104 protein-coding genes, 1 pseudogene and 1 riboswitch are annotated in these 114228 nt (G+C 63.4%); of the genes and pseudogenes, 34 read left to right on the top strand and 71 right to left on the bottom strand.

The annotated features are described in order from the left end of the window. The first annotated feature begins 33 nt into the window (after positions 1-33). Together AC1IN8_RS10375 and AC1IN8_RS10370 are read left to right on the top strand one after the other, a co-directional pair. The gene (locus tag AC1IN8_RS10375) at positions 34-654 is read left to right on the top strand and encodes a PepSY-associated TM helix domain-containing protein (protein WP_202047803.1); all 621 of its coding nucleotides are present in this window, start codon (positions 34-36) and stop codon (positions 652-654) included. 173 nt (positions 655-827) lie between these two features. Next, positions 828-1862, top strand: coding sequence for an acyltransferase family protein (locus AC1IN8_RS10370; protein WP_479758813.1), 1035 nt, complete (start codon positions 828-830; stop codon positions 1860-1862). Between the two features lie 159 nt (positions 1863-2021). On the opposite strand, the gene AC1IN8_RS10365 is transcribed toward AC1IN8_RS10370, so the two are convergent. Further along, the gene (locus tag AC1IN8_RS10365) at positions 2022-2618 is read right to left on the bottom strand and encodes an outer membrane beta-barrel protein (protein WP_429109163.1); all 597 of its coding nucleotides are present in this window, start codon (positions 2616-2618) and stop codon (positions 2022-2024) included. Positions 2619-2857: 239 nt separating this feature from the next. On the opposite strand from AC1IN8_RS10365, the gene AC1IN8_RS10360 reads away from it, so the two are divergent. Then, on the top strand, positions 2858-3496 hold the full coding sequence (locus AC1IN8_RS10360) for an exopolysaccharide biosynthesis protein (RefSeq protein ID WP_202047730.1): 639 nt from the start codon (positions 2858-2860) through the stop codon (positions 3494-3496). A gap of 74 nt (positions 3497-3570) precedes the next feature. Here the strand turns inward: AC1IN8_RS10360 and AC1IN8_RS10355 are convergent, their stop codons facing one another. Beyond that, a complete protein-coding gene (locus AC1IN8_RS10355) occupies positions 3571-4461 on the bottom strand; it encodes a sensor domain-containing diguanylate cyclase (protein WP_139439198.1) in 891 nt (296 codons plus the stop codon). A 265-nt stretch (positions 4462-4726) separates the two neighbouring features. Continuing rightward, positions 4727-5314, bottom strand: coding sequence for a penicillin-binding protein activator LpoB (locus tag AC1IN8_RS10350; RefSeq protein WP_479758812.1), 588 nt, complete (start codon positions 5312-5314; stop codon positions 4727-4729). 223 nt (positions 5315-5537) lie between these two features. On the opposite strand from AC1IN8_RS10350, the gene AC1IN8_RS10345 reads away from it, so the two are divergent. From AC1IN8_RS10345 to AC1IN8_RS10330, 4 genes and pseudogenes are all read left to right on the top strand, one after another. Continuing rightward, positions 5538-6170, top strand: a complete 633-nt coding sequence (locus tag AC1IN8_RS10345) for a Vat family streptogramin A O-acetyltransferase (RefSeq protein ID WP_479758811.1) — start codon at positions 5538-5540, stop codon at positions 6168-6170. 125 nt (positions 6171-6295) lie between these two features. Then, a complete protein-coding gene (locus AC1IN8_RS10340; RefSeq protein ID WP_319912296.1) occupies positions 6296-6727 on the top strand; it encodes a GNAT family N-acetyltransferase in 432 nt (143 codons plus the stop codon). A 167-nt stretch (positions 6728-6894) separates the two neighbouring features. Then, positions 6895-7311, top strand: coding sequence for a GNAT family N-acetyltransferase (locus AC1IN8_RS10335; protein WP_479758810.1), 417 nt, complete (start codon positions 6895-6897; stop codon positions 7309-7311). After that, positions 7311-7673, top strand: a pseudogene (locus AC1IN8_RS10330) (GNAT family N-acetyltransferase); the annotation flags it as partial. The gene AC1IN8_RS10335 and the pseudogene AC1IN8_RS10330, both read left to right, overlap by 1 nt. Positions 7674-7777: 104 nt before the next feature. On the opposite strand, the gene AC1IN8_RS10325 reads toward AC1IN8_RS10330, so the two are convergent. The 7 genes from AC1IN8_RS10325 to thiC form a co-directional block, all read right to left on the bottom strand. Continuing rightward, entirely contained in the window at positions 7778-8317 is a 540-nt protein-coding gene (locus AC1IN8_RS10325; protein ID WP_479758809.1) for an REP-associated tyrosine transposase, read from the bottom strand. 591 nt (positions 8318-8908) lie between these two features. Next, positions 8909-10123, bottom strand: a complete 1215-nt coding sequence (gene thiH / locus AC1IN8_RS10320) for a 2-iminoacetate synthase ThiH (protein ID WP_479758808.1) — start codon at positions 10121-10123, stop codon at positions 8909-8911. A 17-nt stretch (positions 10124-10140) separates the two neighbouring features. Then, positions 10141-10908, bottom strand: coding sequence for a thiazole synthase (locus AC1IN8_RS10315; protein ID WP_319912301.1), 768 nt, complete (start codon positions 10906-10908; stop codon positions 10141-10143). A 1-nt stretch (position 10909) separates the two neighbouring features. Beyond that, on the bottom strand, positions 10910-11110 hold the full coding sequence (gene thiS, locus AC1IN8_RS10310) for a sulfur carrier protein ThiS (protein WP_171273090.1): 201 nt from the start codon (positions 11108-11110) through the stop codon (positions 10910-10912). A gap of 2 nt (positions 11111-11112) precedes the next feature. Next, the gene (locus tag AC1IN8_RS10305) at positions 11113-11892 is read right to left on the bottom strand and encodes a HesA/MoeB/ThiF family protein (protein ID WP_479758807.1); all 780 of its coding nucleotides are present in this window, start codon (positions 11890-11892) and stop codon (positions 11113-11115) included. Beyond that, complete coding sequence (gene thiE, locus AC1IN8_RS10300) at positions 11882-13441, bottom strand: thiamine phosphate synthase (RefSeq protein WP_479758806.1); 1560 nt, start codon at positions 13439-13441, stop codon at positions 11882-11884. The genes AC1IN8_RS10305 and thiE overlap by 11 nt, the downstream gene beginning before the upstream one ends. Further along, a complete protein-coding gene (gene thiC / locus AC1IN8_RS10295; protein WP_479758805.1) occupies positions 13438-15432 on the bottom strand; it encodes a phosphomethylpyrimidine synthase ThiC in 1995 nt (664 codons plus the stop codon). The genes thiE and thiC overlap by 4 nt, the downstream gene beginning before the upstream one ends. A 266-nt stretch (positions 15433-15698) precedes the next feature. Continuing rightward, positions 15699-15812, bottom strand: a riboswitch (TPP riboswitch). A gap of 87 nt (positions 15813-15899) precedes the next feature. Here thiC and AC1IN8_RS10290 point away from each other — a divergent pair. Then, the gene (locus tag AC1IN8_RS10290) at positions 15900-17438 is read left to right on the top strand and encodes an aryl-sulfate sulfotransferase (protein ID WP_479758804.1); all 1539 of its coding nucleotides are present in this window, start codon (positions 15900-15902) and stop codon (positions 17436-17438) included. A 36-nt stretch (positions 17439-17474) separates the two neighbouring features. Here AC1IN8_RS10290 and AC1IN8_RS10285 read toward each other — a convergent pair whose 3' ends face one another. Together AC1IN8_RS10285 and AC1IN8_RS10280 are read right to left on the bottom strand one after the other, a co-directional pair. Next, positions 17475-17945, bottom strand: coding sequence for a hypothetical protein (locus AC1IN8_RS10285; RefSeq protein ID WP_479758803.1), 471 nt, complete (start codon positions 17943-17945; stop codon positions 17475-17477). 85 nt (positions 17946-18030) lie between these two features. Continuing rightward, on the bottom strand, positions 18031-18447 hold the full coding sequence (locus AC1IN8_RS10280; protein WP_202047744.1) for a hypothetical protein: 417 nt from the start codon (positions 18445-18447) through the stop codon (positions 18031-18033). A 90-nt stretch (positions 18448-18537) separates the two neighbouring features. On the opposite strand from AC1IN8_RS10280, the gene AC1IN8_RS10275 reads away from it, so the two are divergent. Together AC1IN8_RS10275 and AC1IN8_RS10270 are read left to right on the top strand one after the other, a co-directional pair. Beyond that, the gene (locus tag AC1IN8_RS10275) at positions 18538-19206 is read left to right on the top strand and encodes a response regulator transcription factor (RefSeq protein ID WP_319912307.1); all 669 of its coding nucleotides are present in this window, start codon (positions 18538-18540) and stop codon (positions 19204-19206) included. Positions 19207-19235: 29 nt separating this feature from the next. Next, positions 19236-20465, top strand: coding sequence for a sensor histidine kinase (locus AC1IN8_RS10270; RefSeq protein ID WP_479758925.1), 1230 nt, complete (start codon positions 19236-19238; stop codon positions 20463-20465). A gap of 130 nt (positions 20466-20595) precedes the next feature. Here AC1IN8_RS10270 and rimK read toward each other — a convergent pair whose 3' ends face one another. The 4 genes from rimK to metH form a co-directional block, all read right to left on the bottom strand. Next, the gene (gene rimK, locus AC1IN8_RS10265; RefSeq protein WP_025325466.1) at positions 20596-21492 is read right to left on the bottom strand and encodes a 30S ribosomal protein S6--L-glutamate ligase; all 897 of its coding nucleotides are present in this window, start codon (positions 21490-21492) and stop codon (positions 20596-20598) included. 113 nt (positions 21493-21605) lie between these two features. Further along, complete coding sequence (locus AC1IN8_RS10260; RefSeq protein ID WP_479758802.1) at positions 21606-22670, bottom strand: Gfo/Idh/MocA family oxidoreductase; 1065 nt, start codon at positions 22668-22670, stop codon at positions 21606-21608. A 134-nt stretch (positions 22671-22804) separates the two neighbouring features. Continuing rightward, positions 22805-23221 (bottom strand): hypothetical protein, encoded by a 417-nt coding sequence (locus AC1IN8_RS10255; RefSeq protein ID WP_342058942.1) that lies wholly within the window; start codon positions 23219-23221, stop codon positions 22805-22807. Between the two features lie 39 nt (positions 23222-23260). Further along, positions 23261-26956, bottom strand: a complete 3696-nt coding sequence (gene metH, locus AC1IN8_RS10250) for a methionine synthase (protein WP_479758801.1) — start codon at positions 26954-26956, stop codon at positions 23261-23263. Positions 26957-27158: 202 nt separating this feature from the next. Here metH and AC1IN8_RS10245 point away from each other — a divergent pair, with 202 nt between their 5' ends. Together AC1IN8_RS10245 and AC1IN8_RS10240 are read left to right on the top strand one after the other, a co-directional pair. After that, complete coding sequence (locus AC1IN8_RS10245; RefSeq protein ID WP_139439217.1) at positions 27159-28436, top strand: cation:proton antiporter; 1278 nt, start codon at positions 27159-27161, stop codon at positions 28434-28436. 449 nt (positions 28437-28885) lie between these two features. Continuing rightward, positions 28886-29062 (top strand): hypothetical protein, encoded by a 177-nt coding sequence (locus AC1IN8_RS10240; protein ID WP_139439218.1) that lies wholly within the window; start codon positions 28886-28888, stop codon positions 29060-29062. Between the two features lie 113 nt (positions 29063-29175). Here the strand turns inward: AC1IN8_RS10240 and AC1IN8_RS10235 are convergent, their stop codons facing one another. Next, complete coding sequence (locus AC1IN8_RS10235) at positions 29176-29697, bottom strand: GNAT family N-acetyltransferase (RefSeq protein WP_139439219.1); 522 nt, start codon at positions 29695-29697, stop codon at positions 29176-29178. 214 nt (positions 29698-29911) lie between these two features. On the opposite strand from AC1IN8_RS10235, the gene AC1IN8_RS10230 reads away from it, so the two are divergent. Both AC1IN8_RS10230 and ypfJ read left to right on the top strand, forming a co-directional pair. After that, on the top strand, positions 29912-30175 hold the full coding sequence (locus AC1IN8_RS10230) for a hypothetical protein (RefSeq protein WP_111910749.1): 264 nt from the start codon (positions 29912-29914) through the stop codon (positions 30173-30175). A gap of 74 nt (positions 30176-30249) precedes the next feature. Beyond that, positions 30250-31104 (top strand): KPN_02809 family neutral zinc metallopeptidase, encoded by an 855-nt coding sequence (gene ypfJ, locus AC1IN8_RS10225; RefSeq protein ID WP_479758800.1) that lies wholly within the window; start codon positions 30250-30252, stop codon positions 31102-31104. A 96-nt stretch (positions 31105-31200) separates the two neighbouring features. Here ypfJ and AC1IN8_RS10220 read toward each other — a convergent pair whose 3' ends face one another. Further along, complete coding sequence (locus AC1IN8_RS10220) at positions 31201-31878, bottom strand: Dph6-related ATP pyrophosphatase (protein WP_479758799.1); 678 nt, start codon at positions 31876-31878, stop codon at positions 31201-31203. A 154-nt stretch (positions 31879-32032) separates the two neighbouring features. Between AC1IN8_RS10220 and AC1IN8_RS10215 the strand changes: the two genes are divergently transcribed. The 3 genes from AC1IN8_RS10215 (at position 32033) to AC1IN8_RS10205 (ending at position 34559) form a co-directional block, all read left to right on the top strand. Further along, positions 32033-33349 carry an MFS transporter gene (locus tag AC1IN8_RS10215; protein WP_479758798.1) on the top strand — a complete coding sequence of 439 codons (1317 nt, stop codon included), beginning with the start codon at positions 32033-32035 and terminating at the stop codon, positions 33347-33349. Between the two features lie 130 nt (positions 33350-33479). Next, positions 33480-34196 (top strand): MarC family NAAT transporter, encoded by a 717-nt coding sequence (locus AC1IN8_RS10210; RefSeq protein WP_247627391.1) that lies wholly within the window; start codon positions 33480-33482, stop codon positions 34194-34196. A 159-nt stretch (positions 34197-34355) separates the two neighbouring features. Further along, complete coding sequence (locus AC1IN8_RS10205; protein ID WP_479758797.1) at positions 34356-34559, top strand: hypothetical protein; 204 nt, start codon at positions 34356-34358, stop codon at positions 34557-34559. Positions 34560-34691: 132 nt separating this feature from the next. Here the strand turns inward: AC1IN8_RS10205 and tldD are convergent, their stop codons facing one another. The 25 genes from tldD to AC1IN8_RS10080 all read right to left on the bottom strand — a co-directional run bounded on the left by tldD (position 34692) and on the right by AC1IN8_RS10080 (position 64400). Then, on the bottom strand, positions 34692-36140 hold the full coding sequence (gene tldD / locus AC1IN8_RS10200) for a metalloprotease TldD (RefSeq protein WP_162519299.1): 1449 nt from the start codon (positions 36138-36140) through the stop codon (positions 34692-34694). Between the two features lie 226 nt (positions 36141-36366). Further along, positions 36367-37173, bottom strand: a complete 807-nt coding sequence (locus AC1IN8_RS10195) for a carbon-nitrogen hydrolase family protein (protein ID WP_427231178.1) — start codon at positions 37171-37173, stop codon at positions 36367-36369. A gap of 120 nt (positions 37174-37293) precedes the next feature. Further along, the gene (locus tag AC1IN8_RS10190; RefSeq protein WP_479758796.1) at positions 37294-41196 is read right to left on the bottom strand and encodes a YhdP family protein; all 3903 of its coding nucleotides are present in this window, start codon (positions 41194-41196) and stop codon (positions 37294-37296) included. After that, on the bottom strand, positions 41197-42666 hold the full coding sequence (gene rng, locus AC1IN8_RS10185) for a ribonuclease G (protein WP_025325452.1): 1470 nt from the start codon (positions 42664-42666) through the stop codon (positions 41197-41199). It abuts the gene before it with no gap. Between the two features lie 79 nt (positions 42667-42745). Then, positions 42746-43339: a Maf family protein gene (locus AC1IN8_RS10180; protein ID WP_479758795.1), complete on the bottom strand. Its 594-nt coding sequence runs from the start codon at positions 43337-43339 to the stop codon at positions 42746-42748. 51 nt (positions 43340-43390) lie between these two features. Next, a complete protein-coding gene (gene mreD / locus AC1IN8_RS10175) occupies positions 43391-43876 on the bottom strand; it encodes a rod shape-determining protein MreD (protein ID WP_025325450.1) in 486 nt (161 codons plus the stop codon). Then, positions 43876-44784 carry a rod shape-determining protein MreC gene (gene mreC / locus AC1IN8_RS10170; RefSeq protein ID WP_139439229.1) on the bottom strand — a complete coding sequence of 303 codons (909 nt, stop codon included), beginning with the start codon at positions 44782-44784 and terminating at the stop codon, positions 43876-43878. The genes mreD and mreC overlap by 1 nt, the downstream gene beginning before the upstream one ends. A 41-nt stretch (positions 44785-44825) precedes the next feature. Beyond that, positions 44826-45866, bottom strand: coding sequence for a rod shape-determining protein (locus AC1IN8_RS10165; protein WP_005308111.1), 1041 nt, complete (start codon positions 45864-45866; stop codon positions 44826-44828). 216 nt (positions 45867-46082) lie between these two features. Then, positions 46083-50423: a DUF6701 domain-containing protein gene (locus AC1IN8_RS10160; protein ID WP_479758924.1), complete on the bottom strand. Its 4341-nt coding sequence runs from the start codon at positions 50421-50423 to the stop codon at positions 46083-46085. Between the two features lie 28 nt (positions 50424-50451). Then, positions 50452-50922 (bottom strand): MSHA biogenesis protein MshP, encoded by a 471-nt coding sequence (locus AC1IN8_RS10155; protein ID WP_479758794.1) that lies wholly within the window; start codon positions 50920-50922, stop codon positions 50452-50454. After that, positions 50912-51754: a PilW family protein gene (locus AC1IN8_RS10150; RefSeq protein ID WP_479758793.1), complete on the bottom strand. Its 843-nt coding sequence runs from the start codon at positions 51752-51754 to the stop codon at positions 50912-50914. The genes AC1IN8_RS10155 and AC1IN8_RS10150 overlap by 11 nt, the downstream gene beginning before the upstream one ends. After that, on the bottom strand, positions 51754-52329 hold the full coding sequence (locus tag AC1IN8_RS10145; RefSeq protein ID WP_479758792.1) for a prepilin-type N-terminal cleavage/methylation domain-containing protein: 576 nt from the start codon (positions 52327-52329) through the stop codon (positions 51754-51756). Before AC1IN8_RS10145 ends, AC1IN8_RS10150 begins: the two co-directional genes overlap by 1 nt. Further along, a complete protein-coding gene (locus AC1IN8_RS10140) occupies positions 52316-52798 on the bottom strand; it encodes a pilus assembly FimT family protein (RefSeq protein ID WP_479758791.1) in 483 nt (160 codons plus the stop codon). Before AC1IN8_RS10140 ends, AC1IN8_RS10145 begins: the two co-directional genes overlap by 14 nt. Before the next feature lie 66 nt (positions 52799-52864). Further along, complete coding sequence (locus AC1IN8_RS10135) at positions 52865-53308, bottom strand: prepilin-type N-terminal cleavage/methylation domain-containing protein (protein WP_404837593.1); 444 nt, start codon at positions 53306-53308, stop codon at positions 52865-52867. Between the two features lie 18 nt (positions 53309-53326). Next, complete coding sequence (locus AC1IN8_RS10130) at positions 53327-53986, bottom strand: type II secretion system protein (protein ID WP_479758790.1); 660 nt, start codon at positions 53984-53986, stop codon at positions 53327-53329. A gap of 76 nt (positions 53987-54062) precedes the next feature. Further along, entirely contained in the window at positions 54063-54524 is a 462-nt protein-coding gene (locus AC1IN8_RS10125; protein ID WP_265435468.1) for a hypothetical protein, read from the bottom strand. A gap of 289 nt (positions 54525-54813) precedes the next feature. Next, entirely contained in the window at positions 54814-56034 is a 1221-nt protein-coding gene (locus AC1IN8_RS10120; protein WP_202047766.1) for a type II secretion system F family protein, read from the bottom strand. Positions 56035-56037: 3 nt separating this feature from the next. Beyond that, positions 56038-57747 carry an MSHA fimbrial ATPase MshE gene (mshE, locus tag AC1IN8_RS10115; RefSeq protein WP_479758789.1) on the bottom strand — a complete coding sequence of 570 codons (1710 nt, stop codon included), beginning with the start codon at positions 57745-57747 and terminating at the stop codon, positions 56038-56040. Between the two features lie 195 nt (positions 57748-57942). Continuing rightward, entirely contained in the window at positions 57943-59088 is a 1146-nt protein-coding gene (locus AC1IN8_RS10110) for a tetratricopeptide repeat protein (protein ID WP_479758788.1), read from the bottom strand. Further along, positions 59085-59975 (bottom strand): ExeA family protein, encoded by an 891-nt coding sequence (locus AC1IN8_RS10105; protein ID WP_247627404.1) that lies wholly within the window; start codon positions 59973-59975, stop codon positions 59085-59087. The genes AC1IN8_RS10110 and AC1IN8_RS10105 overlap by 4 nt, the downstream gene beginning before the upstream one ends. Before the next feature lie 157 nt (positions 59976-60132). After that, the gene (gene mshL / locus AC1IN8_RS10100; protein ID WP_479758787.1) at positions 60133-61812 is read right to left on the bottom strand and encodes a pilus (MSHA type) biogenesis protein MshL; all 1680 of its coding nucleotides are present in this window, start codon (positions 61810-61812) and stop codon (positions 60133-60135) included. 70 nt (positions 61813-61882) lie between these two features. Next, on the bottom strand, positions 61883-62197 hold the full coding sequence (locus AC1IN8_RS10095; protein ID WP_479758786.1) for a SctD/MshK family protein: 315 nt from the start codon (positions 62195-62197) through the stop codon (positions 61883-61885). Then, positions 62190-62837, bottom strand: coding sequence for an MSHA biogenesis protein MshJ (locus AC1IN8_RS10090; RefSeq protein WP_479758923.1), 648 nt, complete (start codon positions 62835-62837; stop codon positions 62190-62192). Before AC1IN8_RS10090 ends, AC1IN8_RS10095 begins: the two co-directional genes overlap by 8 nt. Beyond that, entirely contained in the window at positions 62837-63430 is a 594-nt protein-coding gene (locus AC1IN8_RS10085; protein WP_319912325.1) for a PilN domain-containing protein, read from the bottom strand. The genes AC1IN8_RS10090 and AC1IN8_RS10085 overlap by 1 nt, the downstream gene beginning before the upstream one ends. Positions 63431-63536: 106 nt before the next feature. After that, positions 63537-64400 (bottom strand): type IV pilus biogenesis protein PilM, encoded by an 864-nt coding sequence (locus tag AC1IN8_RS10080; RefSeq protein ID WP_247627407.1) that lies wholly within the window; start codon positions 64398-64400, stop codon positions 63537-63539. A 69-nt stretch (positions 64401-64469) separates the two neighbouring features. Here AC1IN8_RS10080 and AC1IN8_RS10075 point away from each other — a divergent pair, with 69 nt between their 5' ends. After that, positions 64470-65417 (top strand): 1-aminocyclopropane-1-carboxylate deaminase/D-cysteine desulfhydrase, encoded by a 948-nt coding sequence (locus tag AC1IN8_RS10075; protein ID WP_479758785.1) that lies wholly within the window; start codon positions 64470-64472, stop codon positions 65415-65417. A gap of 65 nt (positions 65418-65482) precedes the next feature. Here the strand turns inward: AC1IN8_RS10075 and AC1IN8_RS10070 are convergent, their stop codons facing one another. Beyond that, a complete protein-coding gene (locus tag AC1IN8_RS10070; RefSeq protein ID WP_479758784.1) occupies positions 65483-67402 on the bottom strand; it encodes an EAL domain-containing protein in 1920 nt (639 codons plus the stop codon). 509 nt (positions 67403-67911) lie between these two features. Here AC1IN8_RS10070 and AC1IN8_RS10065 point away from each other — a divergent pair. Together AC1IN8_RS10065 and AC1IN8_RS10060 are read left to right on the top strand one after the other, a co-directional pair. Next, the gene (locus tag AC1IN8_RS10065) at positions 67912-69441 is read left to right on the top strand and encodes an EAL domain-containing protein (RefSeq protein WP_404837583.1); all 1530 of its coding nucleotides are present in this window, start codon (positions 67912-67914) and stop codon (positions 69439-69441) included. 169 nt (positions 69442-69610) lie between these two features. Continuing rightward, positions 69611-70708, top strand: a complete 1098-nt coding sequence (locus tag AC1IN8_RS10060; RefSeq protein ID WP_139439246.1) for a calcium:cation antiporter — start codon at positions 69611-69613, stop codon at positions 70706-70708. A gap of 137 nt (positions 70709-70845) precedes the next feature. Here the strand turns inward: AC1IN8_RS10060 and hutH are convergent, their stop codons facing one another. The 10 genes from hutH to ftsY all read right to left on the bottom strand — a co-directional run bounded on the left by hutH (position 70846) and on the right by ftsY (position 82893). Then, the gene (gene hutH, locus AC1IN8_RS10055; RefSeq protein WP_043131319.1) at positions 70846-72378 is read right to left on the bottom strand and encodes a histidine ammonia-lyase; all 1533 of its coding nucleotides are present in this window, start codon (positions 72376-72378) and stop codon (positions 70846-70848) included. A 1-nt stretch (position 72379) separates the two neighbouring features. After that, the gene (gene hutU / locus AC1IN8_RS10050) at positions 72380-74083 is read right to left on the bottom strand and encodes a urocanate hydratase (RefSeq protein WP_429161991.1); all 1704 of its coding nucleotides are present in this window, start codon (positions 74081-74083) and stop codon (positions 72380-72382) included. Positions 74084-74149: 66 nt separating this feature from the next. Further along, the gene (gene hutG, locus AC1IN8_RS10045) at positions 74150-75088 is read right to left on the bottom strand and encodes a formimidoylglutamase (protein ID WP_479758783.1); all 939 of its coding nucleotides are present in this window, start codon (positions 75086-75088) and stop codon (positions 74150-74152) included. After that, entirely contained in the window at positions 75081-76316 is a 1236-nt protein-coding gene (hutI, locus tag AC1IN8_RS10040; protein ID WP_202047779.1) for an imidazolonepropionase, read from the bottom strand. The genes hutG and hutI overlap by 8 nt, the downstream gene beginning before the upstream one ends. A gap of 155 nt (positions 76317-76471) precedes the next feature. Beyond that, complete coding sequence (hutC, locus tag AC1IN8_RS10035) at positions 76472-77176, bottom strand: histidine utilization repressor (protein WP_139439250.1); 705 nt, start codon at positions 77174-77176, stop codon at positions 76472-76474. 11 nt (positions 77177-77187) lie between these two features. Further along, entirely contained in the window at positions 77188-77847 is a 660-nt protein-coding gene (gene can, locus AC1IN8_RS10030) for a carbonate dehydratase (protein WP_042076162.1), read from the bottom strand. A 208-nt stretch (positions 77848-78055) separates the two neighbouring features. Next, a complete protein-coding gene (gene rpoH, locus AC1IN8_RS10025; protein ID WP_139439251.1) occupies positions 78056-78910 on the bottom strand; it encodes an RNA polymerase sigma factor RpoH in 855 nt (284 codons plus the stop codon). 464 nt (positions 78911-79374) lie between these two features. Beyond that, on the bottom strand, positions 79375-80328 hold the full coding sequence (ftsX, locus tag AC1IN8_RS10020; RefSeq protein ID WP_005323432.1) for a permease-like cell division protein FtsX: 954 nt from the start codon (positions 80326-80328) through the stop codon (positions 79375-79377). Beyond that, positions 80328-80999 carry a cell division ATP-binding protein FtsE gene (gene ftsE / locus AC1IN8_RS10015; protein ID WP_005323433.1) on the bottom strand — a complete coding sequence of 224 codons (672 nt, stop codon included), beginning with the start codon at positions 80997-80999 and terminating at the stop codon, positions 80328-80330. Before ftsE ends, ftsX begins: the two co-directional genes overlap by 1 nt. Positions 81000-81129: 130 nt before the next feature. Continuing rightward, on the bottom strand, positions 81130-82893 hold the full coding sequence (gene ftsY / locus AC1IN8_RS10010) for a signal recognition particle-docking protein FtsY (RefSeq protein WP_479758782.1): 1764 nt from the start codon (positions 82891-82893) through the stop codon (positions 81130-81132). 110 nt (positions 82894-83003) lie between these two features. Between ftsY and rsmD the strand changes: the two genes are divergently transcribed. Continuing rightward, a complete protein-coding gene (gene rsmD / locus AC1IN8_RS10005) occupies positions 83004-83633 on the top strand; it encodes a 16S rRNA (guanine(966)-N(2))-methyltransferase RsmD (protein ID WP_479758781.1) in 630 nt (209 codons plus the stop codon). 116 nt (positions 83634-83749) lie between these two features. Further along, a complete protein-coding gene (locus AC1IN8_RS10000; RefSeq protein ID WP_025325417.1) occupies positions 83750-84064 on the top strand; it encodes a DUF1145 domain-containing protein in 315 nt (104 codons plus the stop codon). A 37-nt stretch (positions 84065-84101) separates the two neighbouring features. On the opposite strand, the gene AC1IN8_RS09995 is transcribed toward AC1IN8_RS10000, so the two are convergent. Then, the gene (locus AC1IN8_RS09995) at positions 84102-84467 is read right to left on the bottom strand and encodes a YijD family membrane protein (protein ID WP_111910783.1); all 366 of its coding nucleotides are present in this window, start codon (positions 84465-84467) and stop codon (positions 84102-84104) included. A gap of 19 nt (positions 84468-84486) precedes the next feature. Next, entirely contained in the window at positions 84487-85107 is a 621-nt protein-coding gene (fabR, locus tag AC1IN8_RS09990) for an HTH-type transcriptional repressor FabR (RefSeq protein WP_025325415.1), read from the bottom strand. A 149-nt stretch (positions 85108-85256) separates the two neighbouring features. Here fabR and AC1IN8_RS09985 point away from each other — a divergent pair, with 149 nt between their 5' ends. Beyond that, on the top strand, positions 85257-86375 hold the full coding sequence (locus tag AC1IN8_RS09985; protein WP_479758780.1) for a fatty acid desaturase: 1119 nt from the start codon (positions 85257-85259) through the stop codon (positions 86373-86375). A 473-nt stretch (positions 86376-86848) separates the two neighbouring features. Here the strand turns inward: AC1IN8_RS09985 and AC1IN8_RS09980 are convergent, their stop codons facing one another. Then, positions 86849-88099, bottom strand: coding sequence for a phospholipase D family protein (locus tag AC1IN8_RS09980; RefSeq protein WP_479758779.1), 1251 nt, complete (start codon positions 88097-88099; stop codon positions 86849-86851). A gap of 75 nt (positions 88100-88174) precedes the next feature. On the opposite strand from AC1IN8_RS09980, the gene AC1IN8_RS09975 reads away from it, so the two are divergent. Next, entirely contained in the window at positions 88175-88336 is a 162-nt protein-coding gene (locus AC1IN8_RS09975; RefSeq protein WP_265435452.1) for a hypothetical protein, read from the top strand. 4 nt (positions 88337-88340) lie between these two features. Here the strand turns inward: AC1IN8_RS09975 and AC1IN8_RS09970 are convergent, their stop codons facing one another. The 3 genes from AC1IN8_RS09970 to tatA form a co-directional block, all read right to left on the bottom strand. Further along, entirely contained in the window at positions 88341-89801 is a 1461-nt protein-coding gene (locus AC1IN8_RS09970; RefSeq protein ID WP_265435451.1) for an MltF family protein, read from the bottom strand. Between the two features lie 227 nt (positions 89802-90028). Next, positions 90029-90331, bottom strand: coding sequence for a YfcZ/YiiS family protein (locus tag AC1IN8_RS09965; RefSeq protein WP_479758778.1), 303 nt, complete (start codon positions 90329-90331; stop codon positions 90029-90031). Positions 90332-90345: 14 nt separating this feature from the next. Beyond that, the gene (tatA, locus tag AC1IN8_RS09960) at positions 90346-90507 is read right to left on the bottom strand and encodes a twin-arginine translocase TatA/TatE family subunit (protein WP_005323446.1); all 162 of its coding nucleotides are present in this window, start codon (positions 90505-90507) and stop codon (positions 90346-90348) included. A 281-nt stretch (positions 90508-90788) separates the two neighbouring features. On the opposite strand from tatA, the gene AC1IN8_RS09955 reads away from it, so the two are divergent. Next, positions 90789-91790, top strand: coding sequence for a LysR substrate-binding domain-containing protein (locus AC1IN8_RS09955; RefSeq protein ID WP_479758777.1), 1002 nt, complete (start codon positions 90789-90791; stop codon positions 91788-91790). A gap of 30 nt (positions 91791-91820) precedes the next feature. On the opposite strand, the gene AC1IN8_RS09950 is transcribed toward AC1IN8_RS09955, so the two are convergent. Beyond that, positions 91821-92420 carry a YhgN family NAAT transporter gene (locus AC1IN8_RS09950; protein WP_139439259.1) on the bottom strand — a complete coding sequence of 200 codons (600 nt, stop codon included), beginning with the start codon at positions 92418-92420 and terminating at the stop codon, positions 91821-91823. 108 nt (positions 92421-92528) lie between these two features. Then, positions 92529-92774 carry a YecH family metal-binding protein gene (locus tag AC1IN8_RS09945; protein WP_479758776.1) on the bottom strand — a complete coding sequence of 82 codons (246 nt, stop codon included), beginning with the start codon at positions 92772-92774 and terminating at the stop codon, positions 92529-92531. Positions 92775-92981: 207 nt separating this feature from the next. Here AC1IN8_RS09945 and AC1IN8_RS09940 point away from each other — a divergent pair, with 207 nt between their 5' ends. Then, positions 92982-94265: a dicarboxylate/amino acid:cation symporter gene (locus tag AC1IN8_RS09940; protein WP_479758775.1), complete on the top strand. Its 1284-nt coding sequence runs from the start codon at positions 92982-92984 to the stop codon at positions 94263-94265. A 22-nt stretch (positions 94266-94287) separates the two neighbouring features. On the opposite strand, the gene AC1IN8_RS09935 is transcribed toward AC1IN8_RS09940, so the two are convergent. Together AC1IN8_RS09935 and AC1IN8_RS09930 are read right to left on the bottom strand one after the other, a co-directional pair. Beyond that, on the bottom strand, positions 94288-94602 hold the full coding sequence (locus AC1IN8_RS09935; RefSeq protein ID WP_202047789.1) for a putative signal transducing protein: 315 nt from the start codon (positions 94600-94602) through the stop codon (positions 94288-94290). A gap of 80 nt (positions 94603-94682) precedes the next feature. Next, positions 94683-95585: a LysR family transcriptional regulator gene (locus tag AC1IN8_RS09930; RefSeq protein ID WP_202047790.1), complete on the bottom strand. Its 903-nt coding sequence runs from the start codon at positions 95583-95585 to the stop codon at positions 94683-94685. A 98-nt stretch (positions 95586-95683) separates the two neighbouring features. Here AC1IN8_RS09930 and AC1IN8_RS09925 point away from each other — a divergent pair, with 98 nt between their 5' ends. Then, the gene (locus AC1IN8_RS09925; protein ID WP_247627424.1) at positions 95684-96736 is read left to right on the top strand and encodes an HlyD family secretion protein; all 1053 of its coding nucleotides are present in this window, start codon (positions 95684-95686) and stop codon (positions 96734-96736) included. After that, positions 96736-98289 (top strand): DHA2 family efflux MFS transporter permease subunit, encoded by a 1554-nt coding sequence (locus AC1IN8_RS09920; RefSeq protein WP_479758774.1) that lies wholly within the window; start codon positions 96736-96738, stop codon positions 98287-98289. The genes AC1IN8_RS09925 and AC1IN8_RS09920 overlap by 1 nt, the downstream gene beginning before the upstream one ends. A gap of 88 nt (positions 98290-98377) precedes the next feature. On the opposite strand, the gene AC1IN8_RS09915 is transcribed toward AC1IN8_RS09920, so the two are convergent. Continuing rightward, entirely contained in the window at positions 98378-99004 is a 627-nt protein-coding gene (locus AC1IN8_RS09915) for a lysoplasmalogenase (protein ID WP_202047793.1), read from the bottom strand. Positions 99005-99177: 173 nt separating this feature from the next. On the opposite strand from AC1IN8_RS09915, the gene AC1IN8_RS09910 reads away from it, so the two are divergent. After that, positions 99178-99336 carry a hypothetical protein gene (locus AC1IN8_RS09910; RefSeq protein WP_005332188.1) on the top strand — a complete coding sequence of 53 codons (159 nt, stop codon included), beginning with the start codon at positions 99178-99180 and terminating at the stop codon, positions 99334-99336. Between the two features lie 53 nt (positions 99337-99389). Here AC1IN8_RS09910 and AC1IN8_RS09905 read toward each other — a convergent pair whose 3' ends face one another. The 6 genes from AC1IN8_RS09905 to AC1IN8_RS09880 form a co-directional block, all read right to left on the bottom strand. Continuing rightward, complete coding sequence (locus tag AC1IN8_RS09905; protein WP_479758773.1) at positions 99390-101942, bottom strand: TRAP transporter permease; 2553 nt, start codon at positions 101940-101942, stop codon at positions 99390-99392. A gap of 98 nt (positions 101943-102040) precedes the next feature. Further along, positions 102041-103012 (bottom strand): TAXI family TRAP transporter solute-binding subunit, encoded by a 972-nt coding sequence (locus AC1IN8_RS09900; RefSeq protein ID WP_319912341.1) that lies wholly within the window; start codon positions 103010-103012, stop codon positions 102041-102043. 551 nt (positions 103013-103563) lie between these two features. Beyond that, positions 103564-105705: a S9 family peptidase gene (locus AC1IN8_RS09895; protein WP_479758772.1), complete on the bottom strand. Its 2142-nt coding sequence runs from the start codon at positions 105703-105705 to the stop codon at positions 103564-103566. Positions 105706-106023: 318 nt separating this feature from the next. Then, positions 106024-106455, bottom strand: a complete 432-nt coding sequence (locus AC1IN8_RS09890; RefSeq protein WP_479758771.1) for a DUF411 domain-containing protein — start codon at positions 106453-106455, stop codon at positions 106024-106026. A gap of 47 nt (positions 106456-106502) precedes the next feature. Then, positions 106503-106826 carry a hypothetical protein gene (locus tag AC1IN8_RS09885; protein ID WP_479758770.1) on the bottom strand — a complete coding sequence of 108 codons (324 nt, stop codon included), beginning with the start codon at positions 106824-106826 and terminating at the stop codon, positions 106503-106505. Between the two features lie 81 nt (positions 106827-106907). Next, positions 106908-107630: an SDR family oxidoreductase gene (locus tag AC1IN8_RS09880; protein WP_479758769.1), complete on the bottom strand. Its 723-nt coding sequence runs from the start codon at positions 107628-107630 to the stop codon at positions 106908-106910. 142 nt (positions 107631-107772) lie between these two features. Here AC1IN8_RS09880 and AC1IN8_RS09875 point away from each other — a divergent pair, with 142 nt between their 5' ends. The 5 genes from AC1IN8_RS09875 (at position 107773) to AC1IN8_RS09855 (ending at position 112877) form a co-directional block, all read left to right on the top strand. Continuing rightward, complete coding sequence (locus tag AC1IN8_RS09875) at positions 107773-108615, top strand: LysR family transcriptional regulator (protein WP_479758768.1); 843 nt, start codon at positions 107773-107775, stop codon at positions 108613-108615. Positions 108616-108676: 61 nt separating this feature from the next. Next, positions 108677-109276: a glutathione-regulated potassium-efflux system oxidoreductase KefF gene (kefF, locus tag AC1IN8_RS09870; protein WP_202047798.1), complete on the top strand. Its 600-nt coding sequence runs from the start codon at positions 108677-108679 to the stop codon at positions 109274-109276. A 70-nt stretch (positions 109277-109346) separates the two neighbouring features. Further along, positions 109347-111203 carry a glutathione-regulated potassium-efflux system protein KefC gene (kefC, locus tag AC1IN8_RS09865; protein ID WP_247627430.1) on the top strand — a complete coding sequence of 619 codons (1857 nt, stop codon included), beginning with the start codon at positions 109347-109349 and terminating at the stop codon, positions 111201-111203. Beyond that, a complete protein-coding gene (locus AC1IN8_RS09860; protein ID WP_479758767.1) occupies positions 111200-111586 on the top strand; it encodes a SirB2 family protein in 387 nt (128 codons plus the stop codon). Before kefC ends, AC1IN8_RS09860 begins: the two co-directional genes overlap by 4 nt. 304 nt (positions 111587-111890) lie before the next feature. Continuing rightward, a complete protein-coding gene (locus AC1IN8_RS09855; protein ID WP_025325391.1) occupies positions 111891-112877 on the top strand; it encodes a helix-turn-helix transcriptional regulator in 987 nt (328 codons plus the stop codon). The last annotated feature ends 1351 nt before the right edge of the window (positions 112878-114228 follow it).

Genomic DNA, 114228 nt, shown 5'->3' with positions numbered 1-114228 from the left:
TGCTGGCCAGTTTTTTTATGATGCGCCACCATGATGAAACCCAAGAGACTCCCCCTTCACAACAACAAGTGGGTGCGCCGCATCCACGCCTGGGCGGGCTTTGCCACCCTCACCCTGATGCTGCTCTACGGCCTGACCGGCCTCTGGCTCCAGCACAGGGCCGTGCTGCCCCTGCCCGGCCCCCACACCGAAAAGTCGAGCGAGGAGATAACGCTGGCCACGCCGCTGGCGAGCCCTGACGCACTGAAAGCCCTGCTGCAACAGCGTTACCCCGAGGGCTTGGAGGAGGGGCGGATCAGCATCACCCCGGCCCGGACCCTGCCCACCCCCACAGGCCCCCTCACCCTGCCGGCGCGCTGGGAGCTGCGCGGCGTCACCCTCCGCCAGAGCCTGGCCGCCAGTTATGTGGAGGGTACCCTGCTGGTGCAGATCGAGCTGCAGCGGGCCAACGTCGCCGCCAGCCTCAACCGGCTGCATCGCGGCATGGGCACTGGCCTCTCCTGGCAACTGGTCGGCGATCTCGCGGCGCTCTCCATGCTGCTGCTGGCCCTCACCAGTTTGCTGATGTGGAACAAGCTGCACGGCCCGGCCGGCCGTGGCATCGCCCTGCTGCTGACGGGCGCCGTCGCGACAGTGCTGGTCGCTCTGCTCTAGGGCTTTTACCGACACCAAAACGGGATCCGCCTCCCACCCGGGGTAACCCTGCCCATCCCCCGGGTAACAAAGGGTAACCGGCCACCGATGGGGGTCACAGTTGGCGGCCCCCCGGCTGGAAGAGGCATGTGCCCGGCTGCTAGGGTGCCGGGTTTCAGCCGTCGGAAACCATCATGCGCATCTCCAGCATCGAGTGCGGGCGAGTCCTGGCCATCCTGGCCGTGATGACCATTCATCTCTCCCCCTTCAGCAATCCGTTCGATCCCACCCTCTGGGACGGCACCCCCTACCTCTGGCTCGGGGCCATCATCAACCAGCTGTGCCGCTTCGCGGTGCCGCTCTTCTTCCTCTGCGCCGGCTACTTCCTGCAACCCGCCCTCGCCGCAGGCAAGCCGATGGCGGTGGCGCTGCGCTACTGCCGCCCCCTGCTGGGGCTCTGGCTGGCCTGGAGCCTGCTCTATCTGCTGGTGCCCTTCAACCCGGTCGCGGCCATGACGGAAGGCTATCTGACCAGCATGGCGGGCCAGTGGCAGATGCAGCTGGGGGATCCTCTCAACGCCTGGTGGGTGGGTGGCATGATCCACCTCTGGTTCCTGCCCGCCCTGATGCTGGCCGTCCTGCTGCTGGCTCTCTGCTGGCGGGTCAGGCTGCCCCGACTGGCTCTGGTGGCGGGCGCCCTGCTCTACGGGCTGGCCCTGATCGGCGGCTCCTATGGCCCGCTGCTAGGGGGGGAGTGGGCCCTGCTGACCCGCAACGGCCCCTTCTTCTCCCTGCTGTTCGTAGCCCTTGGCGCCGAACTGCGCCTGCGTGGCTGGCAACCGGATGCCAGGCGCAGCGCCCTGCTGATGGTGGCGGGGATGGGTCTCTATGCCCTGGAGGCTGCGGGCCTGCTGCGTTTCGCCGCCGTGCCCCTCAACCGTCACGACTTTTTGCTGGGTTCGCTCCCCTGGGCGCTCGGCCTGTTCGGCCTGCTGCTGGCCAACCCAAACTGGGGCAGGGGCTGCTGGCTCGAGCGCCAGGCCCCCAAGGTGTTGGGTCTCTACTGCCTGCACATGATGCTGGTGGTCTGGCTGATGGTGTTCGGCCCCCAGGGCAAGCTGCTGTGGTGGGAGCTGCTAAAGGTGCCGGTGCTGCTGGTGCTCTCCCTGCTCGCCTGCCGACTGCTGGCGACAAACCGGATCAGCGGCTGGCTGCTGCGGGCTCGCTGAGGCCGCTCGCGCAGGCCTCTGCAGCCAGCGAGCCTGCATGAGCCAAGGGATGCGAGCAGCGGGTGGGTGCCAGCGCGGTGCACGACAGGGAATTTGACGTCAACGAGTCCCAGAGCCGTCTCATCTTCGGCATCCCATAAACCGGCCCAAAGAGCGGGCTCAGAACCTCAGGGTCAAGCCGATATTGGCCTGCCACTGGGTGAGCAGATCCCCCCGCACCCGGAAGGCGCAGACCTCGGGGTTGCAGAGAAACGCGCTGTCGTCATTGAGCAGGGAGCCGTAGCCGCGCACCTCGGCCCGCAGCGCCAGATGTTCCCCCAGGCGCGGCTGCACCCCGAGCGCCAGGGACATGGAGGGGGCCGTCTCGCTGTCATAGGCATCGAAGCGGGTCACCCCTATCCCGGCGCCGAGATAGGGTGCCATCAGGTTGTCCGAGAGGGTCAGTGCCCCGGCGAAGTGCAGGGTATCCACCGTCAGCCTGTCCGGCTGATCCGGGGAGATGGGGGTGGACTGATGGCTGTAGAGCAGCTCCACCATGCCCGGATCATCCACCTCCCGGCTGATGAAGAGGCCCCAGTTGCCCGAGCTCTCCCCTTGCAGTGAGTCGATGCCGGTCGAGTGCGGCGTGGGAGCGGGTTCATCCATGGCCTCGAAGTCGATGGAGGAGCTGTAACCCAGGAAAGGGGTCAGCTGCCAGCCCGAGGCGGCAGGCTCGGCCGCCCAGCCCGTCAGCGGCAAGCACAGTCCCAGCATCATCATCGCTCGCGTCACGCTCTTCTCCCGGTTGCATGGATTGCGTCAAAAGCATATCAGAGCCCGTTCCATCCGACCCTTGACGGGGGCTGTATCGTCCCGTTTTGGCGGCCCGCCCCCGTTCCCCGCCCTCTCTTTTCATCAAAGCTTGCGCCGGCTCACATTATTCATCTGGGATTAACCTCTGCCACGTAAGCTGTCGGCGCCACAGAGGTGGCGTTAACAGGACGAGGATCTCAGGAATGGTTGCCGCGCAACTCAACGACCCACAAAGCACGCTCTCCGATACCCTGCGGGCCACCGCCCACGCCATCGAGGAGAGCCACATCAGCCTGCGCCAGATGCTGGCTCTGGTGGGGGAGCAGGGCATGCTGCTGTTTTGCGTGCTGCTCACCGTTCCCTTCCTGCTGCCGGTCTCCATCCCCGGCGTCAGCACGCCTTTTGGGCTCCTGATCCTCTTCATCGGCGTCGGCATCACCCTCAACCGGGTGCCCTGGCTGCCCGCCGTCCTGATGGAGCGGCGCTTCGCCGCCGAGCACATCAAACCGGCCCTGCACAAGGGGGCGGATCTGCTGGCCCGCATCGACCGCCTCATCCGGCCGCGCCTGCTGATCCTGACCGGCAGTTACGCCATCAACCGCTGCAACGGCCTGCTGATCATGCTGGCGGCCCTGCTGCTGATGCTGCCGCTCGGCGCCATTCCCTTCACCAACGCCATGCCCGCCTGGGCCATCTTGCTGCTGGCCATCGGCATGTTGCAGCGGGACGGTCTCTTCGTCGCCCTCGGCTACGCCCTGGTGAGCGCCACCCTGGTCTGGTTCAGCGTGCTGGCCATAGGCCTGCTGATGGCGGGCCAGAACATCTCGACGCTGTTTGGCTGAGACGAACGCAGATGCAGACAAACGAAGGAGGGCGACACAGGGTCGCCCTCCTTCGTTGCAAGCCCGGGTGCTTTTCAGGGATCCCCGTCGTGGGCCACCTGGTTGCGCCCGCCCCGCTTGGCCCGATAGAGCCACTCGTCCGCCCGGGCCAGCACGGCGCTGAGTTCCTCCCCCGGGCGGATCAAGGTGGTGCCCAGGCTCACGGTGACGGGGGCCGGATCCGGCGCCATGGCCGCCACAGCGGCGCGGATCCGCTCCGCCACCTTCAGCAATATCCCCTCGTCTATCTGCGGCAGCAGGATCAGAAACTCCTCGCCGCCGCTGCGCACGAACAGATCCTCCCCCCGCAGCTGGGCGGACACGCACTCGCAGACCCGGCACAGCACCCTGTCCCCGGCCTGGTGACCGTAACGGTCGTTGATCTGCTTGAAGTGATCGAGATCCAGCATGATGAGGCCGGTGAGCGGCTGGCCCTGCACCCTCTGGTGGTATTGATCGAAGAAGAAGTGACGATTGTAGAGGCCGGTCAGCTGATCCGTCTCCCCGAGCCGCTTGAGCCGCCGTTGCAGCTCGTGCTGGCGGGTGATGTTGCGGGTCATCCAGGCCACGGCCCGCTTGCCGTCGTAGAGGGAGGGCAGCGGCGCTATCTTGCCCTCGAAGCGCTGCATCCCCTGGGGCCCCGCCTCGGCATCTATGCCCTCCACCTCGGCGGGGGAGAGATCGTACTCCACCACCTGCACCTGGCCGCCGGCCAGGGCACGGGCCACCTGCTCCATCACCCAGAACGCCTTGTCTGCCGGCAGCACGTCGAACAACCGCTTGCCGATCAGGGGGTTGCCATCCTGATATGACTGCTGCTCCACCCCGCCTATGTACTCGATGTAATGACCATCTTCACTGAGGATGAAGACGGGGTCGGGCAACTGGGTCATCACTTCATAGAGTTGTGCCACTGAGAGAGCCATCTGTGCTCCTTTTAATCTGCGGGGAGGGCCCTGTGCTGTCTGTTATAGACGCCCCGTTCAGTATCGCATACGGCCAGAATGTCGTGGCTGCGCCGCAGGTGTGGTAGTGAACGGCTATTTCCCCGGACCCGCCTTCGGTACCCGCAGAGGGGATATGGCGCCACTCGGCCCATGACAGGCGCTCGCAACGAGCACGCTGGCGCCTTGAAACGAAAACGCCATCGAGAGGGGCTCGATGGCGTTTTCGGTGGCCGGGATGAGGGGATCAGCGGCTGGCGGAGCGGCTCCCGCTCCAGAGCAGCTCGCCGCTCTTGAGATCCATCAGGCTCATGGCGAGGCGGTAGCGGCTACCCTCGGAGAGAAGATCCCCGTAGAGCATGTAACCGGCACCGGTCTGGCGGCCCAGACGCACCAGGGAGGCGGGGTTCATGCCCCCCTGCTGGTACTCGAGCTGACCCGTGATGGCCGCCACCTGGCCGGGATCGGCGAAGCGAAAGCCGCTGTTTGCCTGAATGCGCTGGCTCATGGCCACCGCCATGGGCTGGGTACTGAAGGGCTCCCCTGTGCCGTTCTGGGGTGCCATCAGCAGCAGCACAGGGCTGCCATCCAGGCTCAACGCCTGCACCTCGGGGGCCTTCAGAAAGGCATCCGCCATGGCGAGCGCCAAGCCGGTCGGCGCCACGGGTGCGGGCGCAGGCACCGGCTCTGCCTTGTCAGGCTCGGCCACAGGTTTCTCTGGCTGGCTCACCGGCTTGTCCGGCTCGCCGACCGGCGCAGGCGTCCCCCCATAGGGATTGACCGCACAGCCGCCCAGCAAGAGGGCACCCACCATCAACAAGGAACGCAGCTTCATCTTTTCTCTCCACCGGAAGTGCGCAAGGCGCACTTCGTCAATCATCCATTTTGACGGAGCCCGGCTCCGCCTCCCCTCCATGCTAGAGACAAACCGGCCCCGGGTCGATGCGCATATGGGACGGGGGCGACAAAGGCTGGCGAACCGGGCCGTACAAAAAGGTGGCGAGGGGCCGTCCGGTTCCGTTAGGGTAGCCTGAGCCCAGATCCCAGAGGAGCACCCCATGCACGGACCCGACCCTGTCAATCCCCACCCCATGGAGGGTTTCCCCCAGGTGTGCTTTATCAAGAACACCATCAAGGGGCCCAATATAGAGGTGGGCGACTACAGCTACTACGACGACCCGGAGGATTCCGCAGGCTTTGAGCGCAACGTCCTCTACCACTTCCCCTTCATCGGCGACAAGCTGATCATCGGCAAGTTCTGCGCCATCGCCCGCGGGGTAAAGTTCATCATGAACGGTGCCAACCACCAGAGCTCCGGCTTCTCCACCTACCCCTTCTTTATCTTCGGAAACGGCTGGGAGAGCGCCGCCCCCGCACCGGGTAGCCTGCCCTACAAGGGGGATACCGTCATCGGCAACGATGTCTGGATTGGCTATGAGGCCCTGATCATGCCGGGCGTCAGGGTCGGCAACGGCGCCATCATCGCCGCCCGCTCCGTGGTCACAGGAGACGTCCCCGACTACGCCGTGGTCGGCGGCAACCCCGCAAAAGTGATCCGCTACCGCTTCGACGACGACACCATAGCCCGCCTCAACGCCCTCGCCTGGTGGGACTGGCCGGTGGAGCAGATCAGCCGGAATTTGAACTTGATCGGCGGCGGGGACATTGGCGAGTTGGAGAGGGTGGGGTGATAGCTGCCCACCTGGAGGCATCGAGGAAATGCCTCCCCATACAGCCCTGGAGAGCACGCATCCATCACCAGCTCAGTGCGTTACATGGGAATTTAAAACAATCAGGTCCCACTGGAGTTATCAACATGACCACACCCGCTTTCACTGTCGTCCACTCAACACCGCCCGTCGAAACCTATCGCTATCTTCGAACCGCAGCCGGACTTAGCCCAAAGACGCTTGAAGCCGCAGAGCGTGGTCTGCCCAATACGCTGTTTGCCGTCCAGGTGTTTTGTGGCCAGACCGCCATCGGCATGGGTCGCATCATCGGAGATGGCGGGACATTTTATCAAGTGGTTGATATTGCAGTGCTGCCTGAATATCAGGGTCAAGGGGTAGGCAAAAAGATCATGACGGAGATCGCCGACTATATCGCCCGCGAGGTACCGGAGTCAGGCTATGTCAGCTTGTTGGCAGATGGGGAGGCTCATCGACTCTATCAGCAATTCGGTTTCTCGCTCACGGCGCCTGCCAGTGTTGGTATGGGGCTTAAGCGAATGGCCGCCGAAAAGACCTGACCATTCATTCACATCCATACCCAGGACAGCCATGTTGGGATATCCCCCTTCTTGTCTGCCTGGTGAAACAGGTCAGCCCGCACAGGTGGCACTGAACAGCCGCGGGCAGATAGCCGAGCTGGAAGCGGCAACCCGATAGAGACAACCACCATCAAGCAGGAAGCACTATGCAATTGACCACACCCCAACCGCCTCAGGACGATGAGATCGAAGCGCTGCGCATTGGCCTCTCAGGCTACAACCTGGATCACGCAGGCACCCACCTGCGCGAGCGGATCGCCAGCTTTATCAAGGATGAAGAGGGCAAGGTCCACGGCGGCATCATCGCCGACATCAAGTGGGGCTGGCTGCACGTCGACTGGCTCTGGATTGACGAAATCATCCGCAAGGATGGCTGGGGCACCCGTCTGCTCGGCGCCATGGAGCAGTACGCCCAGAGCAAGGGCATCACCAATTACCATCTGGAAACCACCAGCTTCCAGGCCCTCCCCTTCTACCAGAAACAGGGCTACGAGGTCTTTGGCCAGCTGCCCGATATGCCGCCGGGGCATATCAGTTACTTCCTGAAAAAGCAGGATAAGTGATGCCATTCCAGCGCCTTGCCAACGCCAATCTCATCATTTGCCCCTTCGAGCCGGGCGATGCAGACGAGTTTGTCCGCGCGGCGCACGAATCCATCGAGACGGTCGGCAGATGGATGAGCTGGTGCACTCCCTCGTTCAACCGAGAGCAGGCGCTGGCGTGGTTTGCCACCTGCGATCAGGACCGCGTGGCGGGACGCGCCTTTGACATGGGCATTTTCTGCGCCACCACCGGCCAGCTACTGGGTGGCGCCGGCATCAACCAGCTGGCCGCCCATCATCGCTACGGCAATATCGGCTATTGGGTGCGGCAGTCCCGGCAAGGCTGCGGCATCGCCCGGCAGGCAGTCGCCCTGTTACGTGACTTAGTGCAGTAGTCGTAGGGTGCAATGAACGAAGTGAATTACACCTCTATCCTTACGAAAGCGGTGCAATGTGCTCCGCTTATTGCACCCTACGTTAATTTCATTTATTTGTTTTCGCATGGTGCTTCATATTCTGACATGGAGGTGTCGCCCCATGATAATGGATACCTGCCCTGTTGAACCCAACGATGGAAGGTGGAATAAGGCCAATCTTTCGGGGCTGTTACCAACCCATGTTTGACGGGGTTGATATGTATGTAATCGAGGTGATTGTTGAAATCTTCCTGATCCCGGATCAAATGTTCCCAATAGCGACGCTGCCAAATGCCCCGTTCACCGCGACGCCAGCGAGATTCTGAACGAGCCTCTGAATTGGGGAGCCCTCGTGAAAACTTGCTTTTTATTTGACGCCAGCGCAGCGGAAAATTGGTATCCCCTTCAGGCAACTCCAACAGTGCATGTAGATGCTCGGGCAAGACAACCCAACCGTGGATCAGGAATGGGTGGCACTCTTGAACCTCCCTGACAACTGACCTCAGCAGATCGATCCGCTCGACCAGTAGATGGTTGTTCTGACGTTCAGCCAGCACGACCGTAAAAAACCAGGTTCCCCCCGGTTGCCATGCCCGTTTGTAATTCGCCATGCCTTGCCCAACCCACAATCAAACATGTTGTTAAATGTGGTTCAAACGAAGCAAAACGTAGGGTGCAATGAACGAAGTGAATTGCACCTCGATCTCCCCACCAAACAAAAGCGGTGCAATGCGCTCCGCTTATTGCACCCTACGATTTCCCTGAGGTTATGGCGGGCACGGTCTTGGTTCCCCCTCCAATCCGCCGAGGGGAAGGGGCAAGGTCAGGAGCGCCATCAGGGATGATGGCGCAGACGCAGCCGGCACAGGGATGTGCCGTCTGCGGCGGTCCGTCCGACCTTGCACCTGACCCGAGGGAAACCGCGTAGCGGTCGGATTGGCGGGGGTGGCCTTTCTTTTGGTGACTTTTCTTTGGCCACGCAAAGAAAAGTTACTCGCCCAAGCCCGAAGGGCGGGCGAAACCCCTTCGAGGCCAGTGGCCTCGCGTCCTGCACGGCAAGGCCGTGCCACCACACAACGGCTCCTGCCGCCAACACCATTCCTCGGAACGGACGATTACGCCTACCGGCTAATCGACCCTACGATTGCACGGCGCAGCCGTGCCTGCTTGCCACAGGCACGGAGTTTGGCCGAACTCCGCCCCTATCGGCCCAAAAACGCCTCCCAATCCTTGAACACCGGCTGCAACCCAGCCTGCCTGACGGCATCGGCGACCTCACCCAGCGGACGATCGTCGTGGATGGCGAACTGCTCCAGTTCCTCTGCATCCCCCTCGGCATAGCCGCCGGGCTGGGTGCGCGACTCCGCCGACATCTGGGTGATGCCAAGGCGCAGGGCGCCGTTGCGAAACGCCGGGGATTCCCGGGTGGAGAGGGACAAGTCCAGGGTCGGCGAGAAGAGGCGCCAGGCGCAGATAAGCTGCACCAGCTGACGATCCGACATGGTCACCTCGGGCTCCAGCCCCCCGGTGCAGGGGCGCAGACGCGGGAAGGAGAGGGAATAGCGGCTCTGCCAGTGGTGGCGCTCCAGCCAGGCCAGGTGCTCGGCCACGAAGTAGCTGTCGGCGCGCCAGTCCGGTGACAGGCCGATCAGCGCCCCCAGGCCAATCTTGTCGATGCCGGCGCGCCCCAGCCGATCCGGGGTGGCGAGGCGCCACGCGATATCCTGCTTGTTGCCGCGCAGGTGATGGCGGGCGTACGCGGGGGCGTGGTAGGTCTCCTGGTAGACCATGACGGCGTCGAGGCCGAGGCTTTTCAGCTCGGCATATTCGGCCTGCGACAGGGGCTGCACCTCCATCGCCAGGGTGCTGAAGTGGCGGCGGATCCGCGGCAGATGCTCGCGAAAGTAGTCCATGCCCACCTTGGTCTCGTGCTCGCCGGTCACCAGCAGCACGCTGTCGAAACCCCGCGCCTTGAGGGCCAGGCACTCGCGCTCGATCTCTTCGCTGTTCAGGGTCTTGCGCTTCAAACGGTTGCTCATGGAGAAGCCGCAGTAGGAGCAGTCGTTGGCGCACAGGTTCGACAGATAGAGGGGCACGTAAAAACCCACGGTATTGCCGAAACGCTGGCGGGTGAGGCGCTCCGCCAGCTCCGCCATCCGGGGCAGGAAGGGCCCGGCGGCCGGGGAGATCAGCGCCATAAAATCGCTCAGGGTGCGGCGCGGTGCGCTCAGGGCACGCTCCACATCCAGGGCCGTCCTGGCGCGGATCTGCATGCCCACGTCGTCCCAGTCAAGCTCCTGCCAGCGGTCGATAAAGGAAGGCTCCTCAGCCCTCACCCCCAACCCCTCTCCCAGAGGGAGAGGGGGGCTATCACTCGGGCGCACTTGGGGTGGTGCGAAAGGCTCGAAGTCACTCATCGTTCCAGCCTCATGACTCATAGCGCCCCCAGAAAGTCGGTGAGCGGGCTGGAGGCCTGGGCCTGGCTGCCGCGCGCCCCGAGGCCCGCCTCATAGGCACTGCGACCAGCCTCGCAGGCCAGCGCGAAGGCGCGGCCCATGGCCACCGGATCCCCACTCACGGCAATGGCCGTGTTCACCAGCACGGCGTCGGCACCCAGCTCGAAGGCGGCGGCGGCGTGGCTCGGCGCCCCTATGCCCGCATCCACCACCACGGGGATATTGGCCTGCTCGACGATGATGGAAAGGAACTCCCGGGTCACCAGCCCCTGATTGGAGCCGATGGGGGCGCCCAGCGGCATCACGGCGGCGCAACCCACCTCTTCGAGCCGTTTGCAGAGCACGGGATCGGCGCCGCAGTAAGGCAACACCACGAAACCCTCCTTCACCAGTTGTTCGGCGGCCTTGAGGGTCTCTATGGGGTCGGGCAGCAGGTATTTGGGATCGGGGTGGATCTCGAGCTTGAGCCAGTTCGTCCCCAGCGCCTCCCGGGCCAGGTGGGCGGCAAACACCGCCTCGGCGGCCGTCTTGGCCCCCGAGGTGTTGGGCAAGAGCTTGACCCCGAGGGCCAGCAAGGGGCTCAGGATGTCGTCGTGGCGCTTGCCGGGCTCGAGGCGCTTGATAGCCATGGTCACCAGCTGGGAGCCGCTCGCCGCTATGGCGGCCGCCATCAGGTCGGGGCGGGCAAACTTGCCGGTGCCGGTAAAGAGGCGCGATGAGAAGGTATGGTTCGCTATGGTCAGCATCTCAGCCTCCGGCGATGGCGGTGAAAAGGTGGATCTCGTCCCCGTCATTGAGGCGGGTCTCTGGCCAGCGGCTGCGGGGCAGCACGGCGCCGTTGAGGGCCACCGCCACCCCCTGGGGGGCAATCTCCTGCACCGCCAGCAGCTCAGTCAGGCGCTGGCCGGTGGGCAGCGTCAGCTCGATATCGTTCAATCGGATCTTCATGGTTAATCCTTCAGGGCCGGGTTGGTGCTGCCGCAGACCGGGCAGTCGGGGTCGGCGGGCAGGCGCAGGCACTGCCACTCATGGGTCAGGGCATCGAAGCGGCGCAATGTGCCCGCCACCGGGCTGGGGCGCCCGAGCAGCAGCTTGAGCGCTTCCAGCGCCTGCAATGAGCCCATCACCCCCACCAGGGGGCCGGTGATGCCGCTGCTCTGGCAGCTCTCCCTTACTTCGGTATCCGCAGGGTAGAGGCAGGCGTAGCAGGCATGCTCAGGGGCGCTGCGCGCCATCAGCTGACCCTGCCAGCCGACAGCGGCCGCCGAGATCCAGGGCTTGCCCTGCTCGACGCAGGCGGCGTTGATGGCGTGGCGGCTGGCGAGGTTGTCGCAGCAGTCGACAACCAGATCCACCTCGGCCACGAACCCCGGCAGGCTGGCCCCATCGAGGCGCTGGTTGATGGCAATCAGCTCGACGTGGGGGTTGTGGGCCGCCAACCGCTCCCTGGCCAGCTCCGCCTTGGAGCGGCGCAGCCCCTCCCCGTCGAACAGGATCTGGCGCGGCAGGTTGCTGGAATCCAGGGTGTCGCCATCGGCGAGCCAGAGCGTGCCCACCCCGGCCCCGGCGAGATAGAGGGCCAGCGGCGAGCCGAGCCCCCCCAGGCCGACGATCAGCACCGACTTGGCTTTCAGCCGCGCCTGCCCCTCTTCCCCTATCTCAGCCAGCATCAGTTGCCTGCCGTATCTCAGGTACTCTTCGTCGCTCAGCGACGCCTCGTCAGAGAGCATGTGCCACCTCCTTTGCCGGGATGGCGGAGCACGCCGGATCCCCGGCCCCCACGGCGGCCAGCAGGCGGGCGGTGGCCCCCCGCCAGTCGTCGCTCCCTGTGATGGCCGAGACCAGGGCGATGCTGCCGACCCCGCTCTCCTTGACCGCCGCCACGCGATCCTCGCCGATGCCGCCGATGGCGACCGTGGGCCACTGCGCCATCAGGCCGCGGTAGTGGTGCAACCGCACCAGCCCCTGGGGGCGGGACGGCATCTGCTTGGTATTGGTGGGGAAGATATGGCCGAGCGCGATATAGGACGGAGCCAGTTCGCGGGCCCGCATCAGCTCGAAGTAGCCGTGGGTGGAGATGCCAAGGCGCAGGCCGGCGGCCTGGATGGCGGCGAGATCCGCCGTTTCCATGTCCTCCTGACCCAGATGCACACCGTAAGCACCCGCGGCTATGGCCTGCTGCCAGTAGTCGTTGATGAAGAGCCGAGCCCCGAAGCGGCGCCCCAGGGCCACCGCCTCGGCGATCGCCGGCGCCACCTGGGCGGCGGGCAGCGCCTTGATGCGCAGTTGCAGTGTCCTGACCCCGGCTTCCAGCAGCCGCTTGAGCCACTTGACCGAATCCACTACCGGGTAGAGGCCGAGACAGTGTTCGGTCTGGGCAAAGGGCCCCTGGGGCAGGCGTGCGCTGCTTGTTTCATAAAGTCCGAAGCGGCGATCCAGCGTTGATCCTGCCAGCACGGCGCGGGGGAAGTGGGCGAGATCCCCGGGCCAGCCGAGATGGGCGATGGGGCCTGGGCCCGCTCCCACCCCCTGCGCCCCTGCCAGCCCTTGCTGCAGATAGGCGCGCGCCAGGGTGATGGCATCCTCCACCGGATAATCCAGTGCCACCACAGCCGCGATGGCGCTGGCGTAACAGCAGCCGGTGCCGTGACCGTGGCGGGTATCGAGCCGTGGCGCGGCCAGCCAGAACTCGCGGTGCTCGTCCTGGTAGTAGTCCAGACAGAGATCCCCGCTCCACTCAAGGTGACCGCCCTTGACCAGCACGGCGCGGGCACCGAGCTCCCGCAGCCTGGCCGCGCCCGCCCTTACCAGGGCGGGGGTGGTCGCCGGAATGCCGGTCAGGGCCTCCAGCTCGGGGCCGTTGGGGGTGATCAAGGAGAGGCGTGGCAGCAGGTGCTCGCGCACCGCCGCCAGCATGTTGGGCTCCGCCATGGGGGTGCCTGTGCTGGCGATGGCCACGGGATCATAGACCACGAAGGGGGCGCTTATCGTATCGAGCCGCCGGGCCAGCACCTCCACATGGAGCCGGGTCGGCAGCAGACCGATCTTGATGGCGGCCGGGGGCAGATCGACGCCGAGGGCGTCGATCTGGGCGCAGAAGGTCTGCATCAGCACCGGATCCACCATCTTCACCGCCACCGAATTCTGGGCGGTAATGGCGGAGATGACGGAGCAGCCGTGCACCCCGAGGGCGTGCATGGTATGCAGATCGGCCTGGATGCCGGCACCGCCCCCGGAATCTGAACCGGCTATGGTCCAGACGATGGGCTTGCTGCTCATGCTTCTTCCCGCTCCTCTTTGAGGGCCGCCGCCTGATGATAGAGCTCGCCCCCCTTCTCCTTGAAGGTCTCTGCCATGCGGTGCATGCCGCTCTCCACCTCGGCCACCACCCGCTCCTGCTGGCCATCCATGCCCACCAGTTTCACCTCGACCGCTTCCAGCTTGGCGGCGTAGTCGCGCACGTCCTGGGTGATCTTCATGGAGCAGAACTTGGGGCCGCACATGGAGCAGAAGTGGGCCACCTTGCCGGACTCCTGGGGCAGGGTCTCGTCGTGGTAGGCGCGAGCAGTCTCGGGATCCAGCGCCAGGTTGAACTGATCCTCCCAGCGGAACTCGAAGCGCGCCTTGGACATGGCGTTGTCGCGGATCTGGGCGCCCGGGTGCCCCTTGGCAAGATCCGCGGCGTGGGCGGCGATCTTGTAGGTGATGAGCCCCTGCTTCACGTCCTCCTTGTTCGGCAGCCCCAGGTGCTCCTTGGGGGTGACATAGCAGAGCATGGCGCAGCCATACCAGCCGATCATGGCGGCGCCTATGCCGGAGGTAAAGTGATCGTAACCCGGCGCGATATCGGTGGTGAGCGGGCCGAGCGTGTAAAAGGGCGCCTCGTGGCAGTGCTCCAGCTGCTCCGTCATGTTGCGCTCAATCATGTGCATGGGGACGTGACCCGGCCCCTCTATCATCACCTGGACATCGTACTCCCAGGCAATCTTGGTGAGCTCGCCCAGGGTGCGCAACTCGGCGAACTGGGCCTCGTCGTTGGCGTCATAGACGGAACCCGGGCGCAGACCATCGCCCAGCGACAGGGCCACGTCATAGGCGGCGCAGATCTCGCAGATCTCGCGGAAATGCTGGTAGAGGAAGTTCTCCTTGTGGTGGGACAGGCACCACTTGGCCATGATGCTGCCGCCACGGGAGACGATACCGGTGAGGCGCTTGGCGGTCATGGGCACGTAGCGCAGCAGCACGCCGGCGTGGATGGTGAAGTAGTCCACCCCCTGCTCGGCCTGTTCCAGCAGGGTGTCGCGGAACAGCTCCCAGGTGAGATCCTCGGCAATGCCGTTGGTCTTCTCCAGCGCCTGGTAGATGGGCACTGTGCCGATGGGCACAGGGCTGTTGCGCAGTATCCACTCCCGGGTCTCGTGGATGTAGCGGCCGGTGGAGAGATCCATGACGGTGTCGGCGCCCCAGCGGGTGGACCACACCAGCTTCTCCACCTCCTCCTCGATGCTGGAGGTGACCGCCGAGTTGCCTATGTTGGCGTTGATCTTCACCAGGAAGTTGCGGCCGATGATCATGGGCTCCGCTTCCGGGTGGTTGATGTTGCTGGGGATGATGGCGCGGCCGGCGGCCACCTCGTTGCGCACGAATTCGGGGGTGATGTTCTCGGGCAGGCGGGCGCCGAAGCCCTGACCCGGATGCTGGCGCAGCAGCAGCTCGGAGCGCACCCGCTCGCGCCCCATGTTCTCGCGAATGGCGATGAACTCCATCTCCGGGGTGACCATTCCCTGACGGGCATAGTGCAGCTGGGTCACCCATTTGCCCGCCTTGGCGCGGCGCGGTTTGGGCAGATGCTCGAATCGCAGGTGATCCAGCCCCTCGTCCGCCAGCCGCTCCTGGGTGAAGGCGGAGCTGAGATCATCCAGGGCTTCGGTGTCGCCACGCTCCAGCACCCAGGCCTCACGCAGGCGCGGCAGACCGCGGCGCACGTCTATCTCGGCACGCTCGTCCCCATAGGCCCCCGAGGTGTCGTAGACGGGCACGGGATCATTCGGCTCGAACTGGGGGTCCTCCTTGCTGCCGCCGACGAGGGTGTCGGCCAGGACTATCTCCCGCAGCCCCACCCGGATGTCGGGACGGGAACCCTGAATGAAGATGCGTCTGGAGTTGGGATGGGCCATGCCCTTGAGGTTGTCGATAAAGGCCTGGGCACTGGAGCGCTGCTCCCGGCGGCTGGCGGGCACGGACTTGCTGTTTTCAGAAGAGGTAGACATAGCAAAACTCACATTAACTGGTTGAAGTTATGGGTGTTTGCTTGTCTGGAGTTCGAGGAGAAGTGATGAACTTGCAATCTGGGTGCGCTCTCAAGAGGGAGCGAGCGCAGGATGGATCATCCCTGCTCTGCCGTCCCGCCCCCTTGCGGGGAACATTCGCCGCCCTGACGGGCAAGCGGCGGGACGACCTCCCTCCTGTGCGCCTGTTCTTGCCCTGGGCTCCCCTCAAGGCAAGGGGGAAGTGGCTACTCCCCCGGCGCGGCAACTCGCAAGTTACCCTTGTTTCCCTTCGCAGGTCTTAACCTGATCAGGTTCCACGGATCCCGAATTAACGGTCTCAGCTTTGCGTCGTTCGACGGTCAGCACTCCGACAAGATGGCGCCAGTATATACGGCCTATCTTTTAACTCAACCATGATTTTTTCACTACAATGAATCTTGTTCATTAACATAGGGATGATGTTTATTATGAACCACAAAAAGACACTTATTCTTGGCATGTGCTGCTTCGGCTTATATGGATGCGACAGTAGCAATGACAGCAAGACTCTGGCCGAGCAATCTGCTTATGACCCTGCGACACAGGTTATTGAAGATGATCAGCATACGTCAGTGTTTATTTCGGCATTAAATATGAATGGACTGGATACTGGCAAAATAAAAAACATATCCTTCCGTATAAAAACAAAAGATGGCAATTTTGCCAAGCCTGTCTCCGCCACATATGATTGGAGCTATCTGTCCAACAATGGACTATTTGACTCTACAAATAACAGAGTCCAAGTTCCAATATTTGGCCTCTACAGCGACTATCTGAATGAACTCACAATAGACATTCAATATATCGATGACAGCATCTACTCATTTCAGAAGATGGTCCCCGCGGCCACCTATGTTGATAGTGCAGGTATTTATGACAACGTTGGCATCAGCATCAAGCCAATTGCCACACCGAGCTATAGCTATTTTTATTTGAAAAGTAGATTAAAGAATCCCATTGTCATGGATATTGATGGTGAAGTTAGGTGGGATGCGGAAACAAAGAGAGATTCCATGGCATCGATATTTATGAACAATATGTTTATTACTGGACGTCCAGTGATGGGATCTGGCGGGGCCGCCATAGATATAATTTCACTTTATGGAAAAACTGACTCCACTGTCATCAATGACACAAAAATGGGAAGTGATGCATATTTTCACCATAATATAGACCCGGGCAAAAAAGGTATATTGATTGAGCTCGATGGCACAACTGATGGTGCGTTAAAAATAGAGTCATTTTTAAGTGAGATAGACGAGTCAGGCAATGTGATTAAAGAGTGGGACCTCGGTAAGATATTCTCTGAATATATGGTGCAGGAAGGGGATGATCCCAGCAACTTTGTCAGAAATGGTGTGGACTGGTTCCACATGAACGCAGCCACCTATGATCCTGCCGATGACACCTTGCTGGTCTCCAGCCGTGAAAACTTCGTGGTAAAACTGGATTACAACACAGGGAAGATCATCTGGTTGCTGGGGGACGAGACCAAGCATTGGTACTCCTACCCTTCTCTACAAAAGTTGGCCTTGTCACTCTCCTCGGGGCAAGTGCCTATAGGGCAGCATGCTGTATCTATCACCAAAGAAGGGAAATTGATGCTGTTCAACAACGGTCTGAAGAGTTTCAATCATCCCTCTGGCACCCCTGCTGGCATCGACCTCGCAACCAGCCAGACAGCCATCTTTGATATTGATAGTCAGAACAAAACTGGCCAGATGATTTGGAGTTTTGACGATGGTATTTATTCGGATATCTGCTCGAGTATCTATCAGGACCAGCTATCTGCCCAAGGGGACTTTCTGATCAACTATGCGGCAGCCGACAATAGAACCCGTGTCATCATTCAGGGGATAAACAAGGATAAACAGAAACTGTTCGAGTTTACCTACCCAAGCCCGACCCCCTGCGCCACCTCCTGGAACGCCATCCAGATCCCTCTCGAGAACATACACTTCCAATAAGCGACAGAAATAGCGCCACCTTGTGGCGCTATTTCTTCATTCATCTTCCGGGTTGGGGATCAGGATCTCGGTCAGACGGCCCTCATCATCCCGGCTCAGCACCAGTCTGCGACCCGGTTGCAGATCGGCGCGGCTGCCGTTCACCCAGCGGGTACCGGCATCAAACACCAGCACACCCAGCTGCTGCAGCAGCAGGCTCTCTCCTGCGGTGGCGACCAGCCTGTCCTCCGCCCGCAGCCACTGGCTGCTCTGGGCCGGATCCGGCGCCGTGGCGAGCACCCGGATCTGCTCGGCCACGCCGTACCGGCTCTGGATGGCGAGGTGCATGCCGGGCCTGAGATCGTCAAACTGCGCCGCCCCCACCAGGGTGGCGCTGCCGAGCTCGAGCTCGGCCCCCTGGAACTGCAGGCGGATACCGTCGTTGTGCTCCAGCTCCACCAGCCAGAGTTCGGGCTCGTCGGCAAGGACGTGAAAGGAGAGCAACAGGAACAAGGCGGTTCTGGTCATAGCAAGCAGGCCCATGGTCAACCCGGCAAGGAGGTTTAACTATGGGCCTGGACGGGCAATTTTTCCGGTCGGTTGGTGCTGCGGCTCAGTCGTCCTCCCGGCAGCGGCTCAGACGCATGCCGTCGAAGCGGCACTCCAGCTCCAGCCAGCGCCCCTCGAAGGGGGCCAGGCTGTCGTCCGAGGTGACATAACCCCAGATCCGCCCCTGAGCCACAGGCCCTTCCAGCTCCATCTCGTGCTTTTCCTCCAGCGGCTCCACCTCGCGGACCAGCCGCCTGTCCCCCTCGATCACCCCTTCCAGATCGACCCAGGTGCCGCCGAGATCGTCTTCGTCCAGCCCATCCTTGAAGCGGGTCTGATCATCGATCACGAAGGGAATACCGTTGACCATCAACTGGCCCAGCTGCCAGCTGGTGCGGCCGGTCAGCTTGAACTCGGCCGCCTGCACCAGTCCAAAGGGCAATAAAATCAATAGCCAGAGGGCGCAGAGAGACTTCTTCATCGGGGATCCTCGGGGTTACACTGGCACACAGGATGTCTCATCCGGTGTGAAATGGCCGTGAAATCTCGGCCCAAACCAGGAGATCAGAGCATGAAAATACTGGTGGTGGAAGACAGTCCCCAGGTGGCTGAGACCGTCATGGATTATCTGGAGCTGGCCGGGCACAGGGTGGACTGTGCCTATCACGGCCAGGCCGCCCTGCAGCTGCTGGCCGAGCAGCGTTTCGACGTCATCATCATGGACGTCATGATGCCGCGCCTCGACGGCCTGCGCACCGTCGAGCGGTTGCGCTCGGACGGCATCGCCACCCCTGTGCTCTTTCTCACCGCCCGCGACAGCCTGGAGGACAAGCTGGCAGGCTTCAAGGCGGGGGGCGATGACTACCTGGTCAAACCGTTCGCCATGGAGGAGCTGGAGGTGCGGTTGCAGGCCCTGGCCCTGCGCGGCCCCCGCAGCGACATGGGGGCGCTGGCGTTCGGCGAGCTGGAGGTGGATCCCGCCGCGGGCCGCGCCACCCGCGCTGGAGTGGAGCTCAAGCTCGGCAAGATCCCGTTCCAGATCCTCACCCTGCTGGTGAAACGGGCCCCCCAGCTGGTGACGCGCCAGGAGGTGCTCGACACCGTCTGGGGCGATGAGGAGCCCGACTCCGACGCCCTGCGCAGCCACATCTATGCCCTGCGCAACGCCCTGGACAAGCCCTTCCCCAGCCCCATGCTGGAGACAGTGCACGGCCAGGGCTACCGGCTGGTCAAACCATGACCCCCCCTGCCCCCCCAAGCCAGCAAGCCTTGAGCCTGCCGAGCCTGCGCCAGCGCCTGATCCTGGCGTTGGGCGGTGCCGGCTTGCTGCTGCTGCTGATCCTGAGCCTGCTGATGGTGGTGGCCGAGAACAAGATGGAGGAGCTCAGCCTGCGCCACTGGCTGGAGGCCGAGGTCACTCGCTACAACGATGACTGGCTGCGGCTCGGCCAGGCGGCCCCCGCCCCCAGCCCGCGCCAGTTCTCAAGCTACTGGACGGAGGCGGGACGCCTGCCGGCCTGGCTGAAACCCTACCAGACCCCTGGCTTCTTCGAGCACCAGCTGGGGGAGGAGGACAAACACTTCCTGGTGCGCGCCCACCCCTCTGGCCAGGGCCTGCTCTATCTGGTGTTCAACGACGACGCCGACGACTACCTGGATCCTTACGAAGACAGGCTGCACCTGGTCACCCGGCTGATCGGGCTGGCCCTGCTGCTCGGCTGCATAGCGTTCGGCATCTGGCTGGTGCGCCACATCACCCGGCCCCTGGACAGGCTGCGTCAGCGCGTCGCCCACCTCACCCCGGATCAGGTCGACTTCGTGCCGGACGCCCCCTGGCAGGAGCTGCGGGAGATCGAGCTGGCGCTGCTGGCGGGCAAGCACGAGGTGGCCGCCGTGTTCGCCCGGGAGCAGGAGTTCAGCCGCTTCGCCAGCCATGAGCTGCGCACCCCCAACATGGTGATCCAGGGCTCGGCCGCCCTGCTCGGCAAGGTGAGCGACCTGCCCGCCCCCGCCGCCCGGGCCGCCAGCCGCATTCGCGCCGCCAGCGACGAGATGGCCCTGCTCACCGAGACCTTCCTGCTGCTGGGGCGCAAGGAGGCGGTCGAGCGCCCCCCGCAATGGGTGGCACCGCTGATCCAGCGGGAGCTGGCGCGCCTCGCCCCCTTGCTGCAGCGCGAGAACCTGGACATCCGCCTCAATCTGGACGAGCAGAGCGAGGTGCAGGCCCCCCTCTCATTGCTCGCCATTGCGCTCGGCAACCTGCTGAAGAATGCCCTGAGCTACGCCGAGGGTCACATCGAGATCGCGCTTCAGGGTCAGGTGCTCACCATCAGCAACCCGACGGCGGCGGCGCCGGATCAGATCCTGGGCTACGGCTGCGGCCTCACCATCATCCAGCGCATCTGCGAGAAGCTGGGCTGGCAGATTGAGACCCGGCTGGAGGATGGGATCTTCAGCGCCAGGCTGGCGATGATCACCGCCGGACCCGCGAAGGCATAGCCCCTCATCCCCGGCCCTTCTCCCGCAAGGGGAGAAGGGAGACCCCGGCAAGCCCGCCGCCCACCCGACCAGATAGCAACAAGGCACCCGAGGGCGCCCTGTTTTTACCTGTCTGACTCTCGTCCGGGACTCACTCCGCCGGCTTGTGCTTGCGACTCGCCTTGAGCTCCAGAAAATCGATGATCTTGCCCGCCACATCCTTGCCGGAGGCGGCTTCCACCCCTTGCAGGCCGGGGGAGGAGTTCACCTCCAGCACCAGGGGGCCGCGGGCACTGCGCAGGATGTCCACCCCGGCCACGTCCAGCCCCATGATCTTGGCGGCCTGCACCGCGGTCGCCCGCTCTTCCGGGGTGATCTTGATGGCCGACGCCTCGCCGCCACGGTGCAGGTTGGAGCGAAACTCCCCCGGCTGGGCCTGACGACGCATGGCCGCCACCACCTTGCCGCCCACCACCACGCAGCGAATGTCGGCGCCGTTGGCCTCGCGGATATACTCCTGCACCAGGATGTTGTTGTTGGTCTGGATGAAGGCCTCGATCACGCTCTCGGCCGCCTTCTGGGTCTCGCACAGCACCACGCCGATCCCCTGGGTCCCCTCCAGCAGCTTCACCACCAGGGGCGCCCCGCCGACCATGGTGATGAGGTCGGGCACGTCGTGGGTGCTGTGGGCATAGCCGGTGATGGGCAGGCCTATGCCGTGACGGGAGAGCAGCTGCATGGCGCGCAACTTGTCCCGGGAGCGGCTGATGGCCACCGAGCTGTTGAGGGCCATGGTATTCATCATCTCGAACTGGCGCAGCACGGCGGTGCCATAGAAGGTGATGCTGGCACCGATGCGCGGGATCACGGCGTCATAGCTCTCCAGTTCCCGTCCTTCGTAGTGGATGGAGGGGCTGTGGGAGGCGATGTTCATGTAGCAGCGCAGGGTGTCGAGCACCTCGACCTGATGCCCGCGCGCCTGCGCCACCTCGACCAGACGGCGGGTGGAGTAGTTGTTGGGCTCGCGGGATAAAATGGCAATATTCATGGAAATGACAGACCTGATAATCGGACTGGAGAGTATAAGGTGCCATGAACGACTGGCAACGCCAATCCTTTCCCCTCACCATTCGGCGTTCTGCAAGAACCGCAGAACCAGATTCAATGCGGGCCACGCAACCCCTGCTGCAGGCTCAGCAGCAGCACCACCTCCTGCAACCGGCGTGCAGTGGTCCCGGCCCAGCCGCCCAGCGGCACAGGGGCCAGCAGGGTTTGGGCTATGCAGTCGCGATAGAGTGGCCCCTCATGTTGCCAGCCCCGCATCCCGTCGGCGTCGTGATGGTGCAGCCACTCCAGATTGCCGCTGCGAAGCAGCTCGATGCGCCGCCCATCCCTGAGATGCAGGCACAGCCCCTTCTTCTCCACCCCGGGACCGGCGTACTTGTCGAGCCAGAGGGTCAGGGGTACCCCGGCCGCCTCGCCGCGCAGACAGGCGCGCCCCTCGGCGGTCTCCAGATCCCCGCGCCGGATGGGCTGGCCAAGCCGATCGCAGACCCCGTCCGCGACCAGATGCAGGCAGTCATCCCCGCCGAGGGCCACCAGCAGCTCGCGGATCATCGCCAGCAGATGGGTGCCGATGTCGAGGATCACCCCGTCGGGGTGACGCAGGATCCGCCGATCCGGCTCGCCGGTGGCGAAGTTGAGGGCATAGGGATGCCCCTGCTCGTCGAGGCCGCAGGGCTCCAGCAGGAAGCCCTCCACCGAGGCCACATCGGCCAGGGTGACGGACGAAATGGGGCCAGTCTGCCCGGCTTGCGGTCGCCACTCATCCCCCAGCCCGCCACTCAGCAGCCGCTGGACGGCGTTGCGGGCCATCCAGTGATCCAGCGCCAGCACCCGGGCGGCGACCTCGGGATCCGCCAGCAGGGCCTGCAGGCGAGTGCGCTGGGCCAGGGTCGCCACCACAGGCTTCTCCACCAGGATCAAGGGGATGGAGCTTGCCAGCGCCTGCTCCAGCACTGGCAGATGCAGCAGGGAGGGAGTGGCGATGACCAGCCGGTCCAGCGGCAAGGCCAGCAGGGCTGCCAGGGTCGGCAGCGAGTCCACTCCCGGCAGGCTGCGGGCGGGGTCGAATCCCCAGATCGCCATCTCCGGCGCCAGGGCCCGCAATGCCGGCAGATAGGCGGTCTCCGCCACGGCCCCCAGGCCGACAAATCCAATCTTCATAACGACTTCATCCCCACTGGGCCATAGACCCGTGAATGGGCCAACCGGGTGGCCAGGTCACGCCAGCTGGCACAAGCAAGGTGACACGCCCAGAGCAGGCATCACCTTCATATCAATAAAAAGGGGAAGCAGATTCAATGGAGGGGGCCGGCCCCGTTTTGCTCCAGTCGCCAGCGCAGCAATGCCCGATCAAAATCTACCCTTGTCTGAGTGATATATCGCTCCGACCGTTGCAAAAAGCACGCGAGATGATCCCGGTGGATCTGCGCCCGCTTCACCACGAATCGGGCGGGCTCGTGGGAGGTGCCGTCCCGCCGCTTGCGTTCACGCCACTCCACCCTGAAGTTCAACCCGTCACGCAGGGCAACCATTTCCGACGAGTCATAGAAACGATCGCGCTCATGAAAGAAACCGGCCAACGCAGAGGCCGACACGTCCAGCGCCCGGCAGAAGACCTTGAAGTCGATAAACCCCTCGTCATCCGCCTCGGCCAGACAGCGGGCAATCAACACCTCATCCGGCCATATCTCGCCATCTCTTGCCTTGTCCATTTTCCCTCCTAGCCACTTGCACTATGGCATTCCACCTGATCAATGCAGGTTAGGTCCCAGCCAGCGCTCGGCCTCCACCAGCGTCATGCCCTTGCGCTGGGCATAGTCTTCCACCTGATCGGGCTGGATCTGCGCCACCGCGAAGTACTTGCTCTCGGGGTGGGAGAAGTACCAGCCGGACACCGCCGCCCCAGGCCACATGGCGTAGGACTCGGTGAGCTTCATGCCGATGGCCTGCTCCACATCCAGCAGCTCCCAGATGCTGCCCTTCTCGGTGTGCTCCGGGCAGGCCGGGTAGCCGGGCGCCGGGCGAATGCCCTGATAGTTCTCGCGGATCAGCTCCTCGTTGCTGAGGGCCTCGTCCGGGGCATAACCCCAGTGCCGCTTTCGCACCTGCTCGTGCAGGTACTCGGCGAACGCCTCGGCGAGACGGTCGCACACCGCCTGGATCAGGATGGCGTTGTAGTCGTCGTGATCCGCCTTGTAGGCTTGCGCTATGGCCTCCTCGCCGATGCCGCCGGTCACCGCGAAGGCGCCGATCCAGTCGGGCTTGCCACTCTCCTTGGGGGCCACATAGTCCGCCAGACAGTAGTTCGGGAAGCCCTGCTTCTCGCTCTGCTGGCGCAAATGGTGCAACACTTTTTTCACTTCGCTGCGCGACTCGTCGGTATAGACCTCTATGCTGTCCCCCACGGCGTTGGCGGGGAACAGGCCTATGATGCCGGCGCAGCGCACGCTCTGATCCTTTTCCAGCCGATCCAGCATGGCGTTGGCATCGGCAAACAGCTTGGTCGCCTCTTCGCCGATGATCTCGTCTTCGAGGATGCGGGGATACTTGCCCGCCAGCTCCCAGCTCAGGAAGAAGGGCGTCCAGTCGATGTAGGGGCGCAACACAGAGACGGGCACGTTCTCGAAGGTCTGCACGCCGGGCTCCCGGGGCGCAGGGGGCTCATAGCCGACCCAGTCCAGCTGATGGCGGTTGGCGCGGGCATGGGCCAGGGAGACCGGCTTGGAGCGTGGCTGCTTGCGGGCATGCTGATCCCGCGCTATCTCGTACTCCTTGTCGATGCGGGCGACGAAGGCGGGCTTGAGCTCGGGGTTCAGCAGGCTCTGGGCCACCCCGACGGCGCGGGAGGCGTTCGACACATAGACCACGGGTTCGGAGTAGTTCTGCTCTATCTTCACCGCGGTGTGGGCCTTGGAGGTGGTGGCACCGCCGATCAAGAGCGGCAGCTTGAAGCCCTGGCGCTCCATCTCCTTCGCCACGTGCACCATCTCGTCCAGGGAGGGGGTGATGAGGCCGGACAGGCCTATGATGTCCGCCCCCACTTCCCGCGCCGTCTTGAGAATGGTCTCGCAGGAGACCATGACCCCAAGATCGACGATCTCGTAGTTGTTGCACTGCAGCACCACACCGACGATGTTCTTGCCGATGTCGTGCACGTCCCCCTTGACGGTGGCCATCACGATTTTGCCGTTGCTGGAGCCGCCGGACTTCTCCGCCTCTATGTAGGGCTGCAGGTAGGCGACCGCCCGCTTCATCACCCGCGCCGACTTCACCACCTGGGGCAGGAACATCTTGCCGGCGCCGAACAGGTCACCCACCACGTTCATGCCGTCCATCAGCGGCCCCTCGATCACGTGCAGCGGCTTCTCGGCCCCGGCCCGCGCCTCCTCGGTATCCTCCTCGATGAAGTCGGTGATGCCCTTGACCAGGGCATGCTCCAGCCGCTTGCCCACCGGCCAGCTGCGCCACTCCTGATCCCGCGGATCCTCGGCCTGGGCGCCGGCGCCGCGATACTTCTCGGCGATGGCGAGCAGATCCTCGGTGGCAGTGTCATTGAGGTTCAACACCACGGCCTCGACCTTCGCCTTCAGCTCCGCCGGAATGTCTTCGTAGATGGCGAGCTGACCGGCGTTGACTATCCCCATGTCCATGCCGTTCTGGATGGCGTGGTAGAGGAAGACGGCGTGGATGGCTTCCCGCACCGGCTCGTTGCCACGGAAGGAGAAGGAGACGTTGGAGACGCCGCCGGAGATCATGGCGTGGGGCAGATGGGTCTTGATGTCCTTCACCGCCTCGATGAAGTCCACCGCGTAGTTGTTGTGCTCGTCGATGCCGGTCGCCACCGCGAAGATGTTGGGGTCGAAGATGATGTCTTCCGGCGGGAAGCCGACCCGATCCACCAGGATCCGGTAGGCCCGCTGGCAGATCTCGAACTTGCGGGCACGGGTATCGGCCTGGCCCACCTCGTCGAACGCCATCACTATGACGGCGGCGCCGTAGCGACGCAGCAACTTGGCCTGCTCGATGAACTTGGCCTCCCCCTCCTTCATGGAGATGGAGTTGACCACAGGCTTGCCCTGCACGCACTTGAGGCCCGCCTCCAGCACCTCCCACTTGGAGGAGTCGATCATCACCGGCACCCGGGCGATGTCCGGCTCGCCGGCGATGAGGTTGAGGAAGCGCACCATGGCCGCCTCGGCGTCCAGCATCCCCTCGTCCATGTTGATGTCGATGATCTGGGCGCCGCTCTCCACCTGCTGCTTGGCCACGTCCAGGGCCTCGTCGTAGAGCCCCTCCTTGATGAGGCGCTTGAACTTGGCCGAGCCGGTGACGTTGGTGCGCTCCCCCACGTTCACGAACATGGACTCGGGGGTGATGATGAGGGGCTCGAGGCCGGACAACCGGCAGGCCACCGGCAGCTCGGGCAGGGCGCGGGGCTTGATGCCCGCCACGGCGTCCGCCATGGCGCGAATATGGGTCGGGGTGGTGCCGCAGCAGCCCCCCACCAGGTTGAGAAAGCCGCTTTGGGCCCACTCGCGGATATGCTCCGCCATCTCGCCCGCGTCGAGATCGTACTCGCCGAAGGCATTGGGCAGACCGGCGTTGGGGTGGGCGCTGACATGGGTCTCGCTGATGCGGGACAACTCCTCCACGTACTGGCGCAGCTCGTCCGGTCCCAGCGCACAGTTGAGGCCGAAGGAGACGGGTTTGACGTGGCGAAGCGAATGGTAGAAGGCTTCCGTGGTCTGGCCCGAGAGGGTACGGCCGGAGGCATCCGTGATGGTGCCGGAGATCATCACCGGCAGGCTGTAGCCCAGCTCATCGAACACCAGATCCACCGCGAAGGCGGCCGCCTTGGCGTTCAGGGTGTCGAAGATGGTCTCGATGAGGATGAGGTCGGCGCCCCCCTCGATGAGGGCATGGGTCGATTCTGTGTAGGCGGCCACCAGCTCGTCATAGGTGACGTTGCGCTTGCCGGGGTCGTTCACGTCCGGCGAGATGGAGGCGGTGCGGTTGGTGGGGCCCAGGACCCCTGCCACAAAGCGCGGCTTGTGGGGCTCTTTCGCCGTCCATTCGTCCGCCACGGCACGGGCCAGACGGGCCGCCTCCCGGTTGATCTCGGCGGAGAAGGCTTCCATCTCGTAATCGGCCATGGCGATGCGAGTGGCGTTGAAGGTGTTGGTCTCGAGGATGTCGGCCCCGGCGGCACAGTATTGATCGTGGATCTCGCGGATCACCGCCGGCCGGGTCAGCACCAGCAGATCGTTGTTGCCCTTGATGTCGGTATGCCAGTCGGCGAAGCGCTCGCCGCGGTAATCCGCTTCACCGAGCCTGTACCCCTGGATCATGGTGCCCATGGCACCGTCGATGATCAGGATCCGCTCCTTGAGACAGGCTTCCAGTTTCTTCGTTATGTCCGACTTCTTGCTCGACTCTATGCTCGACACCGCTTCTACCCCTTACATCCATGCAACTGCGTGAGCTCCATCCTAGCAGCAAAAAAATCAAATGGAAATCTAGCCGTCTATCTGTCCGAAATCTCGAGCATATACTCACAAATGGGTAATGAGTAAGATGTGGCCCGAGAGTACCCTATGCCCGTCCTCAACGGGGATACGTGCTTGCTGTTTACTAAAGAGAAAAATAACTATGAGCGTCTACTACACACTCTGTTTCTTGGCAGCGTTGGCGATCTTCATCGCCTTTGCCAACCAGTATGTCGTGAAGATCCAGACCACCATCGCCATCACCGCAGGATCCATGCTGATCTCCGCCCTGATGGTGCTGTTTGGTAAGTTGGGTTGGTTCAATCTGGAACCTCTGGCCGTCGAGACCATGGAAAGCATCGACTTCCAGAACTTCCTGCTGAAGGGGATCCTCGGATTCCTGCTGTTTGCCGGCGGTCTCGGCATCAATCTGAAGGCATTGCGCAGCCAGAAGTGGGAGATCACCATTCTCTCCATCGCGGCGACCCTGCTCTCCACCTTCCTCATCGGCTACGGCTTCTGGTTCATCGCCAGGCTGCTGGGCTGGGAACTGCCGCTGGTCTACTGCATGCTGTTCGGTGCCCTGATCTCCCCCACCGACCCCATTGCCGTGCTCGCCATCGTCAAGAAGATGAAGGCGCCGCCCCAGATCGCCATCCAGATCGAGGGGGAGTCCCTGTTCAACGATGGGGTCGGCCTCGTCATCTTTGCCACCGTGTTTGCCGTGGCCTTTGGCGGCGTCGAGCCGACCTTCGGCAGCGTGGCCGGCCTGTTCCTGCATGAGGCCCTCGGCGGCATCCTGTTCGGCGCCGTGCTGGGCCTCATCGCCCACGTGATGATCAGCGCCACGGACGACGGCTCCCTGGAGCTGCTGCTGACCCTGTGCATCCCGACCGCGGGCTTCGCCTTTGCCAACATGATCGGCGTCTCCGGCGCCCTGGCCATGGTGGTCACCGGCATCATGATAGGCAACTGGACCCGCCACTCCGGCTTCTCCGAGCAGAGCCGCCACCACCTGGATCACTTCTGGGAGTTGATGGATCAGTTCCTCAACGCCCTGCTGTTCCTGCTGATCGGCCTGGCCCTGGTGCTGCTGGATCTCGCCTGGCAAGACTGGATCCTGCTGGTCATCGCGGTGCCGCTCTGCCTCGCCGCCCGCTTCATCAGCGTCTCCCTGCCCTATGTGGCCTTCCGCAAGTTCCGCAGCTACAACCGCTTCTCGGTGCGCATCCTCACCTGGGGCGGCCTGCGCGGCGGTCTGGCCATGGCCATGGCACTGGCGCTGCCCTCGGGGGTCATGGTGCTGCCGGAGCACGGCGTCGATCTGCGGGAAGTGATCCTGGTGATGACCTACTCGGTGGTGATGTTCTCCATCGTGGTACAGGGCATGACCATCACCCCCATGATCACCGCCGCCAAGAAGGCCAGCGGCGACTACTGAGTCAGTCGCAGGCCGTGACTGGCAAAGGCAGAAGGGCTCCCTCGGGAGCCCTTCTCGTTGGCGGCGCGGCAGTGAAAAATACGCCACCGTCGTAACATCGCACAATTAGTGTTTGCTTTTTATTCATTTCGAGGAGAGAATGCGCGCCGGCTAGTTAATCAGCCCTGTTTATGTTCGCAATGCTTCAACGTTAGATGAATCCTGCCAGTACCCACATAACCTTCCTCTGATTTACTCGCCTTGAGAACCGTCAGGCTGTCTGCCTGCGTTGCCCGGCTCTCACGGTGCAGACCCGATCTGCCCACCCAATTTGAACTATGCATCCGCATATTCCTTGATAGTGCAGACGCCCTTATGGGGCTGGGTATTCCTGCGCGGATCTGACCGCGCCCATTGACCTACATTTGCAAATACAAGGAGCAATTATTTAATTTATATAGAGAAATACCATGATGAAAACCGTACAGACACACAAACCCCTGCGTCGCAGCAAACCCATCAACCTGCCCGTGCAAGAGCATGACTATGATGCGTTTCTGATCCAGTTCAGCACCCGCTCCAGCGGTGGCTTCGCCATCTCCTGTGATGGCATCCCTGGCGAGTTCTCCATCGAAGAGCTCAACTGATCCTGCCCACCGGCAGCAACAGATGCAGACAGGCCGCAGCTCACGGCGGCCCCCTTGTCTCCCTCGCCTTCAGCCTTGTGATCCCCGCTTCTGATTGACGGCCCCGCCATCCCTCAGACAGTGCAGGCCTGGGTATCGGCCGCTTCCAGCAACAGACACTCGTCGGCATCCTCGCTCAGCCTGACCAGACGGCTGCGCACCAGACCCAGCTTGCCCAGCAGCGCCACGGATCGCTCGTTGCCCGGAGTGACAATGGCGATGACCCGCTCGATGCCGAGCCGCTCCCGCCCATCCTTGAGCGCCGCCCGCGCCGCCTCTATGCCGTAGCCCTGACCACGAAAGGCGGGCAGGAAGGCGTAGCCTATGTCTTCGCACGGCAGGGTGTCGCGCTTGATGAGCCCGCAGATGCCGATCCTGGCCTCGTCCTCCCGTCGCATCACCAGATAGAGACCATGCCCGTGGCGGGCATAGCTGACCGCCGGCCCCTGCTGGATGTAATTTTCGGCATCCGCCAGGGTGCGCACCCCGCGATCGCCGATGTAGCGGTGGAAGTCGCCGTCGTTGAGCAGTTCGAGAATGAAGGGGGCGTCGGTCAGATTGAGCTCGCGCAGGGCGAGGCGCTCGGAGAGGATCATGGCAAGGGCTCGTGTGATGGGAACAACAGCCATCAAGACTGCCCCCACAGCCGGCGCTTGGCAAGAGCCCCGGCCAAAAGGAGGCCCTCATGGAGCGCACCCGGCCGACCACAGCCCCCGGCAGCCGACATTTAGTCCCAGCCACATGAGTCGCGCGGCGGTTCCGGCTATACTGCCCGCCCTATCCCACAGAACAACAAGCAGGACACCCCCCATGACGGACACCACCGAATTTTTTGACGAACAGACGCTGCTGGAGATGGTTGAAAACCAGCTCGCCGACGGCCACCCCCTGCAGGTGAAAGCCACCCTGATGCGGCTGGTGATGAAAGGCACCCCGCGGGACGAGGCGCTGCAATACATCGCCTGCGCCCTGGGTGCCGAGCTGATGGCCATGGAGGCGGATCAGGGCCCCTTCAACCTGACCCGCTACGCCGAGTTTCTCGACAGCCTGCCCGAGATGCCCTGGGCCGAGTGAGATCCCCGCGTTAGGCAAGGCGGACGACCAGCCATTATCATTACTGCCACCACCAATGACGGGAGTAGGCAGATATGCGCTGGCAAGATCGCCGTGAGAGCAGCAACGTGGAAGACAGGCGCCAGGAAGGCGGTGGCAGCGGGGGCGGTGGCCTGCCTCTCGGTGGCAAGGGCCGTCTGATCCTGATCGTGGTGGTGATGATCGCCGGTTACTATGGCGTGGATCTCAGCCCCTTGCTCGACGAACCGGCCCGGCAGAGCCAGGCACCGCGCCAGAATGTGTCCCAGCCGGCCAGCGATCCCCTGGCCAGATTCACCTCTGTGATGCTCGCCTCCACCGAAGACACCTGGAGCGAGATCTTCTCCCGAAGCGGCAGCCAGTACCGGCCCCCCAGGCTGGTGCTCTATCGCGGCGCCACCCAGACCGGCTGCGGCCAGGGCCAGTCCGTCATGGGCCCCTTCTACTGCCCCGCAGACAGCACTGTCTACATCGATCTCTCCTTCTATCAGGACATGCGCGACAAGCTGGGAGCCGATGGCGACTTCGCCCAGGGCTATGTGGTCGCCCACGAGGTGGGTCACCACGTGCAGCACCTGCTCGGCATCTCGACCAAGGTGCGCCAGCAACAGCAAGGGCTGAGCCAGGCCGCCCAGAACAAGCTGTCGGTCAAACTGGAGCTGCAGGCCGACTGCTTCGCCGGGGTCTGGGGTCACCATATGGAGCGGGAGCAGGTGCTGGAGCACGGCGATCTGGAGGAGGCCCTCAACGCCGCCCAGGCCATAGGTGACGACCGCCTGCAGCAGCGGGGTCAGGGCCGGGTGGTGCCCGACAGCTTCACCCACGGCAGCTCGGCCCAGCGCCTCGCCTGGTTCAAGCGGGGCTTTGACAGCGGCAAGCCCGCCAGCTGCGACACCTTCGCCGCCCGCTGAACCGGGCCAGACGACAAGGCCGGATCCCCGGGGATCCGGCCTTGTCGCATTCAGCAAACGGGAGATGGGCCTGCCGTTCTGCCGAGGCGCCAGCCCTCAGGGGGTATCATCCGGCAGCAGATCGGTAAAGACGAAGCCGTCCCGCACCACTGTCTCCCCCACCCGGATCGCCAGGGGCCGCAGGAACATGGGGCCATCGAAGGCCAGGGTGTGGAACTCGCCGTTCTCGCCGCACGGATCCACCCCGTCCGGCAGCGCCGCCAGCAGCGCCTCGTCGAACTCATGCCCCCCCAGGCTCATATCCAGTTTTTTCGGATCGAGCGTGCTGATCCTGGCCCTCAAGCCGGCGGCCATCATCTCCTGCGCCAGCTCGTCGGTCTTGCTGCCCCAGAGCGGGAACAGCGGCGCTATGCCCGTGCCCGCCAGCTGCTTCTCTCTATAGGCGCGCACATCCTCGAGGAAGAGATCCCCGAATGCCATGTGGCGGATTCCCATGGCCAGCACCTCGGCGATGAAGCCGGTCATGATCCGGCCATAGTCCTCGTTGCTGCAGGGCCAGGGCAGATCGATGCAGTGCAGTGGCAGCCCCACGCACGCGGCCTGCTCAGTCAGCAACTGCTTGCGCACCCCGTGCATGGCCACCCGCTCGAACGCCTGATTCAGGGTGGTGAAGAGCCCCACCACCTCGATCGCCGGATCCTGGCGCAAGCGATGCAGGGCCCAGGCGCTGTCTTTTCCGCTGCTCCAGGAGAGCAGTACCTTTTTCGTCGTCATGACCTCTCCAATCCCTTGCCGCAAGGTGCTGCAAGACAGTGTTGCGAATTGTGCGATTTACTTCCTGGGATACAAAAGCATACCCTCGTGGGTGAGCGTATCCCCGCAGAGCATGGGGGAGAATAACTAAAAAAACGATGGGAAACATAAGGATATGACTACAGTCAGCACACATCATGACCACAATCGCCCCCTCAACCGACAGGATTACAAGACCTTGAGCCTGGCGGCGCTGGGCGGCGCCCTCGAATTCTACGACTTCATCATCTTCGTCTTCTTCGCCGTGGTGATAGGCGAGCTCTTCTTCCCGGCCGACATTCCCGAGTGGCTGCGCCAGTTCCAGACCTTCGGCATCTTCGCCGCCGGTTACCTGGCCCGCCCGCTGGGGGGCATCATCATGGCCCACTTCGGCGATCTCATCGGTCGCAAGCGGATGTTCACCCTCAGCATCATCCTGATGGCGCTGCCGACCCTGCTGATCGGCCTGCTGCCCACCTATGCCACCCTCGGCATTGCCGCCCCGCTGTTGCTGCTGTTTCTGCGGATCCTGCAAGGGGCCGCCATCGGGGGGGAAGTCCCGGGGGCCTGGGTCTTCGTGGCCGAACACGTGCCCGCCCGCCGGGTCGGCGTCGCCTGCGGCACCCTCACGGCCGGGCTGACCGCCGGCATACTGCTCGGCTCCCTGGTGGCCACCGCCATCAACCGCGGCATGAGCCCGGTGGAGGTAAGCGAGTGGGGCTGGCGTCTGGCCTTCGTGCTCGGCGGTGTGTTCGGCATAGTCGCCATGTACCTGCGCCGCTGGCTGCACGAGACCCCGGTCTTCGCCGAGATGCAGGCCAACAAAGCCCTGGCCGAGGAGCTGCCCCTCAAGACGGTGCTCCGTGAACACAAGGGCAGCGTCATCGTCTCCATGCTGCTGACCTGGCTGCTCTCCGCCGGCATAGTGGTGGTGATCCTGATGACCCCGACCTACCTGCAGAAGGTCCACGGCATCAGCCCCGCCGATGCCCTGACCGCCAACTCCCTGGCCATAGTGGCCCTCACCCTGGGCTGCATCTTCTACGGCCGCCTGATAGACAGCCTCGGCAGCGGCCCCACCTTCGTCCTGGGTTCATTGCTGCTGGCCGGTGCCACCTATGCCTTCTACCACGGCCTGGCGGCAGGCATGGAGCAGCTGGTGCCGCTCTACATGCTGGCGGGCTTTGCGGTGGGGATAGTCGGCGCAGTGCCCTATGTCATGGTCAACGCCTTCCCGCCCGTGGTGCGCTTCTCCGGGCTGTCGTTCTCCTACAACGTGGCCTACGCCATCTTCGGCGGGCTCACCCCCATGCTGGTCACCCTCTGGATGAAGAACGACGTGCTGGCTCCTTCCCACTATGTGGTCAGCCTGGCCGGTCTCGGCCTTGTGCTGGGCCTCTGGCTCTGGCTGCAACAGCGCACTCGGCGTCAGGCAACGCCACAAACCGCCTGACAACTGCGGGCCCCGGACTGTCGGGGCCCCTTCGTTCCGGCTATATTCAGCCTGGCTGCCGTAGAGTAGCCCCCCCTTAGGCCAGACCCCCGTCTGGCCCTGTTGTTTTCCAACCACCCCGAGGTGCAAAATGTTTTTCCAGGTCGTATTCATCGCCTTGCTCGCGCTGCTGCCCATGGTCAATCCCCCCACCACGGCGACCCTGCTGCTGGGATTGAGCAAGGGCATGTCCCGTGAGCACGTACGCCGCCAGATCAACCTGGCCGCCATCTATCTGTTCGCCACCCTCTGCGTCAGCTTCTTCATCGGCTCCTCCATCCTGGATCTGTTCGGGATCTCCATTCCCGGCCTGCGGCTGGCCGGTGGCCTCATCATCGCCTTCATCGGTTTTCGCATGCTGTTCCCCGCCCCCAGCCAGGCCGCCGGGGTCGACATCAACCAGAGCATCGCCTTCGTGCCGCTCACCATGCCCAGCATGTGCGGGCCGGGCACCATGGCCCTGGTGATCAGCGGCGCCGCCCAGATTGCCGAGCTGCCCGACGAGTACAACCGTTTCGTCATCTATGCCGCCATGGTGACCGCCTTCGCCCTGATGAGCCTGCTCAGCTGGGGGGTGCTCAAGCTGGCGGATCCGGTCTGCAAGATCCTCGGTGCCACCGGCATAGACGCCATGACCCGGATCATGGGCTTCCTGCTGGTGTGCATGGGCATGCAGTTCTGCATCAACGGCATCAAGGAGGTGGCGCAGGATCCCGTGTTCCACGGTGCGCCCGCGGTGCAGACGGCCCCGGCGCAGTCACACGCATCCGCCGCCCTCGATCACCTGCCCGCCGCGCGCCAGCCCTGACTGAAAACGCTGTCATCTCGCTCGGGAATCGTCGCCGAACTTGCGCCTGATCATGTTGCCTGCCCACGGACGGCGTAGTGTGTTTTTTATACAGGCAAGGTTCAGAGGGTCGCTGCTAACGTGACCCGCGCAGACCCAATCACTTGAGGAGACATGCAAATGGAAAAGATGCTGACCGAGATTGGAAGCTACAGCCTGTTCCACGAATATCTGAACGTGGTCGGGGCCGTCAGCCCCGCCCTGACCCGGATCAAGAGCGGGTGGGAATACAAGCGAAGCGATCGGCTGGTCGCCCAGATCAGGATAGATCCGCAAGGTCACGCGCGATTCTATATCGACGCCCGTGCCATTTCGACCAACTGAGCCCATCAACCCCCTTCACCCGCCCCGGTCCACTGACCGGGGTTTTTATTGGTGCGCCCCGACAAAAACAAAACCCCGGCTGCGGGCCGGGGTTTGCTTGCATGGGTCATGCCGCTGCGCGGCCAAGGCAACCTAGGAGGTGCCGCCCACGGTGAGTTGGTCCAGCTTGAGAGTGGGCTGACCGACGCCGACCGGCACGCTCTGCCCCTCCTTGCCACAGACCCCGACCCCGCGATCCAGCGCAAGATCGCTGCCCACCATGGAGACCTGGCTCATGGCCTCGGGGCCGTTGCCGATGAGCGTGGCACCCTTGATGGGGGCGGTGATCCTGCCATCCTCGATGAGGTAGGCCTCGGAGGCGGAGAAGACGAACTTGCCTGAGGTGATGTCCACCTGGCCGCCGCCGAAGTTGGGGGCATAGATCCCCTTCTTCACCGAGGCGATGATCTCCGCCGGATCGTGCTGACCCGCCAGCATGTAGGTGTTGGTCATGCGCGGCATCGGCAGGGCGGCGTAGGATTCGCGCCGGCCGTTGCCGGTCAGCGGTACCCCCATCAGGCGGGCGTTCTGCTTGTCCTGCAGGTAGCCCTTGAGGATGCCGTTCTCGATCAGCACGTTGTAGCCCCCCGGCGTCCCCTCGTCGTCGATGGAGACGGAGCCGCGCCGACCCACCAGGGTGCCGTCATCGACTATGGTGCAGTGTTTGGAGGCGACCTGCTCGCCGATGCGACCGGCGAAGGCAGACGATCCCTTGCGGTTGAAGTCCCCCTCCAGCCCGTGGCCCACCGCCTCGTGCAGCAGCACGCCGGGCCAGCCGGCACCCAGCACCACCGGCATGGTGCCGGCCGGTGCGTCTATGGCCTCCAGGTTCACCAGGGCCTGGCGCACCGCTTCGCGCACATAGCCAAACGCCCGGCTCTCCAGCCCGTCCAGCTCCAGGAAGTAATCGTAACCGAAGCGGCCACCGCCTCCGGCGCTGCCGCGCTCCCGGCGATCCCCCTTCTCGGCGATGACGGTCACCGAGAGGCGCACCAGGGGACGCACGTCGGCGGCCAGGGTGCCATCGGTGGCGGCCACCAGTATCTCTTCATAGACGCCGCTGATGGAGGCCATCACCTGATTGATGGCGGGATCCAGGCTTCTGGCGAACTTGTCCATCTGCTCGAGCAGGGCGATCTTCTGCTGCTTGTCGAGGGTCTGCAGCGGATCCATGGCGGGATAGAGCAGGTTCGCTTCGGTTCTGGCCCAGGCCTTCACCTTGCCCTGGGCGCCGGCGGCGGCGATGCCGCGGGCCGCGGTCACCGACTGCTGCAGCGCCAGCAGGCTCAGCTCGTCCGAGTAGGCGAAGCCGGTCTTCTCGCCGCTGACGGCGCGCACCCCCACCCCCTGATCGATGTTGTAGCTGCCATCCTTGACGATGCCGTCCTCCAGCATCCAGGACTCGTGCCAGCTGCGCTGGAAATAGAGGTCGCCGAACTCCACCTGATGGCTCATCAGGCTGCCGAGCAGCTGCTGCAGCCGCCCCTCGTCGAGATCGTTCGGGGCCAACAGGGAGGCACTAACCTGGCTCAATAGACTCAATCTTTCTCTCCACTCTCGATGCGAGATGTCGTAACGGTTAATTCATCCGGTGTGGCCCGGTGACAAGTTCGTATTCGTAGGGTGCAATGAACGAAGTGAATTGCATCGCCAACCCAAAGATAGACACAGGTGCAATGCGCTTCGCTTGTTGCACCCTACGTCAATCAAGCAAACGGGCGTGCTCCATCACCGGCAAACGGCTGCGTTTTAGTTCTTCACCACACCATCACAACAAACGGGCATGGGTCAGCACTGGCATGGTGCGTTTCAATTCGTCGACCAGCCCGGGCTCCATCTTCACCAGCACGGTGGCTGGGCCCGAATCCTGGCAGGCCAGCACCCGGCCCCAGGGATCGATCACCATGCTGTGGCCCCAGGTCTGGCGCCCCGTCTCGTGGGTGCCCCCCTGATTGGCGGCCACCACATAGCACTGGTTCTCGATGGCGCGGGCCCGCAGCAGCGGCTCCCAGTGCGCCTCTCCGGTCACGGCGGTGAAGGCGGCAGGCACCAGCAGCACCCGGGCGCCGGCCCGGGCCAGCCGGCGATAGAGCTCGGGGAAGCGCAAATCATAACAGATAGAGAGGCCGAGGGGACCAAAGGGAGAGTCCACCAGCACGCACTCCTGGCCCGGGCTGAAGGTCTCGGACTCCCGGTAGCGGCCGTGGTTGTCCGCCACGTCCACATCGAACAGGTGGATCTTGTGGTAGTGGCCCTTGAGCTCGCCGCCGGGATCGAACACCAGGGAGCTGGTGTGAATATGGTCGGAACCGGCGATGGTGGTGGGCATGGCCCCGGCCACCAGCCAGATCCCGTACTCCCGCGCCCAGGCGGCCAGCTGGGTCTGGATGGGCCCCTCACCCAGGGCCTCTGCCCCATCCAGATAGCCCTGGCGCTCGCCGAACAGGGCGAAGTTTTCCGGCAGCAGCACCAGCAAGGGGCGCTCCCTCGGCAACGCCGCCAGCTCGGCGGCAATCTGTACCCGGTTATCCTGCCAGTGACGGCCCGAGATCAACTGTATGGCGGCTAGCCACATGACGCGCTCCTTGTGATTGGGCAAGCCGCCGGACTCTGCATCCTCGGCTTGCGGGGGCATCCCAGCACTATGAGGGGTTCGGGCCCGGGACGAAAGGATTTTGGCACCGGATGCCGCTCCTCAGCGCCGGGCAGGTTCGCCGGGCTTGGGGGTCAGCAGGAAGGGGGTGACCTCCTCGGCGGGCAGGTTCGGCGCCACCGCATCCACCGCCTGCTTCTGCTGCTGGTTGAGCTTGATACGGGCGCGATCCCGGCCGGCCTCGATCAGCTTGGGATCGTCCAGCGGGCCCGAGACCCGGAAGTCGATGCGGGTCACCACATCCACCACCGGCTCCAGCAGCTTGGAGAGTGCCAGCACATAGAGCCCGGTGATGGGGGTCAGGGAGAAGGCCGCCACCACCGGCAGGGTGCCGCCCAGGTTCGGGGAGAAGCTCAGATCGTAATCGAGATGCCAGCGCACCAGATCCGCGATGCCCTCGCCACGCAGGTTGCCCGCCGCCCCCTTCATGTAGAAGTCGTTGTTCTCCACCACCCCCTGCTTGATCCTGGCGGAGGCGGACATGGACTCGAAGTAGAAGCCCTTGTCGAACACGTCGCGAAAATCGAGGCGCAGCTTGCGCATCAGGGAGTCGAGGCTCAGCAGGGAGAGCAGGCGCGCCCCCTTGTCGTTGACCTCCCGCAGGGTGCCCCCCTCCAGCTGGTAATCGGCACTGCCTGCCAGGGTCGGCAGATCCAGTCGGTAGGGCACGTCACGCCAGTTCAGATCCAGCGCCAGCTTGCCCGGCGCGTCGCCTATGGGCGAGGTGAAGCCGAGTCGCTTGAGCAGCAGCTCGCTGTTCTGGGTGCTGAGGTGGGCACGGGCCCGGGTCTGCATCTGGCCGGGCCGCGCCAGCCACTCGGCGCTCCCGCTCAGGGTGCTGCCGGCGAGCCGCATCTCCACCCCCTTGAGATCGAGCCGGTTGGCCCCGGGCACCAGTTCCCCTTTGAGCTCCCCGAGGGGCAGGGCACCGAAGCGGCAATCCACGCAGCTGAAGGTGAGCCAGGGAATGGCATCCATGATGGCCTTGTCCTGCCTCGCATCGGGCTCGGGGCTGAGGTCGGATCCCTTGCCTGACCAGTGAATGCGGGCGAACTTGGCGTCGATGGGCTGCCTGTCCGTCACGGGAATGCGCACCACCCCCATCACCTCGGGGCTGTCGATCATCACCTCGGTGGCCAGGTTCACCGGCCCCACGGTGAAGTGCACCGCCTTGAGGTTGGCGCTGCCGATGTCGGCCCGGGCGAGCATACCATCGACCCACCACTCCTGAGGCAGGAAGGCGGGGCCGACCACCGCATTGCCGCTGCTCCCCGCCTCCTTGCCCGGCAACCAGCGCGTGAGCCGCGCCAGCCAGCCGGCCACGTCGGCCCGGGGCTGATTGATGGCGAGCAGCATGGGCTTGTCTTGCAGCACCCTGGCCCCGGGCTGGCCGACGTTGACCCGCACCCGGCTGAGGTAGGCCGCCCCCTCGCCATATACCAGCCGGCTCTGCATATCCACATCGGCCCCCAGCACGGCGCGAATGTCGGCGCTGCCGTCGCGGCCCCGTGCCGTGACCTTGAGGGGGAGCCGGCTCCCGGGCGCCTTGGCGAGCGGCACCGGCAGATCCAGCCCCATCCCGTGCAGGTTGGAGTCCAGCGCCAGCTGGAAGCTGAAGGCCTTGTTCTCGGGCAGGGTCAGCCCCAGGGTCCCCGTCCAGTTGCTGCGCCCCTTGAGCATCTCGAGGGCGGGAATGTCCTGGCGCTGGCGGCTGCTGTCCCAGAGTCCCTTGAACTTGAGATCCGCCTGATAGCCGTGGGGCAGCTGCTTGCCCCGGTAATCCAGGGTCAGCGGCTGGTTCCAGAGGCTGGCCTTGAGGTTGCTGAAGTGCGTGTGCTCGTTGTCATATTCGAGTCGTCCCTGAACCTTCTCCAGGGGCAGATCCAGGGCGGCGATCCTGACGCTGTTGTCATGGAAGTTCGCCTCTCCGCTGGCCTTGACCTCGCCCTTGCCATCCAGGGGGATGTCGAGCTTGACCGTGCCCTCCATGGGGCCGCGGATCTCGATCTCCCGCAGCGCCTGCCCCACGGAGCCCGCGAGGGGAGACTCCTGCAGGTAACCGCTGATGGCCTGCCCCTCCCCCTGGACCTTGGCATCCACGTAGAGGTGCGCGCCGGGGGAGAGATCCGGGATCCAGGCATGCACGGCGTCGGATCTGGCCTTGCCGAGCCGGGTGGCGCTGCTGCGCATATCCAGACCCGCGTTCTGGAACAGCAGATCGATCTGCAGGTCGGTGAGTGGCTGCCAACCGGGGAAGAACTCGTAGGTGGCCCGCTCCAGCGGCACGGCGACCTGGAAGACCCCCTGGCCCTTGTCGTAGGGGAAGTCGCGGAATTCGCCATACCAGAGCAGATCGGCCCCCTTGGCCTTGCCCCCCTTGATGGCGCCGCTCAGGTAGTCCACCAGGCCGTCGCTCATCACGGCCAGCGGATAGTAGCGATCCGCATGGGCCGCATTCTTCACGTCGATGCGGCCGGTCAGGGCGAGGAAGGGGTGCTCGAACAGATCGAGGCGGAAACGGCTGGCGAGGCTCAAGTCCTCGTTATCCAGCGCTATGTCCTGGCCGTAGAGCACCCAGCCTTGGGTCTCCCGCCACCAGTCGAGGCGCGCCGAGAGGCTGTCGACCGGGATCGGCACCTTGAAGTGTCGGGCGGGATCCACCTTGCCCTTGCCCAGGGTCAGGCGGGCGCTGCCCCCGGCCGGGGTCAGCCAGAAGTCACCGTCCAGTTTCTGCAGCCCGGGCACGTCGTGCCAAGCCTTAGTCTCGAAGCCCCTGAGCTGGCCGCTCAGGGAGAGCCCCTGCCAGTCGCCATCGGCCTGCAGCACCAGCTCCTGCACCTTGCCCTTGGGCTGGGTGTGCTTGAGGGTCTTGGTCAGTTCGGGATAGAGGCCCGAGACCAGCTGGCTCAGGTTGGCCATCTGGTTGAGATCGATGGCGGGCACATAGCCCTGGATGCGGGAACCGACCCGCTCTAGCTGCAACCGGCTCTGCAGCCAGGTCGCCCCGTCGAGCTTGAAGGTCACGTCATGGCTGGCGAGCTGCCACTCCTCACCGTCGCGCCGCAGCTGGATCTTGCCCCCCTGCAGATCGAGCCGGTGCGGCTCCCCCTTGACCTCGTCCTTCCAGATCAGATGGTTGTTGCCAAAGGCCAGCAGGGAGTTGCCGAGCCTCCCCCCCTCGAACTCGCTCCACAGCTGGAAGTCGAGCTGGCCGGTCACCCTGGGTTCGCCGGCGTGGATCCGCGCCAGCATGGGGCTGATGTCCAGCTCGCTGGCCCCCAGGTAGAGCTGGCCCTTGAGCCTGTCGAGGCGCACTTGCGGGGCATCCACGTCGATGATGAGATCGATGGCGCTCTCGCCCACCCCGTTGATGAGGTAGGCCTTGCCCACCCCCTGATGGCGCTTGCCGCGATTCTGCCAGCGCAGCTGGGCGATGTTGAGGGCGCGCACCTCTCCGAGCGCCGTGGTCACGCTCAGGCGGCTGTCATGAATGTCGAAGGTGGAGAGCTGGGTCAGCAGGAAGCGCAGCAGGGCCCGCTGCTGATCCGGGCTCTTCTCCCCGGTCGGGGCGGCCGGCTGCGCCAGATCCAGCGCCATGTCGCCGTCGCTCAGCAACAGCTGGCCGAACACCGGCTTCCAGTCGTTGAGGGAGCGCCAGAAGTCGAGGTGGGCCCACACCTTGCCAAGGCGCAGGGAGAAACGCCCCGAATCGGGGGCGATGGCGAGCCCTTGCAGCTCGAGAGCCGGGCCGCGCTGGGTCCAGCTCAACCCGACATGCTCGACGCTCACCTCCAGCTGGCTGTCGCCGAGCAGGGTGGCGATCAGCGCCTGCCTGTGCTGGTTGAGCAGGGGGCCGCCAAGGCGTACCACGCTGACCAGGATGGCCAGCAGCACGAAGAAGACCCCGAGGGCTAACCAGCCCCGACTCAGCCAGCGGTAGATCAATTACATCATCACCACATCGAATTGTTCCTGCCCGCAGAGCGGCTCCGTCACCACCCTGACCTGCTTGCCGATGAAGACCTCCAGCTCGGCCAGACTGTGGGACTCCTCCCCCCGCAGGTAATCGGCCACCGAGGGGGCCGCATAGACGGTGAACTGATCCGCATCGTAGGCACGGTTGACCCGGATGATCTCCCGCAGGATCTCGAAGCAGACCGACTCCACCGTCTTGACCCGGCCGCGCCCCTTGCACTCGGGGCACTCGGAGCAGAGCACGTGCTCCAGACTCTCCCGGGTGCGCTTGCGGGTCATCTCCACCAGCCCGAGCTGGGAGAAGCCGTTGACGTTGGTCTTGGCCCTGTCTTTGGCCAGCGCCAGCTCCAGGCTGTGGAGCACCCGGCGGCGGTGATCCTCGGACTGCATGTCGATGAAGTCGATGATGATGATGCCGCCCAAATTGCGCAGCCGCAGGTGGCGGGCGATGGCGGCGGTGGCCTCGACGTTGGTGTTGAAGATGGTCTCTTCCAGGTTGCGATGGCCGACGAAGGCGCCGGTGTTGATGTCCACCGTGGTCATGGCTTCGGTCTGGTCGATGATGAGGTAGCCGCCGGATTTCAGCTCCACCTTGCGCTCCAGGGCGCGCTGGATCTCGTTCTCCACGTCGTAGAGATCGAAGATGGGCGACTCGCCGGAGTAGTACTCCAGCTTGTTCGCGAGCTCGGGCACATACTCCCCGGTGAAATGCGAAAGCAGCTCGAAGCTCTGGCGGGAATCGACCCGGATCTTGTCGAGCTCGGCACCGACGAAGTCGCGCACCACCCGGAAGGCCAGGCTGGGATCCTCGTAGAGGATCTTGCAGGGCGGGTACTTCTGCTTGCGCTCCAGGATCTTGCGCCACAGGCGTTTGAGGAAGGCGGCGTCCTGCTCCAGCTCCTGCTCCCCCACCCCTTCGGCGGCGGTGCGGATGATGTAGCCACCCAGCTCGTCCACATAGCCCGCCACCGTGCGCTTGAGGCGTTCCCGCTCCGCTTCGGACTCGATGCGCTGGGAGACGCCGACGTGGGCACTGCCCGGCATGAAGACCAGGTAGCGGGACGGCAGGGTGATGTCGGTGGTGAGACGGGCACCCTTGGTGCCCAGGGGATCTTTCACCACCTGCACCATGATGTCCTGGCCCTGGCGCACCAGCTCGGCGATGTTGCCCGCCTGGAACTGCTCCTTCTCCTTGATCGCCACGCACTCGGTGTGGGGCACTATGTCGGAGGCGTGCAGGAAGGCGGCCTTGTCCATGCCGATGTCGACGAAGGCGGCCTGCATGCCGGGCAGCACCCGGCTGATCTTGCCCTTGTAGATGTTGCCCACTATGCCGCGCTTGGCCTGACGTTCTACATGCACTTCCTGCAGCAGCCCGTTCTCGACCAGGGCGACCCGGGTCTCTGAGGGGGTGACGTTCACCAGCAGTTCTACTGACATAAGTTACCTTGCCTTTCTAGTTTTGAATTCTGGCACGACGAACAACGGGTAACTCAGCAGCGAACTGCTGACGAGGGGATTACCGAGTCTGCTCGAGGTGCTGCTTGATCAACAGATCCGTCTCCAGCAGGGGCAGGCCGACCACGGCGCTGTAGCTCCCCTCGATGCGGCTGACGAACTTGCCGGCGATGCCCTGGATGGCATAGGCACCGGCCTTGTCGCAGGGTTCACCCGTGCGCCAGTAGGCCTCTATCTCGGCCTCGTCCAGCTTGCGGAATGCCACATTGGTGGTGACCAGCCGCACGTCGCAGCGATCCGGGGTGGCCAGGGCCACCGCCGTCATCACCTGGTGAACCTTGCCGGAGAGCGCCTCCAGCATGTCCTTGGCATCGAGCAGGTCGGAGGGTTTCTCCAGCACCCTGTCTCCCAGCACCACTATGGTGTCGGCCCCCAGCACAGGCAATGGGGTCGGGGTCGGGGCCGCGGCCACACCGGCCATCGCCTTGTCACGGGCGAGCCGGCAGACGTAATCCTGGGGCTTTTCGCCCGCCTCCCGCTGCTCGGGCACATCCAGCCTGAGCACCTCGAAACGGTAGCCCAGCTGGGTCAGCAGTTCGTGCCGGCGGGGAGAGCCCGAGGCGAGATAGAGTTGCAGTTCGTTGTGCTTGTTCATATTCACTCAATGAGATGAGACGCAGTTACAATCCGTTGTTTTTGCTCATGTTCACTTGATATTGAAGCGACGGCGTACCTTGCGCAAGACCATAAAAATCCAGGGCCATATTAACATCGTTGTCAACGTCGACCAAAAATAGGCCAGGTTGAGGCTGGCCCGGCTGAACAGGTGCTCGGCCCAGAACACGGTGATCTTGCCCACCAGGGAGAGCAGACCGATGATCAGCGCCTGCTGCCAGAGGGAGAAGTTGCGGATCTTCTGGAACTGGAAGGCCGCCAGATAGGTGGTGATGGCCATGGCCATGGCCCGCACGCCGAGGGTGCTGCCGAGCAGCACGTCCAGCAGCAGGCCCGCCACCCAGGCGGTGCCGACGTTGGTGCGGTGCGGCAACGCCAGCGCCCAGTAGATGAGCACCATGGCGAGCCAGTCCGGCCTGAAGGGTTCGAATTGAAAGGGAAGCGGCAGGATCGAGAGACACAGGGCCAGCAGGATCGAGATCCAGATCCAGATCCTGCCGCTGGCGGGTTGCAGCATCAGCGCGTCGCCTCCGCCGCCGAGGTGGCCGTCGCCGCAGAGGGCGCCGCCACCGGCGCCATGGCCTCGTCGTCATGCACTTCCGGCTTCTTGTCGGTCCACAGCAGCAGCAGGTAACGCAGCCTGTCCAGCGCCACCAGGGGCTTGGCCTCGATCTGGGCGAAGGGCTTGCCCTCCACGTAATCGGATCGGGTCACGGTCGCCACCGGATAACCTTCCGGGAAGCGGCCGCCGAGGCCAGAGGTGACCAGCAGATCGCCGACCTGGACGTCGGTGTTGCGCGGCAGGTTGCGCAGCTCCAGCTTGTCCAGCTCGCCGCTGCCGGAGGCGATGGCGCGCAGATCGTTGCGCAGCACCCGCACCGGAATGCCGTGGCTGGAGTCGGTGATGAGCAGGACGCGGCTGGTGGTGGAGCCCACGTGGAGCACCTGGCCGACCACCCCCTGATCGTTGATCACCGGCTGGCCGTTATAGACGCCGTCCAGCGCCCCCTTGTTGATCAGCACCTGATGGCTGAAGGGGTCGGAATCCACCGACAGCAGCTCGGCCACCATCTTGCGGGACTCCTTGTGCACAGGCGAACCCAGCAGCTCGCGCAGACGCTGGTTCTCGTGCTCCAGCTGATCCAGCTTGAGCAGGCGGGAGCGCAGGGTGAACAGCTGCTGCTCCTGCTGCTTGGTCTGCTCGATCAGGCTGGATCGGGTCTGCACCTGGGTCGACATGGTGTCGAGCAGGGTGCCTGGCGCGTTGGCGATGTATTGCAGCGGGCTGACGAGAGAACTCAGATAGACGCGGACGTGCGTGAACACACCGAAGCGGGAATCCGCGACGATGGCAGCGACAGAGATGATGACGGCGAGAAACAACCGTAACTGAAGCGAAGGGCCTCTACCAAAGATGGGTTTCATGAGTCGTCAAAAAAGAGCCGGCGCTCGGCCGGCTTTGGGTCTTATTCGTAGTGGAACAGATCGCCACCGTGCATATCGATCAGTTCCAGCGCCTTGCCACCGCCACGGGCGACACAGGTGAGGGGATCTTCAGCCACGACGACCGGGATGCCGGTCTCTTCCATCAGCAGACGGTCGATGTCTTTGAGCAGGGCGCCACCACCGGTCAGCACCATGCCGCGCTCGGAGATGTCGGACGCCAGCTCGGGCGGGGACTGCTCCAGGGCGACCATGACGGCGGAGACGATGCCGGACAGCGGCTCTTGCAGCGCTTCCAGGATCTCGTTGGAGTTCAGGGTGAAGCTGCGCGGTACCCCTTCGGCCAGGTTGCGACCACGGACTTCGATCTCGCGCACCTCTTCGCCCGGGTAGGCGGAGCCGATCTCGTGCTTGATGCGCTCGGCGGTGGCTTCCCCGATCAGGCTGCCGTAGTTGCGGCGCACGTAGCTGATGATGGCTTCGTCAAACTTGTCGCCACCGATACGCACGGACTGGGAGTAGACCACACCGTTCAGGGAGATGATGGCCACTTCTGTGGTACCACCACCGATGTCCACCACCATGGAACCGGTCGCTTCGGAGACCGGCAGGCCGGCACCGATGGCGGCGGCCATGGGTTCGTCGATCAGGTAGACCTCGCGGGCACCGGCGCCCAGCGCGGATTCCTTGATGGCACGGCGCTCGACCTGGGTGGAGCCGCACGGCACGCACACCAGCACGCGGGGGCTGGGGCGGAAATAGTTGTTGTCGTGAACCTGCTTGATGAAGTGCTGCAGCATCTTCTCGGTCACGTAGAAGTCGGCGATCACGCCGTCTTTCATCGGACGAATGGCGGAGATGTTACCAGGGGTACGACCCAGCATCTGCTTAGCGGCATGACCGACGGCAGCGACCGATTTGGCGTTCCCGCGCTCTTGGCGAATGGCGACAACTGAGGGTTCGTTAAGGACGATCCCTTGATCTTTTACGTAGATCAGGGTGTTGGCAGTTCCCAAATCGATCGACAGATCGTTGGAAAAGACGCCTCTGAGCTTTTTGAACATGGCTACGGGAAATCCTAAGAATTTGGAGGTGCAGAAAACCGGCTAACTTTACCAATGCCCACCCCAATGGGCAAGCGCTCAAACTGTCGCCAGTCAATCAAGCGCGACAAAAATGCGAGTCATCACTCACCCGCTCAGGCCGACAAACACTACGAAACAAGGAGATAAGACGCAGGCCCATCCCAAAGCGCCCCTCTCCCTGCCCCCATATCATTTTCAGGGCATCACTTCGCGGCGATAAATAATGCGATCGTTGCCTCGAGTGGAGCCGAAAATGGCTTCCCCCGCCTGAGTAAGTGGATCCGACAGCCAGAGTGGCCGTGACGGCTGTTTCGACAATTCCACCTTGTAGGGAATGCGCACCGCGACATTTGGTGCAGAGAAATGAAACAGGATCTCACCTTTATTTACTGTCGCTACACTGGCTGGCACAGCCAGACCACTGAGGGTCAGGGTGCTGTTGAAAGATTGTGGCGGCGTATCTCCTGGTACCAGACCCGTAACCTCATAAGAACCGTTGTTGAAACTGATCTTGCGCGTCGAATCTAGGATGGTTGCCGGATCAAAACCATTATTAGCCAGAGATAGTTGTGTACAAACATCCGCTTGATTGATTTTCCAACCACCCCCTTCGAAATATTGCACCTGCAGAGGCAACGTAAGCGGGGCGCTGGCAACCCCCTGCCGGGTACTGGCCTGTAATCGACCGAAATAGGCTTGCATCGGCACACTGTCGAGCAGCCGGGCATTGCATCCGCTACCGCTGCAATCCCCCGCCACCGTCTCATTGAAGTTCGGGCTGGCAATCTGGGAGTTATCACCATCGTTGTCCCTCATATAGAGACCAAATAACAGCGACTTGTAGGGTCCGTCTGGCTGGGTGTCGGACAGGCGCACGAACTCGCTGCTACCGGTAAACGCCGCTCGCCCGTTGAGCCATGGCAGGGGTGGTAGGCTACGCAAGCGGCTCGACAGCGAGTTGCCATCCTTGTTGTTGGCTGTCGTGATATAAGCTCCCCCCTTGGCAAAGAGACCCGTATAGTTCTGGGTCTCGCCCCCCGCCATATTACGGGCCACCACCTCCAGCTTGATGCCAAATGGCTGACTCATATAGGTAAAGTCTCGCTCTGGTGCCGTCGTATCCACACAGGCTGGCACAACATCACTGCTCACCAGATTGAAGTCCCAGGGCACGAAGCGCCCCACCGGCATGCTGGCAGCGGGCGGTATGGTGTAGTTGAAATAACCTGCCTCCGGCGGGGTCGCCGTCATCCGGAACACTCCCACCTCACTCACTGTCTGGCTAATGGTATTGGCACTGTTGGTCGCTGCCACATGGTTATAAGTGGTAGTACCCAGCGCGGCATTGGTGCCCGGGCTTGGTGCCACCAAGGTGCTACCCAAGCCAATGCCACTCAGCACAAAGTTAGGCGTAGTCTGATTCCCTGCGCAGATATCCCCATCATTGGCCGACTCCCAGGCCATCGCCTTGATATCTATCTGGAACGTCTCCCCCGCTTTTCTGAATACAGGGCAGCTGCTATCACCTGCCGCGCAGACCCCTTGCGGGGGCGTAATACACAGACCGACCGGACGCGCCACAAACTGATCCGCGCCTAGCATCACCAGACCCGCCGTCTCACCACTGCCATTATGGCGGGCATAGAGTTGCATCTGACCAGCATCGGGGTAGGTCACTTTTTTCAAGGTCGCCTTACCCTGATTATCAAAAGTCAGGTTGAGGGTGGTTGGTGTTGGTAAAGGAACACTGGCGGCATAAGTAGCAATGACATTGCCATCGATGGAAATCTTGCTACCAAAGCTATTGGTATTTGGATTGTTGTACGTTCCCCAAAAGCCGACAGACCTCACCCCGGTAAATCCTGGCACACACTGCTGGGTAAGATCGTCTTTCTTGACCGCACTAATAGTCACATCCTGAGGCTGGTTGGAATAGGTATCCAGCACATTGAACAGGAAGCCGCTGTCGGCAAAGTCCAGGGTACAGGCGGCGTCGCTCAGGGCACCGCTGCCCGCCCGGCAAAGCGTCGTGCTAAGTGGCTTGGTGGACGGTGTCGAGCCACTCACCCCCACCCTCATGGGGCTCGCCTGATTGTTGCGCAGCTGCAATTTGGTGGTGCCACCGCTGAAATTCACGGTAGCGGTGTTGCCGCTGTAGCTCACCTGGCTGTCGGCTATCCAGCCATTACTGCCATTTTTAAGCGGCGTCAGGGTAGCGCTTACCGGGTCCATGAACAGCTGGCTGCAGCTGGCGTTGGCACAGGCCCGTATGATGAGGGTCTCCGGGTTGCAGGTCAGGGCCTGGCCGGAGTGATCGAACTCGAAGTGATCGATCTGGGTGCCCACCGGATTGGACTTGAGGGCGCAGATCCGGACGTTGTCGATCTGGTGGGCGTTGGTCGCATCCCCTGTGGAACCCGTCAGGGACAACAGCAGATTCTCGGGAATGGCTGCCTGGCCACTCTGGGCGGCGGCATTGAAGCTGTCGATCAGGGTGCTGTAGCCGCCCCCGGTATTGCGTTCCACCTTGACCAGGGACTGGCCGCCGATGCGCGAGTCGATAGTCAGGCGATAGCGATGGGGGCGATTGCTGTCCGAACCGCTGTCCACGGTCGGTGACAGGCAGTTGCCGTTGGCGTTGTCGGCGCCATCTTTGCAGGTGCCCTTGAGGTAGTTGTAGCCGCTGGTGCCCGAGCCCGAGCCGCGCACCACCACGGACTGCTTGCGCCGCCCCTTGTTGGTCGCCCCGCCTTCACCCGAGAAGTTGCCGTACTCATCTATCCCTACCCCGAGCCAGCCGCCGGCAAAGCCATTGACTTCTGGCTTGAAGCCATTGACTTCTGGCTTGAAGCCATACCCGAGGGGCCCGCCGAAGGCGCCCGGCTGGGGGGTCACCCTGGCGTCGGAGAGCACCACCGCCATGCCGTCCGCCCCGTTGCCGCCGTGGGCATACTGGTCGAATTCTATGGTTACCAGATTGTTGGCGGCTGGGAAGAGCCGCTGATAAGTAGCCGAGGTGGATTGCCGGGTGCTGGCCTGTGTCATGCCGAGCCGGCCATTGACGATGGCGGGGGTAAAGTTGCCGCTGCTGCGCGCCACCACCCAGTTGTTGCTGAGGGTGCTGGCGGAGAAGTCGTCGCTGAAGCAGGTCAGTTCCTCTTCACAGATACCGGGCCAGTCACCGGTAAAGGGCTCATGGATGACCTTGCTGTTATCCGTCATGGTGACATTCACCGCCGACACAGCCCCCGTCAGCTGGGCCTGCCAGCTCATGGCCAGATCGCCCGCATTCACATAGAGAATGGCGTTGAGTTTGGCATTGTCGCTCATGGTGACCTTGCCAAAGTGGTAGAGCCTCAGGTCGTTGGCCTTGCCCCCGGCATTGACCTCCATCTGGCCGCTCAGGGTCAGGTTACTCTTGAGGTAAAGCTGGGCCGCGAAGCCAGTATCGAAGATCAGCTTGTCGTTGCTGCCAAGCTCCAGCTTGTCGATCCAGTGGCTGCCGCCGCGGAAGTAGAGCCGGATGTCGGACGTGCTTTGATGCTTGAAGGTCTTGACGTAATTGGCCTGCAGATAACCATTGATGACGCCGTTGTCGCTCACCTCCAGGGTCTGATGCAGTTTGAGGGTCAGATCGCCGCGACTGCCCGCGGCCGTGATCTTGCCCTGCCCCTCCATCTCCAACTCGTAGACACTGAGGGTACTCTGTCCCTCCAGCGTCATGACGCTGTTATCCTCGACCATCAGTTCCCTGATGGCCCAGTCCCCCGCCGCCATGGGCATCTGGCTCTGCCCGCTCAGGGCGACCGCTTTGGCATAGTGGGGCTGGAAGCGGGCAGTGACGTTGCCGTTCGAATTGGTCGAGAGCACCAGGTTGTCATAGACGGTGACATTCGCACCGGAGAGCTTGCCGTTGCCGGAGACCGTCAGCTCATTGACGTGCAGGTTGCCACTCCCCTTGATGCCATCCGAGTACCCCGTGACCAGCACCGTCTTGGCATAGACGGTCGCACCGTTGAGGTTGAGCACGGCCCCGTCGGAAAGCGACAAGGTGTTGAAGCGATAGGTTTGCCCAGATTGCAGGGTGGCCAGGCAGTTGCCGCTGCTCCAGGAGGCATTCTTGTAATTACCGGGTGCTGGGGTGAAAGCGCTGGTACACCCCAGATTGTTCTGACCATTAAAGGTGGGAAAATCGCCGGAGGCGGGCGGGAAATCATTGGGATCGCTGATAAATGCCACATCCTTGAGCGGACTGGCCAAAGCGCCGCTGACGTTGCAATTGGAGATCCAGGTACCCCCGTTCCAGTAACCACTGTTGTTGCAGTTGGCGTTCGGCTGGATGGTTTTGCCAAGGAAGGGGTAATTGGTATCCATAGTGGCGCTGGTGATCCGGCTCTCACCACTCATGACGAGTCGACCGGGAGAGGCATGGCTCTGAACCGGATAGGTGAAGGCCGCAGTACACTGGCTGGCGGCCTGCACCGAGGCGGAGCACCAGATCAGCGCCAGCCAAAGGCCTGAACTCAAGCGGGGCATCATGGGTGCTCACTCCTCATTGGCAGTCTCACGGTGTCACTCCATCAAAGGCTTCCGCCACCAGGGTGCGGCTGACGGCAAAGCCCGGGTTGGCGCCCGCTGCCTCTGTGCCACAGGTGCCCAGGCTGGTGAGCCGGTAGGTGGTGCTGGTCTCTCCCCCCTGACTGGCCTGGATCTCATTGCAGCTCACCGAGACCCGGCACCCGCTCAGGCCGGGATCCTTGTCGAATGCCCGGGACGCCGCCACTCTGGTGCAGGCGGCGGGCAACTCGGCGCCACTGCGATTGGGAAACAGCTGATAGAGGGCGATTTCCAGCCCGCTCTGGGCCGCCATCAGGGCACGCACCCCGCGCACCTCCACCGTATTCTTCTCGCCGCTGTCCACCAGGAAGCGGCCCATGGCCGCCGCCAGCAGGGCCATGATGACGATGACGAAGAGGGCGACCATGATGGCGCTGCCGCGCTGTGGCGCCAGCCTGCTGGGGGGCTTAGGGAACATTGAGCGTCTCCAGCTTGTGGTTGAAGAGGACGCGCTCGCCGCGCTGCTCAAGCTCCATCCGCAGTCCCACCTCGCTCTGGCTGAAGGCGGCAGGCTCACGGTAGAAGTAATAGAGCGCAGGGCGGATATGCTCGGCCATCAGGGCCGGCGTGCTCCCGTGAAAGTCAGTGCCTATGGCGGCGCTGGCCCGGGTCAGGGCGGCATTCGTCACGCAGTAACGCACCTGCTGACGGGCAAAATAGATGCGCTGCCCCGGCGACTCCTTGGCGAAGGTGTCATCCACCGTCAGCGGCAAGGCCCCCGAGACCGGGCTCCCCACCGAAATAACCCTGGCCACGCAGTTGCCATGGAGGCACCCCTGCTCCAGGTTGAGAGCCTGATCGGCAAGGGGGTAGACGATGGCCTCGTCCTCCTCCCGGGGCAGCACCTCGGGCTCCACTATGGTGAGCCCGCCGCTGGCCGCTGAGCCCAGATAACGGCTGGCGGTGGCGATGGGCCAGAAGCGCAGGCAGGCCCCCTTATCCAGAGGATTGCCCGCCTCATCCTCGATGCGCACCGAGCCCGGCACCGCATCGCGCAGCTCGCGGTTGAGCCGCTCCAGGGCGAAGCGGGCATCGCTCATCAGCTGCTCCCGGCGGCTGGCATCCCCGTAAATCTGGGTGCCGATGCCGATAAACTGGCTGGTAAAGGTGGCCATGACCCCGAGCAGCAGGATCACCATCACCAGTTCCACCAGGGTGAAACCCCGTGCCCGCCCAGGTCGGACGCGGTAACGGGCTGTGGTAACAGATGCGTCATCGGACGCGGCATAACGGGAATGCGGCCTGCCCATCAGTAGTTCCCCCGGTAGAGGGTGAAAGCCAGCTCGCTCTGGTCCGGCAGCCGCACTGTCAGGGAGACGCGCTTGCCGATGGACTCGGCCCCCAGGCCCGGGCTCCCGAACAGGGTATCCGGGGTGACGGCGATCCTGACCTGATAGTGGCGATACTCCTGGTCGCTGACCCCCTCGGCGTCCGTCTGGGTAAACTGGTTGGCGTCCACCCAGTTGCCCGCGGTATCGAAATCATCCACGTCGTTGAACTCGTAGGGGCGCGTCTCGCTCCCATCTGGGCCGTAATCGGCGACCGGGGTGCAGGCGGGATAGGTCACCGCCGGGGTACCGACTGTCTCGGCGCAGCGAAAACGGCCGCCATTGTGATCCGAGTGTTCATCGAAGGATTTTTGCAGCACCTCGCCGAGGATCCGCTGGGCCAGCTGGGCGCCCCGCACCTGCTGCACCGGATCCACCGACTGGGGAGCCTGATTGATCAGCAGGCCGAGGATGCCGGTCAGGGCGATGGCCAGCAGCACAATGCCGACCACGAACTCGATCAGGGTGAAGCCGCGACGGGCCTTAGGGGATCGCATGGATATACCCTTCCGGCTCGATGCGCAGCCGGGCGCGCTCCTGCCCGCTGCTCACCACCAGGTTGCAGCCATTGACGCAGGTGTAGGGTGAGAGCGGACGGCCGCTGCGCTTGTCGAAAGTAAAGTTGCCTTGCGGCAGGGTAATGCCGCCGGAGGCCGTGACGACGCGCCCCCGGCTCCGCTCGTCCGCCTCCCAGTTAACTATGATGGACCCGGGCGCACAACTGCCAGCCTGGGTCAGGTGAGCGAAGCGACTCTGCTCCAGCACCAGCTGGGTGCAGCGCGCCTCCCCTTCATGCATGTTCATGGTCTGCACCAGCCGCAGCCGGGTCACCAGCTCGTCACGCAGGGTATGGGTTTCAAAGCCGCCTTTGCCCAGCCACTTGGGCACGGCAAAGGCGGCCAGAATCCCGAGCAACAGGATTACGATCACCAGTTCAATCAGGGTGAAACCCTTGGCTGTCGTCATTCACGCTCTCATCGGGGATATCGGGGATAAAGAAAAAGCGAGGCCGAAGCCCCGCCTTTTTAATCATTACTTGCCGCAATCAGTGCTGACGGCGATGGAGGGAACACCACCAGCAGCAGTGATGGCATTATCGTAAGTCACGGCACATTTGCTGTTGGGCTCGTTGCTTGGCTTGAAGGTGGCGATAGAACCAGACATCGCACCGCTCCAACCGTCCAGAGCAACAGTCTTACCTGCGTCAGTATTCACCGGATAGCCATACTTGGTGTTAACGGTTGCGCCAGCCACAGAGACTGCACCAGAAGAGGAGCCCTCAACACCCAGAATGGCAGCCTTGCTGTATACCAACTGAGACGAGCTTTGCAGTGATGCCTTCACGCCATTGGCAGCAGCCAGACGCGCATCATCCTGCAGATTCAGGAACTTGGGCGCGGCGGTGACCGCCAGAATGCCCAGGATGATGATCACGATCACCAGTTCGATCAGGGTAAAACCCGATTGCTTTTTCATTACGTTTTCCTCTGTTTATCAATTGATATTGGTAGTCACCTGGCCGGAGGCCGGGCGGTAACTGAAACTCATGTAGGCGTCGATGCTCCCTTGCGGGTCCTGATAGCGCCCATCACTTCCCTTGCTCAGGCTGTTGACCAGATAGTAACGGCAGACCGAATCCAGTCCATTGTTGCTCACCGTGGCATAGAACTTCAGGTCATTGCCGCTACCGCGCACCTCGTCAAAGTTGGCAGTAGCCTTGGGAGGATTCTGCAACAAACCCTCCCAAATATTGAGACAGCGGGCCGCCGTCAGATTGGCCGGATCCACATCGGGAGCGCCGCTCGCCGCCGTGTCCATGGGATAACCGGGGGAGAGCTCGCCGTTGCTGACCTGGCTGTCGGTCGGCGTAGTCAGATAGAAACGGGAACCGTCGTACAGCACGGTGTTGAGGCTGTCCTGCTTGGCACGCCCCTCGGCTTCCCACTGGGCCCGCACCAGGGAGACCGCTGTGGCGAAACCGCCGGATACCCCTTCCACGCTGGCCTTCTTCGCCTCGTCGGTCACGTCGAGAAAACGGGGCAAGGCGGTGACGGCCAGGATCCCCAGAATCACGATGACGATCACCAGCTCGATCAGGGAAAAACCGGCCATCTGACCCTGTCCCTGGCCGGCGCTCACTCTCTTTGCTGCCATGCTGCCTCCGTAATGGTCCGCATTATTTCATGCAGATAGAAAAAAATCATGTTGCTGAAGCACTTGAGAGATCGACTCAAGGCTTCGTCAGTACCCGGCCATCGCTGAAACGGTAGAACAGCCAGTGCCCTTCCCAACCAAACTCGCAGCCGTCCCCATGCGGGCTGGCGAGTGCCTGCCAGGAGGGCAACCCCGGATCCTCGGGGCCGATCAGCGTCAGCCAGAGCTGGCGGCAGTTGGCGGAGGGTGACTGCAGCGGCAGCACCGCCAGCGGCCAGCCCCGCCCATCGAACTGCCAGGCCACCCCCTCCGCATGCAGCACGGCGGGGCGCCGCTCATCGAGCCAGCGCCCGTGCAGTCGCTGGGCCCGCTCGGCAAATTGCTCCCCCAGCAGGCTCAGGCTGACCGCCAGCGCCTCCTCCCTGTGGTTGCGATAGCTCAGGGCCAGGGTCGCGATGATGACCAGCAGCAGGACGCAGGCGATCAACCGCCTGTAACCCCCCAGCCAGCGCTCATCCTGCTCGGACTGTCTGCTCATGCCTCTCCCGCACCTTGTCTACCACAAACAGCATGCATCACTGACCACGCACCGCTCTCATCATGTCCCACCATCAGGGGAGTGAAGATGCTGAACCACATCACTGGCCGCGAACCGCTCTCATCATGTCCCACCATCAGGGGGGTGAAGATGCTGAACCACATCACTGGCCACGAACCGCTCGCATCATGTCCCACCATCAGGGGAGTGAAGATGCCGCGGCCTATCATTGACCCCGCACCGCTCTCATCATGTCCCACCATCAGGGGAGTGAAGATGCCGAGGCCTATCATTGACCCCGCACAGCTCGCATCATGTCCCACATGGGCGTAAAGATACCCAGCGCCAGCACCAGCACCATGACGGCCACTATGCCGATGAGGATCGGCTCGATGCGGGCGGTGAGGCTCTTGAGGTCATAATCCACCTCCCGCTCGTAATACTCGGCCGCCTCGTGCAGCAGCTCGTCCACCTGGCCCGTCTCTTCCCCCACCGCGATCATCTGCATCACCAGGGGGGTGAACAGGCCGCTGGCCCCTGCGGTGCGCAGCAGGCTCTCGCCCCGCTCTATGCCCGCCCGCATGTCGCGGATCTGCCCCGCCATATAGGCGTTGTCCACCGCATCGGCCACCAGGGTCAGCGCCGTGTTGAGCGGCACCCCGGCCTTGAGCATCATGGAGAAGCTGCGGGCGAAGCGGGCCAGCAGGGAGCGCTCTATGATGGTGCCGACTATGGGCAGTTTGAGCTGCCATCTGTGCCAGGTCAGCTTGCCCCGGGGGCTGGCGACCCAGCGGCGCCAGCCAAACACCATGCCCGCCAGGATGGCCAGCAGCAGCCACCAGTAGTGGACGAAGAAGTGGGAGGTGGCGAGCAGAATGCGGGTCGCGAGCGGCAGCTCCACCCCGAACTTGGCGAACATGCCGGCAAACACCGGGATCACCATGATATTGAGGATCACCATGGCGATGCCGATGGCGATCATCACGAAGCTGGGGTAGCGCATGGCGGTCTTGATCCGCTTGCGGGTCTCCAGCTCCAGATCGAAATAGTTGGCGAGCTGCAGGAAGGCCTCCTCCAGCTGGCCGGTGTTCTCGCCGACGTGGATGATGGCGACGAACAGGCTGTTGAACACCTTGGGATGGGCCTGCATCGAGCTCGACAGCGGTCGCCCGTTGCCGAGATCCTCCCCCAGGGCATGAAGTGCCCGCTTGAGGGGCTTGCCGTGGGCGCTCTCCTCCAGCCCGGCGATGGCGCGCAGTATAGGGATCCCCGCCCGGGTCAGGGCATACATCTGGCGGCTGAACACCACCAGCTCCTCCAGCTTGACGCTCCCCTCCAGCAGCAGCGACCAGTCGATGCCGGCCGCCTTGGCCTTGCCCGCCTTCAGCTCGGTGGGCATCACGCCGCGGCGCATCAGCTGCTCGGCGGCGGCCAGCTCGCTGGCGGCCTCCACCACGCCGCTGACGGCCTGGCCCTGGCTGTCGCGCCCCTTGTAGTTGAAGCTGCCCATGGCTTATCCCAGATCCTCGGCCAGCCTGAGCACCTCGTCCACCGAGGTGATCCCCTCCCGGGCATAGTCCAGCGCCGTCAGGGCCAGGGGCCGGTAGTGCTCGTGCTCGCGTGCCGCCCGGGCGAAGCCCTCCGCATCGTTGCGGCGCAGGGCATCCATCATGGGTTGATCCAGCTCCAGCAGCTCATAGACCCCGATCCGGCCCGAATAACCGGTGAAGTTGCAGCTCTGGCAGCCACGCCCCTTGCGGTAGACGTGCTGGCCGGGTGCCTCGCCGGAGAGCATGGTGAGCCAGGTGGCCTGCCCCTGGTCCGGCGCCGTCTCGCAGGCGCAGTGTTCACACAGCCGCCGCACCAGGCGCTGGGCCACCACGGCCCGCAGGGCGCTCGCCACCAGATAGCCGGGCGCCCCCATGTCGATGAGGCGCAGGGCGCTGGTGACGGCATCATTTGTATGCAGCGTGGTCAGCACCAGGTGGCCCGTGATGGCGCCGCGCAGGCCTATCTCCACCGTCTCGTTGTCCCGCATCTCCCCCACCAGCAGGATGTCGGGATCCTGACGCAGGGTGGAGCGCAGCACCTGGGAGAAGGTGAGCCCTATCTTGGGGTTGACCTGCACCTGGTTGACCCGGGGCAGCCGGTATTCCACCGGATCCTCCACCGTGATGATCTTGTGGCTGGCCTGGTTGAGCTCGGAGAGGGCGCCGTAGAGCGTCGTGGTCTTGCCGCTGCCGGTGGGGCCCGTCACCAGTATCATGCCGTGGGGCCGTTTGAGCTGACGGCGGAAGCGGCTCAGGATGGCCGGCGGCATGCCGGTCTCCGCCAGCGACAGTATGCCGGAGGATTGATCCAGCAGTCGCATCACCACCGACTCCCCGTACTGCACCGGCATGGTGGACATACGCACATCCACGTCCCGGCCGCGCACCTTCATGGCGAAGCGGCCATCCTGGGGCAGCCGCTTCTCGGAGATGTCGAGCCCGGCCACCAGCTTGAGGCGCAGCACCAGCGCCTGGGCGATGCGCACCTCGCTCAGTATGTTTTCGTGCAGCACGCCGTCGATGCGCTGGCGAATGCGCAGCACCTTCTCGTCCGGCTCTATGTGGATGTCGGAGGCCCCCACCTGCACCGCGTCCTCAAACAGGGAGCGCAGCAGCTTGGCCACGGTTGCCTCCCCTTCGTCATTGGCTCCCAGATTGCTGGAGCCCAGCTCGAAACCGGCGTCCTGATACTCTTCGTGCAGCTGTTCGGCGAAGCTCTCTATCTCCCGGGTGCGGCGATAGAGGCGGTCGAAATACTCCAGCAGCTGGCCTTCCCGCGCCACCGCCAGCACCAGTTCCCGCGGGCTGAGCAGGGCGGCGATGGCATCCAGGGCGCTCAGGTCGGCGGGATCCGACATGGCCACGGTCACCTTGTCGTCGCTGAGGTTGACCGCCAGCGCACGGTAACGACGGGCCTGCACCTCGGGCAACAGGGTCACGGCCGAGGCGTCTATGGTGAGGTTGTTGAGATCGAAGAAGGGCACGTCCAGCTGGCGGGCGAGGAACTGCAGCAGCTGCACCTCGCTGATGAAGCCGAGATCGATGAGGGTGGTCCCCAGCTTGCGCCCGGTCTGACGCTGCTGCTGCAGGGCGAGCTGCAACTGATCATCCGAGATGATCTGCTCCTGTACCAGCAGGTCGCCGAGGCGCATTTTCAGTCTGGGTTGTGCCATTGCTACTCCGAATTCCTGATTCTGATTACGCCGATGACAGTGATGAACCGCCACCGCGTCCGATTACGCGCCCCTAATCGAACCTACGGGCTGATTTCGTTATTTCATTCCCACTGGCGTGTCCGATTACACGACCCTAATCATCCCGGGAGCCTGACTCGACCCTGGTCGGTTCCCTCTCCCCCTGGGAGAGGGTCAGGGTGAGGGCGTCAGCTGGGCAATCCGCTGTTCCAGCCAGCGGGTCGATGCCTCGCCCAGATCCCCGTGCAGCTGGGCATTGCCATAGGCGTCCAGCGCCCGCTGGCGGTGGCCCTGACCATCCTCGGCCACCCCCAGCCCCAGCCACCAGCGCCCCTGATCCGGCTGCTGGCGCAACAACTTGACGTAGAGCTCGGACGCCTGGGCTGGCTGACCCAGCTCCTGGGCGAGCCCCGCCCAGGTGGCGTAATAGTCCAGATTGGCGGCCAGGTCCGGCTGGTAGCCGGTGAGCCAGTCCAGCGCCTTCTGGCGATCGCCGCCGCTGATGGCCACCCGGGCCAGCAGCAGCCGCAGATCGGCCTGGGCGGGATCCAGCCTCAGCCCCTCCTCCAGCACCTGGCTGGCCTCGGTCAGCCGTCCCTCGCCGTAGAGCAGGCCAGCGAGCTGTTCGCGCGCCCCCTGATTGTGCGGATCATGGAGCAGCACCTGGTAATAGTTGTCCTGGGCCTCCCGCATCTGGCCCTTGGCCATGGCGGTGGTCGCCTTGCGCTCGGCCAGGGCCGCCAGCTCGGGCTCGGAGAGATCCACCGTCTCTATCTTCAGCACGCCGGGTTTGCGGGGCGGGGCAGCCTCCTGCTCTGCGGCCAGCTCGGCATAGAGATCCGGCTGCAACTCTTCGTCGCTCGGGACGACCTCATCCTCCGGCGGCGTCTCGGCCAGGATCTGCGGCGCCGGGGCCTCGTCGGCTACCTCCCCGCTCGCCGAGGATCCCGGCTCCAGGTCGGCGGTGTCGCTTGCCCTCGCCGCGATGGAGCCATCCACCCCAACCACCCCGGAGGCGGCAGCCACCTGGGGCGCGGGGGCAACGGCAACCACCTCGGTGGCAGAGGAGGCAGGCAGCGACGGCTCGCTCACCGGGGCGAGCCGGGTCGTCAACTGAACCGTCGGCTGCGCCGTGCGCTGGCTCTGCTGCCAGTAGATCCAGGTGCGCCAGCCGAGGATGGCCAGCGCCAGGGTGCACAGCAGGGTCAGCACCAGCATCCACCACCCCTGCTGACGCGCCGGCGCCACATAGACGGCGGCGCCATCGGATCCTGACTGGCGCTGCTCCAGATCTTTGAGCATCTGATTGATCACACTCATGACCAGACTCCATAGGCCAGGGCTGCGCCCAGCAGCAGCAACAGAGGCCACCAGCGCACGAATGAGCCACCTCGGGCGTCATCGGTATCGCGAATGGCGAGGCGCACCAGGGCGCTGTCGATCCGGCGCGTCCCGCGGCCGTAGGCCAGCATCAGGCACTTCTGGGCCAGCACGTTGATGAGCCGCGGAATACCGCGGGATGCCCGCCACAGCAGGCGCAGGGCCAGGCCGCCAAACAGCGTCGCCCCGCGATAGCCAGAGACGTGCAGCCTGTGCTCCAGATAGGCCCGGGTTTCATCGCACCGCAGGGGGCGCAGGCAGTAGGAGAAGCCGATGCGCTGGCGCAACTGGCGCAGGTGGGGCCTGGCCAGCCGGACATCCAGCTCGGGTTGGCCGAACAGCACGATTTGCAGCAGCTTGCTGGACTCCGTCTCCAGGTTGCCGAACAGGCGGATGGCCTCCAGGGTCTCGTCCGGCAGGGCCTGCGCCTCGTCGATCAGCACCACCACCCGGCTCCCCTGCTGGTGCAGGGCGATGAGGTGGCGATGGATGCGATCCGTGAGATCCAGCTCGCTCTCCCCCTGCACCGCCAGTCCCAGCTCCAGGGCCAGGGCGGTGCGCAGTTCCCCCGGCGTGAGGTGGGGATTGGGCAGCCAGGCCAGGCGTACCGGACACGCCTCGGAGCCGAGCTCGCTCAGCAGCTTGCGGCAGAGCAGTGTCTTGCCGGTGCCCACCTCGCCGGTCACCTTGATGAAGCCCTCCCCCTGTGCCAGCGCCCAGTTCAGCACCTGCATGGCCTCCTCGTGGGGAGGCAGGCCGTAGTAGAAGCCGGTGTTCGGGGTCAGGCCAAAGGGCGCCTCCTGCAAGCCGAAGTGACTCAGGTACATACACCCTCCCTGTGCCCATCACGGCCAGTGCCGATCAGGCCGAAGGAGAACACCTGCCAACCGAAATGGTTCAGGTACATGAGGACGCCCCCCCCTGGCAGAGCTCAAAGGCTCGCGGCAGGGAAACACCGGGAATAGACCAATTCAGCATCATGGCTTAGCCCTTGGGCGGATACCATTTGTCCAGCAGCTCGGAGGAGCGTTGCAGCTCCTTCTGCCAGGTGTCTTTTTCCACCACTGTCGGCTTGAGCAGGATCACCAGCTCGACCTTCTTGGTGCTCTCCCGGCGGTTGGTAAAGGCTTCGCCGACCCAGGGAATGTCCCCCAGCAGCGGCACCTTGCTGACGATCTCCTGCTTGTCGGTCTTCATCAGGCCACCGATGACGATGATGTCACCGTTGTTGGCCTGCACCACGGTATCCGATTCGCGAATGGCGCTCTTGGCGAGCGGCAGCACCAGGGGATCCGCCGTGCCGACATTGATGGTCTTGCTCTGTTCCTCGGTGTCGATGACGGAGGGGTGGATGTGCAGCAGCACCTTGCCCTGCTCATCGATCTGCGGGGTCACGTCCAGGGCGATGCCGGAGAAGAAGGGGGTCAGCTCCACGTTCGGCGTGACGATGGGCGCCGAGTTGCCCGAGGTGGTGGTGGTGGTCGAGGCGTTGGTGACGAAGTATTCGTCCGTCCCCACCTTGATCACCGCCTTCTGGTTGTTGGTGGCGGTGACGCGCGGGCTCGAGAGGGTGTTCACGTCCCCCTGGGTCTTGAGCAGGCTGACCGCCACGTTGAAGTTGCCATCGGAGATGGTGAAACCGGCGCCGCCCCCCAGGGCCCTGAAGATCTGGTTGGGGGTCGAGGCGATGGGGCTGTCGAGCAGGGAGCCGCCCCCCGTGATGCCCTTGTTGCCGTCCCAGCTGGCGGAGAGACCGCTCCAGTCCACCCCCTGCTCGTAGCCCTCGTTGAGGGAGACCTCCAGGATCCGCGCCTCCAGCACCACCTGGCGCTTGAGGTGTTCGCCGGACTGATCCAGGAACTCGCGCACCGCTTTCAGCTCCTTCGGATAGGCACGCACGGTGACCAGGCCCGCCTGGGGACTGGTGATGACGGCCCGCCCCTCGCCTGTGCCGATCAGGGTCTGCAGGGCGTCCCGCAGATCGGTCCAGTAGTCGTTGTTGCTGTCCGTCTCGATCCGGGTGCCGTTGCTGTTGTTGCTGTTGCCGTTGTCCCCGTTGGAGGAGCCGAGGTTGTTGTTGCCGTTGTTATTGTTGCCGCTGCTGTCGAAGTTGTTGTTGCCGTTATTGTTGTTGTCGTTGGCCGTCACCCCGCCGGTGCTGACCGAGGTGCGGGAGAGACCGCGACGGGCCATCATCAGGTAGTTGACCGGGATGGTCTCGGTGCGCAGACCCGCCGGATAGACGTGAAACACGTTGCCCTTGCGCTGCACGTCGAAGCCGTACATGTCGCCGACCGTGGCCAGCGCCTCCTGCAGGGTCACGTCTTTCAATTCCACCGAGATGGCACCGGCCACCCCGGGATGGACGGCCACGCTGTAGCGGGAGCCCTTGAACAGGGAACCGAAGAACTCCACCGCATCGACGTCATGGGCCGCGATGCGCAGCCGTTTCTCCGGAACCGCCAGGGGTTGCTGGGGACGATTGAGCTGCAGCAGTTCGCTCTGCACCGAGGGAGGCAAAGTGGTCAGCGGCGTGGTCGGGGTCTGCTCCTTCATGGCCTGCTTGAGGGCGTCTTTGGCCTGCACCGGTTCGGGGTGCTGATAGCTGGTACAAGCCGCCACCGCCAATGCGAGGGGAAGCAGACAGAAATGGTGTTTTTTCATGTTATTGGTGCACCTGACTCGCAATGAAACTCGACAAACCTGGCCCGCGGCATCCCGCGCGGAACCGACTTCACATCCGGATCTTGCTGCCAAACAGGGTCAGTGTCTGACGCTTGCCCGCCTTCTCCAGTACCACGGCATCGGCGCTGATGCCCACCAGCAGGAAACCGTCGATCCGCTGGCCCACCCGATAGCTCTGACCATCGAGCACCGCCAGCGCCGGTCCGTTGCCCAGGATGACGCTCTGCAACCTGGGCAGACCGGCCCCCTTGCTCGGGCTCGCCACCGCGCCGCTGCCGGCCAGGGGGGCGGTCGGATCCTGCAACACCTCCGCCTGGGCCAGCGGGCCCAGCAGGCAGCACAACAATGTCAGCCACTTAGCCACGAATGAACTCCTTGCTGGTGCTCAGGGTGTAGATCTCCATCTCCACCGCCGCCTTGGGATGCTCGACCACCCTGTAGTCGAACCCTTTCCAGTAGAAGTGGCGGGGCAGTGCCTCCAGCGCCTTCAGGTACTGGTAGACATCGAAATAGCCCCCCTCCAGCTGGAGCCGGATCCCGTGCTTGAACAGGTTGGCCTTCTGCTCGCCGGCCATCAGCGGCTCGGGCTTGAGGGAGGTGAGCGCCAGCATATGCAGGTTGGCGGAGCGAGACAACAGGGCTTCCAGCACGGCCGGCATCTCGTGGGCCGGGATCAGATCCACCGTCTGGGCCTTGAGCTCGGCGTCCAGCCGACCGAGGGACGCCTCCACGCCAGCCAGCTGCTGGCGCACCTGGGCGTTGGGATCCCGCCCCAGCCGGGCCTGCTTGCCCTGATTCTCCAGGGTCAGGATCTCCAGATCCCGCTGCGCCGCCGTCAGCGCCTGCCGCTCCTGGCTCAACCGGGTGTCGGCGGCATCCAGCCAGCCGTAGATCCCGGCTGCCCCCAGCAAGATGATGCCCGTCAGCAGGATCAAGACCCGCTCCCGCAGGCTGAGGGCGGCCACACTCTGTGCCCAGGCCCGCCACTGTGCCGTCACCTCCATCATGGGGTCTCCCGTGCTATGCCGCTGAGCTGGAAGGCCAGCTGGCCTGCCTTGTCCCGACTCAGGGTCAGCTCGCCAAACTGCTTGCCCGCCAGGGACGGAGTCTGCTTGAAGCGGTTCACCCAGGCGGGTACATCCTGACTGCGCTCGGCCACCCCGGAGAGGTTGATGCGCCCGTCACTTATTTCGATCCGTTGCAGGGAGAGGCGGGCATCCCGCAGACGGGCCAGATCCGCCATCACGCTGGCGTAGCCCTGGGATTTTTGCAGGGAGAGGCTGCCGAGCTGGCGTATCAGCGCCTGCTTGGCAGCCAGCTCCTCGCGCTTGTCGACCAGCTGCTGTTGCAGCTGACCGTCCGCCTGATGGCGCGCCAGGGCGGCATCGAGCCGTGTTGCCTCGCCGCGCTGCACATCGAGCAGCGCACGCACCTGGGCCAGCTCGCGATCGACGCCCCGCTGTTGCCAGCCATAGAAAAAGGTGGCCGCAACCAGCAGCAGCAGGCAGCCGCCCCAGACCAGGGCCATCTGATTGAGGCTGGCCCACAGGCGCCTCGGCCTGAATTCGGCGCCATAGAGGTTGATATGGTGTTTCATCTTTCGCTCCCGCCCAAGGCTGCACCATAGGCACAGAGGTATTCGACGCCGGCCAGTACCGCCTTGTTGGCCATGGCGGTGTGGAGGATGGCGTCAGCAATCCGGCTCATCGCTCACCTCCCAGGGCCGCACCATAGGCGCAGAGGTATTCAACTCCGGCCAGTACCGCCTTGTTGGCCATGGCGGAGACAGGGAAGCCGAACGCCTGCTCCAGGTGGCGCACCAGGGTGCCGATGAAGGGGGAGCCGATGGCGAGCTGCATCTGGCCCGGCTCCGGCAGCTTGAGCTGGCCCGCCAGGTAGTCGAGGGAGCGCTGGATCTCCAGCGCCAGCCCGTCGAGCATCCCCTGATCGGGCTCATGGGCCCCGGTGAGGCTGACGAACCCGCGCAGCGGGCGCGAGAAGCAGAGGCCTCCCCTATAAAAGACCAGCAGTTGCAACTCCTGCCCCCTGGGCTGCCAGAGCAGCATGCGCACCGTCTGATCCGCCTCGTAGAGGGCCGTCATGGCCAGCTCGTCGCTGACGATGGCCTCCAGGGTCGCCACGCCGTTGACCGCGTCCGCCAGCTGCTGCACCCGGCTCTTGGGAACGCAGATCACGTTGATTCGTGGTCGACCCGCAGGGGGGGTCGGCAGATCCACATAGTCCATGGCGAGCTGCAACACGGGTTCGTTGACGAAATCCTTGATGGCCCAGGGCAGGGCCCCCGCCATCTCGGCGTCGGGCACGGCGGGCTTGTCGATCTGGATCTGCTGATAAAGGCTGGCGGCCAGGGCCACCCGCACCTTAGACTTGGCCAGTCCATGCTGGGCAAACAGCTCCCCCATGGCCTTGGGCCAGTCGTGGGGGCCATTGATGGCGCGGCTGGTAAAGATGGGGACGGGTTCCACACAAGCCAGCAGGATGCGATCGCTGGCCAGCAGGAGTCCCACCTGATGGCTGGGGGGCGAACGTCGGAAAAGTGACTTCATCTAGACCCGGACCTGGCTGTATGAAACGGACTAAACCTTAACATAAACAGGCTATTAGCCTCCATATTTATGACAAACGATGCATTGACCGCCACCCTGGCGTCCTCCGGGGATGCCATCCTGGACCCCGATCGGATCCCCTCGCCCCTGCACCCCGTTCACCACCCCCTGCTGGATGCTCAGGGCGTGCGGCTCTGGTGCAAGCGGGATGATCTGATCCACCCGACCCTCTCCGGCAACAAGTGGCGCAAGCTCAAGTACCATCTGCAACAGGCGCAGGAGCAGGGCAAGACCCACCTGCTGTCGTTTGGGGGGGCCTACTCCAATCACATCCACGCCCTGGCGGCGGCCGGACTCAGGTCCGGGCTGCGCACCACGGGCATCATACGCGGTGAAGCCGACACCGTCAGCAACGCAACCCTGAGTGCGGCCAGAGGCTGGGGCATGGATCTCGTTTTCGTCGACCGCCAGAGCTATCGGCGGCGCCAGGATCCGGACTGGCTGGCCCGGTTCGAGGCACCGGACACCCTGATAGTGCCGGAAGGGGGCAGCAGCCCGCTCGCCATCCCGGGGGTGGCCGAGCTGGTGGCCGAGGTGCCCTTCTCGCCGGATCTCTGGGTACTGCCCTGCGCCAGCGGCGGCACCCTGGCGGGACTCATCGCGGGCAAGCGGGAAAGGGAGCAGATCCTCGCCATCGCCGTGCTCAAGGGGGGCGCCTTCCTCCACGATGAGGTGTGCCGGCTCAACCCGGCAGCGGCGACGACCGGCAACTGGCGGATAGCCCTGGATCACCACGACGGCGGTTACGCCAAATTCAGCCCGGCCCTGTGGCAATGGGTGCAGGCCTTCAGCGCCCACACAGGGCTGCCGCTTGAGCCCATCTACAGTGGCAAGGCGATGTGGGGACTGTTTCGGGAGCTGGCCGCGGGCCGGATCCCCCGCGGCAGCCAGGTGGTCTTCATCCACACCGGCGGCCTGCAGGGGCTGGCGGGCTTGCGGGAGCAGGGCAGGCTGTAAGCCAGGATCATTCACTCGCCCTTGGGGCGACCCGCAGGCAGACTCCTAGACGCGGGCAGGCTCCGTCATATGGGCATCACCAGCCGCTCTGGTTCGGCGAACCAGGGCCCCTGGCCCGCGTGTACCCCGAGGTGACGCAGCATCTTCCACTCGTCGCCGCTCTCCACCCCCACCGCGATCACCCGGGTCTGGGTATTGGCACAGCCCCCCACCAGGCTGCGCACCGCCATCTGGTTGACCTGACGCAGGTGGATCTCCCGCACCAGGCTGGGGTGCAGCTTGAGGAAGTGGATCTCGAACTCCTTGATGTACTGGGTGCTCACCACATCCTGGCCGGCATGATCGATGGTCAGTCGGCACCCCAGCATGCGCAGTGCCCGCAGCGGCCGCTTGAGCGCCTCGTAGTGACGGGTCACCTGGGATTCGGACAGTTGCAGGATCAGCCCCTCATTGATGCTGCGCGGCAGCTGGAACAGCTCGAAGAAGAGCTCCCGCTGGAACTCCCGGTTGAGCAGGTTCTGGGCGCTGAGGGAGAGGCTGACGGGGCAGCTCGACTCCGGTCGCTGGCGCAGCAGGCGCAGGGTCTGGGTGACCACCAGCCGGTCCAGGGGCAGCAGCAGGCCGGCCTTCTCCGCCATGGGCATGAAGACCCCCGCCTGCAGCTCCCGCCCCTGCTCGTCATGGAGGCGGATCAGCAGCTCCTGTTGTAGCACCACCTGATCCCGCTCCTGCTGCACCGGCTGCAGATAGAAGGAGATCCCCTGCTCCTCGATGCGGCGGTTGATCAGGGTGCGCCAGCGCACCGTCCCCTTGTTGCTCGCCTCCTCGTCCAGAGACTTCTCGTAGAGGAACCAGCCGCTGTGGCCCTGCAGGCGCGCGCTCTTGAGGGCCAGCTCGGCCTCTTCCTGCACCTTGAGCAGGGAGTCCTCTGCCTGGTAGCAGACGGCTCCGAGGTAGACGGCCGTGTCCAGATTGACCGACTCGGGCCAGTGCAGCCGTTGCAGGCTCTTGAGCAGCTGGCTGGCGCCGTCCACCATCTCGCTCTCGGACATGTTGGGCAGCAGCACGGCAAAGACCTGGCCGGCGTAGCGGGCCTGCAGGGCACCACTGTGCTTGCGCACGAAGGCACTGATGGAGGCACTCGCCTCCATCAGCAGATCCTGGCTCGGGCGCCCGCTCAGCTCGGGATCCAGCTCCTCCAGGCCGGCCAGCTCGATCAGCAGGACACCGCCGCTGATCACGCTCGCCTCCATGATGGCGTTTTCCAGCCGGTTGTCGAAGAAGAGGCGGTTGCCTATGCCGGTTGTCTTGTCGACGAAGGCGTTGCTGCGGATGAAGTTGTCGAACCGGCTGCGCTCCTTGCGGGCATCGGCCAGTTCGGCCAGCAGATGGGTGAGGGCCTGGCTGGCGGAGAGGGGCCATTCGTCGGCGGGATCATGGGCCAGCTTGGTGAGCTTGCCATCCAGGATCAGCTGGGCCCGCTCCGCCAGCAGCTCGGCACCGCGCAACTGCTGGCGCAGCCAGCGGATGGAGTACCAGAGGCCGAACACCACGATGAAGACCCCGAGGGAGATGCCGAACATGGCCTGCATGGAGTACTCGAACTCCTTGAAGGGCCTGTCCAGCTTGAACTCGGCCTGCATGCCGGCCTGATTTGGAATGGCCTTGCTGTAGGGGATCAGCAGACTCTCGTCCGTCTGCTGCTGCACATCGCGAAACCAGTAGACCCGCTGGCTATCCTGGCGGATCTCCAGCTCGACCACGTGGGAGGCCCGCAGCAGGGAGGGCAGCCAGCGGGCAAGGGCCTGCTGATCGTCGGTCACCCCCAGTTGCTTGTCGATGATCTCCACCAGGGAGTCGACCCGGTTTTGCTGCAGCTCCATCCCCATCTGGCGGAAACTGAAGACCCCGCCGAGCATCACCACGGCCATGGCCGCGATCACGCACAGCGTAATAAAGGAGACGAGTTGAGTGGTCAGTTTCATGTGCCTTTCCGTAGCCGACAGCATCCATAAGGCCTCATGGTATCAGCCTTGGCCAAACCCCGCCTATGGTTGCAGATCCCGCTTCTGCAAATAAGCGTCAGGGCCGCTCATGGCTGGGGGTGACCGCTGGTGAAGGAAGAGACTCGGGGGGAGGAGAAAATCGGGCAGCCGGCTGGGCAGCGGACAGAAAAATGGTCCCACTGCGGGGACCAAAAGAAACACTCATATCAAAACTAACACTCTGTGCTACTGACAAAAATAGATACAGGAGTATTGAACACACGGTGAGTCAAACCGCACCGCTACTCTAGCCATTTCAGATAAGCTGGACAATTGTCATTTATGACAGGTCAGCGATTGAATCTTCACCACTCGTTTTGTCATATTGTTGTTTATCAATGCATTATGAATGTTGTTCCAAGTGTGACCGATACGACTCAAATCGATGCAGCTAATGCTATGATGTTGCCATCCATTTGTATCCCATGCACCCATCAGGCAGGTACCCCTTGCGACGAGCGTCTCCCTTCTGGATCAGTCTGCTGCTGCTCTGCCTGCCCGTGCTGGCGAGCCTGCCCCTCAGCCAGCTGCTGGGCAATCCCCTGGCCCACCATCTGTTGCAGGAGAAGAAGGCGCAGATAGAGGCCGCGCTGGCGGAGCGCCACGATGAGCTGGACCAGAGCATTCGCGCCCAACTGTCCAGCTTCGCCTTCGATTGCGGCCCCGCAGACATGGCCCTGTTGCGGGATCCCCGTTTCTACAGCCGCCACATCCGGCTGCAGGGCCTCATCCTCGCCTCCGGCGGCGGCTGTTCCAGTCTGGGGGAGGATCTTCCCCTCGCCACCGTCTCGCTGCCCCCCTACCCCGAACCGGAGCAGTTTGGCCTCGCGGCCACCCAGGCCCGCTTCAACACAGAGCAGGAGCTGGTCGCCTATTTCAGGCAGGGCGGCAATATCGCCTACTGGGTGCTGAACAACAGCTGGAGCCACGATCTGCTGCAATCTCCCTGCCCAGGCTGTTTCTATTTCGAGTTTGGCCAGCAACACCCTGACGGCATCACGCAGCCATTTTCCCGTGGGGACAGCGCCATCAAGAAGGACAAGAGCAGCCAGAGCCTGAGTTTCTTTACGCCAGACACCCACATCAGGCAAACCCTGTGGGCGGGCAAGGCGCTGGAGGAGTATGCGAAGCGGCAGGCCCGCCACTATGGCCTCCTGTATGGCGGCGCACTGGGACTTCTGCTGGTCGCCGCCTACTGGGTGCTGCGCAACTATCGCCGCTCCCTCAAGGGACTGCTGCAGGCAGCCCTGGTGCGGCGCGAGTTCGTCCCCTTCTATCAGCCCATAGTGGACAGCCGCAGCAAGAAGGTGGTCGGTTTCGAGGCGCTGCTGCGCTGGCAGCGGGGTCGGGAGCTGGTGCCCCCAGGCACCTTCATCGACTATGCGGAGGAGCAGGGGCTGATCCTGCCCATGACGGAGCAACTGCTGGAGCGGGTCATCGCGGATCTGCCCTGGCTGGAGCCGACCCAGTGGGTCAGCGTCAACATAGTGGCCGCCCACCTGGAGCAACCCCATCTGCGGCCCCTGTTGCAGCGCCACGACTGGCCCTCACCGGCCAGGCTCACTTTCGAGCTGACCGAGCGCAAGCCGATCACCGATATCAAGGCGGCCATGGGGGAGATAGCGCTGCTGCAGGAGAAGGGGTATCACTTCAAGCTGGATGACTTCGGCACAGGTTATGGCGGCTTCGCCTACCTGCAGCGCCTCGGCATCCGCCAGATCAAGATCGACAAGATGTTCGTCGACACCATAGGCACGGACGACCTCAAGCGCAGCGTGCTGGACGCCACCATCGCCTTTGGCCACGAATCAGGCATGGAGATGATCGCCGAGGGGGTCGAGACCCAGGAACAGGTCGACTACCTGCACCGCCATGGGGTCCACCTGATCCAGGGTTATGTCTATGCCAGACCCATGGCCCTGACCAAGCTGAAGATCTGGCTGCTGGCATGGCGGCAGAGCCAGCCAGGCGGGCAATGAGAAAGAAACCTCAGGGTCCCCGCCCGGGAATCCTCATCTTTTGCAACAAAATGATCCTCCTCTGACGGGACAACTCCCTTTATCATGAACTGGCGCGCCACCCCGGCGGCGCGACCTGCTGTCTCCCTACCCGTCGGCCACGGCCGCCCCGAGATGAGAACCACTGCCTATGAAGTCATTTATCCGGCAAGAGATTGCCCTGCCCGTCGGCCTGCTGACCCTGCTCTTCTTCAAGACCCTGGGCAGCGACCTGCTGACAGAAGCAACCCCCCTTGCGGTCTACCTGCCGGTGTCACTGGCCCTGCTCGCCATCGTCACCTGGGCCATCTTCTCCGTCGTGCGTCACTCCGACGCCCTGGCCATCAAGCTGGGCGAACCGTTCGGCACCCTGATCCTGACCCTGTCGGTCATCTCCCTGGAAGTGGTGATGATCTCCTCCGTGATGCTGACCGGCGAGCCCAACCCCACCATGGCCCGCGATACCATGTTCGCCGTGGTGATGCTGGTGAGCACCGGGCTGGTTGGCTTCACCCTGCTGTTTGGCGGCTGGCGCTATCACACCCAGAACTTCAATCTGGACGGGGTCAAATCCTATCTGGTGGCCATCATTCCCCTGGCCCTGCTCTGCCTGGTGTTGCCGAACTTCACCCAGGGCGGCACCCTGGGCGGGCTCTCCAAGGCCATGTCATGGATGCTGATCATCATTTCCATCCTGCTCTATGGCGTCTTCCTGCTGATCCAGACCCGCAGCCACAGCCACTTCTTCGTCGACAGCGACCATGAGGATCACGAGGAACACCACGGCCCGCTGCAGAGCAACGTCTATCACACCCTGCTGCTGCTCGCCTACCTGGTGGTGGTGATCCTGCTGGCCAAGACCCTGGCCATCCCCATCAACTACGGGGTCCATGTGATGGAGGCCCCGGCGGCCCTGGGCGGCTTCATCGTGGCCTGTATAGTGCTGGCCCCCGAGGCGGTCGGCGCCATCAAGGCCGCCTTCAACAACCAGCTGCAGCGCGCCATGAACCTCTACTTCGGATCCGTGCTGGCCACCATAGCCCTGACGGTGCCCTCTGTGCTCTTCATCGGCGCCCTGATGGGTCAGGAAGTGCGCCTCGGCCTCTCCCCTGCCGACATGGTGCTGCTCATCACCACTCTCATGGTGTGCAAGGTGACCTTCAGCAGCGGCCGCACCAATGTGCTCCATGGCGCCACCCATCTGGTGCTGTTTGTCGTTTATCTGTTCCTGATGTTTGAACACGAATAGCCGGCGCCAGCACTCACCCCGGTGTTGTTCGTCGTTTATCTGTTCCTGATGTTCGAGCACGAATAACTGCGTCCAACCAACGCCAGAAACGAAAAGACCGCCCATTGGGCGGTCTTTTGTTATGGGCGGATAACCGCTTAGAGGCTGGGCAGCACCCCGGCCGGGATCAGATCGTTGTAGCTGGCGGCGCCCAGCAGGGCGGCGGCGGCCTCGATGTCCGGCGAGAAGTACCTGTCCTTGTCGTAGAAGCTGACCTCTTCACGCAGTCGCCCCTTGGCCAGCTCGATGAGCTCGGTGCTGCGCAGGGGCGCGCGGAAGTCCAGGCCCTGGGCGGCGGCGAGCAGCTCGACCGCCAGTATGCCGCGGGTGTTCTCCGCCATGTCCGCCAGACGGCGACCGGCGAAGGTGGCCATGGAGACGTGGTCCTCCTGGTTGGCGGAGGTGGGCAGGCTGTCCACCGAGGCCGGGTGCGCCAGGGTCTTGTTCTCGGAGGCCAGCGCCGCCGAGGTGACCTGGGCAATCATGAAGCCGGAGTTGACGCCCCCATTGTTGACCAGGAAGGCGGGCAGGCCCGACATGCGGGAATCGATCAGCAGCGCCATGCGCCGCTCGGACAGCGACCCGATCTCGGCGATGGCCAGGGCCAGGTTGTCGGCGGCGAAGGCCACCGGCTCTGCGTGGAAGTTGCCGCCGGAGAGGATCTCCTCGTCCTCGGCGAACACCAGGGGGTTGTCGGAGACCGCATTGGCCTCGCACACCAGCACCTCGGCGGCGTGGCGGATCTGGGCCAGACAGGCCCCCATCACCTGGGGTTGGCAGCGCAGGGAGTAGGGATCCTGCACCTTCTCGCAGTTGTGGTGGGACATGCCGATCTCGCTGCCATCCACCAGCAGGTGGCGATAGCAGGCGGCGGCGTCGATCTGGCCGCGCTGGCCGCGCACCTCGTGGATGCGGGCATCGAACGGACGGCGGCTGCCGAGGGCCGCCTCCACGCTCATGGCGCCTATGGTGATGGCTCCGGCGAACAGATCCTCGGCATGGAACAAGCCTTCCAGCGCGAACGCCGTGCTGGCCTGGGTGCCGTTGAGCAGGGCCAGCCCCTCTTTGGGTGCCAGGGCGATGGGCTCGAGCCCGGCAATCTTGAGCGCAGTGGCGGCGTCGATCAGCTCGCCCTTGTGGCGGGCCTTGCCTTCACCTATCAGCAGGCAGCTCATATGGGCCAGGGGCGCCAGATCGCCGGAGGCGCCGACGGAGCCCTTCTTCGGCACCACCGGATAGACTTCGGTGTTGATGAGGCGCATCAGGGCCTCGAGCACCGTCAGCCGAATGCCGGAGAAGCCGCGGGCCAGGGAGTTGACCTTGAGCACCATCATCAGCCGCACGGTGGCGTCATCCATATACTCGCCAATCCCTGCCGCATGGGAGAGCACGATGGAGCGTTGCAGCTCGTCCAGCTGCTCCACCGGGATCCGGGTGTTGGCCAGCAGGCCAAAGCCGGTGTTGATGCCGTAGACCACCCGGTTTTGCTCTATCACCTTGGTGACCACGGCGGCGGAGGCGTGGATCCCCGCCAGGGCGGCCGGATCCAGGCTGACATGCACAGGCTCGCGGCTGACGCGGCGCAGGGTGGCGAGGCAGAGCTTGCCCGGTTGCAGATTGAGTTCGAACATCTTATTTCACCCCTTTGCCGGTCGCGTCGATCATCGGCAGATCCAGTTTCGCCTCATGGGCACAGTTGATGGCAATCTCGTAGCCGGCGTCGGCGTGACGCATCACCCCGGTGGCCGGGTCGTTGCGCAGCACACGGCCGACCCGCTTGGCGGCATCATCGGTGCCGTCACAGACGATCACCACGCCGGAGTGCTGGGAGAAGCCCATGCCGACACCACCACCGTGGTGCAGGGAGACCCAGGTCGCACCGCCGGCGGTGTTGAGCAGGGCGTTGAGCAGCGGCCAGTCGGAAACGGCGTCGGAGCCGTCCATCATGGATTCGGTCTCGCGGTTCGGGCTCGCCACCGAACCGGAGTCCAGGTGGTCGCGGCCAATCACAACCGGCGCCTTCAGCTCGCCGTTCTTCACCATCTCGTTGAAGGCGAGGCCCAGGCGTACTCTATCCTTGACCCCGACCCAGCAGATCCGCGCTGGCAGGCCCTGGAAGGCGATGCGCTCGCGGGCCATGTCGAGCCAGTTGTGCAGGTGGGGATCGTCCGGGATCAGCTCCTTCACCTTCTGGTCGGTCTTGTAGATGTCTTCCGGATCACCGGACAGAGCCACCCAGCGGAAGGGGCCAATGCCCTCGCAGAACAGCGGACGAATGTAGGCCGGGACGAAGCCGGGGAAGTCGAAGGCGTTTTTCACCCCCTCCTCCAGCGCCATCTGGCGGATATTGTTGCCATAATCGAGCGTGGCGGCGCCACGGGATTGCAGGGTCAGCATGGCTTCCACCTGGCGGGCCATGGAGTGACGAGCCGCCTGGTTCACCTCCTGGGGCGCGGATTTTTGCAGCTCGCGCCACTGGGCGACGCTCCACCCTTGCGGCAAGTAGCCATGGATCGGGTCGTGGGCAGAGGTCTGGTCGGTCACCACGTCCGGGGTGATGCCGCGGGCCACCAGTTCGGCGAAGACGTCGGCGGCGTTGCCGAGCAGGCCGACGGAGACGGCGGTGCCGTTCTGCTTGGCCTCCTCGACCATGGCCAGCGCCTCATCCAGGCTATGAGCCTTCTTGTCGACGTAGCGGGTCTTCAAGCGAAAATCGATGCGGGTCTCGTCGCACTCCACGGCGATCATGGAGAAGCCGGCCATGGTGGCGGCCAGGGGCTGGGCACCGCCCATGCCACCCAGACCGCCAGTCAGGATCCAGCGCCCCGCAGGCGACCCGTTGAAGTGCTGGTTGGCCACCGCGAAGAAGGTCTCGTAGGTGCCCTGCACTATCCCCTGGGTGCCGATGTAGATCCAGGAGCCGGCGGTCATCTGGCCGTACATCATCAAACCCTTCTTATCGAGTTCGTTGAAGTGCTCCCAGTTGGCCCAGTGGGGCACCAGGTTGGAGTTGGCGATCAGCACCCGGGGCGCGTCCTTGTGGGTCTGGAACACCCCGACCGGCTTGCCGGATTGCACCAACAGGGTCTGGTCGTCCTCGAGACGGGTCAGCACCTCGACGATCTTGTCGTAGCAGGCCCAGTTGCGGGCGGCGCGGCCGATGCCGCCATAGACCACCAGGGACTGGGGATGCTCGGCCACTTCCGGATCCAGGTTGTTCATCAGCATCCGCAGGGGCGCCTCGGTCAACCAGCTCTTGGCGGTCAACTCGGTGCCACGGGGGGCGCGAATGACCCGGCTCGGGTCGTGACGGGGATCCTGGTGTTGCACAGACATAGACACTCCTTGTTTATCAATGCAGCCGCCATGCGAGGGCACAGTGCCCCCTGGCGAGTCGGCCGACTACTTGGTTAGTTGATGGACCAGCCGGGCGGCCACGCGGGCGCTGCGGTTGTCCAGATCCAGACTCGGGTTGTACTCGGCCAGATCGGCGAGCCTGAGCTTGCCGCTGGCCCGGATATGGGCGATCAGGGGTTCGATGACCGCCAGCTCCACGCCGCGGGCGGCGGGAGCGCTCACTCCCGGCATCACCGCCGCCGGCAGCACGTCGAGATCGATGGTGAGGTAGAGGTGGTCGCAACGGGCGATAAAGGCATCCAGCCCGTTGAGCAAGGCTGGCAGCTCAGCCGGCGTCATCGCCTCGTCCAGCACGTGCCAGACTCCCAGCGCCTCGGCGCGGGCAAAGAGCGCCGCCGTGTTGGCGGTCTCCGCCACCCCGAGGCAGGCGTAATGAAACGCTGTACCCTGGGCGGCGCACTGCTCGGCGATCTGGAAGAAGGGGGTGCCCGAGCTTGCCTGCTCCAGCTTCATGCGCAGATCGAAGTGGGCATCGAAGTTGATGATGCCGACCCGGCCCTTGCCGCCCAGATGGCGATTGAGGCCACTCCAGCTGCCAAACGCCATCTCGTGGCCGCCCCCCAGCACCAGGGGGAAGTGACCCAGATCCAGCGCACGGGCGACCCGCTCCGCCAGCCGGTCGTGGGCGGCATCGAGATCGCCGTCCTCGCAGGCCAGATCGCCGCCGTCATGGACGGGTCGGCCCAGATGCCAGGCGGTATTGGCCAGCAGCTTGCGCACCGCCAGCGGGGCCGCGGCGGCACCGACCCGCCCCTTGTTGCGGCGCACCCCTTCGTCACAGGCAAAACCGAGCAGCACCACGCCGGGCTCGCTGTCGGCTTGCCAGGGTTGCACCTTGTCGTGCCAGCGCAGGGCCAGTTCACCATCTTCCGGATCCTGGCGTCCCTGCCAGAGCGACATGTCGGCCATGTTGAACTTATCCATGGAGCGTCTCCTCCCCGTTGAGTACCCGGCTGACCAGCTGATCGACCCCGATCAGGTAGCTGATCTCGGAGGGGTGAGCGCAATTCCAGATCAGAAAATCGGCCTGCATGCCCACTCTCAGCTGTCCCAGACGCTCCTGCTCGCCGAGCGCCCGGGCGGCGTGGCGGGTCACCCCGGCCATGGCCTCAACCGGCGTCAGGCCGAACAGGGTGCAGGCCATGTTCATGGCCATGCGCAGGGAGACGATGGGCGCCGTGCCAGGATTGATGTCGGAGGAGACCGCCATGGGCACGCCCGCCTTGCGCAGGGCGGCGACCGGCGGCAGCTTGGTCTCCTTCAGGAAATAGAAGGCGGTAGGCAGCAGGGTGGCAACCACGCCACGGTGGGCCAGCGCCTGGATCCCGTCCTGATCCAGATACTCCAGGTGATCCACCGAGAGGGCACCGAAGTTGGCGGCGAGGGTGCTGCCCCCCAGGTTGGAGAGCTGCTCCATGTGCCCCTTTACCGCGAGATTGTATTGATCCGCCGCTAGATAGACCTGCTCGGTCTGGGCCAGGGAGAAGCCGATGTGCTCGCAGAAGACGTCCACCGCATCCGCCAGACCCGCCTCGGCCGCCGCCGGGATGATCTCCTGGCAGATGGTCTCGACCCAGGAGTCGGGATCGTCGCGGTATTCCGGCGGCACAGCATGGGCCGCCAGCAGGGTGGTCTTGACCCGGATCGGCAGCGCCTCCCCCAGCCGGCGGGCGACCCGCAGCATCTTGAGCTCGTCCGCCAGGGTGAGGCCGTAGCCTGACTTGATCTCTACCGTGGTGACCCCCTCCCGGATCAGGGACTTGATCCTCGGCACCGCCAGCTCATAGAGCTGATCCTCGCTGGCGGCCCGGGTGGCCCGCACGGTGGAGAGGATGCCACCCCCCTTGCGGGCGATGTCGCTGTAGGGCACGCCCTGCTGGCGCAGCTCGAACTCCTCGGCCCGGCTGCCGGCAAAGATGAGGTGGGTGTGGCAATCGATGAGGCCAGGAGTCACCAGCCTGCCCTTCATGTCACGCCAGTGGGCGGGATGGGGCCCCTTGAGATCCTGCATGGGGACCAGGGCGTGGATCCTGCCCTCATGTACGCCGAGGGCATGGGGTTCCAGCAGACCGTAGTCCGCCAGATCGGGGCGCAGGGTTGCGGGTGTCACGTTGAGCCAGACCCGCTCGCAGTTCAACAGTTCCTTGTTCATACCGACCTCTAAATGTATATACAATAATTTATAGCCGATCTCTGACGAGAAAGAAAGGATCAAGTTCACATCTTGATAACAGCGGTTTCATTAGAGTTTAAGCACAAAAAAGCCCACCAAGGGGTGGGCTTTCAAAACAGAATATGTATATACAATTAAGTCAATCGGGTCTTGGAGCTCAGCTTGTAGCGGGAGCCTGGCGAGAGCAGGCGGGCATAGGAGACCAGAAAGCCATCCGACCAGGTGCGGCGATGCAGCAGCAGGCAGGGGGTATCGACCCTCACCTGCAGCAAGCCCGCTTCGCCGGCGCTCGGCAGCACCGCCTCCACCACATGCTCCATCTCGGAGAGCGGGCAGACTTCCATCAGGTAGCTGTTCGGCGTCTGCCTCGTGAAGTCCTGCTCGCCATAGCCAGGCAGGCGCTCGGCATCGACGAAACGCTCCTCCAGCTGCAGCGGCTCCCCATCGGCCTGATGGACGATGAGGCTGTGGAAGGTGGGCGCCCCGACCCGCAGACCCAGTCGCACCGCCACCTTCTCGTCGGCAGCCTGGCGCTGCAGGCGGATCACCCGGGCGCTGTACTGGCTGCCGCGCTCGGCTATCTCGTCGGCGATGTTGCGAATGGCCAGCAGCGGCGACTCGGCACGCCTGTCCGCCACGAAGCTGCCGGATCCGGCGGTGCGATTGAGCCAGCCCTCGGCCACCAGTTCACGCAGCGCCTTGTTGACCGTCATCCGGCTCACGGCAAACTGCTCGCACAGGGCGGCCTCGGTCGGGATCCTGTCGCCCGCCTGATAGTGGCGCTCGCGGATCCCGTCCAGGATGTGCTGTTTGATCTGCAGATAGAGAGCGGGTGCCACCAATGGGGTCCTCAGCGACGACGGTGAGGCGGACGCATGTCCGGCCAGGCGCGGTAGACATCCGGGATCTGGTCAGGGCCGCTGATGCAGAGATCGAGATCGTGCAGCAGACCGTCCTTGATGCCGTAGATCCAGCCGTGCACCGCCAGCTCCTGCCCCTTGCGCCAGGCATTCTGGATGATGGTGGTGTGGCAGACGTTGGCGACCTGCTCGGCCACGTTCAGCTCGCACAGGTAGTCGAAGCGCTCGTGCTCATCCTCGATGGCTTCGAGCTCTTCGCCGTACTTGAAGTAGACATCCTTGATGTTGCGCAGCCAGTTGTCGATGAGGCCCAGCTCCTGGTTCTGCATCGCCGCCTTGACGCCGCCGCAGCCGTAGTGGCCGCAGACGATGATGTGCTTCACCTTGAGCACCTCCACCGCGTATTGCAGCACGGAGAGGCAGTTGAAATCGGTGTGTACCACCAGATTGGCGACGTTGCGGTGGACGAAGACATCCCCCGGCAGCAGCCCCATCAGCTGGTTGGCGGGAACCCGGCTATCGGAGCAGCCGATCCAGAGGTACTCGGGGGCCTGCTGGGCGGAGAGGGTAGCGAAGAAATTGGGATCTTCGGCCTTGATCCGTTCCGCCCACTCGCGGTTATTGGTAAACAGGTCGTTCAACAGTTTCACTTCTGCTCTCCCTAACTGTGGCAGTGGCGGCAACATACCATACACAAGGGTAACCAAGGCAAGGCCGACCAGATCCCGGTGAAACAAAAACAGGGCCATCAGGCCCTGTTTCCCACAAGAGAATGCCCTCAGGCATCCATGGCGTCTTTCAGCTTCTTGAGTACGTTCTTCTCAGCTGACTCAGCTGACGCAGGCTCGGTGAATGCCCTCAGGCGACCATCGCATCCTTCAGCTTCTTGAGCGCGTTCTTCTCAAGCTGACGCACACGCTCGGCGGACACACCGTAGTTATCTGCCAGCTCCTGCAAGGTGGTCTTGCTCTCCTCATCCAGCCAGCGGGCGCGGATGATGTGCTGGCTGCGCTCGTCCAGAGTGGCCATGGCCGCGCTCAGGCGACGGGTGGCGTGGCTGTCCCAGTTGTCGTTCTCTATGGTGGCAGCCAGATCGGAAGACTTGTCTTCCAGATAATGGACGGGGGCGAAGCCGCCTTCATCCTCATCGTCACCGACCAGATCGAAGGCCTGATCGTAGTTGCTCATGCGCGCTTCCATCTCGGTGACGTCGGCGGCAGAGACCCCAAGATCCGCGGCAACGGCCTGCACCTCTTCGTGGTTCAGCCAGCCCAAACGCTTCTTGGACTTGCGCAGGTTGAAGAACAGCTTGCGCTGGGCCTTGGTGGTGGCCACCTTGACCATGCGCCAGTTGCGCAGCACATATTCGTGGATCTCGGCCTTGATCCAGTGCACGGCGAAGGAGACCAGACGCACGCCCACACTCGGGTCGAAGCGCTTGACGGCTTTCATCAGGCCGATGTTGCCTTCCTGCACCAGATCGGCCTGAGGCAGGCCATAGCCGGAGTAGCTCTTGGCCACGTGAACGACAAAACGCAGATGCGACATGACCAGCTGACGGGCAGCCTCGAGATCGCCACCCTGCTGCAAACGCATCGCCAGTTCACGCTCTTCCTCCGCGCTCAGCACGGGGATCGAGTTGACGGCTTGGATATAGCCTTCCAGACTACCTTGCGGAATCAGAGCCATAGTGCGTTGCAATGAAGTTCCCATGTTCTACCTCTTACTTTTCAATCGAATCAGTCTAACACCCTGAGAGGGTCTGTCTACTGACCGGGGGTCATTCTGCGGCCCATATCAAACATCAGTCAAACATCGGCCCCGGCATGAACCCGGCCTATCTTAGGCTGACGGGATGAATCATAAATGAACGGTCAAAAAAAAGGGGTCACAATGAAGGACCCCTGAAAAGTAGCATGCTAAGTCCATTGTTGCGGAGCTCGCAACCTTCACATGCTTGCCAAGTCAGACGAGCAAGGCAGAGGGGCCACACCCGTATACATTCTGTTGCACTAGATAGACTGTTTATAAATCAAAAGGTTCACAGGATCCAAATATGATCCTTGGCGCAGGCATCATTCAGATTACTCTGAGAAAGTGACCCGTGCCAGAAACGGGCCACTCTTTTACTTGATCCAGTTCGCAAAATCCAGCGCTTTAAAATGCTGATAAATTAATCAGGATGGTTCTATGTCACGAATGTGTCTGTGCACCGAGAACCAGGACGCAATCAGCCCCAGCAGCGCGCCGAGCAGTATCAGGTTGAAGCCGTCGAACGCCCCCATCCCCACCAGCCGGAAGTTGCTGTTGTAAAGCCCCGCCAGCTCCTTCACCACTCCCTCGCTCCAGATCACCATCACCTCGGTCAGCCACCAGGCCAGCATGCCGCCGATCACCCCGAACCAGATGCCGGTATAGAGGAAGGGACGGTGGATGAAGGCATCGGTCGCCCCCACCAGCTTGAGCACTTCGATCTCGGATCTCTGGTTGAGGATATTGAGTCTGAGGGTGTTGCCGACGATCAGCAGCACGGCGGAGAGCAGCAGCACCGCTATGCCGGTGATGGTGTGACGCAGCAGGTTCATGATCCCCTGCAGCCGGGTCAGCCACTGCAGATCCAGCTTGCCCTGCTCGATGCCGGGCTCATTCTCCAGCTTGGCGAGCAGCTCGGCGGCCCCTTCCGGGTTCTGCCAGCGCGGATCCGGGATCACGCTCAACACAGGCGGCAGCGGGTTGCTGTCGAGGTAATCGAGGGCATCGCCGAAACCGGAGATCTCGCGAAACTCCTTGAGCGCCTCGTCCCGGTTCATGTAGGTGACGGACTCCACCTCGGGATAGAGCAGGATCCGCTGCTTCATGTCGAGGATGCTCTGCTCCGGCAGATCCTTGCGCAGATAGAGGGAGATCTGGGAGCTGGTCTGCCAGCTCCCCTCTACCACCTCGGCGTTTTTCAGCAGCACGTGGAAGCAGGAGGGCAGCGCCAGACTGACCCCGAGCACCGCCAGCGTCATCAGGGAGGCGAGTGGATTGCGCCACAGCTCTCCCAGGCTGGCAAAGGCCTGACGCACGTGGTCCACACCGTACATCATCAGACGGCGAAGCGGCGGCTGTTTATGGCGAACGATAGCCATCAGCTCTCCTCCTGCTCTTGGGAATACATGCGCCCTGCCTTCAGGGTCAGGGTGCGATAGCGCATCCGGGCGATCAGCCCCAGATCGTGAGTGGCAATCAGCACCGAGACCCCGAAGCGGTTGAACTCCTCGAACAGTCGCATGATGTCCATGGAGAGCTGGGGATCCAGGTTGCCGGTCGGCTCATCCGCCAGCAGCAGAGGCGGCTTGTTGACGATGGCCCGGGCGATGCCGACCCGCTGCTGTTCACCACCGGAGAGCATGCGTGGCTGGTAGCGCTCCTTGCCGAGCAGGCCGACCTTGTCCAGCGCCGCCGCCACCCGCTTGTTGATGTCGGCATGGCTGTAGCCATCGATCACCAGGGGCAGGGCCACGTTGTCGAACACGGTTCTGTCCATCAGCAGCCGGTGATCCTGAAAGATCATCCCGATCTGGCGGCGCACATAGGGGATCTGGCTGCGCTGGATATGGCTGACGTCATCGCCATGGAAGAAGACGCGACCATCGGTCGGCCGCTCCATCACGCTGATGAGCTTGAGGAGGGTACTCTTGCCCGCCCCCGAGTGGCCGGTCAGGAAGGCCATCTCCCCCTTGCGCAGGTGGAAGCTGACTTTCTGCAGCGCCTGATGGCCACCGCTGTATACCTTGCTGACCTTGTCAAAACGAATCATAACGGTTCCCTGACAGTGACAAACCCCGACCGGGATCGAGGTGGATCATACCCTGAGAGTGACAAACCCCGACCGGAGTCGGGGCTGGGACACTGCTCATCGCGGCTGAGCTGGCGCATCGCGGCCAGACTCATTCATCGCGACTGAACAACGCCTCGATAAAGTCGTTGGCAACGAAGGGACGCAGATCATCGATCCCCTCGCCCACACCGATGTAGCGGATCGGGATCTGGAACTTGTCGGCCACCGCGAAGATGACGCCGCCCTTGGCGGTCCCGTCCAGCTTGGTGAGGGTGATGCCGGTCAGGCCCACCGCCTCGCTGAACAGCTTGGCCTGGCTCAGGGCGTTCTGGCCTGTGCCCGCATCCAGGGTCAGCATGATCTCGTGGGGTGCCTCTTCATCCAGCTTCTTCATCACCCGCACCACCTTCTTGAGCTCTTCCATCAGGTTGCTCTTGTTCTGCAGGCGACCGGCGGTATCGGCGATCAGCACATCGGCGCCACGGGAGCGGGCGGCCTCGATGGCGTCATAGATGACGGAGGCGGAGTCGGCACCGGTATGCTGGGCGATCACCGGAATGTTGTTGCGCTGACCCCACACCTGCAGCTGCTCGACCGCGGCGGCACGGAAGGTATCCCCCGCCGCTAGCATCACGCTCTTGCCCTCGGCCTGGAACTGCTTGGCCAGCTTGCCGATGGTGGTGGTCTTGCCGACGCCGTTCACGCCGACCATCAGGATCACATAGGGCTTCTTGCCGGTGTCGATCACCAGCGGCTGCTCGACTTTCGCCAGCATCTCGCCCATGTCCTGCTTGAGCAGGCCATAGAGCGCCTCGGCATCCTTGAGCTGCTTGCGATCCGCGTGCTGCACCAGGCCTTCGATGATGCGGCTGGTGGTATCCACGCCGAGATCGGCGGTCAGCAGCTGGGTCTCCAGCTCCTCGAACAGCTCGTCATCGATCTTCTTGCCACGGAACAGGCCGAAGAAACCGGAGCCGATATTCTCCCTGGTGCGCACCAGGCTGCGCTTGAGGCGAGCAAAGAAGCCCTCCCGCTGCGGCTTGTCCTGGGTGTCGTCGTCCACCTTGGCGGCCAGGGGCAGGGCGGCCAGGGCAGCGGCCTCAGCCTCCATCGCGGCGACCAGACGCAGATCTTCCGCTCGCTGGGCCTCTTTGGCGATACGGGCCTCTTCCGCAGCCTGAGCTTCAGCGGCGATACGAGCCTCTTCCGCAGCAATACGGGCTTCTTCTGCGGCGCGAGCTTCGGCAGCAATACGGGCTTCTTCTGCGGCGCGAGCCTCGGTAGCAATACGGGCTTCTTCCGCGGCCTGAGCCTCGGCGGCGATACGCGCTTCTTCTGCGGCACGAGCCTCGGCGGCAACGCGAGCGGCTTCCGCAGCCTGCGCCTCGGCGGCAACGCGGGCAGCTTCGGCAGCCTGTTCCTCGGCAGCAACACGGGCAGCTTCGGCAGCTTGCGCCTCAGCAGCAACGCGGGCAGCTTCCGCAGCCTGCGCCTCAGCGGCAACACGGGCAGCTTCCGCAGCCTGCGCCTCGGCGGCAACACGGGCAGCTACGGCGGCTTGCGCCTCGGCGGCAACACGGGCAGCGTCAGCGGCCTCTGCCTCGGCGGTGATCAGCGCCTCATTGACGATGACGGGCTCGAGTTCGGAGGCTGGTTCCTCCACCACCAGGGGGCCTTCATCAGGGGTCGCCAGGGGCGCCTCGTGCAATACAGCAGGGGCCTCGGTCAGGGAAACATCAGCGACGGGAGCGGGGGCAACGGTGGCCTCGGACTCGGCGACAGCCGGGGTGGCGTCAGGGGCCTGTGATTGGACGGCCTCAGCCTCTTCTTTCTTGCGGCCGAAACCCAGCCAGGAAAACAAACCTTTTGCCATCTAAAAATACTCACATCAAAGGCTGACTGCTAAGATAGCCGTCCCTCGGCGGGTCGGCATAAAAATGAACCGCCTTATACTACCACTTTATTTTCTGACGACGAAACGCGATGCCCAGAGTGAAATCCAGCCGTAACAGCCCGAGCAAGAGCCCAGCCCCCCAGGGGCGAGCGGGCGTGGTAAGAATCATCAGCGGCCAGTGGAAGGGCCGAAAACTGCCGGTCAGGGATGTGGACGGACTCAGACCCACCACGGATCGCGTCAAGGAGACCATCTTCAACTGGCTGGCCCCCCATGTCCGCGGTGCCCGCTGCCTCGATCTGTTTGCCGGCAGCGGCGGCCTGGGACTGGAGGCGCTGTCGCGCTACGCCGAGCAGGTGACCCTGGTCGAGATGGACAAGGGCGCCGCCGATCAGCTCAAGAAAAACCTGCTCACCCTGGGTTCCAGCCAGGGGCAGGTGATCCAGGCCAATGCGGTGAGCTGGCTGCAAGGCCCGGCCACCCCCTTCGATCTGGTGTTCCTGGATCCGCCGTTTCGCCGTGAACTGCTGCCCCAGGTGTGCGAGCTGCTGGAGCAGCGCGGCTGGCTAGCGCCGGATGCCCTCATCTATCTTGAACGGGAAAAGGAGATGAGCGATCTCCCCCTGCCTGCCAGCTGGCAACAGCTCAAGGACAAACAAGCGGGTCAGGTCTGCTACCAGCTCTATCTGCGGGACAGCAAGGATGACGCTGCGGTTTAAATGCCGGGTAGGTGCGGGAGCTGGGCGCTATGCTCCTCCCCGTCAACTTGGGCAACGACTCAAGGACAAGCAGGCCGGTCGGGTCTGCTATCAACTCTATGTACGGGAGATAAGCGATGAAGCGGGTGTTTAATCTATTGGCGATGGGCGTGCTGCTGTTCTTCTGGCTCGGCGTGGTGCTCGCCCTGCTGGGTACACTGCCGGGCAAACTGAACGGTTTTCTGCCGGTCTGCGGCGTCATAGTGATACTGATGCACTGGGTGCAGGCCAGCATGATCAAGGCCGCCTGCAAGCCCTACTTTGCCATCACCCGCCTCGAGTTCACCCAGGTGCTGATCTTCGGGGTGTTCGGCATGATGGAGATCCGCGCCAAGCTGCAGGCCATCATAGACGCCAGGCAGAGGGGAGAGACCCCGCCCCGGGCCGATTGACCCAAGACTGCCAGAACGAACCTGAAGGAGTGACACGTCACTCCTTCACTTTTTTCCCCAGGCTGATGCCGAGCTTGATGGAGAGCACGGCGAGCAGCAGCAGCATGGCGATCAGGGAGAAGAAGTTGCTGCCAAGCTCGGGGTACTGCACCTTGAGCAGGGCCGTGTGCCCGAACGCCCCGATGAAGAAGCAGAGCAGGATGCAGCTGGGGGTATTGCCGACTATGGGCTCGTGGCGATAGTGCTGATAGAGCTGGTAGGCCGCCAGCAGCAGGGCGATCAGGGGGAAGAAGGAGAAGGGCACGACCGACTCGGTCAACACCGACAGGAAGGCATCACCGCAGATGCCGATGAGCAGGGCCAGCAACAGGGGCTTCTTCGGGATCGCGTTCGATTCATGCATGGGACTGTCCATCCTTGACTTAAGAGAGAGATTCGCGGCGCTTGCGGTTCTGCACCTCGGCGCCCATGGCGATCATCCGCAGCTGGCTGATGGTGCGCTCCGACAGGGCCCGGCACTCTTCGGGGGTCATGTCGAGGGCGTCGGCACCGGCGCTGAAGACGATGGTGACCATGGCTTCGGCCTGGATGTAGGCCTCTTCCCGTGGCGCCTGCGTGGTCGCCTCCAGATAATCGGTCAGCTCGGCGATGAAGTGCTGGATCTCGCGGGCCACCGCCTGGCGGAAGGCCGCCGAGGTACCGGAGCGCTCACGGAGCAGCAGCCGGAAGATGTTCGGGTTGTTTTCGACGAATTCCATGAAGGTCTGCACCGAGGTGCTGATGACGCTGCCGCCACCGGCGATGCGCTGGCGCGCCTGGCGCATCAGCTGGCGCAGGGTCAGGCCGCCCTCGTCCACCAGGGTCAGCCCCAGCTCTTCCATGTCGCGAAAATGGCGGTAGAAGGAGGTCGGCGCTATGCCCGCCTCCCTGGCCACTTCCCGCAGACTGAGGTTGGAGAAGCTGCGGTTGGCACAGAGTTGACTGAACGCCGCCTCGATCAGCGTACGCCGGGTCTTTTCTTTTTGTTGCGCGCGAATACCCACGAAAACAGTCACCTTGAGATTAGCGAGGCCAGATGATAACCCGAAGGCGGGGCCTGGATCAGGTTTGTCTCCGACTTTTTTACCATTGACCCGCATTCCGGCTCAATGGAGAATAGTGGACAGCTGTTCGCTGAATGGAGCCGAGTGAAATGGACCGCCCCCCTATCATCATGACCAACACCCTGCTGTTCGCCCTCTCCGGGCTGACGGCACTGATTGCGGTACCCTGGTACGGCCTGACCCACGGCTATGACCTCTGGCAGTGGGGCAGCTTCCTGCTGCTGTTCTGCTACTGCGGCATCTCCATCACCGCCGGTTATCACCGACTCTGGTCCCACAAGGCCTACAAGGCACACCCCGCCCTGCAATGGCTCTTCGCCCTAGGCGGTGCCCTCGCCCTGCAAAACTCGGCCCTGCACTGGTCGTCCGATCACCGCCGCCACCACCGCCATGTGGATGACAATCAGAAGGATCCCTACAGCGCGGGCCGCGGCTTCTGGTACTCCCACATCGGCTGGATGCTGCGGGAATACCAGCGCGAGATCTACCACGACTACAGCAATGTGCGGGATCTGCAGAACAATGCCATCGTCGCCTTCCAGCACAGGCACTATCTGGCATTGACCCTGGCCACCAACATCGGCATCCCGCTGCTGCTCGGCCTGATCCATGGGGATCTGCTCGGCATGCTGCTGCTCGCCGGGGTGCTGCGCATGGTGATGACCCATCACACCACCTTCTTCATCAACTCCCTTGCCCATATCTGGGGCAGCCAGCCGTTCACCGATCGCAACAGCGCCCGGGACAACGGCATCCTGGCCTTCTTCACCTTCGGCGAGGGGTATCACAACTTCCACCACCTGTTCGAGAACGACTACCGCAACGGCATCCGCTGGTGGCAGTTCGATCCCACCAAGTGGCTGATCCGCACCGCCGCCTGGTGCGGGCTGGCCCGGGATCTCAGATCCTGTCCTGAGGAGCGGATCGAGCAGGCCAGGCTGGAGATGCAGCTCAAGCGAGCCCAGGCCAGACTGCACAAGCAGGATGACAGGGAGCTGCGGCAGGCGCTGCTGCAGGAGGAGTACGACAAGCTGAGCCTGCAGATCCAGCACTACTACGCCAGCCGCAAACAGTTGCTGGAGCAGCGCAAGCGCAAGGCGCTGGCGCGCTACGACAGGCTCAAGCTGCAGCTGGAGTATCGCAACCTGCGGGATGGCTTCCTCGTTGCCAAGCGCAACTGGAGTCGCCTGCTGGCCGGTATCGCCTGAGAGACCGATCGCCAGCCCCACTGCCCAAGACCGCCCGCTGGCGGTCTTTTCATGGGTGACTGGCGATCCCCAGGCATAAAAAATGGGGCGACATTCGCATGTCACCCCCTCGCAAATAGCATGTTCCATATTGGGATCCGGCAATAACGGTGCTGATGCGCGTCACGGGTTTCCGCTCCCGATCCGCACTGCCGGCCAGAACACGCTGGCCGACCCACTCCCTTGCTGCCTTCACCCACACGGCAGACCAGCCGCCGTGTTTGTCCTTGCAACCGAAATACTACGCAGTTAAATAAAATAAAAAACCGTTATATGCGGCCCCGTATGCAAGCCAGGGTGCTGCATCTGGTTGCGCCTGTCGACATAAACTGATTAAAAACAATACGATAAAATCTCAATCAGGCTTTGGATGGCAAACGTTATCCTCTAAGGCGCACAAGGCTTTGCGAGATCTCGCACAAGCCGTGCTCCACTCACAGCCAGGGGCGCAGCGGCAGCCAGTCGCTCAGCCGCGCCAGCAGACGCCGCAGCGTCGAGGGCGCCACCACAGGATGGACCGCCGCCCGTTGCCACCCGCAGAGCCAGTGCCGCAGCTCGGCACAGAGCGCCGGACAGCTCAGATGCAGCATCAGCTCGGTGTTGAGCATCAGGGAGCGGGGATCCAGATTGAAGCTGCCGAGCAGCGCCTCCTCCTCCCCCATCAGGATCAGCTTGGCGTGCAGGCTCTGCGCCTCATCCGACAGCTCAGCCAGCACTATGCCCTGCCGCTCCAGCCAGGGGCGGTGGCGCCGATAGGCGCCATACACCAGGGGCACATCTGTGCTGGCCAGGGAGTTGGTCAGGATCTCGATGCCGACCCCCGCCTGGCGCTGCCGCTTGAGATGGCGGCGCAGGCTTCGGGTCAGGACCAGGTAAGGACTCACCAACCGCAGCGCCCCCCGGTTGTCCGCCAGCTTGCGTCCCAGCCGGGGCGCCGTGGTCGGCCGGGAGATAAGCCCCTTGCCGGGCCTGTCAAACCAGCACTCTCCGACCCCAGAATGCCAACGCAGGGGGAGAGGTGTTTCATCAAACAGGCTGGCGGGCAGATCGTAGACCATGGCCACTGCCGGGTCGGTCAGGGTCAGCAGGAAGTCGCTCACCGCGCGGATCTCGGCGGGCAGCAGGGGGCGCCGCAACAGGCGCCGGATGGGGTGGCTCCAGCGGCTGCGCCAGAACAGTTCGAAGCCCTGCTCGGCCTGGCGGCAGAGGGGGCCCCGGCAGATCAGATCCAGATCGACGAAGTGAGGGGGCGCCCCCAGCCCGAAGTAAGGATCGCCGATGTTGCGGCCCCCGATCACCGCCTCGTGGCCATCCACCAGCAGCAGCTTGTTGTGCATGCGGTGGTTGATGCGGCGAAAGCTGAGCAGGCCTTCCAGCAGCAGGGTCAGAGGGCGCCAGCCCCTGAGCCAGAAGGGGTTGAACAGCCGCACCTCGATGCCGGGCTCTGCCGCCACCACCTCCAGGAAACGGTTGTCGCCGGCATAGAGATCGTCGATGAGCAGCTGGACCCGGACCCCGCGCCGCGCCGCATGGAGCAATTCGGACAGCAGCAGCTTGCCGCTGCTGTCCTCCTCCCAGCTGTAATACTGGGCCTGGATCCGGCTGCGGGCGCCGCGGATCAGCTGGCAGCGGGCCTTGAGGGCGGCGCCGGGATCGTCGAGCAGGGCAAAGTCGGCGGGGATCAAGGGTCATCTCCTTGTCATGAGACGGTGGCATAACCCAGACAACAGCCCCGATTGCGGCGTGTCAAGGAGCCGATGATGGAAGTGCGCGACCACCCCTGCCTCAGCCAGAGACCCCAGGCCAGTCAGCCGGACCCCACTCCCGCCAGACTGCTGACCCCCTGGTACCAGCAGCACAGGGATCAGGGCTGGGAAGCCTTCCCCTTTGCCCCAGAGGATGGCCTGCCCGACCGGCACTGAGCACTCAGGGCTGCGCCGCCTCCATGGCCTCGGTCTTGCCCTCAAGCTGGGGCAGGCTGAAGCGGTAGGCCACGTAGTATTTGTAGATGGTGCCGACGTAGTTGATGGGGCCCTGGCCGACCTCGTTGGCCACCAGCTGCTCCACGTTGCCAAACCAGACGTTTGGATCCAGCCCCCTCTCCCTGGCCTTGGCCTGCAGCGCCTGCACCCGGTTCGGGCCCGCGTTGTAGGCCGCCAGGGCGAACAGGTGACGATTGACCCTGTCCATCCCGGGATCATTGAAGTAGGTATCGAGAATGAGCCGCATGTAACGGCAGGCCGCCTCCACACTGCCTTCCAGGCTGGTGAGCCTGGCGCCGCGGATCCCCACCTCGCCCCCCGTGCTTGGCAGCAGCTGCATGATGCCGACGGCCCCGCGGTTGGAGCGGACATTGGGATTGAGTCCCGACTCCTTGTAGGCCAGCGCCGCCAGCATCAGCCAGTCGAGATCATATTTCTCGGCCTGGGTTTCCAGTACCTTGCGGATGGTCGACAGCCGCCCCAGGGGATCCGGCGCCAGTATGTTGCTCATCTTGTCACTCTGGGCCAGCAGGCGACGCAGTGTCATGTCGCTGTAGAGGGTGCGTTTGCTCGACTCGGAGATATAGGCGTTCACCGCCTTGAGCAGCTCGGGGCTGTTGTTGCGCAGCGCCCAGGCGCTGCGCCCCTTGTCCCGCAGCGGGATCAGCTTGTGGGCCTTGAGGCCCCCTATCATGTCGAGCCAGATCCGCCCCTTGAAGCTGTCGGTCACGGTCAGCGGTATGATGCCGGCCGCCACCATCTCCAGCAGATCCCCGTCCTGCAGATACTCGGGCACTGTCTCTATGTAGACAGGGGGCAGCCCCAGCTCGCGGAACAGCCAGTTGAGCTGGTGCAGGCTCTCGTAATAGCTGGAGCTGGCCCGCACCCAGATCCGCCGACCGGAGAGCTGTGTGATGCGGTTGAAACCCGTCAGCTCCCGCTGGCTCACCACCCACTCCTCGATGGGCGAGATGAGCGGCTGGGAGAAGGTGACCTGTTCGCGCCGGGTCGGCGTCACAGTCAGGTTGGCCGCCACCAGATCCCCCCGCCCCTCGGCGAGATAGTCCAGCAGCCTGTCCTGACGCACCGGGATATAGATGATCTTGAGCTTGAGCTTCTCCTTGGGGAGATAGGTCTGGTTCAGCCAGCGCTCGAAGCCTTGCAGCTGATTGACCAGGATGCCGTACTGGGCCCCCTTGTCGAAGAAGAAGAAGCCCCGTTCATAGACCACCAGGGCCCTGAGCTCCTTCTGTTGCAGTATGTGTTCGAGATCCCCGGGCTGGGGCAGGAGCTTGGGCTTGACGTCCGCGGCACGCGAAGGGGCATCGCCAGGCGGGGAACCGGGATCCGCCGCCAGCAGGGGGAGAGAACAGAGGACCAGCAGGGCCCAAATCCATCGCATCATGAGGTAGCCACCTTCTGTTGGTCGACTCGCGCCTTGAGATTCTCGGCAGGACAAGGCCCGACACACGGGACTCATGACGGGGTGCCATCACTGCATCATGGCACTCTCCTGCCACGGAGCCACAGGTGCCGGACTGGCACGGGATAGTCCGCGGGATAACTCACTATACAACGGGTATGGCCGCCAGAGGAGCAATACGGCAGGCAAGCCTGCCGTCTCATCGGGGCTCAGATAGAGCGGGCACGCATCTCGAAAATCAGCTTCTCGGCGGTGCAGGTGAATTGCAGGCGGGCCTTCAGGATCACGCCGTCGGCGCCCTGGGTCAGTTCGCTGTCGATCACGGCCTCGGCGGTCACCTGCTTGGCCAGCGTCTCATAGGCTGCGAGCTTGGCGCGAGCGTCGGCTTCTGCCGCGGCCTCGATCACCAGCTCCATCACATCGTCCCCTTCACCTATGATGGTGCCGATCTCGGCGAAACAGCCGCAGCTGTCGCAGGTTTCATTCAATTCCACTTTTTCGTCTACAGACATACTTCCACTCCTACTCATTTCGGATGTACTTCATCGTCACGCAAGGCTTTACGAAAATCCCTGATGGCGGTGCCCAGATCCTCACCGGCGCCGGCCAGGCGTTTGCTGCCAAACACCACGACGACGACCACCAGCAGGATCAACAGATGCCAGATATGAATTCCACCAAGTCCCATAGGGCGACTCCTGACAGATAGATACCCGTTGTTTGTATCAAAAGAAGGCGCAACGATTGTTGGGCAAAATCAAGGCAGGCGCAAGTTGGCAGGAAAATCGTCAAAAAACATAAAAAGATACGGCGACCCTTGGCCGCCGTATGAGTCGGTGCTACTTGTCCCCTCAACCGCTACATCCTGTACCAGTCGCCATGAAGGCGAGAGACAGGTCGAGCATAGGGTCGCCAAGATATGAAAACAAATGGTATAAATTCATCTAAGAATTGAAGAGGATTCATATCATGTTGCTGGAACAGCTCGGGCGCATAGATCTTAATTTGTTGATTATCCTGCAAGTCTTGCTGGAAGAGCGCAATGGCAGCCGGGCAGCCCGCCGTCTGCATCTGAGCCAGTCGGCCGTCAGCAAGGCCCTGGGTCGCCTGCGGGAAACCTTCGACGATCCCCTGTTCGTCCGCTCCGCCTACGGGCTGGATCCCACCCCGCGCGCCCTCGATCTGCAGCAGCAGTTGCAACCCATACTGCTCTCCCTGGACAACCTGATCCAGCCCCCCGCCTTCGATCCCGCCAGCACTGAGCGGGAGTTCGTCATCGCCAGCATGGACAGCGCCTTCACCCTGTTCGCGCCGCTCTACCTGAGCGAGCTCAAGCGCCAGGCACCGGGGATCCGGCTGCGTTACGAGGAGTGGACAGAGCACAGCCTGACCGAGATGAGCCAGGGTCAGGTGGACATCGCCTTCACGGTGCGGGAGAACTGCATCAACTCGGATTTCAGGCTGGATACCCTGCCCAACGCCATCTGCCAGCGACTGCTCGCCATCGATGACCTCACCTGCCTGGTGCAGCGGGATCACCCGGCCCTGCGCGAACCCGAATGGGATCTCCCCCGCTACCTGGCCTATCCCCATGTGCAGACCTATTGCGAGGGACGGGATCGCTGGATGCTGGATCACAAGCTGGCGGAGCAGGATCTCTACCGCCGGATCGAGGCGACCGTGCCCTCCTTCGAGGCGGCGCTGCGCATGGGCATGCACTCGGACATGATAGTGACCCTGTCACGGCTCTATGCCCGCCACGCCACCCAGGTCTATCCGCTGGTGCCGCTGCCGCTGCCCATCGCCCTGGACAGCATCTCCCACCTGCTCATCTGGCATCAGCGCCACGAGGAGGATCCGGGCCACCGCTGGCTGCGGGAGACCCTGCTCACCCTCATCATGGGCAAGCTGGAGACCCCAGGCGACCCGTCCCGCCAGGACCAGGCGCTGGCCGTCATGGACGCACAATAAGAAAGGGGCTGCCTGGCAGCCCCTTTCTTCTTACCCCTGGCCCGTCACCGCCAGATAGTGGTGCACCCCATCCAGCAGCATCTGCACCGAGATCATCACCAGCAGCATGCCCATCAGCCGCTCCACGGCGGTGAGTCCTCGCTCACCCAGCAGCTTGTTGAACAGCTCGTAGAACATCAGGATCACGGCGCTGGCGCCCCAGGCCATCAGCAGGGCCAGGGACCAGTCCGCCATCCGTGTCGGCTCCTGGTTCGCCAAAAGCAGCAGGGAGGCCAGTATGGAGGGGCCCGCTATCATGGGGATGGCCATGGGCACCAGGAAGGGCTCCTCCCCCGCCGCCAGCCCGGTCACGCCGCCGGGACTCGGGAAGATCATCTTGATGGCGATGAGGAACAAGATGATACCCCCGGCGATGCTGACCGCCTCCTGGCGCAGGTTCAGGAAGCTCAGGATCTGCTGACCGGCAAACAGGAAGCCCAGCATGATGGCCAGGGAGAACAGCAGCTCGCGGATCATCACCTTGCGCCGCCGCTTGGGATCGACATGACGCAGGATGGAGAGGAAGACCGGCAGGTTGCCCAGCGGATCCATGATCAGAAACAACATGACGGCAGCGGAGAAAGTATCCATACAGATTCCGGGCGTTGCCCAGGCCAAGCCTTTAACAGAGGAGGGAGAGGGCGAAATATAACAAAGGAGGCGGGATTCGGCGAGCGCCCCGGCGCGCTCGCCGCGGGATCAGCCGTGGTTGCAGATCTTGTCGGCCCGGGTCTGGAAGCCCTGCTCGGACTCGATGAACTTGCCGCGTCTGGCCAGCAAGTCGATCAGCGCCTCGGCATCCATCTCGTTCGCGCTGCAGGTATGGAAGCGGGCATCGGCGCCAAAGCGCGCCTCAATCGCCTCCCTGAGGCTGGCCCGGGTAAAATGGCCCCCCTCTTCCAGCATCATCTCCATCACTTCGTGACCGTGTATCGACTGGGACATCTCAAGCCTCTTTAATCATCATGTCAGATGTCCATTAGAGCCTGAACCCAGGTCCCCGATCTTGATATAAGCCAACAAAACGCCTTTTTTAGCTCCCCCGGGCTGGCCGTGAGCCTCGCTTTGTCGATAATGTGGCAACCTGATCGGGGGATGGCTACACTAGCGCCCCCTTTGCCATCGCAGACAGAAAATAAGGACATTGGCGTCATGCTGTTCCATGGATTGGTCTTCAAGCCCTGGCGGATCTGGACCCGCCGCCCGCTCTGGTTGAAGACACTGCTCGGCATGCTGACCGGGATAGGTCTGGGGCTCTGCTTCAGCGAGCAGGCACTGCTGCTCAAGCCCATCGGCGTCCTGTTCGTGAACACCATACAGATGCTGATGGTGCCCCTCATCTTCTGCTCCGTCATCGCCGGCCTCACCGCCCTGCTCAAGGGTAAGAGCCTGGATCGGATCGGCAGCAAGGCCATAGGTCTCTACCTCTGCTCCACCGCCGTCGCCATCTGCATCGGCCTGGTGATGGGCTGGCTGCTGGAGCCCGGCATGGGCGCCAACATGGGGCCCTACGAACGGACCGGGGTAATGGTGCAACCGACCCTGGCCAGCGTGCTGAGCCATCTGGTGCCCCACAACCCGGTGCAGGCCATGGTGGATGGCAAGATACTGCAGGTGATCGTCTTTGCAGTGGCCCTCGCCCTGGCCCTCAACGCCACCGGCCGGCGCGGCCGCCCTGCCATTCTGTTCTTCACCTCCCTGGCGGAGGGGATGTTCAAGCTGACCCAGATGGTGATGGCGCTGGCCCCCTATGGCGTCTGCGCCCTCATGGCCTGGATGACGGGCAAATACGGGGTGAGCCTGCTGCTGCCCCTGCTCAAGGTGATAGGCGCCGTCTACCTCGGCTGCCTGCTGCACGTGCTCGGGGTCTACAGCAGCCTGCTGATCCTGCTGGCCCGCCTCAATCCGCTGCACTACTTCAAGAGCATCGTCGACGCCCAGGCGGTGGCCTTCACCAGCAGCTCAAGCAGCAGCACCCTGCCCATCAGCCTGGCCTGCGCCGAGCGCAGGCTGGGGGTCTCCCCCGCCATCACCGCCAAGGTGCTGCCCATAGGCGCCACCATCAACATGGATGGCACCGCCCTCTATCAGGGAGTAACGGCGCTGTTCGTGGCCCAGGCCTTCGGGGTGGATCTGCACGTGGTGGATTACCTGACCATCATCAGCATCGCCACCCTGGCCAGCATAGGCACGGCCGGTACGCCGGGCACCGGGCTGATGCTGCTGACCCTGACCCTGACCGCGGTGGGATTGCCGTTGGAAGGGGTGGCGCTGATCGCCGGAATAGACAGGATCCTCGACATGGCCCGTACCACGGTCAACGTCTCCGGCGACATCCTGGTGTCAGTGCTGATCGCCCGCAGCGAGAAGGAGCTGGATCTGGCGATCTATCACGATGCCAGTGCGGGGGAGGACATCGACTTCACCCTGCGCTGAGGGGCGGGATAAGGGAGAGATCTCAGTGATCCTGGGGATCGTGATGGCAGCGCCAGCAGATATCGAAGTTGGCGCCGTTCTCCTCCCCGCACTGGCCGCACAGCCAGCCATTGCCCTGGCGCTGCTGGTAGCGCTCTATGATCCGGCCTGCCCGCTGACGATCCTGCTCGCTCACCATCAGGGTGACCTGCAGCAGATCCACGGGCAACTCCCCCAGCGCCCCCGAGAGCCCCTCCCCGCTTAGCCGCACCCGCACCCCTTCGACTTCCAGTGCTCCCTTCAGGGCATGTGCCTCCAGCGAATGAGAGGCCCGATACAAGTTAATCCACTGCTCCATAAATCCTCACCTCGCAACCCCTTGTCGATGCCCCGACGGCGCCAGCCCCCGGACCATCACTCTCCATGGCCGCTTGCCGCTCACAGCAGGTTGTCGATGCCGTAAGCCGGGCCATTGGCCACCAGAAAATCGATAAACACCCGCAACTTGCGCGGCATCAGCCGCCGCTCGGGAAACAGCAGATAGATGGGCACCTTGGGCTGCTGCCAGTCTGGCAGCAAAGCCACCAGAGAGCCGTCGGCCAGCTCATCATGGCACAACATGGCGGGCAGGGAGGCGAGCCCCAGCCCGGCCTTCGCCGCCTCTCTGGCACAGGTGATGTTGTTGACCTGGAAGCGGGACGGCGGATCCACCAGCACCTCCCGGCCATCCCGTTCAAAACACCAGTGGGAGGCGAGAAAACCGCTGCTCACCGCGACCCGTTCATGGCGCACCAGATCCTCGGGCCGGGTGATGGCCGGGCTGCGCGCCAGATAATCCGGGCTGGCGCAGAGCAGGCGCCCCGTGCTCCACAGGCGCCGTGCCGCCAGGTTAGAGTCGCTCATGTCGCCGATCCGCACTATGGCGTCCAGCCCCTCGCTGATGGGATCCACTATGCGGTTGGTCAGCTCCAGATCCACCCGCAGCCCCGGATAGGCTTGCAGAAAGTGGGCCACCAGCCGGCCCACCACCAGCTGTCCCGTCTCGATGGGGACCGCCAGCTTGAGGGTGCCTGTCACCTCCTGCTGGCTGGCACTCAGCATCAGCTCGGCCTGGGCCAGCTCTTCCACCGCCTTGCTGCAGCGCAGGTAATACTGCTCACCGGCTTCGGTCAGGGTGAGCTGGCGGGTGGAGCGATAGAGCAGCCGCACGCCGAGGTGCTGCTCCAGCTCGGCGATGCGGCGGCTCACCGTCGCCTTGGTCATGCCCAGCTCCTGGGCGGCGGCGGTGAAGGAGCCCTTGTCGACGATGCGCACCAGAATCAAGGCTGCGTTCAGGTCCATTGTCTCACCAGTGAAACTGTATATCTCATGAATGGATACTAATCGAAACAGTTACGCGATGTTAGCCTGCCCGCCACAGTTCAGGAAAAACCCATATCATGAGTCAACACAAGAAGATCCCCCTGCTGGCAGCCCTGCTGCTGGCCCTGTTCGGCCTGCTGTTTGCCGCCTACTGGTATCTGCACGGCCGCCATTTCGAGAGCACCGACAACGCCTATCTGCAGAGCGAGGTGACCGGCATCGGCTCCAAGCTGCCCGGCTACATCAGCGAGGTGCTGGTGACCGACAACCAGGAGGTCAAGGCCGGCCAGCTCATCGCCAGACTGGACGACAGGGAGTACAGAACCCGGGTGCTCGAGGCCGAGGCCGATCTGCACCTCAATCAGGCGACCGCGGAGAACCTGGCCGCCACCCGTACCCAGCAGCTGAGCCTCATTCGCCAAGCCGAGGCCAGGGTCGCCTCGGCCAATGCCGAGCAGGTGCGGGCCCAGCAGCAGGTGCGCCGGGTCAGTCAGCTCAATCAGCGCAACTACAGCTCCCAGGACAGTCTGGACGAGGTGCGCGCCGGTCTGCAGGTCAATCAGGCCCAGGAGCAGGAGGCCAGAGCCGCCCTGCAGGCCGCCCGCGAGCGCCTGCTGGTGCTGGACGCCGAAGCCAAGCAGAACCAGGCCAGACTGGCACTGAGTGAGGCCCAGCTCGAACAGGCCAGGCTGGAGCTCGGCTACACAGAGCTGCGGGCCCCGGCGGACGGCATCATAGGCAAGCGCAGCCTGCGGGAAGGGCTCTATGTGCAGTCCGGCATGCAGGTGGCCAGCCTGGTGCCGCTGCAACAGGTGTGGGTCGAGGCGAACTTCAAGGAGACCCAGCTGCAGCACATGCAACCGGGTCAGCGCGTGGAGGTGATCCTGGATGCCTATCCGGATCAGCCGGTCGAGGGGATCATCGACAGCCTGGCCCCCGCCACCGGCGCCAAATTCGCCCTGCTGCCGCCGGAGAACGCCACCGGCAACTTCACCAAGATAGTGCAGCGGGTGCCGGTCAAGATCCGCATCCCAGAGCCGGGCGCACTGGCAGGCAAGCTGCGTCCCGGTCTCTCCAGCGAGGTGATAGTGGACACTCGCACCCCTGATCCCGTGGTCGCCGCCAACTGATGGAACCCATTCCACGTCGCAACTGGATCGCGGTCATGGGGGGCCTCATCGGCGCCTTCATGGCCATACTCGACATCCAGATCACCAACGCCTCCCTGAAGGACATTCAGGGCGCCCTCTCGGCCACCCTGAGCGAGAGCTCCTGGATCTCCACCTCCTACTTGGTGGCGGAGATGATCGCCATCCCGCTGAGCGGCTGGCTGAGCCGGGGACTGAGCGTGCGCCGCTACCTGCTGTGGACCACGGGGGCCTTCATCGTCGCCTCCGTGCTCTGCTCGTTCAGCTGGAACCTGACCAGCATGATCGTCTTCCGGGCGCTGCAAGGGTTCACCGGCGGGGCGCTGATCCCCATGGCCTTCTCCCTCATCGTCAGCCTGCTGCCGCTGCACAAGCGGGCCACCGGCATGGCGCTGTTCGGCCTGTGCGCCACCTTCGCCCCCGCCATAGGCCCGACGCTCGGGGGCTGGCTGACGGAGCAGCTCTCCTGGCACTACATCTTCTACCTGAACGTGCCCCCCGGCCTGCTGGTGATGGCCATGCTGGCCCATGGGCTCGACAAGAAGCCGGTGGACTGGGAGGTGATAAAACGGGTGGATCTGGTCGGCATCCTCACCATGGCGGTGGGGCTGGGTCTGCTGGAGGTGGTGCTGGAGGAGGGCAACAGAGAGGACTGGTTCGGCTCCAGCTTCATAGTGCGGCTCACCGTCATCTCGGTGGTGGCCCTGGTGTTCTTCGTCATCAGCCAGCTGCTGCGCCGCCATCCCCTGGTCAATCTGCGGCTGCTGCACAGCCCGCGCTTCGCCCTGGCCTGCTTCGCCTACCTGGTGCTCGGCATGGCGCTGATGGGCTCCATCTATGTGCTGCCGCTCTACATGGCGCAGATCCACAACTACAACGCCCTGGAGATAGGGGAGGTGCTGATGTGGATGGGCCTGCCCCAGTTGCTGGTGCTGCCCCTGGTGCCCAGGCTGGTCACCCGGATAGATCCGCGCTACCTGGTGAGCTTCGGCTTCCTGGTGTTCGCCATCAGCTGCTTCATGAACGTCAACATGAGCGCCGACTACGCCGGCCCCCAGCTGATCCAGTCGCTGATAGTCCGGGCCCTGGGCCAGCCCTTCATCATGGTGCCCCTCTCCCTGGTGGCGACCGCCAGCCTGACCCCGGAGGAGATCCCCTCCTCCTCCACCCTGCTCAACGTGCTGCGCAACCTCGGGGGGGCCTTCGGCATCGCCATCATAGCCACCCTGATCGACAACGACACCCGCATCCACGCCAGCCAGATAGGCAGCACCCTGGCCGCCACCAGCATAGAGGGGCAGGCCTACCTGCTGCAGCTGGCCCAGACCATGATGGCCCAGGGCTCGGATCCCGCGCTCGCCCAGCAGCAGGCCAGGGCCATGCTGTCCAATACCATCAACCGGGAGGCCGCCATCATGGCCTACAACCAGGTGTTCTACGTGATGGGCATTTTCCTGCTCATCGCCAGCGCCCTGATGCTGCTGCTCAGGCAACCGGCCCCCAGGGCCGCGGACGCCGAGCCGCTGGAGGCGTGACACCAGCATGACAAAACGGGCCCCATGGCCCGTTTTTTTGTGTGGGAGTGCGTACCCCGTTCGCCCTCTGCACAGGGCCCCGAGGCGCTCAGCCTGCGAGGGAGGCGGCGATCAGGAACTGGGCGGCGAAGTAGCTGCTCATGATCCAGGCCGTGGCATGGGGGAAGGGGCGGCGGAAGCGATCGAGGGCCAGCATGCTGTCGGAGAAGAGGAACATCAGCGCCCCTACCAGGGCCGCAGCAGAACCCGCGGTAAGAGAGGCGTGCCAGGCGCCGGCGGCGACCCAGGCCATGCCGATGATCACCAGCATGTAGCAGAAGACGGGGATCTTCATCTCGCCGAGCTTGCCCCACAGCAGGCCGAACACCATGCCGGCCACCAGCAACAGCAGCAGGCCATCCACCAGCTTGAGCACAAGGGGGCCCTGGGCGAAGCCGACTATGTAGCAGAGGTGCGCGACAAAAAATGCCGCCAGTCCCTGGATGAAGCGATCCCGTGGCAGCATCAGCAGCACGTCACCGGCCAGCGACAGGCAGAGGCCGAGCAGGATCCAGGCGTGGGAACCGTTGTGGTCATCGCTCTGGTAGCCAAAGGCCAGGGCGATGATGAACAGCATGGTCAGGGGTTTGCTGATGTAGAACTGACGGGAGTCTGAGCCATAAGCCGCGCGGATGTGCCACCAGCCAGATGCGATGATCAAGAAACTCAATAACATGCCCTGCTCCTCACCGATTGCTCGCGGTCACACGGCAACCTCTTTAGTGCCCGCAAGAGTAGCAAATTCCCCCGCCCAGTGGCAGGGGGGTGAAGCAGATGGCACCCTACACCTAAAGTCTAATTGCCCCCTGCTCGCGGCTCGGGCATAAGAGACAGCTCTGGAAGATCACCATGGAAGACGCAATGACCAACTACCTGCCCGCCATCGATATCATGATGTGCCACCTGGGGATCAGCTTCGAACAAGCCTGTGAACAGCTTGGTCTGAGCCCGCAGGAACAACAGACCCTGGATCAGCTGCAAAAGCAGAAGCAGACCCAGTCAAACTAGCCTGCCCGGTATTGAAAACGGCGCCATCGAGGCGCCGTTTTTATTGGTGGTGTCTATGAGCGGGTGGCCCGTCGCCGTTGCAGCCAGATCACCAGTGCAAACAGCAGGAAGCCCGGGATCCACATCAGCTCCTTGTGCCAGCGCTCGGTAGGCGCCTTGACGGAGAGGATCTCCTGATCAAACTCCATGCCGGCCGCCGCCGCCGGACTGCCGAAGGTGACGTTGTCGATCAGGGTCTTGCCGTCCTGCTCGTACAGGGTCAGCCCCAGGCCGGCCAATCGCTCTTCGCCATCGGCACCGGCCGGTACCGCCAGCAACACAGTGGATTGACGCAGCTTGCCCACCGCATCCTCCCCCTGGATCCGCAGTCGCAGTGTGCTCTCCGCTTCCACCTCGCCCAGGGTCCGGGCCAGCTGGGCGGGAGGCGTCTCACGATAGGGATCGTGCACCATGTCCATCCAGAAACCGGGACGGAACAGGGTGAAGGCCACCAGCAGCAGCAGCACGTTCTCGTACCAGCGGCTCTTCACCAGGAACCAGCCCTGGGTGGCGGCGGCGAAGATCAGCATGGCGACCGTGGCCACCACGAAGATCAGCACCCCGTGGGCGAAGTCCACGTCGATCAGCAGCAGATCCGTGTTGAAGATGAACAGGAACGGCAGCGCCGCGGTGCGCAGGCTGTAGTAGAAGGCGGTGATCCCGGTCTTGATGGGATCCCCCTTGGAGACGGCGGCCGCCGCAAACGAGGCCAGCCCCACCGGCGGGGTCACGTCCGCCATGATGCCGAAGTAGAACACGAACAGGTGCACGGCGATGAGCGGCACTATGAGGCCGTTCTGCTGCCCCAGCGTCACCACCACGGGGGCCAGCAGGCTGGAGACCACTATGTAGTTCGCTGTGGTGGGCAGCCCCATGCCGAGAATAAGACTCAGCAGAGCGGTGAGGATCAGCATCAGCAGCAGGTTGCCCATGGAGAGCATCTCCACCAGATCCGCCAGCACCAGGCCGACCCCGGTCTGGGAGACGGCACCGACTATGATCCCCGCCGTGGCGGTGGCGATGCCGATGCCGATCATGTTGCGGGCACCGGCCACCAGGCCCTCCTTCAAGTCCACCAGACCATCGCGGGCCGAGCCGTAGTCATGCTTGCCGTCGGTACGCAGCCAGTTGAGCAGCGGCCGCTGGGTCAGCAGGATGATCACCAGCATGACGGTACCCCAGAAGGCCGACAGCCCCGGGGAGAGGCGCTCCACCATCAGGCACCACACCAGCACCACCACCGGCAGCAGGAAGTGCAGGCCGGAGAGCAGCACGGCGCGGGTGTTCGGCAGCTCGGTGAGGGGCTGATCCGGATCCTCGGCGGGCAGCGGCGCATTGCTGGCCGCTATCTTCAGCAGACCCAGATAGACGGCCGCCAGCAGCAGGGCGATCCCCGGCAGGGCATAGTCCCCCAGCGCCGGCTTGAGCCAGCCCAGACCATGGTAGACCGCCATCGACAGGCCGCTGATGAGGGTGGCACCGAAGGCGAAGCCGGTCAGGCGACGCAGCCAGGGCTTGGGTTGATGGCCGCCGATGGGCTGCATGCCGAGCTTGAGCGCTTCCAGGTGGACTATGTAGAGCAGCGCTATGTAGGAGATGGCCGCCGGCAGGAAGGCGTGCTTGATGATCTCCACGTAGGGAATGCCCACGTACTCCACCATCAGGAAGGCCGCCGCCCCCATCACGGGGGGCATGATCTGGCCGTTGACCGAGGAGGCCACCTCGACCGCCCCCGCCTTCTCCTTGGAGAAGCCGACCCGCTTCATCATGGGGATGGTGAAGGTGCCCGTGGTCACCACGTTGGCGATGGAGGAGCCGGAGATGACCCCGGTCAGGGCCGAGGCCACCACGGCCGCCTTGGCCGGGCCGCCGCGCAGGTGGCCGAGCAGGCTGAAGGCGAGCTGGATGAAGTAGTGACCGGCACCGGCCCGCTCCAGCAGGGCGCCGAACAGCACGAACAGGAACACGAAGCTGGTGGAGACCCCGAGGGCGATGCCGAACACCCCCTCCGTGGTGATCCACTGGTGGTTCGCCAGGGCGGTGAAGCTCACCCCGCGGTGCGCCAGCAGCCCCGGCATCCAGGGGCCGGCCAGGCTGTAGGCGAGAAACACCAGGGCGATCACCGCCAGGGCCGGGCCCAGGGCACGGCGGGCGGCTTCCAGCAACAGCGGAATGCCGATGCAGGCGGTGATCAGATCGGCCGTGGTGAGGTTGCCGGGGCGCTGGGCCAGGGCCTCATACATGACGAACAGATAGGCGGCCGCACCGGCGGCGATCAGACCGAGGGCGATGTCGCCGAGGGGCACCCTGTCTCTGGGGGAACGCCGGAAGGCCGGGAACACCAGATAGGCCAGCAGCAGGGCGAAGGTCAGGTGAATGGCGCGGGTTTCGGTGTCATTGAGTACGCCGACCCCGAAAATGAAGGGGAGCGGCGAGGCGATCCAGAGCTGGAACAGGGACCAGGCCAGCGCCAGCCCGGTGATCAGCCAGCCCATGAGGCCGAGGGGCAGCCGGGCGCCCACGTCCTGGGCGATCAGTTCCTCGGTAGAGAGTTGTTTTTCTTGCATAGGGTTAACTTTTGCCTGCGAGTACAACGACACGACACCCGCTACCGGTGTGGCGGGCGGGTGTCGAAGAGAACGATGGAAGGCCGGCAGGCCTTCAATCAGAGCCAGCCACGCTCTTTGTAGTAACGTGCGGCGCCTTCATGCAGGGGCGCGGAGAGACCCACCTTGATCATGTCGGCCTCTTTCAGATCGGCGAAGGCCGGGTGCAGACGCTTGAAGCGATCCAGGTTGTCGAACACCGACTTGACCAGCTGGTAGACCACTTCAGGATCGGCCTTGGCACTGGTGGAGAGCACCGCCTTGCCACCGATGGACGGGGTCGGCTTGTCGCTGCCCTTGTAGAGACCACCCGGGATCTCGGCCTTGGTGTAGTAGCTCTTCTCGGCCAGCAGCTTGTCGATGTCGGCGCCGGTCACCGGCACCAGCACGGCGTCCGTGGTGGTGGAGGCTTCCTGGATGGCACCGTTCGGGTGACCGACGAAGTAGCTCATGGCGTCGATGTTGTTGTCACCCAGGGCGGAGGCCTGCTCCGCCGGCTTCAGCTCGGAGACCAGGCCGAAGTCGCCCTTCTTCCAGCCCTTGACCGCCATGATCTCTTCCATGGTGTCGCGCTGGCCGGAACCCGGGTTGCCGATGTTGACGCGCTTGCCCTTCAGGTCGTCGAAGCCGGCGATCTTGGCGTCGCGGCGGGCGAGAATGGTGAACACTTCGCTCTGCAGGGAGAAGACGGCGCGCATGTCATCCATGGCCCCCTCGGCCTGGAAGGGAGGCAGCCCCTTCATCGCCTTGTACTGGTGGTCGGACTGCATGATGCCGAAGTTGAACTCACCGCTGCGGATGCCGTTGACGTTGGCCACGCCACCGCCACTGGCAGGCGCATTGCACTTGATCTGGTGATCGGCGGCGCCGCGATTGAGGAAACGACAGATGGACTGGCCCGCCACGTAGTAGACGCCGGTCTGACCGCCGGTGCCTATGGTCACGAAGCGCTCCTGCGCCTGTACCGGACCACCAAACGACACACCGACCAGGGCCGCCGACAGGGCGCACGCCAAGGATAATCCTTTCATGTTCTTCATCCTTTTCATTGATTTATCTCACCCGATTCCCGGGTGAATATGAGACGGACCCGCACCAAGACTGGGTCTGCCTATACAGCCTCGTACGAGGAAATGGTCGAGCGGCGAACGCCCTTCCAGAAGCCACCATCATCCTGCGGTGAGATAATCAGCGTCATGCCGACTGAGGGTGATTCGACCACAAAAGAGCCGGATCAAAAGTTGTAACCCCTTGATTAGGCACAGAGTGCCAACATAAATCAAACAAAATGGCAAAGCCGTGGATTTAAATAGCGAGAAATTTGAACTGGATCATCAATTCATCGGTCGTGGATTAATTGGTTTTGTGTGCGCAGGCAGCGGGGAAATAGAGGGAGTGGATTCCTTTGTAACCCTTTACTGACAAGGGCTGCCATCTGGCTGAGGGCGCCCCGAGACAGGGGCAAGATAGGGTGCAAGACACAGGCCGGCGGGGTTGCCCTCGCCGGCCTGATCTCATCTGCGAATCGGCGCCATCTCTGGCGCCCGGATCGCGGTTCAGCAACCAGCTGTTAACCCCGGCCTCATGCCTTCGGCCTGGCCAGCTCCAGGATGAAGGCAAACTCCAGAGCGATGTCCTCGTAAGCCTTGAAGCGACCCGACTTGCCGCCGTGACCGGCATCCATGTCGGTGCTGAGCAGCAGCTGGTTGTCGTCCGTCTTCAGCTCCCGCAGCTTGGCGACCCACTTGGCGGGCTCCCAATACTGTACCTGGGAATCGTGCAGACCCGTGGTGACCAGCAGGTTGGGGTAGGCCTGCGCCTTGACCTGATCGTAGGGGCTGTAGCTCTTCATGTAGTCGTAGTAGCGCTTCTGGTTCGGGTTGCCCCACTCGTCGTACTCCCCTGTGGTGAGGGGAATGGACTCGTCCAGCATGGTGGTGACCACGTCGACGAAGGGCACCTGGGCCACCACGCCGCGATAGAGCTGGGGCGCCTGGTTGATGACGGCCCCCATCAGCAGGCCGCCGGCGCTGCCCCCCATGGCGTAGACCTGGTCTCTCGCCCCATAGCCCTGGGCCACCAGCGCCTCGGTCACGTCGATGAAGTCGTGGAAGGTGTTCTGTTTTTTCAGCAGCTTGCCGTCTTCATACCAGGGGCGCCCCAGCTCTTCGCCACCCCGGACATGGGCGATGGCGTAGACGAAGCCGCGGTCCAGCAGGCTCAGGCGCGAGCTGCTGAAGTCGGGATCCATGCTGGCGCCGTAGGAGCCGTAGCCATAGACCAGCAGGGGATTCTTGCCCTCCTTCTTGAACAGATCCTTGCGATAGACCAGGGAGACAGGCACCGCCACCCCGTCGCGGGCGGTCACCCAGACCCGCTCGCTGGCGTACTGGTCGGCCTTGAAGCCCGCCACCGGCTGCTGCTTGAGCAGGGTGCGTTTGCCGCTGTCCAGATTCAGCTCATAGGTGGAGGACGGCGTGGTCATGGAGGAGTAGCCATAGCGCAGGGCGCTGGTCTCCGGCTCCGGGTTGTAGGCGAGCCAGGTGACATAGGCGGGATCGTCGAAGGCGATCTCTTTCTGCTCCCCGCTCTGCCAGTTGATCTGGCGCAGCCGGGTCAGCCCCTTGCTGCGCTCCTCCAGCACCAGCCAGTCCCTGAACAGGGCATAGCTCTCCAGCAGCACGTCCGGATTGGGGGCTATCACCGCCTTCCAGCGATCCACCGGGCTCTCTCTGGTCTCGTAGAGGCCGAAGTTCTTGCCATCCTTGTTGGAGCGCACATAGAAGCGGCCGCGGTAGTGATCCAGGCTGTATTCGTGATCCACCTGGCGGGGCAGGAACAGGCGCGGCGCCTGGACCGGCGTGTTGGCGTCGATGAGGCGCGCCTCGCTGGTGGTGGTGCTGGAGAGGGCGATGACGATGAAGTCTTCCGAGGTGGTGGCATAGAGGCTGACGTAGAAGCTGTCATCCTTCTCCTCGTAGACCAGCTTGTCCTTGGCGGGATCGCTGCCCAGCTCGTGGCGATAGACCTGATAGGGCAGCAGTGTCTTGGGGTGCTTGCGCACATAGAACACCGTCTTGCTGTCGTTGGCCCACACCAGGTTGCCCGAGGTGTTCTCCAGCTTGTCGGCGGCCCAGGTGCCGCTCTCCAGATCGAGGAACTGGATCTGGTACTGACGGCGGGAGAGGAAGTCTTCCGCCACCGCCAGCCAGCGGTTGTTGCGACTCACCTCGAGCGCCCCCAGCGAATAGAACTCGTGACCCTCGGCGCGCTGGTTGCTGTCCAGCATCAGGCTGACGTCCTTCTCCCCCACCTTGCTGCGGGAGTAGATGGCGTACTCCTTGCCCGGCTCATAGCGGGTCTGGTAGCGGTAGCCGTTCTTCACATAGGGCACTGACTCGTCCTGCTGGGGGATACGGGCCACCATCTCCTTGTAGAGCTGGTCACGCAGCGGCTTGACCGGCTTGAGCATGGCCTCGGTGTAGGCGTTTTCGGCCTTGAGATAGTCCAGCACCTCGGGCTTTTGCCGATCGTCGTCACGCAACCAGTAGTAGTTGTCGATCCGGACGTCCCCGTGCTTTTTCAGGGTATGGGGGTGCTTGGGGGCCACAGGAGGCAGGATGGGGGTTTCGCTTGTCGGCATGACGGGCTCTTCATTGGCATGGGTACAGGGCACGGCGACCAGACAAGCCAGCAGCAGCAACCCTCGGGGAAAGATGAACATGTCGCATCCTTTGCGCTGTAACAGGGCAGGCAGGCTCGCGGGGAGCGCCATGAATTGACGATCAGGCCGCCGCCGCTCACTCCGCCGGTGCGGAAACAAGGCTGGCAAACCGGAACATCGCCCCTGAGAAAATAAATTGGCGATCAATCTGCCCCTTGTCGCCCTGGGTTGCAAGTGATCCCCGGACATTCGGCCCCAAACCATGAAAAAGGGCCACCCTCTCACAAGGGTGGCCCTCCTGCTCTGGCCATGAGCGGCACGGATTCGCTCAGGTGTGCCTCACATGATGGAGTGGTGCCGGCTCATGACCAGTGTTCGTCAGCCGGGATAGCTCGACCAGACTCTGGTCGCGCCCTCCTCGCTGATGCTCAGCACCTGGTAGGGCTGACCCGGAATATCCATGCCAGGCGCACTCTGGGGCATGCCCGGAATGGTCAGGCCGCGGATCGCCGGTTTTTCCTTGAGCAGCTTCTGCACGTCGGCGGCGGGCACATGTCCCTCCACCACATAGCCGTTCACCACCCCGGTGTGGCAGGAGGCCAGCTGCGGGGTGATGCCGTACTGTTGCTTGACCGGTTCAAGCTGCTCGGTTTCGACGACCTTGACCGCAAAGCCGTTCTCTTCCATGTGCTTGATCCAGGTCTTGCAGCAGCCGCAATACCGGGACTTGTAGACTGTCATCTGCTCGGTTGCCAGAGCAGAAAAACTGATGGTACCGGCCAGCACGGCCAGTAACAGAGACTTGTACATGACTCACCTCGGATAAGAAGAAATGCCCAAAAAACGGGTAACTCGACTCAACCCAGCTGGCGAGGTGGCCGTTCGAGCCGCTCCAGCGGCGCCTCCGGCATGAAGAGGGAGGGGGAAATGAACGCTGGCATGTCGGGCTCAAGCCAGGTCACCGTCAGGCTGTCGCTGGTGAGCACCGTCATGGCGAGCGCCGAGGTGAAGCTGCCGCAAGGCATGGCTTTTTCCAGGGTGCGTTCGCTCTGGCTGCAATGGGGGGTCAGAGTACAGAGATCGGTCGCCGCCCGGCTGCCAAACGACATCAGCACCATCAGCAGGCTCCACAGGGGAAGCCAGCGGCGGGCGCGAGCGAGTTGACGACGGGTCAGGACCATGGGATGACTCAGTGATCGAAGAGGGCCTATGGTAACCCTTGGCCCAGGGGGAGGGTCAAGCCCTCCCCGCCGTCATGGTTATCAGGGTTGCTGGCGGGTGGCCGCCAGCACTATCTCGCGCACGCAGACGTTGGCAGGCTGGCTCCAGGCATAGAGCACGGCCTCGGCAATCACCTCGGGGGCGATGACGCCACCCATCTCCTCTTTCCAGCCGTGGTAGCCGGCCTTGATGCTCTCATCCGTGGTATGGCTGAGCAGCTCGGTCTCCACCGCCCCCGGGGCTATGGTCACCATCCGCACACCGACGTCCGCCACCTCTTCCCGGATGTTCTCGGTCAGGGCATGCACCGCAAACTTGGTGGCGCAGTAGGCGGCATGGTTCGGGAAGGTCTTGCGACCGGCGATGGAGCTGATGTTGATGATGGTGCCGCTGCGGCGCGCCTTCATTCCGGCCAGCACGGCATGCACGCCGTTCAGCACCCCCATGACATTGATGTTGAGCATCTGCTGCCACTCGGCCGGATCCTGCGCATCGGCCTGACCCAGCAGCATGACGCCGGCATTGTTGACCAGACAGCCCACAGGGCCGAATTGCGCCTCGGCCTGCTGGACGGCAGCCTTCATGGCGGCGGTGTCGGTGACGTCGACGCCGACACAGAGTGCGTCGGGCAGGTTCAGCGCCTGCATGGGCTCGACCCGGCGGGCCAGCAGCAACAGGGGGTGACCGGCGGCAGAGAAGGCGCGGGCGATGGCGGCACCGATCCCGGCGGAGGCACCGGTGATCACGACGAGGGACTTGGACATGGGTATTTCCTTCTGATTCATTGAGGAACTCAGTCAAACAAGGGCTGGCCAGCACGGGACTCAATCACTATAGTCGCCACATCTATCGGTGATAAATATTGTTTTCCACTGGTTACCATCTGAAAAAGCTATGGTTGATTTTATGCTGGACCTGAGATTGCTACGCTTCTTCATCGCCATCTATGAAGAAAAGAACATCACGGCGGCGGCGGCACGCTGCCACGTCAGTCAACCCTCCCTCTCGGCGGGCCTGCGCCAGCTGGAGGAGTCCCTAGGTGACAGCCTGTTCATCCGGGGCAAGAAGGGGGTGGAGGCCAGGGACCCGGCCCATTACCTCTATCCCCACGCGGTCAAGCTGGTGGAAGAGGCTCGCCGCCTGCCGGAGCTGTTTCGCCAGAAGGCGACGCGCGCCAGGCTCAATATCGCCATCATGCCGGACTTGAGCCGCCGCCGGGTGGCCGGGCTGTTGCAGCGGGTGCAGAGGGTGCTGCCCGAGCTGGATCTCACTCTCTCCGACTACGGCACCCCTGCCGACTGCCGACTGACTCTGGATGCCCTGCGCCGGGAGGACGAGATCTTCCTGCCGCTCTGGGAGGAGGACTATGTGCTCTGCGTCCCGGTCGACCATCCCCTTGCCAGTCGCGAGAGGATCGAGCTGGTAGAGCTGCAACATCATGATTTTATTGAGTGTCCCCCCTGCGAGGCTCATCAGCAGACCATAGGCCTGCTGGCCTGTGACCGGCTCACCCTCAATCTGGTGGCCAAGGCCGAGAGCAAGGGGCTGGTGATGGCACTGGTGCTGGCGGGAGTGGGCATCAGTTTCCTGCCCGACGGGCTGGTGGAAGATGAGCCGGGGCTGCGCACCCTGGCAGTGAGCGGACCCCGGATGTTTCGCCGCATCGGGCTCTGTTATCCCGCCCATCAGACCCTGAATCCGGCGCTGCGCGACCTGATCCCGGAACTGGCGAGCCGGGGTGCTTCTTGATAACGTCGCAGCTCACCGCCCTTTTTTATCGGCACCAGGCCCCTCTTCAGGCTAGGACCTCATGAAACGCATTCTGATCATCTTCTCGCACCCGGCCCTGCAGAGCTCCAGAGCCAACAGGCAGCTGCTGCAGGCACTCGACGGCCTGGAGGGCATCACCCTGCACGACCTCTATCACCACTACCCGGACATGTTCATCGACGTTAAGCGGGAGCAGGCCCTGCTGTCTGAGCACGACATCATCGTCTTCCAGCACCCCTTCTACTGGTACTCCTGCCCGGCCATCATGAAGGAGTGGCTGGATCTGGTGCTGGAATATGGCTACGCCTACGGCCCCGAGGCCCACGCCCTCAGTGGCAAGCAGTGGCTCTCCGCCATCACCACGGGGGGCGCTCCGGAATCATATTGCAGCGAGGGCTACAACCAGCGCCCACTGCTCGACTTCCTGCTGCCGTTCCAGCAGACGGCGCAACTGTGCGGCATGCAGTGGCTGCCCCCCTTCGTGCTGCACTCCTTCCACAAGCTGAAAGACCCGGAGGCGCTGCGCCGCTGTGGCCAGGATTACCGCCAGCTGATCTGCGCCCTGCGCGATGAGCGGCTGACCCCGGCCCAGCTCGCTGGCAGCCCCTATCTGCGGGACCTGCTGGGGGAGTTGTCATGACGACAGGTTGGATTTTCATCGGGCTTGCGCTGCCGGCCCTGAGGAACAGAGATGAACGGAGGGCCGGCTGATGGGGCACGGATTGTTGTTTGACGCCTTGATCTATCTCTCGGCGGCGGTGATAGCGGTGCCGCTGGCCAAACGCTGGGGGCTGGGTTCCGTGCTCGGCTACCTGCTGGCGGGCATCATCATAGGTCCCTTCCTGCTGGGGCTGGTGGGGGAGCAGAAGGATGTGATGCACTTCGCCGAGTTCGGGGTGGTGCTGATGCTGTTTCTGGTCGGGCTGGAGCTGCGCCCTGCCCTGCTGTGGCAACTGAAGGGACCCATACTCGGCACTGGCGGCCTGCAGGTGCTGCTCACCACGGGGGCCCTGACCGGGGTCGCTCATCTCATCGGCCTGCCCTGGCAGCAGGGGCTCGCCATCGGTCTCATCCTGGCGCTGTCGTCCACCGCCATCGTGCTGCAGAGCCTGCAGGAGCGCAAACTGATGCAGAGCGAGAGCGGGCGATCCGCCTTCGCTGTGCTGCTGTTCCAGGACATCGCCGTCATTCCCATCCTGGCCATACTGCCGCTGCTCGCCATCGCGCCTGTGGCCAGCAACGGCAATCCGGATCTGGCGGGCTGGCAGCACGGCCTGCTGGTGGTCGCCGCCATCGCCGGCATAGTGCTGGGCGGCCACTACCTGATGCGGCCGGTGTTCCGTGCCATCGCCCAGTCCCACATGCGGGAGATCTTCGTCGCCGCCGCCCTGCTGCTGGTGATCGCCATCGCGGTGCTGATGGAGTCGGTGGGCCTCTCGCCTGCGCTGGGCTCCTTCCTCGCCGGCGTGGTGCTGGCGGACAGCGAGTATCGCCACGAGCTGGAGGCGGACATAGAGCCGTTCAAGGGGCTGCTGCTCGGCCTCTTCTTCATGTCGGTGGGCGCCGGCATCGACTTCGGCCTGTTTGCCGCCCATCCCCTGCTCATTCCATCCCTGGTGATAGGGCTGATGCTCCTGAAATGGGGGGTGCTGATGGTGCTCGGCCTGATCATTCGCATCTCACCGAGCCAGCGCTGGACCTTCGCCCTGGCGCTGGCACAAGGGGGGGAGTTCGCCTTCGTGCTGTTCTCGTTCGCCGCCCAGAACAAGGTGCTGCCCGGTGACACCATCTCGCTGCTGACCCTGGTGGTGGCGCTCTCCATGGCGCTGACGCCGCTCTTGCTGATCCTCAACGATCGGGTGATCCAGCCCTGGTTCGACTACCGCAACCAGAGCGATGCCCCCGAACACGAACAGCCGGAACTGGTCGAGCACCCGGTCATCATCGCCGGCTTCGGCCGCTTCGGTCAGATAGTGGGGCGTCTGCTGCACGGTCACGGCATAGGCACCACCATACTGGAGCAGGACGCCAGCCAGATAGAGATGCTGCGCAAGTACGGCTATCAGGTATTCTACGGCGATGCCAGCCGGCTCGACCTGCTCCATGCCGCCGGAGCCCACAAGGCCAGGCTGCTGGTGCTCTCCATCAACGATCCGGCTACCTCCCTCGAGGTGATCGAGATGGTGAAAAAACACTTCCCGCACCTAAAGATCCTGGCCCGCGCCCAGGACAGGCCCCATGCCCACGAGATCCTTCGGCACGGCGTCGACAGCGTGCACCGGGAAACCCTGGGATCGGCCGTGGATCTGGGGGTAGAGGCACTGACCCAGCTCGGATTCCGGGCCAACCAGGCCTGGCGTGCGGGTCAGGTGTTCAAGCAGTATGACAACCGGCTGCTGCGGGAACAGGTCAATTACCTGGATGATGAGCACACCTATATCAACAAGAGCCTGCAATACCGCGAGATCCTCTCCGATCTGCTGCAAGACGATCAGGAAGGACAGGAGCGTACCCACGCGCACAACTGGAACAGCGGTCTGCCCGACAACGACAAGGAAGCAATATGATTGCCTATTACCCCATGTTCAAACACCTGCACATGACCCTGGCCATGGTCAGCCTGCTGCTGTTCATCTACCGCTGGAGCCTGGCGCTGTCTGGCAGCGGGCGCTTGCAGCAGAAGTGGCTCAAGGTGTTGCCCCACATCAACGACACCTTGCTGCTGCTGTTTGGCGTGCTGCTGGCGGTCACCCTGCAGATGAGCCCCGGGCAGCAGCCCTGGCTGATGGCCAAGCTGATCGCCCTGGTGCTCTACATAGGGCTCGGCGTCATGGCGCTCAAGCGCCCTGCGCGCAGCCAGAAACTGATCGCCGGGGTCGCCGCCCTCGCGGTATTTGGCTACATGATTGGCGCCGCCATCACCAAGTCAGCCTGGTCCTGGCTGGCCTGAACGACCTCTTTGCCGGTGAGGGCCCAGTCCCTCACCTCTCTCCCCCTGCCGAATACCCTCCTCCCCCTTGGCTCCCTATACATTTCTCCCCTGTCGTGACAACCGGGCAAATCTGGAGAACGCTTTATTTTGGCAAAAAACAGCGCCAAACAACCCCCGCCACGCCTTGATTGTCGATTATTATCAATCAGTTATCGCGTTATGTATGAAAATGGCGACAGTTGTCGCAGCAAAACTTGCGACATAGACTGTCGCATGCCATGGCTAGGATACACTCAACGCTAAACCAGTGAAGGCATGCACCATGAGTAAGAAGCTGTTACGACAACTGACCTTGGCGCGTTGCATCCCGCACCGCCCTTACAAGCTGACCGCCAGCCAACTCCAGGTAAAACTGGAAGAGGAAGGCATTCACGTCAGTCTGCGTACCGTGCAACGGGACCTGGAAGAGATGTCCGGCATGGGACTGTTCGACCTCACCTCGGATGAGCGCAGCAAACCACACGGCTGGTGCTTCGAGCGCCACGGTCTCAACGACTTTGCCAACATCATGCCGCTCTCCCTGGCGGTGGCCCTGAAAACCTGGAGTGATCAGGCGAGCCAACTGCTACCGGCGAGTGTATTGACCGAATTGAACCCCCTGGTCGACAAGGCCAGCCAGGTGATCCGTGACAGCCAGAGCGAACTGGCGGAGCGCTGGCTCGAGAGCGTGCATCAGTCGCCGCGTCCGTTTGCCGGCAACCCTGAGATCCGCCGCAGCACCCTGATCCGCGACGCCCTCTGGCGTGGTCGCAAGTTCAGCGCCGAGATCCAGCGTGTCATCAAGGAACGCACCGTGTGGCTCTGCTATGACCGCATCAATCCGCTCGGGATCCTGAACCAGCCCGATGGCCCCATCCTGCTCTGCACCCTGTCCGAGCTGGATCCCAAGGTCTATGGCATCCCGTTCGATCACATCAAGAACGTGGAACTGACCAACTTCAGCGCCACCCAGCCGAAGGATTTCAACGTCCAGAAGCTGATCCGCGACCAGGGCTATCAGGACGTCAGTGGCCCGATCCGCTTCGTCGGACGCATCGATGCCAACTGCCCCACTCTGATCGATGGGCAGATCCCGGGACACAACCCGCGCATGACCCGCTACGACAAGCGCAGCGTGGTGGTGGAGACCGAGGTCCAGGATACGCCCGAGTTCCGCTCCTGGTTGAACAACATGAGTGGCAACCTGGAAGTATTGGCACCGGAGTCCCTGCGCAAGGCATATCCGACACCGGGTACCCGGGTCAGCTGAGCACAATCGGATGAATGATGAAAAGCCGAGCATGAGCTCGGCTTTTGTCTGTTTTTCACACATAATTATTCAATTAATTTTTAACTCTTACACCCCTGATTGAGCCTTCTGTACCATCGTTTTCCTCCCTGTTTTTGGTTGTGAGAGATCCGCCATTCCTCCTGTAAGACCCCTCAGTGTTGAGCCGTACGTGAAGCCATCCCGAGAGCCACATGCTTTCCTGGGAAACTAAATAAGGTACTGATAAAAAAGAAAAATTCAGATTCATGACAGATATTAATTCATCATCTGGCGTTATCTGATGGCCTTCCATGCCTTGTTCCTGCCCACGATTGCCTTAGTATGGGTCTCACAAGGACGGCTGGTCCGGCAGGATGCAGGAACAGCGCATAAATAGGAAAGCCGCAGGATGTGGCAGGACACCTCAGGATGAGGTTGATAACCCGGATGGTTATCACAAGGAATGACAGGACAACCGCAGGATGCGGTCGCAGGACACCCCGGGATGAGGGCGAGTGGCACGGATAGTCACTCTTCAGGATGACAGGAACTCCGCAGGAGCGGCAGGAACAGCTTCAGGATGAAGCGAGATGACCAGGGTGGTTATCTGTCAGGATGACGCATGGAACACCACGGGATGTGGTAATGGACACCTCCAGGACGGAGACGGTGAAGCAATCAGGAGTGATTGCTAGGCTAGGATGGCCACAGGACACCCCAATGGAATGGGAAGGGGAAATTCCAAAGGAAAGGATAGAGTCAAGGATTGCAGGGAGCATGGCAGTTCAGGGACTGGACGAGATGACTTGAGGGGACGGCAGACGCCGTCCCCTTTTCTTTATATGCATTCCAGCGAATCAGCCCATCCTGGGGGCACTTACCCCATGTCCCGGAGCTGTTGCCTGAATCACCTCGCCTGCAGGCATAAGAAGCATCACATGCATCTCGTGGACGGCTCCTGGCCACAGTTATCGAAACCAATATCCATTACCCTAGGCAGAAAAGCGGAACGCCTTGGCCCCCCAGAGACGCTTCTTCCCAACTTCTTTATTCATCGAGCAGCCGAGTCTATTGAGTGGACGACGATTTGCCCCTCCCTCTGCTTCATATGCACCAGAGCAAAATCAGTGGCGGAGTGTCCATGGAAGCCGCGTGAAACCGGGTGGCAATCAGAGAACATGTGGCAACGCACTGATATCGTCGAGCCTTTAGTGGTGGCTGTAGTGTTTCAGGGGGCTTTAAACGAAAAAAAGCCCAGTCTTTCGACTGGGCTTTCTAAATAGTGGCGGAGCGGACGGGACTCGAACCCGCGACCCCCGGCGTGACAGGCCGGTATTCTAACCGACTGAAC

Source organism: Aeromonas sp. 130281 (assembly GCF_056642115.1).
Note: the sequence above shows the minus strand (reverse complement) of the source record. Positions and strands in the feature narration are given on the sequence as shown.

Coding starts and splice junctions, on each gene's coding strand:
- AC1IN8_RS09935 (WP_202047789.1), bottom strand. CDS start 94,602: ATGGAGCAGTGGATTAACTTGTATCGGGCCTCTCATTCGCTGGAGGCA.
- AC1IN8_RS09965 (WP_479758778.1), bottom strand. CDS start 90,331: ATGTCTGTAGACGAAAAAGTGGAATTGAATGAAACCTGCGACAGCTGC.
- mreC (WP_139439229.1), bottom strand. CDS start 44,784: ATGAAACCCATCTTTGGTAGAGGCCCTTCGCTTCAGTTACGGTTGTTT.
- AC1IN8_RS10370 (WP_479758813.1), top strand. CDS start 828: ATGCGCATCTCCAGCATCGAGTGCGGGCGAGTCCTGGCCATCCTGGCC.
- AC1IN8_RS09910 (WP_005332188.1), top strand. CDS start 99,178: ATGGAAGACGCAATGACCAACTACCTGCCCGCCATCGATATCATGATG.
- AC1IN8_RS09905 (WP_479758773.1), bottom strand. CDS start 101,942: ATGCAAGAAAAACAACTCTCTACCGAGGAACTGATCGCCCAGGACGTG.
- AC1IN8_RS10110 (WP_479758788.1), bottom strand. CDS start 59,088: ATGAGTGTGATCAATCAGATGCTCAAAGATCTGGAGCAGCGCCAGTCA.
- thiC (WP_479758805.1), bottom strand. CDS start 15,432: ATGTCTACCTCTTCTGAAAACAGCAAGTCCGTGCCCGCCAGCCGCCGG.
- AC1IN8_RS09885 (WP_479758770.1), bottom strand. CDS start 106,826: ATGGTCCTGACCCGTCGTCAACTCGCTCGCGCCCGCCGCTGGCTTCCC.
- AC1IN8_RS10080 (WP_247627407.1), bottom strand. CDS start 64,400: ATGAAGTCACTTTTCCGACGTTCGCCCCCCAGCCATCAGGTGGGACTC.
- AC1IN8_RS10205 (WP_479758797.1), top strand. CDS start 34,356: ATGGAAAAGATGCTGACCGAGATTGGAAGCTACAGCCTGTTCCACGAA.
- AC1IN8_RS10160 (WP_479758924.1), bottom strand. CDS start 50,423: ATGCCCCGCTTGAGTTCAGGCCTTTGGCTGGCGCTGATCTGGTGCTCC.
- AC1IN8_RS10280 (WP_202047744.1), bottom strand. CDS start 18,447: ATGAAGAAGTCTCTCTGCGCCCTCTGGCTATTGATTTTATTGCCCTTT.
- kefF (WP_202047798.1), top strand. CDS start 108,677: ATGAAACGCATTCTGATCATCTTCTCGCACCCGGCCCTGCAGAGCTCC.
- AC1IN8_RS10085 (WP_319912325.1), bottom strand. CDS start 63,430: ATGAAACACCATATCAACCTCTATGGCGCCGAATTCAGGCCGAGGCGC.
- AC1IN8_RS10255 (WP_342058942.1), bottom strand. CDS start 23,221: ATGGACAAGGCAAGAGATGGCGAGATATGGCCGGATGAGGTGTTGATT.
- AC1IN8_RS10070 (WP_479758784.1), bottom strand. CDS start 67,402: ATGAAACTGACCACTCAACTCGTCTCCTTTATTACGCTGTGCGTGATC.
- AC1IN8_RS10180 (WP_479758795.1), bottom strand. CDS start 43,339: ATGAACAAGCACAACGAACTGCAACTCTATCTCGCCTCGGGCTCTCCC.
- AC1IN8_RS10340 (WP_319912296.1), top strand. CDS start 6,296: ATGACCACACCCGCTTTCACTGTCGTCCACTCAACACCGCCCGTCGAA.
- AC1IN8_RS10135 (WP_404837593.1), bottom strand. CDS start 53,308: ATGAAAAAGCAATCGGGTTTTACCCTGATCGAACTGGTGATCGTGATC.
- AC1IN8_RS10275 (WP_319912307.1), top strand. CDS start 18,538: ATGAAAATACTGGTGGTGGAAGACAGTCCCCAGGTGGCTGAGACCGTC.
- AC1IN8_RS10140 (WP_479758791.1), bottom strand. CDS start 52,798: ATGACGACAGCCAAGGGTTTCACCCTGATTGAACTGGTGATCGTAATC.
- AC1IN8_RS09890 (WP_479758771.1), bottom strand. CDS start 106,455: ATGTACAAGTCTCTGTTACTGGCCGTGCTGGCCGGTACCATCAGTTTT.
- AC1IN8_RS10105 (WP_247627404.1), bottom strand. CDS start 59,975: ATGTACCTGAGTCACTTCGGCTTGCAGGAGGCGCCCTTTGGCCTGACC.
- AC1IN8_RS09955 (WP_479758777.1), top strand. CDS start 90,789: ATGTTGCTGGAACAGCTCGGGCGCATAGATCTTAATTTGTTGATTATC.
- rimK (WP_025325466.1), bottom strand. CDS start 21,492: ATGAATATTGCCATTTTATCCCGCGAGCCCAACAACTACTCCACCCGC.
- AC1IN8_RS10305 (WP_479758807.1), bottom strand. CDS start 11,892: ATGCTCTCTGACGAGGCGTCGCTGAGCGACGAAGAGTACCTGAGATAC.
- thiS (WP_171273090.1), bottom strand. CDS start 11,110: ATGAAGATCCGATTGAACGATATCGAGCTGACGCTGCCCACCGGCCAG.
- ftsE (WP_005323433.1), bottom strand. CDS start 80,999: ATGATTCGTTTTGACAAGGTCAGCAAGGTATACAGCGGTGGCCATCAG.
- rpoH (WP_139439251.1), bottom strand. CDS start 78,910: ATGGGAACTTCATTGCAACGCACTATGGCTCTGATTCCGCAAGGTAGT.
- hutH (WP_043131319.1), bottom strand. CDS start 72,378: ATGTTCGAACTCAATCTGCAACCGGGCAAGCTCTGCCTCGCCACCCTG.
- AC1IN8_RS10145 (WP_479758792.1), bottom strand. CDS start 52,329: ATGCGATCCCCTAAGGCCCGTCGCGGCTTCACCCTGATCGAGTTCGTG.
- AC1IN8_RS10075 (WP_479758785.1), top strand. CDS start 64,470: ATGACAAACGATGCATTGACCGCCACCCTGGCGTCCTCCGGGGATGCC.
- AC1IN8_RS10090 (WP_479758923.1), bottom strand. CDS start 62,837: ATGGAGGTGACGGCACAGTGGCGGGCCTGGGCACAGAGTGTGGCCGCC.
- AC1IN8_RS10245 (WP_139439217.1), top strand. CDS start 27,159: ATGAGCGTCTACTACACACTCTGTTTCTTGGCAGCGTTGGCGATCTTC.
- AC1IN8_RS10195 (WP_427231178.1), bottom strand. CDS start 37,173: ATGTGGCTAGCCGCCATACAGTTGATCTCGGGCCGTCACTGGCAGGAT.
- AC1IN8_RS10290 (WP_479758804.1), top strand. CDS start 15,900: ATGAACCACAAAAAGACACTTATTCTTGGCATGTGCTGCTTCGGCTTA.
- mshL (WP_479758787.1), bottom strand. CDS start 61,812: ATGAAAAAACACCATTTCTGTCTGCTTCCCCTCGCATTGGCGGTGGCG.
- AC1IN8_RS10155 (WP_479758794.1), bottom strand. CDS start 50,922: ATGTTCCCTAAGCCCCCCAGCAGGCTGGCGCCACAGCGCGGCAGCGCC.
- AC1IN8_RS10315 (WP_319912301.1), bottom strand. CDS start 10,908: ATGCTGACCATAGCGAACCATACCTTCTCATCGCGCCTCTTTACCGGC.
- AC1IN8_RS10375 (WP_202047803.1), top strand. CDS start 34: ATGAAACCCAAGAGACTCCCCCTTCACAACAACAAGTGGGTGCGCCGC.
- kefC (WP_247627430.1), top strand. CDS start 109,347: ATGGGGCACGGATTGTTGTTTGACGCCTTGATCTATCTCTCGGCGGCG.
- AC1IN8_RS09970 (WP_265435451.1), bottom strand. CDS start 89,801: ATGATGCGATGGATTTGGGCCCTGCTGGTCCTCTGTTCTCTCCCCCTG.
- AC1IN8_RS09950 (WP_139439259.1), bottom strand. CDS start 92,420: ATGGATACTTTCTCCGCTGCCGTCATGTTGTTTCTGATCATGGATCCG.
- mreD (WP_025325450.1), bottom strand. CDS start 43,876: ATGCTGCAACCCGCCAGCGGCAGGATCTGGATCTGGATCTCGATCCTG.
- AC1IN8_RS10285 (WP_479758803.1), bottom strand. CDS start 17,945: ATGACCAGAACCGCCTTGTTCCTGTTGCTCTCCTTTCACGTCCTTGCC.
- AC1IN8_RS10355 (WP_139439198.1), bottom strand. CDS start 4,461: ATGGCTCTCTCAGTGGCACAACTCTATGAAGTGATGACCCAGTTGCCC.
- AC1IN8_RS09860 (WP_479758767.1), top strand. CDS start 111,200: ATGATTGCCTATTACCCCATGTTCAAACACCTGCACATGACCCTGGCC.
- ypfJ (WP_479758800.1), top strand. CDS start 30,250: ATGCGCTGGCAAGATCGCCGTGAGAGCAGCAACGTGGAAGACAGGCGC.
- AC1IN8_RS09915 (WP_202047793.1), bottom strand. CDS start 99,004: ATGTTATTGAGTTTCTTGATCATCGCATCTGGCTGGTGGCACATCCGC.
- AC1IN8_RS10235 (WP_139439219.1), bottom strand. CDS start 29,697: ATGATCCTCTCCGAGCGCCTCGCCCTGCGCGAGCTCAATCTGACCGAC.
- AC1IN8_RS10335 (WP_479758810.1), top strand. CDS start 6,895: ATGCAATTGACCACACCCCAACCGCCTCAGGACGATGAGATCGAAGCG.
- AC1IN8_RS10120 (WP_202047766.1), bottom strand. CDS start 56,034: ATGGGCAGCTTCAACTACAAGGGGCGCGACAGCCAGGGCCAGGCCGTC.
- AC1IN8_RS10220 (WP_479758799.1), bottom strand. CDS start 31,878: ATGACGACGAAAAAGGTACTGCTCTCCTGGAGCAGCGGAAAAGACAGC.
- AC1IN8_RS09975 (WP_265435452.1), top strand. CDS start 88,175: ATGGAAGTGCGCGACCACCCCTGCCTCAGCCAGAGACCCCAGGCCAGT.
- ftsX (WP_005323432.1), bottom strand. CDS start 80,328: ATGGCTATCGTTCGCCATAAACAGCCGCCGCTTCGCCGTCTGATGATG.
- AC1IN8_RS10150 (WP_479758793.1), bottom strand. CDS start 51,754: ATGGGCAGGCCGCATTCCCGTTATGCCGCGTCCGATGACGCATCTGTT.
- AC1IN8_RS09995 (WP_111910783.1), bottom strand. CDS start 84,467: ATGCATGAATCGAACGCGATCCCGAAGAAGCCCCTGTTGCTGGCCCTG.
- AC1IN8_RS10125 (WP_265435468.1), bottom strand. CDS start 54,524: ATGAGCAGACAGTCCGAGCAGGATGAGCGCTGGCTGGGGGGTTACAGG.
- hutI (WP_202047779.1), bottom strand. CDS start 76,316: ATGAACAAGGAACTGTTGAACTGCGAGCGGGTCTGGCTCAACGTGACA.
- AC1IN8_RS10325 (WP_479758809.1), bottom strand. CDS start 8,317: ATGGCGAATTACAAACGGGCATGGCAACCGGGGGGAACCTGGTTTTTT.
- AC1IN8_RS09925 (WP_247627424.1), top strand. CDS start 95,684: ATGAGTCAACACAAGAAGATCCCCCTGCTGGCAGCCCTGCTGCTGGCC.
- AC1IN8_RS10360 (WP_202047730.1), top strand. CDS start 2,858: ATGGTTGCCGCGCAACTCAACGACCCACAAAGCACGCTCTCCGATACC.
- AC1IN8_RS10210 (WP_247627391.1), top strand. CDS start 33,480: ATGTTTTTCCAGGTCGTATTCATCGCCTTGCTCGCGCTGCTGCCCATG.
- AC1IN8_RS09895 (WP_479758772.1), bottom strand. CDS start 105,705: ATGTTCATCTTTCCCCGAGGGTTGCTGCTGCTGGCTTGTCTGGTCGCC.
- AC1IN8_RS10240 (WP_139439218.1), top strand. CDS start 28,886: ATGATGAAAACCGTACAGACACACAAACCCCTGCGTCGCAGCAAACCC.
- tatA (WP_005323446.1), bottom strand. CDS start 90,507: ATGGGACTTGGTGGAATTCATATCTGGCATCTGTTGATCCTGCTGGTG.
- rsmD (WP_479758781.1), top strand. CDS start 83,004: ATGCCCAGAGTGAAATCCAGCCGTAACAGCCCGAGCAAGAGCCCAGCC.
- AC1IN8_RS10345 (WP_479758811.1), top strand. CDS start 5,538: ATGCACGGACCCGACCCTGTCAATCCCCACCCCATGGAGGGTTTCCCC.
- AC1IN8_RS10365 (WP_429109163.1), bottom strand. CDS start 2,618: ATGATGCTGGGACTGTGCTTGCCGCTGACGGGCTGGGCGGCCGAGCCT.
- AC1IN8_RS09945 (WP_479758776.1), bottom strand. CDS start 92,774: ATGTCCCAGTCGATACACGGTCACGAAGTGATGGAGATGATGCTGGAA.
- mshE (WP_479758789.1), bottom strand. CDS start 57,747: ATGGCACAACCCAGACTGAAAATGCGCCTCGGCGACCTGCTGGTACAG.
- AC1IN8_RS10165 (WP_005308111.1), bottom strand. CDS start 45,866: ATGTTCAAAAAGCTCAGAGGCGTCTTTTCCAACGATCTGTCGATCGAT.
- hutG (WP_479758783.1), bottom strand. CDS start 75,088: ATGGATAAGTTCAACATGGCCGACATGTCGCTCTGGCAGGGACGCCAG.
- thiH (WP_479758808.1), bottom strand. CDS start 10,123: ATGAGTGACTTCGAGCCTTTCGCACCACCCCAAGTGCGCCCGAGTGAT.
- AC1IN8_RS10230 (WP_111910749.1), top strand. CDS start 29,912: ATGACGGACACCACCGAATTTTTTGACGAACAGACGCTGCTGGAGATG.
- AC1IN8_RS10060 (WP_139439246.1), top strand. CDS start 69,611: ATGAAGTCATTTATCCGGCAAGAGATTGCCCTGCCCGTCGGCCTGCTG.
- AC1IN8_RS09900 (WP_319912341.1), bottom strand. CDS start 103,012: ATGAAAGGATTATCCTTGGCGTGCGCCCTGTCGGCGGCCCTGGTCGGT.
- AC1IN8_RS09985 (WP_479758780.1), top strand. CDS start 85,257: ATGGACCGCCCCCCTATCATCATGACCAACACCCTGCTGTTCGCCCTC.
- hutU (WP_429161991.1), bottom strand. CDS start 74,083: ATGTCTGTGCAACACCAGGATCCCCGTCACGACCCGAGCCGGGTCATT.
- AC1IN8_RS09855 (WP_025325391.1), top strand. CDS start 111,891: ATGAGTAAGAAGCTGTTACGACAACTGACCTTGGCGCGTTGCATCCCG.
- AC1IN8_RS09875 (WP_479758768.1), top strand. CDS start 107,773: ATGCTGGACCTGAGATTGCTACGCTTCTTCATCGCCATCTATGAAGAA.
- thiE (WP_479758806.1), bottom strand. CDS start 13,441: ATGAGCAGCAAGCCCATCGTCTGGACCATAGCCGGTTCAGATTCCGGG.
- rng (WP_025325452.1), bottom strand. CDS start 42,666: ATGTCAGTAGAACTGCTGGTGAACGTCACCCCCTCAGAGACCCGGGTC.
- AC1IN8_RS09920 (WP_479758774.1), top strand. CDS start 96,736: ATGGAACCCATTCCACGTCGCAACTGGATCGCGGTCATGGGGGGCCTC.
- AC1IN8_RS10000 (WP_025325417.1), top strand. CDS start 83,750: ATGAAGCGGGTGTTTAATCTATTGGCGATGGGCGTGCTGCTGTTCTTC.
- AC1IN8_RS10260 (WP_479758802.1), bottom strand. CDS start 22,670: ATGAAGATTGGATTTGTCGGCCTGGGGGCCGTGGCGGAGACCGCCTAT.
- AC1IN8_RS09930 (WP_202047790.1), bottom strand. CDS start 95,585: ATGGACCTGAACGCAGCCTTGATTCTGGTGCGCATCGTCGACAAGGGC.
- AC1IN8_RS10350 (WP_479758812.1), bottom strand. CDS start 5,314: ATGAAGCTGCGTTCCTTGTTGATGGTGGGTGCCCTCTTGCTGGGCGGC.
- AC1IN8_RS10215 (WP_479758798.1), top strand. CDS start 32,033: ATGACTACAGTCAGCACACATCATGACCACAATCGCCCCCTCAACCGA.
- AC1IN8_RS09940 (WP_479758775.1), top strand. CDS start 92,982: ATGCTGTTCCATGGATTGGTCTTCAAGCCCTGGCGGATCTGGACCCGC.
- AC1IN8_RS09880 (WP_479758769.1), bottom strand. CDS start 107,630: ATGTCCAAGTCCCTCGTCGTGATCACCGGTGCCTCCGCCGGGATCGGT.
- ftsY (WP_479758782.1), bottom strand. CDS start 82,893: ATGGCAAAAGGTTTGTTTTCCTGGCTGGGTTTCGGCCGCAAGAAAGAA.
- AC1IN8_RS10130 (WP_479758790.1), bottom strand. CDS start 53,986: ATGGCAGCAAAGAGAGTGAGCGCCGGCCAGGGACAGGGTCAGATGGCC.